Source organism: Bacillus sp. FSL R7-0672, assembly GCF_038601465.1.
Classification (GTDB): domain Bacteria; phylum Bacillota; class Bacilli; order Bacillales; family Bacillaceae; genus Bacillus; species Bacillus pumilus.
This window is the reverse complement of sequence record NZ_CP152010.1, coordinates 1,785,082-1,900,424: the sequence shown is the minus strand read 5'-3', so window position 1 is coordinate 1,900,424 and position 115,343 is coordinate 1,785,082. Positions and strand designations below refer to the sequence as shown.

Below are 115,343 nucleotides of genomic sequence, written 5' to 3'. Positions count from 1 at the left end.
TGTGAGGATGAAGAGATGTATAATAAGTCAACTGAGTTGTGGTGGGTCTCGTGGTTGATTTTAATGACAACGCCGCCTGCTTTTTCGCCATTTAGCATAATATGATAAACAATGTGTTCATTCGAATGAAAAGATTCATCAATCACTTCACCTGGAGGAATCGGTCCATCATGCGCATCGCCAAATGCATCGATCACGCCAGCTGTAAAAGCTTTCTGCAGCTCTTTTTTCATTGAAGGGAAGTCCTCTTTTTTTGCCAGTTCTAATGTCACTTCATGTTGAGTGATGTTGTTCATGTTTTTATCCTTTCCAAGCGTAGTAGTGTTCTGCATGTTATCATAAAGGGTGGAGTAACTCCATAGTCAAGAGAGGAGCCTTAATGATGATGAATGATGTGCAAAAAACATTTTTCACTGGAGAATTTGCCAAGCTATTTGATGTAAAGAAAGATACCTTGTTTTATTACGATAAAATTGATTTATTTAAGCCAGCTGGTGTTCATGAAAATGGGTACCGTTACTATACACTTGAGCAATTTGATCATTTTATAGCGATTCAATCCCTTCGAGCTGTGCAATTTCCGATAAAAGAGTTAAAACAATATTTCACTGAGCCGTCCCGCGAAAGGCTCCAAAGCCTAGCAGCAGAACAAATAGACAAGGTCAAACAAGAGATTGAAAAACTTCAAGATATCCAGTCTTTTCTTATGCGGGTCATGGAGACGACGCATGAACTATCATCTGTGAAAATAGGGGAGGTCTTGTTTCAAGAGCTCCCAGAAGAACCAGTTGTATTAAGTGCACCGAACCCGATTGACATGAATACATCCGTAGAAGAAATATCTCGTATTGTTGGACATTTTCTAAAAGAAATTGGCATAAAAGGGGCTGCGGCAAATGGTGCTGTCTTAAAAAAGGAGCAGTTTCTTCAGCGCCACTATCATCAGTCAGATCAGCTGTTTTGCCGAATGGAAGCGCCGGGAGCAGTTAAAAAACCTGCGGGCCTTTATGCGGTGATGTATGATCAAGGATCATATGAAGAGATTGAATCTGCTTATTCGCGCTTGTTAGATGTAATCGAGAAAGAGGACATGATGCTGGATGGAGATGTCTTTGAGGAGTATTTGCTTCATTCACTCTTGTCTAAAAATGAAGCAGAGTATATAACGAAACTCAGTGTAAAAGTGAAAAAGCGTTTAGATTAACCAAAAAAGGATAGACCGCATGGATGCGTGTCTATCCTTTTTTATATTTAACCGACTTGATTCTCCGTAAATTGGCTCATATATAAGTCTGCATAGAAACCATTTTGTTTTAAGAGTTCTCTGTGCGTTCCTTTTTCAATGATGGTGCCATCTTTCATGACTAGAATAAGGTCGGCATCCTTAATCGTCGACAGTCTGTGTGCAATGACGAAGCTCGTTCTGCCTTTCATCAATTCATTCATCGCTTTTTGAATGTGCATCTCTGTCCGTGTATCCACACTGCTCGTCGCTTCATCTAATATTAAGATTTTTGGATCAGATAAAATCGCACGGGCGATGGTTAACAGCTGGCGCTGACCTTGGGATAGATTGCCGGCATCTTCTGTTAAGAGTGTGTCATATCCGTCTGGAAGCGTGCGGATGAAGTCATCAGCATAAGCATGTTTGGCGGCTTTGATGACATCCTCTTTTGAGACGTTCTGCCTGCCATAGGCAATATTATCATGAATCGTCCCTTCAAAAAGCCACGTATCCTGAAGAACCATTGCAAATAAGTCGCGTACTTGCTGACGGCTGAGATCAGTTGTTTTGACGCCGCCGATACGGATCGAGCCTTGATCTAATTCATAGAAACGCATTAAAAGATTGATGATGGTTGTTTTTCCAGCGCCTGTTGGCCCGACAATCGCAACCGTTTGACCTTCTTTGACATCTAAAGTCAAATCTTTAATAATTGGATGGTCTTTTTCATATCCGAATTGAACTTGTTCAAAGCTCACATCACCTGAAAGTGATTCAAGATCAATTGCTGCATCTTCCTCGGGACTTTCTTCTTTCTCATCCAGGATTTCAAACACCCTTTCAGCAGAAGCAATCGCTGATTGAACCAAGTTGGCGACGCTTGATGCTTGCACGAGCGGTTGAGACATTTGCTGCGTGTATTGGATAAACGCCTGCACATCTCCGACACGAATATTCCCGTTAATCACAAGAATACCGCCGGCTACACTGACTGCTACATAGCCAAGGTTCCCGATAAACGTCATCAATGGCATCATTAAACCGGATATGAACTGCGCTTTCCTCGATGATTCATACAGCTGTTCGTTTAATTGATCAAATGTATCGATCGCTTTCTTTTCGTAGCCATACGCACGAACCGTTTGATGCCCTGTGAACATTTCATTAATATGTCCATTGATCATCCCCAGCTCTTTTTGCTGCGCTTTAAAATGCTTTTGAGAAAATGACGTAATGCCGCGAATCGCAAACAGGCTGAGCGGCAGTGTTAAACAAACAAGCAAGGTCAACAGCGGACTAATCAATAGCATCATGACGACAATCCCAATGACCGTAATGACAGATGTAATCACTTGGGTGAGTGCCTGCTGAAGCGAAGTATTAATATTATCGATATCATTCATTACACGGCTCAGCGTGTCCCCGTGGGTTGTTTTATCAAAATACCGAAGGGGGAGACGTGTGAGCTTGTCATTTGCTTCTTGCCGTAATTCAGCAATGGTCTGTTGGGAGACACCCGCCATGACATATTGCTGTACGAATGAAAAGAGGGCAGCAACGACGTATAGCACGACAAGCAGCAATAAGATTCGTGAAATGACATCAAATTGTACAGCTGTTCCTTGTGTAAAGCTGTCAAACAGGGAAGAGGTGGCATCCCCTAGCAGCTTTGGACTAATGACGTTAAAGACGGTTGAACCGACTGCTGCAATGAAGACAATGATCAATTGAATCTTTCTTGGTTTTAAATAGCCAATCAAACGAAGCAGTGTTTTCTTAAATTCCTTTGGTTTTGCGACAGGTCCTCTAGGGTGGCCGCCTTTATGGCCCATGCCGGAAGACATTTTTTTACTCATCCTCGCTCCACCTCCTGACCTTCCTGTGATGCAACAATCTCTTGATAGACAAGGTTGTCCTTCAGTAATTGTTCATGTGTTCCGATACCTGCGATTTTCCCATCATCTAGTACGATGATTTTATCACTATGCTTCACTGTGCTGATTCTTTGCGCCACAATGATGAGGGCTGCATGCGCTTTTTCAGCTTCTAATGATGCCCGAAGCTTCGCATCTGTTTTGTAATCAAGTGCTGAGAAACTATCGTCAAACAGATAGAATGACGGTTTTCTCACTAGCGCTCTTGCAATAGAAAGACGCTGCTTTTGACCGCCAGATAGATTCGATCCGCCCTGGTCAATTTCCGCATTGATTCCGCCATCTTTTTGCAAAACAAATTCTTCTGCCTGCGCCGTGCGCAGCGCCTGCCAGACGTCTTCATCGCTTGCATTCTGCCTGCCGAAGCGTACATTATCGGCAATGGTTCCACTAAATAAAACCGCTTTTTGAGAAACGTAGCCCATCTGGCCTCTTAGTTTCTCCTGAGGCAGCTTTCTAATGTCTACACCATCTAGTGTAATCCGGCCTTCAGTTGCTTCGTAGAAGCGCGTCATTAGCTGGAGAAGAGTGGTTTTCCCTGAACCTGTACTTCCGATAATAGCTGTCGTTTCGCCAGTTTTGGCTTCAAACGAAATGTTTTGAACTGCCGGCTTTTCAGCATTTGAGTAATAAAATGACACATCCTCAAAGCGAATGGATTGTGCGGGCGCGTGCAGGTCAGTAACCGTTCCTTTATTGTCTTGAATTTTCGGTTCCATGTTTAACACTTCATTCATCCGTTTAGCTGATGCTTGTGCTCTTGGGACCATAATAAAACTCATCGACAGCATAATCAGTGCCATTAAAATCATCATCGCATATTGGATAAAGGCAATAAGATTCCCTACTTCCATCTCTCCGGCATCAATTCGGTTTGCACCTAGCCAGACAATGCCGATATTTGTGAAGTTCATGATGATGAGCATAAATGGAAACAAGTAAGCCATTAAACGGTTGACTCTCAGACCAGTATCCTTGTAGGATGTGTTGGCTTCTTGAAAACGCTCCTTTTCATTATCTACACGGTTAAAAGCACGAATGACCCGGATGCCTGAAAGAGATTCTCGCATAATTAAATTCAGCCGATCTGTTTTTTTCTGAAGCTGACCGAATAAAGGAATGGCTTTTCTCGACACCAAGTAGATAAATCCGCCAAGAAGGGGAAGAGCAGCTAGAAAGATGAGAGACAGGACAGCATCTCGGGATACAGCCAAAATAATTCCGCCCACAAGCATGAGTGGTGCTCTCGTCATCATTTGTAAGATCATGATCGTGACATCTTGGACTTGTTTCACATCATTTGTTGATCTTGTAATAAAGGAAGACGTCCCGATCCTTTGAAATTCTTCTAGTGAAAATTGTTCGACATGCACAAACAGCTGTCTTCTCATATCACGCCCGAAGCCAAGTGCAGTCTTTGATGACAAGTAAGACTTCCAGATCGTGAGTAAGATGGCAAGTAAAGAACAAGCCACCATCCAGCCGCCAACCTTCCATATGTAAGCAATATCTCCTTGGACGATCCCGACATCGACGATATCTGCCGTAAGCGTCGGTAAATACAGCTGGAGCATACTGCTTAAAAAGGTGAGGATCACAATGGACACAACGGATAGCCGATACGGCTTTAAAAACGATAAAATTGATTTCATACGAATACCTTTCTTCCATATAGTGTGTTGTTCTGTAACCCATCATATACAAAGAGGGATTATTTCCACAAATGAAATGTCTTGTTTTAATGAATTATTTATATTGTTCAATTTTAGAAAAGAAATCCTTCACGAACACATAAAAATCATGAGCAGAAGGTGACATTTCTCGTGATTTAGAAGCAATAATTCCAACAGTTCTTCTCACTTGCGGAAAATCGATCGGAATCTTCGCTGTAAAGCGCGGTGTGGTTTCATAAAAGGCACTTTCGGGTAATAAGGTAACGCCCATACCCGCTGATACGAGACCTTTAATAGCGTCTAAATCTTCTCCTTCTGATGAAATGGTTGGCTCATAGCCTGCCTGCTTACAAGCATCAACCGCAATTTGTCTCAGCACATAACCTTCTGGAAATAACACGAAATGATCTTTTCTTAAATCACTTAAATGAATACTCCTTTGTCCGCTAAAGGGGTGACTGACAGGCAGCAAGGCATAAATGCTTTCTGAAAACAAAATATTTCCTTCTATTTGAGGATCGTTTGTCGGTACAGGTCCTAAAAAGGCGAGATCAATATCTCGATTTTTTACAGCTTCAATGAGAAATTTATAGGATCCTTGACGAAGTAAAAAATCGACCTCTGGGTATTCCTGCTTAAAGGCGGAAATAACAGAAGGTAGCACTTGGCTTGCTAGGCTAGTAGGAAAGCCGATATTGACGGTTCCTTTGTGCGGATCTAAATATTCATCAATTTGCTCTTTCGCATAATCAATGGCTTTTAGTGCCGTTCTGACATGATCTAAAAATTGTCTGCCGATCTTCGTTAATTTGATATTTCGTCCTTCTCGTTCGAATAAGGCCACTCCAAGTTCTTCTTCTAAATTCGCAATCTGCCGGCTGATCGCAGATTGGGCAACATGTAAGTTTTCAGCCGCTTCTGACACGTGTTCACGGTCTGCGACTTCTACAAAATAACGCAACTGACGAAGCTCCATTTTTACACTTCACACCCATCTATCTCAAAAAGAGATTGTTTTCATCTAAATTATATATTGTTTATATTAATTTGAAAACTTAAAATAAGTTACAGAGTTTGTGAGATTTTATTACTGTGAAAAAACGGATCTTTTAAACGGGGGAGAGAAACGATGACTTATAATCAACTACCACAACCACAAGGTCTCTACCGTCCTGAATTTGAACATGATGCATGTGGGATCGGACTGTACGCTCATTTAAAAGGGGAAGCGACACACAGCATCGTCAAAAAGGGATTACAAATGCTGTGCCAGCTTGATCACCGCGGTGGGCAAGGCAGTGATCCGTATACAGGTGATGGTGCCGGCTTAATGGTACAACTACCAGACGCTTTCTTTAGAAAAAGCTGCAAAGACTTTGCACTTCCTGAAAAGGGCCGTTACGGGGTAGGAATGGTCTTCTTTTCAAAAGAGGATGACGAGAAAACGCGCCAAGCCATCGAGCAAAAAATCAACGGGTTCATTAAACAAGAAGGTCAAACATTAATTGGCTGGAGAACAGTTCCTATTGATGCAGGGAAAATTGGTACTGTCGCAGCGAAGAGCTGTCCGGTTGTGAGGCAAGTCTTTATCGGGGCAAATGACAAGATCACAGATCGTTTGTCATTTGAAAGAAAATTATATGTCATTCGTAAACAGGCTGAGAACTGGGGGACAGCAGAGGAAAAACAATTTTACTTTGTCAGCCTGTCGAGTCAAACCATTGTATACAAGGGGCTTTTAACATCAGATCAAGTCGATGCTTTTTATCTTGATCTTCAGGATGAAACATTTGTTTCTGCATTTTCACTTGTTCATTCACGATTTAGTACAAATACATTTCCTACATGGGAAAGAGCCCATCCAAACCGCTATTTGATTCACAACGGTGAAATTAACACATTAAGAGGAAACATCAATTGGATGAGAGCAAGAGAACAACAATTCGTATCTGAAGCTTTCGGAGACGATTTAGACAAGATTTTGCCAGTGCTGAATGCAGACGGAAGTGATTCATCCATTCTAGACAATGCCTTTGAATTCTTTGTGCTTGCAGGCCGTACACCTGCTCATACAGCCATGATGCTGATTCCAGAGCCATGGACTGAAAACACGCACATGTCGAAAGAAAAACGGGCATTTTATGAATACCATAGTTCTCTCATGGAACCGTGGGATGGGCCAACAGCTATTTCCTTTACTGATGGTAAACAAATCGGAGCCATCTTAGACCGAAACGGATTAAGACCGGCAAGATACTATGTCACAAATGATGATCATATCATTTTCTCTTCTGAGGTCGGTGTGATCGACACAAATGAAGAGGATGTGAAGTATAAAGATCGTCTTGAGCCAGGTAAAATGCTCTTAATTGATTTAGAAGAAGGGCGAATTATTTCTGACGAAGAAGTGAAATCGACGATTGCCAATGAACTTCCTTATCAAAAATGGCTTGATGAAGAAATGGTGCACGTCAATCGCTCGGAAGAAAATTCAGAAAATTCTAGTATAATGGATGATTTATTGACGCGCCAGCGTGCCTTCCATTATACGTACGAGGACATTCAAAAGTATTTAATTCCTTTACTAGAAGAAGGCAAGGACCCAATCGGTTCAATGGGAAGCGACACTCCGCTTGCTGTGTTATCAGATCGTGCGCAGTCTCTGTTTTCTTACTTCAAGCAGCTGTTTGCACAAGTGACGAACCCGCCGATTGACGCCATTCGTGAGCAGCTTGTGACATCTACGATGACGTGGTTAGGTGCTGAAGGAGATATTTTACATCCGAATGAATATTCATGCCGACGAATTAAACTGTATACACCCGTCTTAACAAGCGGACAGTTTAACGGTTTGAGAACAATTGTTCATAATGCCTTTAAAAGCAAAACGATTCATACTCTTTTCACCGATGATTTAAAGCGCGGGCTGGATGCGATGTTTGAAGAGGCGGAAAAAGCGATCCGTGAAGGTGTATCTTTATTAATTCTTTCCGATCGTGAAATGACGGAAGAAAAAGTGCCGATTCCACCACTTCTGGCGCTAAGTGCACTGCATCAGCATCTTGTGCGTCAAGGCTTACGGACAAAGGTGAGTCTGATCGTTGAATCTGGAGAAGTCAGAGAGGTTCATCATTTTGCCGCACTGATTGGCTATGGAGCAGATGCAATCCATCCTTACCTTGTCTATGAAACGTACAAACAGTTGATTGCAGAAGAAGCGATCTCTTTCAGCTTTGATGAAGCAGTCACAAAGTTTGGTAAAAGCGTAACCGAAGGTGTCGTCAAAGTCATGTCTAAAGTGGGAATCTCCACTGTGCAAAGCTACAGAGGAGCGCAAATCTTTGAAGCCGTCGGCATTAGTGAAGACGTCATTCAGGCGTATTTCACGGGAACAGCTTCTCAGCTTGGCGGGATTGACCTTGAGACCATTGCACATGAAGCAAAACTTCGTCATGAAGCAGGGTATCAGGCAGCGACTGACCAAACACTCGAATCAGGAAGTGACTTCCAGTGGAGAAAAAATGGTGAGCACCATGCCTTTAATCCAAAAACGATCCATACGCTTCAGTGGGCATGCCGCAATGAAGATTACGATCTATTTAAGCAATATACAAAGGCAGCGGACGAAGAAAGAATCGGCTTCCTTCGAAATTTATTTGCTTTCCAGCCAAAACAAAAACCAGTTCGTTTGGAAGACGTTGAATCTGCTGAATCCATCGTGCGCCGATTCAAGACAGGCGCCATGTCATTTGGATCTTTAAGTAAAGAAGCGCACGAAGCACTTGCCATTGCCATGAACCGAATTGGCGGTAAAAGTAACAGCGGAGAAGGCGGAGAAGATCCTGCTCGCTTTACAGTTGATGAGCGCGGCGATGATCGCAGAAGTGCGATTAAACAAATTGCTTCTGGACGCTTTGGCGTAAAGAGTCATTATTTGGTCAATGCAGATGAACTGCAAATTAAAATGGCACAAGGGGCAAAGCCGGGAGAAGGCGGGCAGCTGCCAGGAAATAAAGTATACCCTTGGGTCGCCGATGTACGCGGATCTACACCAGGCGTCGGATTGATTTCACCACCGCCGCATCATGATATTTATTCCATCGAGGATTTAGCGCAGCTGATCCATGATTTGAAAAACGCGAACCGTGATGCCCGCATCAGTGTCAAGCTTGTGTCTAAAGCAGGTGTTGGTACGATTGCAGCAGGTGTTGCAAAAGGGACGGCGGATGTCATTGTCATCAGTGGATACGACGGCGGTACAGGAGCTTCGCCGAAAACGAGTATTAAACACACAGGACTTCCTTGGGAACTCGGTTTGGCAGAGGCGCATCAAACCCTTGTGTTAAACGGCCTTCGCGAAAGAGTCGTTCTTGAAACGGACGGAAAGTTAATGACTGGCCGCGACGTGGTCATGGCTGCGATTTTAGGAGCAGAAGAATACGGCTTTGCGACAGCTCCACTTGTCGTATTGGGCTGTGTGATGATGAGAGCATGTCATTTAGATACTTGCCCAGTCGGCGTTGCTACACAGAATCCAGAGCTTCGCAAAAAATTCATGGGGAACCCTGACCACATTGTGAATTTCATGATGTTTATTGCTGAGGAAGTAAGAGAAATCTTAGCGGAACTTGGCTTTACATCAATGGATGAATTAATTGGACGCACGGATGTTCTAGGAGTTAGCGAACGAGCAAAAGCTCACTGGAAAGCAGGCCAGCTAGACCTTGAAACACTGCTTTATCAGCCAGAAGGAGCTCGTACATTCAGAACACCGCAAAATCATAAAATTGATGAATCACTGGATATGAATGAAATCCTCCCTTATGTACAGGAAGCGCTGAATCATCAAACGCCGGTTGATCTATCATTGAATATTCGCAATATCAACCGTGTGGCCGGAACCATTACTGGAAGTGAAGTGTCTAAGCGCTACGGGGAAGAAGGCTTGCCAGAGGATACGATCACACTAAGGTTCACTGGTTCCGCAGGACAAAGCTTCGGTGCTTTTGTGCCAAAGGGCATGTCTCTCTATTTAACAGGTGATTCAAATGACTATATCGGCAAAGGACTCTCTGGAGGCAAAATTGCAGTCAAAACATCTGATCACTTTGTACAAAATGGACATGAAAATGTGATTGTCGGAAACGTCGCATTCTACGGAGCGACAAGCGGAAAAGCCTTTATTAACGGGCGTGCAGGTGAGCGCTTTGCCGTTCGTAATTCAGGCGTGCAGGTGGTTGTTGAAGGAATCGGTGATCATGGATGTGAATATATGACTGGCGGACGTGTCGTCATTTTAGGAGACGTCGGGAAAAACTTTGGCGCAGGCATGTCTGGCGGCGTAGCTTATGTCCATACATCCGATGCGAAACAGTTCAAAAGAATGTGCAACATGGAAATGATCATGTTTGAAAAACTCACAGATCACGATGAAGAGCAAGAAGTGAAACAGCTGATTCAAGAGCACCTTCACTATACAAACAGCGAAAAAGCTTCGGCACTTTTAGAAAACTGGGCGCAAGAAAAGGATCAATTCATCAAGGTCATTCCGAGAAATTACAAAATGATGCTTCAAAGCATTGCAGAACAAAAACAAGCGGGCCTTAGTCATGAGGAAGCGGTCATGTATGCCTTTGAAGCAAACACGAAACCGAAAAATCAAGAAACGGCAAACGGGCAAAAAGCAGCCCTCGCTCATTAAGAAAGGGGAGAGGACAATGGGCAAAGCAACAGGTTTTATGGATTATAAAAGAGAAAAGCCAAATGAACGTGACCCTCTCACTCGTCAAAATGACTGGAAAGAATATTCAGCCCCTTATACAGATGACGTATTGAAGAAGCAGGGCGCTAGATGTATGGATTGCGGCACACCATTTTGTCAAATTGGGATGGAGATCAAAGGCGGCGTGTCAGGCTGCCCGATCTACAATTTAATTCCAGAATGGAACGACCTTGTGTATCGCGGGAGATGGAAAGAAGCGCTCGAAAGACTGCAAAAAACAAATAATTTCCCTGAATTTACTGGGAGAGTATGTCCAGCGCCTTGCGAAGGGTCATGTACAGTCGCCATCAATGATCCAGCTGTTTCAATTAAAAATATCGAACGCACGATCATTGATAAAGGCTTTGAAAATGGATGGATCACACCGAGAATTCCTTCAAGCCGTACAGGCAGGAAAATTGCCATTGTCGGCTCAGGACCAGCAGGACTTGCAAGTGCTGATCAATTAAACCAAGCAGGTCACGCCGTCACAGTGTTCGAACGGTCTGATCGCCTTGGCGGACTGCTGACATACGGCATTCCAAACATGAAACTGGACAAAGAAATAGTGGAGCGAAGAGTCAAACTGTTGAGACAAGAAGGCATTGATTTTGTAACGAACACAGAAATCGGCGTGGATGTCACTGCCGATGAACTGAAAGAACAGTTTGATGCGGTCATCCTGTGTACAGGTGCACAAAAGCAGCGTGACCTGTTGATTGAAGGCCGGGAAGCTAAAGGGATTCACCTTGCGATGGATTATTTAACCCTCGCAACAAAAAGCATGCTGGATTCAGGATTTAAAGACAAAAACTTTATTGATGCAAAAGGAAAAGACGTGATTGTCATTGGCGGAGGAGATACAGGTGCGGATTGCGTTGCAACTGCCCTTCGCCAAAAAGCAAAAAGTGTTGTTCAGTTCGGGAAGCATCCGAAGCTTCCGGATACACGTGTAGGGGATAACATGTGGCCTGAACAGCCTTACGTCTTCTCACTCGATTATGCTTATGAAGAAGCACAAGCTAAATTCGGGGAAGATCCGCGTCAATATTCCATTCAAACCACAAAAATTGTGGCAGATAAAAATGGAAAATTAAAAGAGCTTCATACGATTCAAATGGAAAAGGTGAAAAACGAACATGGGAAGTTTGAATTTCATGAGATTCCAGGGACAGAAAAAGTATGGCCGGCTCAGCTAGTCTTTATTGCAATTGGTTTTGAGGGAACTGAACAGCCACTCGTGAAACACTTTGGCGTGGACAGCAAAAACAATCGCATTGACGCAAAGTATGGGGAGTATACAACAAATGTAGAAGGCGTATTTGCAGCGGGAGATGCAAGACGCGGGCAAAGCTTGATTGTCTGGGCAATTAATGAAGGCAGACAAGTGGCGCACGAGGTAGACCGTTATTTAATGGGGAGTTCGGTTCTGCCAAAATAGGTCAAACAAAGGGTGTTTATGATATAGAAAAGCCATGATCCAATAGTGATCATGGCTTTTTATGATTCAGATATGGTTTGATTTACTATCACTTTTTCCCGCTCTAGTGGAGATGCAGCTAAAAGAACGAACTAAAGGCAGCGTGCTGGCTGAAGGAAGGGTGAGCTGATTGGAAAATCTATCTTTCATCAGGTAACGTTCAAGCACTAGATTTACGGGTATGTCAAAACGTGTGACATATTGGTTAGGAAGACGACGTTTTGATTTTACTGCCTTTGTATAACCGGTTTAGATCCTTCCTTTCATGTACATGCTGTAGATAAATGCAGTAAGAAAGGAAGGTAAGCTTGTGCCGTTTTTTAACATTTTGATTGAACTGTTTATCGGGTTTTTCGCCTTATTTTCTATTACAAAATTATTAGGAAAAACACAATTCGCACAAATCACGCCATTTGATTTTATTTCTGCGCTGATTTTAGGGGAAATGGTCGGAAACGCCATTTTTGACCCAGAAGTCAAGATTCAGCATATTTTGTTTGCTGTTGCGGTATGGGGCATTCTCATCTATACAGTTGAATGGTTTTCACAGCGCTTTAAAGGTATTCGAGCCTTTTTAGAAGGAAGACCGACACTTGTCATTGATCAAGGGAAGATTCACTACAATCGCTTGAAGAAAAATATGCTTGATCTCAATCAACTGCAGACACTGATTCGTGCGAAGGGTCATTTTGCCTTGAATGAAATTGAATATGCCATTTTGGAAACAGATGGATCGGTGAGCGTTCTTCCGAAAATGAAATACGCAACAGCCACCGCAGAAGATGTGAACGTGAAGGGAAAAGAAGTCAAATTGCCTAGAACGTTTATTATTGATGGTGAAATTTTAAAAAAAGATTTACAAGAAGCTGGCTTCGATGAAACATGGCTGAGTGAGCAATTAAAAAAGCAGCACATTTCTTCTTATCGAGACGTTCTATTTTGTGAATGGATTGAAAATGAAGGGATTTATGCAATGAAATATGAAAAGTCTAAAAAACATCCATAACATCTATAAGTGGGTGTTTTTTTGTGCGTATCATGAATAGGATCAAAAAGAATGTTTGAATGAAAACGTTCACAAAGAGGAGGAGATGTACGATGAAGTATGGAAAGGTATGGCTTGTAGTCGTCTTGTCTTTATTAATATTGAACTCAGTTTCACTTCAAGCAGCCGGACATCAGAATCAAACAAATCGCGTCCTTGTGGTCGATCAAAAGGGAAATGGCTCGTTTCGAACCGTTCAGTCTGCCATTGATACGATTCCAGTGAACAATCAACAGCGCGTAACGATCTATATTAAAAATGGTGTGTATAAAGAAAAAATCCTGCTTCCGCAAAATAAACCTTACGTGTCCTTTATCGGGGAAGACCAACACAAGACGATTCTGACGTATAATGATACAAATGCAAGTACTGGTAGCACAACAAATAGCTCAAGCACAATGATTCGTGCGAACGACTTTTACGCAGAAAATATCACCTTTCAAAATACGGCCGGCAGACATGCTGGTCAGGCGGTTGCACTATACGTGTTCGGTGACCGGGCTGCGTTCAAACAAATACGGGTCTTAGGCTATCAAGATACGCTTTATGCTACAGGTACAGGCCGGCAATATTATGAAAACTGCTATATCGAAGGCACGGTCGATTTTATTTTTGGATCAGCTACAGCCGTGTTTAAAAGAGCTGAAATAAAAAGTCTTGGAAATGGGTATATTACTGCAGCATCCACAACAGAAGCTCAAAAGTATGGATATGTATTCATCGATTCTACGCTCAAAAAGGGGACGGCTGCTGTTCAATCAGTTTATTTAGGACGTCCGTGGCGGCCTCATTCTGCTGTGACATTCCTCTATACAAAAATGGATGATCATATAAAGGCAGATGGATGGCATAACTGGGATAACCGTGATAACGAAAGAACAGCTAGATATAAAGAATACGGATCGACAGGGGCAGGAAGCAATTCGACAAACCGCGTAAAATGGTCCAGCATTTTAACGAAAAACGAAGCAAGTCAAATCACAGTGCAAGCTGTTCTTAGCGGAACCGATGGCTGGAATCCAGAAAAAAGGTAAAGAGCTTGTCAGTTTTCGTCAAAGAAAGCTGACTTTTCTGTTTAAAAAACCTTTGAGAACAAACGTTCTTTTGTGTATAATGAACATATTCTTCTAAAATTAGCTGCGACAAAAAAGGAGGGATTGGGTGAAGCGTTTTTCACAGATCTTGTTTTTACAAATATGCATCCTGTCGATTTTATTTCTCCCTTTTTCAGCAAAAGATGATCAACTTACAGCTCGTGACGACTCACTGCCGTGGGTGACAGCTTTAGATGAATTTATACGAACAGTACCTGATTTAGAGGGCGCGATCTCCGGCATCAGCGTCCGCGATACTTCTGACTCCTCTCTTCTTTATGAACATCAAGCCGATATTCGTCTTACTCCTGCTTCTAATATGAAACTGCTCACTTCAGCCATCGCTCTTGATATACTAGGAGAAACACACACATTTCCGACAGACATCTGGATAGATGGTTCTATTCAAAAGAAAACGTTACATGGCAACCTGTATCTTCGCGGCACTGGAGATCCGACTTTATTAGAAGAGGATTTTGCAAAACTTGCCAAACAAGTCAAAAAGGCTGGAATACATACAGTTCGCGGGCAGCTTGTGGCAGATGACACTTGGTTTGATGACACGAGATATTCCATTGATCTGCCGTGGAGTGATGAGGATCAATACTACGGCGCACAAATATCTGCTCTCACAGCTTCACCGAATCAAGATTATGATGCAGGAACCGTGATTCTCGAAGTAAAGCCAGGCAAAAAAGCAGGGCAAAAAGCGACCTATGACATGATTCCGAAGACTTCTGTCCCTCAAGTTATCAATCAAGTAAAAACCTTGCCAGAAGGAGGGGAAAAGAAGATTTCTTTTAAGCGCTCTCACGGCACAAACAAGATTACATTGACTGGAACCATTCCACTTAAAGCAAGTTCATCTAGACAATGGGTAGCATTATGGGAGCCGACGACCTATGCTTTAGACTTAATGAAACGAGCGCTAAAAGCTGAAGGGATTCAGGTGAAAGGACCACTCAAAACAAAACACGTTCCTAAAAAGGCTAAGAAAATCGCTTCCCATTCATCTATGCCTTTATCAAAGCTGCTTGTTCCCATGATGAAATTAAGCAACAACACTCATGCGGAAATTCTGCTAAAGGAGCTTGGCAAGCAGGTGAAGAACAAAGGAAGTTTTGAAGATGGGCTGGACGTGATGAATGAACGGCTTCCTGCTTTTGGCATGGATCCATCACTTACTGTGTTAAGAGATGGATCAGGCATATCACCTATTAATCTTGTCTCTGCAAACCAATTCACTTTATTTTTGACAAACATTCAACAGGAAAAATGGTTTAAGACCTATGAACATGCGCTTCCGTTAGCAGGGGCAAGTGACCGAATGGTCGGAGGGACGTTAAGGAACAGATTAAAAGAACCTGCTACACTAGAAAAAGTTCGTGCAAAAACAGGTTCATTAACTACGGTCAGTACACTTTCTGGATATATTGACACAAAGAGCGGAAAGACGGTCGCTTTTTCCATTTTATTAAATCATCTTGTTGATGACGAGAAAGGGAAAGAGATAGAAGACCACATTGTCAGCATTTTAGCTGAGAATCTTTAGATAGAGAAGGAGAACCATCATGACGTTAGATAACAATCAATCTTTAGTAAAAACCATGTCCATTTTTCTCGTCCCGCTTTTGCTTAGCAATATTCTGCAATCAATCGGACAACTTGTATCCATCGTCCTTGTCGGCAGATGGATTGGAGAGGATGCAGTAGCTGCCATTTCTGCATTCTTTCCGCTTTTCTTTTTACTCGTTTCTTTTTCCATCGGAATTGGATCGGGAAGTTCAATCCTTATTGGACAAGCGTATGGAGCAAAAAATGAACAAAGATTAAAAGAAATTATTGGCACAACACTTTCATTCACTTTTTTGATCGGACTTTCTTTAGCAATCATTGGAGGTTTTTTTGCAACAGATATCTTAAATCTCATGGGAACACCTGCGAATATCGTGGAGGAAAGTGCGGCTTATGCCAGAATTCTATTCATCTCAATGCCGATCTTATTTCTTTATTTTGTTTACACGACTTTCCTGCGAGGGACAGGGGATTCAAAAACGCCTTTTTATTTCTTAATGATTAGTACGGCAACGAATATTTTGATGCTGCCCATTTTATTATTTGGCTGGCTGGGGCTGCCGGCATTTGGTTTATACGGCGCTGCGTATGCTTCTGTGATATCAACAATTGTGACATTTATCATTCTACAAATCTACTTATATAAAACAAAACACCCGCTTCGCATCGATGCATCGGTTAGAAAGCATTTTTTAATGAAAGGGGATCTACTAAAAACATTATTAAAGCTCAGCATTCCATCGAGCATTAATATGATCCTTATTTCTTTATCAGAAATTGCTGTTATTTCCTTTGTCAATGATTATGGATCACAGGCGACTGCTGCCTATGGTGTTGTCAATCAAGTTGTGAGCTATGTGCAGATGCCGGCAGTAAGTCTTGGCATCGCGGTCTCTATCTTTGCAGCACAATTCATCGGCGCAGGGAATATCAACCGATTGAAAGATGTGATAAAAATCGGGTTAGGGCTCAATTTTGCCATAGGCGGATTCATTATTATCATTGTTTATCTTTTTGCACCTCAGATTTTATCTATCTTTTTAACAGATTCTAAGACGATCGACATTGCCTATAGTTTAGTCGTCATTACATTATGGAGCTATCTTATTTTTGGAACAGCCCAAATTGTCGCAGCCACGATGAGAGCAAGTGGAACAGTTTTATGGCCAACAATCTTTAGTATTTGCTCGATTTGGCTTGTAGAAGTGCCAGTCGCTTATGTGCTATCGCACTACACAACTCTTGGCATCAAGGGCATCTGGATTGGCTATCCTGCGGCTTTCTTTGTGAACTTACTCCTTCAATACGGCTACTATCAGCTCGTATGGAAGAAAAAACAGATTGTAGCGCTAGTGCAGTCATAATGTAAAAGTGTGAAGCAGCATATACATACGAAGATCTATCACTTTTAAGGAGGTATGATTTTCTATGTATTTGAATCAAAGAAGTGAACTGAACTTGTACAATATCGGTGATTTTTCTTATGCCGGACCAGATTTCCAAGTGCTAACGTGGGGGGAAGGAACGACATTAAACATCGGAAAGTTTTGTTCCATCGCAAACGAAGTCAAAATTTTCCTTGGCGGTGAACACCGTACAGATTGGGTCACAACGTATCCGTTTAATCAAATTTTCAAGGAAGCTGCCCACATTAAAGGACATCCGAAATCGAAGGGAGATGTACACATAGGGCACGACGTATGGATTGGGTATGGCGCGACGATTATGTCAGGAGTATGTATAGGGAACGGAGCAGTGATCGGAGCAAATAGTGTAATCACAAAAGATGTGCCGCCATATGCAATTGCCGCAGGAAACCCTCAGAAGCTAATGAAATATCGTTTTTCTTCTAACACAATTGAAAAACTCCAATCATTGGAATGGTGGAATCTAGAGTTTTCAAGCATACAGTCCATTTTTCAGCTCTTACAATCAAATGATATCGAAACCTGTATAAACGCAATAGAAGAAATAAAAATGAAAGGCTAAAGTAGCTTTTCCAGATTGTTGACAAAGGGCTGAAATGATCTTTATTTTAGCCCTTTGTCTTCTTTTCAATGTAATAGAAAACTAAGAAGGACAAGCACCGAAGCGCAAGACTGACAGCGAATGCGAGAGGTAGTATACGTCCTGAAAAAGCCCGAGATGGGCTTTTTGTATTTATTCCAATCGTATGATGGTTAATGCCGCTCCTACCGATCCTCCGCCAAGTAATACAACTGCTGCGATCAATCCGAATATTTGGAGAGAAAGTTGGTTACCTGCTACAAGTGTTGTGATGAGAGATACGTTGTAGCTAGACGCAGATAAAGCGGGCGTTAAAATAGATCCAGGAATGGCAGAACCGTTGTTAATCACCCTTGTTCCAGCAAGAAGTCCTGCACTTGCATTGACTTGATACGTGATGAAATACCGACCTGAGACAGGTACAGTAAACACCGTATTTCCACCACCTACTGTAAATCCATCTAAACTTTGATTATTGGGTAAAGAAACTGACGTTCCACCTAATACAACTAGTACTGTACTTCCCGATGTATTGGACGCGTACATCGAATTAGCAGTTAAACTGGTACCTGTTGCACCCGTAGGGCCAGTTGCACCAGTGATACCCGTTGCGCCAGTAATACCTGTAGCTCCAGTAATACCCGTTGCGCCAGTGATACCTGTTGCGCCAGTAATACCTGTTGCGCCAGTGATACCCGTCGAACCAGTGATACCCGTTGCACCAGTAATACCTGTAGCTCCAGTGATACCCGTTGCACCAGTAATACCCGTAGCTCCAGTGATACCCGTTGCGCCAGTAATACCCGTTGCACCAGTAATACCCGTTGCACCAGTAATACCCGTCGAACCAGTGATACCTGTAGCTCCAGTGATACCCGTCGAACCAGTAGGACCTGTTGGTCCCGTGCTGCCTGTAGCACCAGTAATACCCGTTGCGCCAGTAATACCAGTTGCACCAGTGATACCGGTTGCGCCAGTGATACCCGTGGTTCCAGTAATACCTGTAGCTCCAGTGACACCCGTTGCTCCAGTAGGTCCGGTTTCTCCAGTAATACCCGTTGCGCCAGTAATACCTGTCGCACCAGTGATACCCGTTGCGCCAGTAATACCTGTCGCACCAGTAATACCCGTTGCACCAGTAATACCTGTGGCTCCAGTAGGTCCGGTTTCTCCAGTAATACCCGTTGCACCAGTAATACCTGTGGCTCCAGTAATACCTGTAGCTCCAGTGATACCGGTTGCGCCAGTGATACCTGTGGCTCCAGTAGGTCCGGTTTCTCCAGTAATACCCGTTGCACCAGTGATACCTGTAGCTCCAGTGACACCCGTGGCTCCAGTAGGTCCGGTTTCTCCAGTAATACCCGTTGCGCCAGTGATACCCGTTGTACCAGTGATACCCGTTGCACCAGTAATACCTGTGGCTCCAGTAATACCTGTCGGTCCAGTAGGTCCGGTTTCTCCAGTGGTACCCGTTGCACCAGTAATACCTGTGGCTCCAGTAATACCTGTCGGTCCAGTAGGTCCGGTTTCTCCAGTGGTACCCGTTGCACCAGTAATACCCGTTGCGCCAGTAATACCCGTTGCACCAGCGATACCTGTAGCTCCAGTGACACCCGTGGCTCCAGTAAGGCCGGTTTCTCCAGTAATACCCGTTGCGCCAGTGACACCCGTGGCTCCAGTAAGGCCGGTTTCTCCAGTAATACCAGTTGCGCCAGTAATACCAGTTGCACCAGTAATACCTGTGGCTCCAGTGATACCCGTTGCGCCAGTAATACCTGTAGCTCCAGTGATACCCGTTGCTCCAGTGATACCCGTTGTACCAGTGATACCAGTTGCACCAGTGATACCCGTTGAACCAGTAGGACCTGTTGGTCCCGTGCTACCTATCGCACCAGTGAGACCCGTTGCACCAGTAGGTCCGGTTTCTCCAGTAATACCAGTTGCGCCAGTAATACCAGTTGCACCAGTAATACCTGTGGCTCCAGTGATACCCGTTGCGCCAGTAATACCCGTTGCACCAGTAGGTCCGGTTGCGCCAGTGGTACCCGTTGCGCCAGTGATACCCGTGGCTCCAGTAGGGCCGGTTTCTCCAGTAATACCCGTTGCACCAGTAGGTCCGGTAATACCAGTTGCACCAGTAGTACCCGTTGCGCCAGTGATACCTGTAGCTCCAGTGATACCCGTTGCGCCAGTGATACCCGTTGTACCAGTGATACCAGTTGCACCAGTGATACCCGTTGCGCCAGTAATACCCGTTGCACCAGTAGGTCCGGTTGCGCCAGTGATACCAGTTGCGCCAGTGATACCCGTTGTACCAGTGATACCCGTCGAACCAGTAGGACCTGTTGGTCCCGTGCTACCTATCGCACCAGTGAGACCCGTTGCACCAGTAGGTCCGGTTTCTCCAGTAATACCAGTTGCGCCAGTAATACCAGTTGCACCAGTAATACCTGTGGCTCCAGTGATACCCGTTGCGCCAGTAATACCCGTTGCACCAGTAGGTCCGGTTGCGCCAGTGGTACCCGTTGCGCCAGTGATACCCGTGGCTCCAGTAGGGCCGGTTTCTCCAGTAATACCCGTTGCACCAGTAGGTCCGGTAATACCAGTTGCACCAGTAGTACCCGTTGCGCCAGTGATACCTGTAGCTCCAGTGATACCCGTTGCGCCAGTGATACCCGTTGTACCAGTGATACCAGTTGCACCAGTGATACCCGTTGCGCCAGTAATACCCGTTGCACCAGTAGGTCCGGTTGCGCCAGTGATACCAGTTGCGCCAGTGATACCCGTTGTACCAGTGATACCCGTCGAACCAGTAGGACCTGTTGGTCCCGTGCTACCTATCGCACCAGTGAGACCCGTTGCACCAGTAGGTCCGGTTTCTCCAGTAATACCAGTTGCGCCAGTAATACCAGTTGCACCAGTAATACCTGTGGCTCCAGTGATACCCGTTGCGCCAGTAATACCCGTTGCACCAGTAGGTCCGGTTGCGCCAGTGGTACCCGTTGCGCCAGTGATACCCGTGGCTCCAGTAGGGCCGGTTTCTCCAGTAATACCCGTTGCACCAGTAGGTCCGGTAATACCAGTTGCACCAGTAGTACCCGTTGCGCCAGTGATACCTGTAGCTCCAGTGATACCCGTTGCGCCAGTGATACCCGTTGTACCAGTGATACCAGTTGCACCAGTGATACCCGTTGCGCCAGTAATACCCGTTGCACCAGTAGGTCCGGTTGCGCCAGTGATACCAGTTGCGCCAGTGATACCCGTTGTACCAGTGATACCCGTCGAACCAGTAGGACCTGTTGGTCCCGTGCTACCTATCGCACCAGTGATACCCGTGGCTCCAGTAGGTCCGGTTTCTCCAGTAATACCCGTTGCACCAGTAGGTCCGGTAATACCAGTTGCACCAGTAGTACCCGTTGCGCCAGTGATACCAGTTGCGCCAGTGATACCGGTTGCGCCAGTAATACCTGTGGCTCCAGTGATACCCGTTGCGCCAGTAATACCAGTTGCACCAGTAATACCCGTTGCACCAGTAGGTCCGGTTGCGCCAGTGATACCCGTGGTTCCAGTAATACCTGTAGCTCCAGTAATACCTGTAGCTCCAGTGAGACCCGTTGCGCCAGTAATACCTGTAGCTCCAGTGATACCCGTGGTTCCAGTAATACCTGTAGCTCCAGTAATACCGGTTGCGCCAGTAATACCTGTAGCTCCAGTGAGACCCGTTGCGCCAGTAATACCAGTTGCACCAGTAGTACCCGTTGCGCCAGTAATACCTGTGGCTCCAGTAATACCTGTCGGTCCAGTAGGTCCGGTTTCTCCAGTGGTACCCGTTGCGCCAGTGATACCAGTTGCGCCAGTGATACCGGTTGCGCCAGTGATACCCGTCGAACCAGTGATACCGGTTGCGCCAGTGATACCTGTAGCTCCAGTGAGACCCGTTGCGCCAGTGATACCAGTTGTACCAGTGATACCCGTTGTACCAGTGATACCAGTTGCACCAGTGATACCCGTCGAACCAGTAGGACCTGTTGGTCCCGTGCTACCTATCGCACCAGTGATACCCGTGGCTCCAGTAGGGCCGGTTTCTCCAGTAATACCAGTTGCACCAGTAGGTCCGGTTGCGCCAGTGATACCCGTGGTTCCAGTAATACCTGTAGCTCCAGTAATACCGGTTGCGCCAGTAATACCTGTGGCTCCAGTAATACCTGTCAGTCCAGTAGGTCCGGTTTCTCCAGTGGTACCCGTTGCGCCAGTGGTACCCGTTGCGCCAGTGACACCCGTGGCTCCAGTAAGGCCGGTTGCGCCAGTAATACCAGTTGCGCCAGTAATACCAGTTGCACCAGTAATACCTGTGGCTCCAGTGATACCCGTTGCGCCAGTAATACCTGTAGCTCCAGTGATACCCGTTGCTCCAGTGATACCCGTTGTACCAGTGATACCAGTTGCACCAGTGAGACCCGTTGAACCAGTAGGACCTGTTGGTCCCGTGCTACCTATCGCACCAGTGAGACCCGTTGCACCAGTAGGTCCGGTTTCTCCAGTAATACCCGTTGCACCAGTAGGTCCGGTTGCGCCAGTGATACCCGTGGTTCCAGTAATACCTGTAGCTCCAGTAATACCGGTTGCGCCAGTAATACCTGTAGCTCCAGTGATACCCGTTGCGCCAGTAATACCAGTTGCACCAGTGAGACCCCTTGCACCAGTAGGTCCGGTTTCTCCAGTGGTACCCGTTGCGCCAGTGATACCCGTTGTACCAGTGATACCCGTCGAACCAGTAGGACCTGTTGGTCCCGTGCTACCTATCGCACCAGTGAGACCCGTTGCACCAGTAGGTCCGGTTTCTCCAGTAATACCAGTTGCGCCAGTAATACCAGTTGCACCAGTAATACCTGTGGCTCCAGTGATACCCGTTGCGCCAGTAATACCCGTTGCACCAGTAGGTCCGGTTGCGCCAGTGGTACCCGTTGCGCCAGTGATACCCGTGGCTCCAGTAGGGCCGGTTTCTCCAGTAATACCCGTTGCACCAGTAGGTCCGGTAATACCAGTTGCACCAGTAGTACCCGTTGCGCCAGTGATACCTGTAGCTCCAGTGATACCCGTTGCGCCAGTGATACCCGTTGTACCAGTGATACCAGTTGCACCAGTGATACCCGTTGCGCCAGTAATACCCGTTGCACCAGTAGGTCCGGTTGCGCCAGTGATACCAGTTGCGCCAGTGATACCCGTTGTACCAGTGATACCCGTCGAACCAGTAGGACCTGTTGGTCCCGTGCTACCTATCGCACCAGTGATACCCGTGGCTCCAGTAGGGCCGGTTTCTCCAGTAATACCCGTTGCACCAGTAGGTCCGGTAATACCAGTTGCACCAGTAGTACCCGTTGCGCCAGTGATACCAGTTGCGCCAGTGATACCGGTTGCGCCAGTAATACCTGTGGCTCCAGTGATACCCGTTGCGCCAGTAATACCAGTTGCACCAGTAATACCCGTTGCACCAGTAGGTCCGGTTGCGCCAGTGATACCCGTGGTTCCAGTAATACCTGTAGCTCCAGTAATACCTGTAGCTCCAGTGAGACCCGTTGCGCCAGTAATACCTGTAGCTCCAGTGATACCCGTGGTTCCAGTAATACCTGTAGCTCCAGTAATACCGGTTGCGCCAGTAATACCTGTAGCTCCAGTGAGACCCGTTGCGCCAGTAATACCAGTTGCACCAGTAGTACCCGTTGCGCCAGTAATACCTGTGGCTCCAGTAATACCTGTCGGTCCAGTAGGTCCGGTTTCTCCAGTGGTACCCGTTGCGCCAGTGATACCAGTTGCGCCAGTGATACCGGTTGCGCCAGTGATACCCGTCGAACCAGTGATACCGGTTGCGCCAGTGATACCTGTAGCTCCAGTGAGACCCGTTGCGCCAGTGATACCAGTTGTACCAGTGATACCCGTTGTACCAGTGATACCAGTTGCACCAGTGATACCCGTCGAACCAGTAGGACCTGTTGGTCCCGTGCTACCTATCGCACCAGTGATACCCGTGGCTCCAGTAGGTCCGGTTGCGCCAGTAATACCTGTAGCTCCAGTAATACCGGTTGCGCCAGTAATACCTGTAGCTCCAGTGATACCCGTTGCGCCAGTAATACCAGTTGCACCAGTAGTACCCGTTGCACCAGTAATACCAGTTGCACCAGTAGTACCCGTTGCACCAGTAATACCTGTAGCTCCAGTGATACCCGTTGCGCCAGTGATGCCCGTCGAACCAGTAGGACCTGTTGGTCCCGTGCTACCTATCGCACCAGTGATACCCGTGGCTCCAGTAGGTCCGGTTTCGCCAGTGATACCCGTGGTTCCAGTAATACCTGTAGCTCCAGTAATACCGGTTGCGCCAGTAATACCTGTAGCTCCAGTGATACCCGTTGCGCCAGTAATACCAGTTGCACCAGTAGTACCCGTTGCGCCAGTAATACCTGTGGCTCCAGTAATACCTGTCGGTCCAGTAGGTCCGGTTTCTCCAGTGGTACCCGTTGCGCCAGTGATACCAGTTGCGCCAGTGATACCGGTTGCGCCAGTGATACCGGTTGCGCCAGTGATACCCGTTGTACCAGTGATACCAGTTGCACCAGTAATACCCGTTGCGCCAGTAATACCAGTTGCACCAGTAATACCCGTTGCGCCAGTAATACCTGTGGCTCCAGTGATACCCGTTGCGCCAGTAATACCAGTTGCACCAGTAGGTCCGGTTTCTCCAGTGGTACCCGTTGCGCCAGTGATACCCGTTGTACCAGTGATACCAGTTGCACCAGTGATACCCGTCGAACCAGTGATACCAGTTGCACCAGTAATACCTGTAGCTCCAGTGACACCCGTGGCTCCAGTAGGTCCGGTTTCTCCAGTGGTACCTGTAGTTCCAGTAGGACCTGTTGGTCCCGTGCTGCCTGTCGCACCAGTGGCACCCGTAGGACCAGATGGGCCTGCTGGACCTCTTCTTCCAATCGTATGCCTTGGGTCATTTTCTTCTTTTGCAATGTGACAAGGGTGATTAACTTGAGGAACGCTTTGTTTTGGGTGTTTTTGTTTAACAAATGGACAGTCTCTTCTTTGATGACGGTCATGACGTGATCTTTTGTAATGAGGCTGTTCATGATATTTACCGCAAAAGGGACATTTGTGATCGAATTGATTGTACAAATTGCCCATCTCCTAAAATTGATATTTCATTCTATGAGCAAATTTTTAAATTGGAAGTAAAACCTAGAAAATCATCATTTCGAAAATCATCGAATCAAATCATTTAAATGTTTGATGATTTTATGTTATGGTGTTGAAAGTATGGAACTAGTATGATTTTTGACAGAAATGGGGACATCATTTATGAGTCAATCAGTTTTACAGCGCACAGCTTATTCCGTTTTAAATTTATCCTCTGTAACAGAAGGAGGCACCATCAAGGAGTCTTTTGAACATAGTATGGATTTAGCAAAAAAGGCGGAGAAGTGGGGTTATCATAGATACTGGCTGGCAGAACACCATAATATGGAAGGTGTTGCGAGTTCTGCAACGTCCGTTTTAATTGGGTATATTGCTGGCGGAACCGAAAAAATTCGAGTAGGATCTGGCGGAATTATGCTGCCAAACCACTCTTCACTTGTCATTGCTGAACAATTTGGGACACTTGAGACATTATATCCGGGGAGAATTGATTTAGGTCTTGGCAGAGCACCAGGGACAGATCAGTTAACGGCAAGGGCGCTTAGACGTAATCTTCATAATGGAGAAGATTTCCCTGAGCAGCTAGAAGAACTTCGGCAATATTTTAAACCAACCGGACAAGTCAAAAAACATGTAAGAGCCGTTCCGGGAGAGGGTCTAAACATCCCGATTTGGCTGCTTGGTTCAAGCGGTTTTAGCGCAAGACTTGCAGGAGAACTTGGATTGCCATTTGCCTTTGCGGCACATTTTTCACCTAAAAATACAATTCCTGCTTTAGAGTTGTATAGACAGTCATTTAGACCTTCTGATGTGTTAAAAGAGCCTTATGCCATGGTAGGAGTGACAGCTTTTGCTGCAGATCAAACAGAGCGAGCTGAATATTTGGCAACTTCTCATTATCAGCGGTTTTTGAGTCTCATTCGAAATACTCCAGGAAAACTCAAAGCGCCTGTCGACAGTATGGACGGCCTTTGGAGTTCATATGAAAAAGCGATGGTGGATGAACAATTAAGTTCGACAATGATCGGGGATAAAGAAAAGGTGAAAAAAGAATTGGAAGCCTTTATTGAAGCCACTCAAGCAGACGAAGTGATGATTAATTCGGATATGTTTGACCATCAAGAAAGAATGCGTTCATATGAAATCATCGGCGAGATCTTCCAAGAAGCACAAGAAAAATAAACATAAAAAAGAACTGCACAAAGCAGTTCTTTTTTTACTTATGCTTTTGTAAAAATACGAAATGGTTGTCCAATTGGCAGTACAGTACGGCCAAAATGAGTATTGAGCACAACTGCTGCTGAACCATAAAATGAAAGTAGGGAAATGATCAATTCTGCAATGCCGGCAATGGTATGAGTCACGTCGTACATCACACCAAATGAGCTTAGGGAAAGACCAAGGAATAAGAAATCAATAAAGACGAAAATCAAAAATAATACTTTATGTGTTTCCATTGCACCAATCGTCATAAACAAGCTGAAAATTAAATACCCGATAAACGCAAAACCTAGTTGTTTTGGATCTGCTGCTCCCGCAAGCGTTTTCCCAAAAACGCCCGCTTGAATGAGCCAAGTCGTTCCAACGCCCATCCAAAAAAGACCGAATGCGCCAAAGGCAGTGGCTCCAAAAATATTGTGGTGCTTTGAATCTTGTATGGACGCGATCAGCTGCGCGATGCCTCCAAGGAAGATAGCCCAAGGTAAAATAAGGGAAGTGCCATCTGTAATTCCTAGTTTTTGTGAGGACGCAACGAGCGTCACCATTGCTAAACCAAACAAACCAAGTGGTGTTGGGTCTGCAATTGATAATCGATAAGCTTGAACATTCTGTTTTTCCATAATGACCTCCTACAATTTGCACTTACAAAAGATACTCGAATTCCACCGAAACGTCAAGCTCTTTTTTAGTAGACACTTGCAACGTCTTCCAAATAAATCTATATTTAATACATATCAAATGTGATAGAAAAAGAGGGATAAAATTGAGTAAAGGCTTAGCTGGAAAAACGATTGCCATTTGTGGAACGAGAAAAACAGAAGAAATGCGTACACTTGTCGAAAAACAAGGGGGACAAGCCGTTATTCGTTCTCTTCAAGGAACCGTATTTTTAGCCAAAGAGGAGTTAAAGCCAGGCATTGAAACCTTTGTGAAAAAAGGCGCCGATTGGGTGATTTTAACAACGGGTATCGGGACTGATACATTAATTGAGAGTGCAGAAGAGCTTCATTTAGGGGAAGCATTTATGCACATTCTATCAAATGCCCAGATTGCTTCAAGAGGATACAAAACCTATGCTGTACTCAAAAAACGCGGAATTCAGCCAGACGTGTCTGATGAAGATGGAACGGTGCGTGACCTAATCTCAAAGCTTGAAGGCAAAGAGTTTCAAGGCAAACGTGTCATGGTGCAGCTGCACGGAGAAAACGCTCCGGCTCTCATGAAGTTTTTACATGACAAAGGGGCAGATGTATTGCAGCTTTTACCTTATCAGCACACACCACCTGAACCAGAAGCTGCAGAAACATTACTTCAAGAAATGAAAGATGGAAAAGTCCACGCCGTCTGTTTTACAACCGCTGTTCAGGTGCACGCCTTTTTCACACTAGCGGCAAAATGGGGAAGAAAAGAAGAACTCCAAGCGCTATTTGAGCATCACGTACTGGCAGTAGCTGTTGGAAAAGTCACAGCTGAAGCTTTAAAAGAAGAGGGAATTGAACGGCTTCTTGCCCCGTCACTTGAGAGAATGGGTGCAATGATTATGGAATTATCCCAATATATGAAAAAACAATCCTTACACTCATAGAAAAAACGCCTTTCACTAGATTAGTGTCAGGCGTTTTTCATTAGATTGTCCTTTTTCGGTTCGTACGAATTTTTTTAAAGACGAAATAGAGAACGATCAGGCCGATCGCAATGGCCATAATAGGGGTTGTATAAGCGTGAGCAACACTTTGAATGTGATCCCATTTTGTCCCGAGCTGCATGCCAAGATAAATAAACAAGATAGACCAAGGGATGGCAGCTAATCCCGTCAAGAGAACAAATTTCAAAAAAGGCATTTTGGCAATACCCGCTGGAATGGAGATGGCATGGCGCACAACAGGAATAAAGCGTGCTGTAAACACTACACCGGTACCATATCGATCAAACCAGCGCTCTGCAGTGGCGATATGATGCTCATGGATGAATAAGTATTTTCCGTACTTTGTTAAAAAGGGTCTTCCGCCATAAAGACCGATCCAGTATATAAAACACTGTGCGAGCGTACCTCCGATGACGCCAGCGATAACAGCTCCAACAAAACCGATTGTTCCTGTCGACACCATATATCCGCCATAAGCAAGAACAATTTCGCTCGGAATGATTTCAATCATCAGACCTAGTGCTACACCTACATAACCAAGGCTTGTCAGCCAAGTTAAAATTTCATTAAACAAGGTTCCCATTCATTTCACTCTGCCTTTAAATACGAATTTTCTTCAAGCATCCTTATAAAAGCCTATGCTTGTTTTGCTTTTCTCATGAGTCTGCATTCCGCTTACCTCTCTGAAGGTCAAACCGAAAAACGCCCATCTAGCAAACTTTATCATACCATATTTGCTCGCACCTAGACGATCTACTTGCTGAACACTTGTTATCATGATATCAGGAAAGAAAATATGAACAGGCGGCTTCCGTTTTTTTCAACAGATCATGATATAATTTGTTAGATGAAACGAACGGGTGGTGCATAAACATGTATTTAACAATCGAAGAAACAGCTGAATACTTAGAAGTATCAGAGGCGTATATTGAGAAATTAATTCAGCAAAAAAAGATCCGCTTTGTATTTGACGGAGAATCATATCTCATTTATCAAGGACAGTTTCAAACGCATATGAAGCAGCTTGAACAATACAAAGAGCTCGTCCAAGAGATTTTAAATGAACCGATTCCTGAAGATCTAGATGTAAAGGACGAAGATTAGATTCAAAGGAAGTGAATGGAGTGGAAAAAGTCGTCTTATGTGAAGCCTGTCAAAAAAACGCAATGGATTTGGTAGAAGATACTGATGAACCGAAACAACCTTATCAATTATGTCAGCCGTGTCACAAGAGACTACTCAACAATTCTTTACGACCGATTGAATGGTATAACTTAGCCGTTCTCCATTCTCCTAAACAATTTTTACTGCATGATGACTTTTATGGAGAGGATGGACAGGCTTTCCAATCAGAGGATGATGTCATCGTCACCAAAGAAGATAAAGCCCCCACATTACAAGACGTGCGGCAAGATTTGGCGTCTTTAATAAACTTCTCAATTACTAGGTGGTTTCTTGAGGATGATGTCATTGATGCGCTGAAACAGCATGATCAGCAAAGGACCTTAGACTCTGTTCAAAGCCAGTTTGATGAGACTCAGCATATCGAAGTGAAATCACGCATGTTAGAAATTGTGGCTGATGTTTTAGGTACATCTGCCGCTGGGTGGGTAAGGGAACTGGTGAATCAGGCTGACGAAGAATTTCTTTATCCACTTTCATGGGCAGCGGCCAGCAGTTTGCCAGAAGATGAAGGTTTACAACATGTAATAGAAAAATTGAAGTCGATCAGTGAAAAAGAATTACCGACAGCTGCTTTTATCTGTCTGTACCGTTTCCACTCTAACAAAGTATTAAATTGGATGGAGGTCACTTGCACTCATTTTCACGTTCATTGGGGAAGGCTGGCAGCCTTAAGCTGTCCAACCTGGGATAGAATGAAAACATGGCTAGACAAAGGAAGACCTTTCAGTTTAATTGCCCTTGAAACAATGACACACTGTGCTAAAGGGAATAGACCGGTCCTTGTGGAACAATGTTCACCTAAGATCCTTCACACAGATAAAAGTGAAGTAGAGAACACTTTAAATGACTATCTTCAAAAAGATGGCGTTCCAAGAGTCAAAACGAACGTGTCTACCATATTGAACAATAAAGAAGATATTTTTGAATAATTTTCAATTCCTTTATTGACTGACACCAGTTTGCACAATTTTCATATGGCATTTAACTTGTACATCCGCATCAGGATAGATTTCCTGCCATTTTTCTGGTGTCATGGATTTGTCTTTTGATCGATACCTTAAGCCTAGCCCAAGCGGATCAATATGTTGCTTTTTAAAGGACTGAACAAGGTCTTGTCCTTGCTGAACGACACGTTTTTCTACTTCTTTTTCGACTTGGTCCAATATATTCGGTTTATCAATTTTCTTGGACTTCATGAATTCTTTTAATTCGCCCTTCAGCTTGATATCAATCGTGATATGAGGCTTTTTTGTTAGGTTATTCGTTGGTTTGACCTGGTAGGACACATGTGATTTGATATTTTCAATGACGACATGGGTCTTTTCTTGATCAGCCAATTGAAACTCGTAGATACCATTTTTATGATTTTCAATCATCGCTTTAAATGTGAACGTGTCTTCTCCAGGGATATGACCGACCATTTTTTCCTGATCAAACAGAGCAACTCCTGTGACTTTAATGGCATTGCTCGTTTTCTTGATGTAAGGCAGGTAAGCATCGACTCCTTTTGCCAGCATCTGATTCATGAAAATATGCTGATTAGTGACAGGTTGATTGCCATTTCGCATATTTTGGGACAACAGATCAGAGAGATACACACCTATATTTAAGTTCGTTTGATTCATTTTTGTATATAATAAGTCTTCAACTTCTCCGCCTACAATCGCAAACACTTGGCGTGAACCAATGATAGGATCACGATAAATGTAATTCATTAAATCGATCATTCCGACTTCCTTTGCTAATTTTTCACTCACTAAAATAACCAGCACTTGACCCATGACGACTGGAAAAGGTGATTTTTCTGATACGAGAAACTGAATATTACTAATGGTATTTGACCTTGCGCTTAATATTTGATAACTTCCTTGTTCCTCACTTTTAAAGACAGGAAAGACAAAGAAGCCCTTCATTTCTCCATCTTCGATTAAATCAAATCCTGCCGCCTGAGAGATATTTAATTCATCTAAAAGGCGAGGCTGTGCACAGCTAGTTAAGAATAGACTAAACAACATGAGACCCGTGAGTATATAACGTTTCATGCTCGTTTTTTCACCCACCTTTTTTTCAGCATCAGTCCAATAACCATACAGACAATCAAGCCATATACAAGAAAGTATCCGCTATATTCCACCCATTGGTTAAAGGTTTCAAAAGAAGTTGCCCCCGTAAAAAATGAAAACATGACCAGAATGAGGATGCTGAGCCCGATGAACGTGACGCGCTGGCTTGTATGAAGCACTTGTTTTGCCATTCGGCTCGCAGCCCATAGTGGAATCGCGATATTCGGAATGATTAAAAGCAGCCAAAGAGACACTTCGATAAATTCAAAGCGCTGGATAAACGGGAGCTTCACAATACTTGTTAACGTTAACGTCGGCCATTTTGTTAATTTAAGCTGAGCACTTGAGTAATACGCAATGGAGACGAGAAAGACGAGTAAATTTAAGCATGTCGTAAATAATGCCCCCATGTGAGCAAATTTTTGAGACGTCTGCGCATGTTTAATAAAGGGATAATAGACAAGCAGTGTGCCAAAACCAAACATGGATAATGAAGCATCTTTGACTCCCATCAACAGCTGCGAAAAAGTATGATCAAACATCGGGAACATGAAACGAATGTGACTATATTTCATGGCATAAAAACAAATAAACGTCATCCAATACGTCAGTACAATACTAAAAAATGCCCATCCAGCAATCGTTCTAAACCCGCCGGTATGAATGTAATACACGAGCAGCAGAAGTACAGACGCAAACAATAGACCAGGAATTTCTTTAAACAGCCATACATGGATCACATCCATATAGTGGACGAGAACGGTCAACGACAAAGAAGCAAAATATAAGATATAGAGAATGTTGAATAATTGCCCAACCCACTTGCCAAATACATATTGCGTGATATCACCAAATTCATCCGAAGGGGCCTTTTTAAACATCATGTACATAAGAAAGATCATGACATTGACACTGAAGCTAGAAATCAGAATGGCGATCCATCCATCATTATTCATAGAACGAACAAGGTTTGTTTGAAAGTTTAAAATGCCGACACCAACTTGATTGGCATTAACGAGAAAAAACACAAAAAAAGGGGAAACTTGAAATTTCTCTTTTACAGAAGAAGAACTCATGCTTTCACTTCCTTATTCATAAAAATCATTTTTCCCCTTACGGCCTTGCTTAGGCTTTTGTCGATGGATGGTTTCATTTTCCGGGCGTAAATTTTCCGGTCTTTTATTCAAAAATCGAAGCTGAGGACGAATCAAGCTGCCTTTTAAATCAGCTAGACGCAATGGGAAAATAGGCTCTAGATACGGACGTCCAATAGACGTTAATTTCATTAAATGGGTGAGAAGGAATGATCCCATCACTGCAATACCTAATGCGCCCCACACCTGTGCCGCAAGTAGAAATGGAAATCGCAGCAGCCGAATGGCACTGCCCATTTTGTATATAGGGGTGACAAATGAGGCAAGAGCAGAAAGGGCAACAATAATGAGTAAAATATTACTTGTTAATCCTGCTGCCACAGCAGCCTGTCCAATGACAATCCCTCCAACAATCCCGAGCGTTTGACCGACTTTAGCTGGAAGCCTTGAACCTGCTTCTCTTAGTAATTCAATCGAAACCTCTAAAAACAGAGCCTCAATGATTGGAGGAAATGGAACAAGATAGCGGGAGGACACAATGGTTTCTAATAAGTCTTTTGGAATTAGCTCATAATGAAACGTTAAAACGGCTACATATAAAGGTGTCGCAAAAATGGAAAATATCACAGCAAATATGCGTAACAGTCTAAAGCAAGAAGCCGCAATCCACGACATATTGTAGTCTTCCATAGTGGAAAAATACTCAAGTAAAATCGTCGGGGCAAGTAAGACATGAGGCGAGCCATCCACTAATATGGCAATTTTCCCTTCTGATAAACCTGAAGAGACGCGGTCGGGTCTTTCTGTATTTAAAAACAACGGAAAGATCGTATTGGACACATCATAAAGCATCTGTGCAAGGTAATTTGCATCTAAAATTTGATCAAAATCAATGTCTTCAATACGCTGGAGAACGGTTTCAATGTTTGCCGGATTAGCAATCTCTTCAATATATAACACCGCTACTTTTGTTTGCGAAAGCGTGCCAACCATCTTTTCTGACACTTTCAGGTTCGGTGTCGGCAGCCGCCGTCTGACCAAATTTAAATTGGTATCCAAAACCTCCACAAATGCTTCCTGTGCACTAATAATGCCAAATTCTATCTCGGGCGGACCTACTTGTCTGCCTTTCTTTTCTTCAATCGGGATCAGAAGCGCTTTACCCCAGTCCGTTTCAAGACGAATGGCCATATTCCCTTGATGAAGCGCTTTTTCCACTTCCTGAAGATCGGTCGTGATGACAGACTGTTCAATGGGAATTCGTTCTTTCAGCTCCTCAAGAGTGGGGGTGAGATGTAATTCTTTCATGCAGGGCAAAATTTGTTCATGGAGTAGATGCCCATTAATTAAAGAACGAAAAAAAGAAATTCGATAAAAAAAACCTTCACTTCGTGACAACTCGTTTGTAAAATCAGAGGAACGTGACAATGCCTCAAATACTGAATTTGGGTCCTTTTGATGTTGGTTGTTTTTCTTCAGCACTTGAACCATCTCCTTCCGCAATTTGCCTCTATTATCCAACCAATTGCCGGAAGATATGCATGAAAAAAAAGCGTTCAGCTTGATGTGCTGGACGCTTCTTTTCCATATTGAACCGCTTCTAATAATAAATCTACGAGATGAACAGCACGCATGCTGTTCGATTGTCCTGAACGTTTGATACCTGCTGCCATTTGCAGCTGGCAGCCTGGATTGGACGTGACAATAGCAGCCGCAGCTGTTTGACTAGCTTCTGTCATTTTATGATCTAAAATTTGCATCGACATTTGTGGCTGCAAGATATTATAAATTCCGGCGGATCCGCAGCAGCGGTCGGCATCCTTCATTTCTTTAAATGATACCCCTTGAATTGCTTTCATGAGCACCCTTGGCGCTTGCTGTACACCCATTCCGTTCCGCAAATGACAGGAATCTTGATAGGTGATGACTTGCTCTGGCAAAGCAAGCGGCGTACGGCCGTGAAATTCCAGCTCCACGAGAATGTCTGATATATCCGTGATTTTCTGTGAGAAGGCTTCACCTCGCTTTTGAAAAGACGGATCATTCTTTAGTAAATGATCATAATCACTTAAAAAGGCACCACATCCGCCCGCATTCATGACAATGGCATCTGCCTCAATCTCCTCAAATGCTTCAATATTCCGCCTTGCTAGCTCTTTCGCTTGCTCTTTTTCTCCACTATGACCATGAAGTGCACCGCAGCACGTCTGAACAGGAGGGACGACAACGTCACAGCCGGCCAGTTGCAAAAGCTGGATGGTCGCTTCGTTTGTGCTGGAAAAAACGGTATCCATTAAACAGCCAGTAAAAAAGGCGACACGTTTTCTTGCTGTGCCAATGGCTTTGTATTCTAACGCACGGCTTTTTTGTTGACGCGGCACCTTTGGAAGAGCCTCTTCCATCAGCTGTAAATGCGGCGGAAGTACCTTTAGCATGCCAGACTTGCGGGCGGCCGTTTGCAGACCAGAGGTTTGATAAAATCGCAGTAGTCCAGCAGCTTGACGCATCCGGCTTTGGGAAGGAAAGAGTCCTTTAAACACAACACGTCTCACAAATTTGACAGGAAGGGATTGTTTTTTGTGCTGCTGAATGATGTCTCTTGCATCCTCAAGTAAACGTCCATATTTGACGCCTGAGGGGCAGACCGGTTCACATGCACGGCAGCCAAGACAAAGGTTCAATGAATGTTCGACATCTTCATCAGGCTCAATCACGCCGTCTCTTACAGCCTTCATTAAAGCAATTCGGCCGCGGGGCGAGTGTGTTTCTTGTTGACCCGATTCAATATAAGTAGGGCAGGAAGGAAGGCAAAAGCCGCAGCGCATGCAATTGAGCAGCTCCTTTTCATCCATTTGCTGTTGAAATGTTTGCTGAATCTTTGTTTGTTTAGAGGAATTCATGAGATCACCACTCGCTTCCTTGCTGCTTTTCCAAACACCTTATCAGGATTCATGATATTTGCCGGATCTAGCGCTTGTTTGATCGCTTTCATTGCAGCGATTCCTTCTTTTTTGACCTTTAGCTCCAAATAGGGGGCTTTCATTAGACCCACACCATGCTCACCCGTAATGGTGCCGCCGAGGGAGACTGCTTTTTCAAAAATGGCCTGAAAGGCTTCTTCAACCCGCTTCATTTCTTCTTCATTTCTTGCATCAGTTGCACAAGTAGGATGCAGATTTCCGTCACCTGCATGACCAAATGTACAGATTTTCACGTCGTACTCTCTCGCAATGTCTTCGATCGCGCGCACCATGTTCGCAATTTCAGATCGGGGAACTGTGGCATCTTCTAAAATCGTCGTAGGGCTTAAACGGGCGAGGGCAGATAAAGCGGCTCGCCTCGCTGTTAAAAGGGCACTTGCTTCTTCTTCAGAGTGTGCGATATTCACTTCTTTTGCACCGTGCTGCTGACAAACCTTTGCAATGCTTTGCATATCACGGGAAACAGCCTCAGGATTGCCGTCCTGTTCAATTAATAGCACCGCTTGAACGTCAGTCGGCAGGCCGATTTTGGCGAAGTCTTCGACGACTTCTAGTGTCGGCTGATCCATAAATTCTAATGTGGCGGGGATGATCCGCTCTGCAATAATCGCCGAAACTGATGCAGCTGCTTCCTCAAGGCTTTCATATAAGCAAAGCATCGTTTGTTTGGTTTCTGGAAGCGGTAAAAGCTTCAGCGTCGCTTCTGTAACAATGCCGAGTGTTCCTTCTGATCCAACGAATAAGCGGGTCATATCATACCCTGCCACGTCCTTTGCGAGCTTACCGCCCGTTTTGATGATGTCACCGTTTGGAAGAACCACTTCAAGTCCAAGTACATAATCTCTCGTCACACCATATTTTAACCCCCGGAGCCCACCTGAATTTTCATTAATATTGCCGCCTAACGTCGAAATTTTCATCGAGCTTGGATCTGGTGGATAGAAAAGGCCTCTTGCCTCTACTTGGTGAATGAGTTCCTGTGTGATCAAACCAGGCTGGACCGTTGCGGTCAGGTTTTCTTCGTCTATTTCGATGAATTGGTTCATTCTTGTAAACAACATCACAAGTCCCCCTTGTGTAGGACAGGTTCCTGCACAAAGGTTCGTTCCGGATCCTCTTGGCACAATTGGCACCTTATATGAGGCGCAGAGCCGAACAATTTGCTGGATCTCCTCAGCCGTCCGCGGGCTTACGATAACATCTGGCATATGCTGAAAATTAGGCGTTGCATCATAAGAGTAGGCAAGCCGATCGGCTTTACTGCCCTGTACATGAGACGCACCGACAATCTTTTTTAATTGACTAAAAAATTCAGAATTTAACATACGCATTCACTCCTACTGATTAGACATACCGTTTCTTTCAGTATAAAAAAAGAATCGCCTCATGCCTATGGACGATTCTACAAAATATTGGGCTTCTCGCCTCGTTTATTTGGATGATGATCTAATAGCATCAAGGCTAAATAAAAGAGCATCGCATCTTGCATGCGTTTCGGATCAAGTGTTGTTAAATCTTGGATACGTTTTAGCCTGTAATGCAGTGTATTGATATGTACGTGCATCGCTTCCGCAGTATATTTCAATGAGCAATCTGACGTCATGAGTACACGCAATGTTTTCACTAGCTCAGGGTAGGGGAGAAGCGGGACAATCGTTCGATCAAGGAACACTTCTTTTGTTTCCTGACTCACTTCTTCTATAAAAAGTTCAAGTGTTAAATCTTCATCAAACACAATCGGTGTATCTGCATTCGCCATTTTTAAGGCACGAAAGGCTTGATGAAATGATTGCTTCATCATCTGTCCAGCTGCAGGTTTTCCCGCACCTATCAAAACCTTTGACTTAGGACGTGCGGTGAGCGCAGCATGGATGTGAAAAAGACGCTGCCGCAAAGTATCACGATCATTTGCCGAAGTTTGCAGCATGAGCAAAAAGCGGGCATGTCCCCAGCGGACGATCATTTCCTGATTGGTGAGATGCAGCATTTCCTTCACTTTTTTATATTGATCCTGCTTCACAAATGATTCATCGTGACAATCAATGAGGACGACCACACGCTGCTTATTGACATCAAGCTGAAGCCGCGCTGCTTTTTCAGTGAGATCGATGGCTGTCTCTGGCAGGTGAAGCCAGTCGAACACAAACGCTTCAAGCTGCCGTTCATCGGTTTCCGTTTCTAGAAAAAATTCATGTTCTTGAATGAGCAATTCGGTCATTTTTCGTAATATTTCGCCAAATGGAGAGACATGGACGGGATTTCCTGTCATCCCAATCACACCAATGACCTCTTGCTTAAAATAAATAGGCAGATTGATGCCAGCTTTGACCCCTTTCATTCGTTGCTCATCATCCTTTGTGAGGATTCGTTTTTGTCCTTCAAAGGATGTCAAATATGCCCCTTCATGAAATTGACCAATGCGCGCTGGATCTGTTGCCGCTATGATGGTGCCGTTTGTTTGTGTAATGATGATTTCCTCAGTCAGCACCTTTTTGACCTCGTCTACGATTTTTTCTGCCAATGTCATTGTGAGCAAAACGTACCCCTCCGAGATGTATCTTTTGACACTATCATACCATCATATGCTGAGTCATATCTTTCTTTTCATGAGTTATGCTAAAATAATACACGCACGTGAAGGAGAAGAAAGGAGACATAGCCATGTCGCTACAAAATCGCTTACAAGATCTATTGAAAGAAGGACAAGCGCTGACAGACTTTGAATATGACGAAGCGGCGCGCTACAATTGGCCTTTAGAGGGTGCAAGAATAAAGGAAGAGGCACGCTTTATCGATGTATATTTAGAGCGTGTAGACAAAGAATCCGAGGACATGATTCAATCAGAGGGCGCCTCATTTCTAAACACACCGCTTACATATGTAAAACAACATCAAAAAGAATTCATTTATATCGAATCAAAGTGGTTTGATGTGGTGAGAGTCGATGGATTAGCCATTGAATGGGACGAAGTATTTCAAACGTATACCGTGTTATTCGGCTTCAAACGTCCTAAAAAAGACACTGGCATTCTAAAGGACATGCTGGCTTCATTAAATGGTGCGCAGCTTCAATTTAATGGGCAAGACGGCTTATTCGATGTGAATTTACAGCTTCTTGAGCTTGAGGACATCTATGAAGATATGCCTTTCATTGAAGTCGTCTTAGCCGTGTACCGCTTTTTATTCCGCTTGATCATGCAGCTTGAAATGAATGAATCAAAAAACGGCTCAAATTCCTGAGCCGTTTTTTTGTGATCCATCTATTTTGATGAAGGCGTGACAAACTGTACATCATGCTCTTTTCCATATTGAAGATAGTCTTCACTTGGCTGTTTATTCGTCACGACGACATCAAGATCTTGCAAATGACAAAATGTGGTCAAAGCGTAATGATTAAATTTACTATCATCCACTAATAAAAACGTTTTGGCACTTTTTTCAACAACCGTCTTTTTAATATCCGTTTCAAGCGGGGACGAATTCGTGACGCCGTGATCAATGGATAAACCAGTTGATGCGATAAAGGCTTTATTGACATTGTAAGCTTTCAAACGCTCTACACTTTGATAGCCAACGAAAGAATTCGTTTTTCTCTCAAGCATCCCGCCGGTGGAAAAGATAGTGAGATTCTCATAAGGCATCGCCTGTGTAATAAAATCTACATTATTGGTCACAACAGTCACCTGTTTCTCCGTCAAATAGGGAAGCATCTCAAGTGTTGTTGTACCAGAATCAACAAAAATCATATCCCCATTCTCCACAAAAGCAGCAGCCGTTTGACCAATCAATTGCTTTTTATTCAGCTGACGGGTCTTTCGCTCCTGATATACTACTAATGTTGAATGATTCACAGCCACTCCGCCATATACTTTTTTGAGCACGCCGGACTCGACCAATGCTTGTACATCTCGGCGTATCGTGTTTTTTGAAACGTCAAAATGCGCCACAAGCTCATCCAGTGAGGCAGATTCCCGGTCAAACACATACTCTTTGATTTGCTGAATCCGTTTTGTTTTGATCATGCTACATATCTCCAATCCAACCGTATGTCCTTTTTCCATTATACCAAATGGCTTTTCTTTTCCCCATCTCGATAAAAGCGTATGATAGAGAAAAGAACGTAACGGAAAGGACTTTCACTTCTATGAATCAATCAAACAACCCATTTTCAAAGCTTGCGAATTTTAGAGAAGTAGGGGGACTTCACACAACAGATGAAATGGTGATCAGGGAGGGGATGATTTATCGATCCGCAGATTTGTCTCGCCTGACAAAACAAGATATCGAGACATTTTCAACCCTTGGCGTTCAAACCGTTTGCGATCTTCGTACAGCCTCAGAACGCAAATCACATCCGCCAAAAATCAAGGAACCTGACAAAATCGTCCATATCCCCATGCATCCTGACAGTAAGATGCCAAGTAAATGGACCATGTTTCGTATGCTGGTAGCAGAAGGGAAATCTTTCACTTTCACACCGATTATGAAAGATTTATATCAAAGCATGCTCACAGAGCGTAAAGAAGAAATTCAGCAGCTGTTCACTCTGCTTTCAGATAAAAGCAATTACCCGCTGATGCTTCACTGCACAAGCGGTAAGGACCGGACAGGCTTTTTATCTGCCCTCATTCAATTAGCAGCAGGTGTACCGGTATCTGCCGTTTTAAGTGAATACATGCGCTCTAACGAAGGGGTGAAAATGCTTGTCAGAAGGCAGCAGCGATTTGTCCGCTTGATGAGTTTATACCGGGTGTCAAAAAAGCAAATTCAGCCGCTTCTCGGTGTGCAGCAAGATTATCTGGAAGATGTGCTAAACGAGATGATGGAGACATACGGGAGTGCACAGCGGTATTTAATCGAGGCTTGCGACATCCCTGAAGATCAGCTCAAGGAAATGAAAAACATCTTGCTGACACCATCTGCTGGCATTCGATCTCAAAAAGCGGAATAAACTGATGATGAGGTGATGCAAAAAATGGTGAAAAAGATCAGTATGACGTGTCTAACAATAATTTTGATGTTTGTATTCTTATTGATTCCTTCTAGCAGTCTAGCTCGTCCAATGCCAAAAGGGAAGCTTGAAAGCACAAGAGAGATGCGCGCGGTATGGATCGCATCGGTTTATAATTTAGATTGGCCTTCAAAGAAAGGACTGCCTGTCAAAGAGCAGAAAGAAGAGTTTATTCATTTGTTAGATGAGATCAAAGCGATGAATATGAATGCCGTGATCATGCAAATTAAACCGACAGCAGATGCCTTTTATCCTTCGGCATACGGTCCGTGGTCCGAATATTTAACCGGCACGCAAGGGAAAGATCCTGGGTATGACCCGCTTGAGTTCATGATCGAAGAAGCTCATAAACGCGGCCTCGAATTTCACGCTTGGTTTAACCCGTATCGTATCACAATGAATCATACAGACCTCAGCCGTTTATCAGCCGATCACCCAGCAAAAAAGCATCCTGATTGGACCATTGCATACGGAAATCAGCTTTATTACAATCCAGGCATTCCTAAAGCTCAGGAGTTCATTGTCGGCGGTATAGAAGAAGTCGTGAAAAACTACGATATTGATGCAGTGCATATGGATGATTATTTTTACCCGAATAAAATAGCCGGTGTGCCGTTCCCAGATCAAGAAACGTATGAAACATATGGAAAAAAGGCATTTACGCATATAGAGGATTGGCGAAGAGATAATGTGAACCAATTGGTCAAGCAAATCAACGACACCGTGAAGAAAGTAAAGCCGTATGTGAAATTTGGTATTAGCCCATTTGGAGTATGGCGCAATATAAAGGATGATCCGACTGGTTCAAACACGACCGCAGGGATGACCAATTACGATGATTTGTATGCTGATACAAGAGAGTGGATTCAGCAGCACGATATCGATTATGTTACCCCGCAAATTTACTGGAGCATCGGTTTTCAGGCAGCCGCCTATGATGTGCTCACGAAATGGTGGTCAAATGAAGTAAAGGGAGAGCCTGTTCACCTGTACATTGGTCAGGCGACGTATAAAATCAATCAAAACAGTGATCCTGCTTGGTCTGATCCTGAAGAATACTTTCGGCAGATCCAGCTGAACAGACAGTCGCCTCTTGTGCAGGGAAGCATGCACTTTAGCCTAAAAGATATCAACCGTAACCCTTTGAATGTCAAAAATCGATTGATAGAAGACGCCTACCGTAAACCGGCTCTCATTCCAGAAATGCCTTGGCTTCATCAGAAAGCGCCAAAAAAACCAATCATTCAATCTATTAAAAAAACAGCAGATGGTACGGCTTTACAGATCAAAAATGATCCGCACTCTACCGCATCCTATTATGCGGTCTATCGCTTGACGACGAAAGGAACATATGAATTGCTTCAAACTGTTAGAAAAGAAACCGGCACGCTGACATCTGTCAAAGATCTTTCAGTTCATCAGAATAAGAGTGATACTTACAAAGTAACGGCTCTCAATCGACTACATCACGAAAGCAAGCCTTCTACAAAAAGAGTGAGATAACGAAAAAGCATGAATGAGGATTTTCTTCGTTCATGCTTTTTTTCTATTATTTTTGTTTTAATTTTCTGAATTCACCCAAGCTTGGCATGAAGCAGCCACTTGATTAATAAATATGATAGAAAAGAGCCAAAGGGGGAAATATGATGGATTTTGAATTAACGAAAGAACAGCAAATGATCCGCCAGATGGTCAAAGAATTCGCCAAGGAAGAAATTGCACCACTCGCTCAAACCATTGATGAACAAGCTGTATTCCCAGCCCAAACTTTTCAAAAAATGGGGGAGCTCGGCTTGATGGGCATTCCTTTTCCAGAGAAATACGGAGGCTCAGGAGGAGATACAATCTCATATGCGCTCGCTGTAGAAGAAATCGGAAAACAGTGTGCCAGTACAGGTCTTAGCTATGCCGCGGCCGTTTCCTTAGGCGCAAGCCCGCTTTATTACTTCGGTACAGAGGAACAAAAAATGGATCACCTTGTCCCGCTGGCATCTGGAACAGCACTCGGTTCCTTCGGATTAACGGAGCCAAATGCAGGATCAGATGCTAAAGGGACGAAAACAAAAGCGGTCAAAGACGGACAAGAATATGTGATTAGCGGGGAGAAATGCTGGATCACAAATGCCAATTTTGCCAGAACCATTATCGTCACAGCGGTCACGGATCATGATGAGCACGGCCAGCCGATCATCTCCGCCTTCATTGTAGAAAAAGGGCAAAAAGGGCTGACCATTACAAATCCATACGACAAAATGGGGGTGCGCGGTTCAGATACAGCTGAAATCATTTTAGACAACGTACGTGTACCAGCGCATCATATATTAGGAGACCCAGCCAAAGGCTTCAAGCAATTTTTATATACATTAGACGGGGGACGCATATCCATTGCTGCCTTATCAGTTGGCATCGCGCAGGCTGCACTTGATGCCTCACTATCCTATGCTAAGGAAAGGAAGCAATTTGGGCAGACTCTTTCTTCCTTTCAAGCCATTCAGTTTAAGCTGGCAGATATGGCAATGCAAATAGAACTCGCTAGACAAATGGTGTGGAAAGCGGCCTGGCTGAAAGATCATGGCAAGCCATTTACAAAAGAAGCTGCCTACGCCAAACTTTTCGCTTCAGAAATGGCGACAAAAGCAAGTCTTGATGCTGTCCAAATTCACGGAGGAACAGGCTATATGAAAGAGTGCGGGGTAGAACGGCTTGTGAGAGATGCCAAGCTCATGGAAATCGGAGAAGGCACCTCTGAAATTCAGCGTTTAGTCATCGCAAGACAATTGTTAGCTTAAACCTGTTATGAAAACGCTTACTAATGATGGAGGAGAAAAATCATGATGTCGATTCATCCGCAAACGATTGGCTCCCTATTAAAAGAGAAAAAGGAGCAGCACCCAGCACATGAAGCCATTGTGTATCCAGAACGTTCATTACGTTATTCATACGAAGCGTTTTTTAGCGAGGTCAAAGAAACAGGAAAAGGTCTTATGGCATTAGGCGTTCAAAAAGGAGATCATATCGCCATCATGGCACCCAATGTACCTGAATGGCTCATGCTGCAATTCGCCTGCGCCTCCATTGGAGCCGTTCTTGTCACCGTGAATACGAACTTTCAATCACAAGAACTCGCTTACTTACTAAAGCACTCTGATAGCAGCATGCTGTTTATCGTTGATGGGTTTAAAGAGACATCATATGTCAGGATGCTTGAAGACCTCATCCCAGAGCTTCAAACAGCTCATCAGGGCGAAATCACTTCAACAGCATTTCCATATTTAAAAAGTGTCGTCTATATTGGCGAGCGCACGCCAAAGGGCATGCGCAGCTGGGACAGTATTCAAGCTGCTGCCAAAAGAACGGAGGATGATGAATGGGAGAAACGAATGGAGGAGCTGACTCCTGATGACGTCATTAATATGCAATATACGTCAGGGACAACCGGCTATCCAAAAGGCGTCATGCTCAGCCATACAAACATCGTCTGCAATGCCAGTCAAATCGCAGATTGCATGAAGCTCACCCGTGAAGACCGCATGTGTATCCCCGTTCCGTTTTTTCATTGCTTTGGGTCTGTTCTTGGCGTACTTGCTTGTCTCACAAAAGGTGGCACGATCATTCCAATTGAATCCTTCCACCCAGAGCGAGTCCTTCAAACAGTGGAAAAAGAGAAGTGCACGGTTCTTCACGGCGTCCCGACAATGTTCATTGCAGAGCTTGATCATCCGAATTTCCACAAGTACAATCTGTCTACATTACGCACCGGCATTATGGCAGGATCTCTCTGCCCATCCCATGTGATGAAAGCCGTCATTGAACAAATGGGTCTGAAGGAGCTCACGATTGCCTACGGCCAGACCGAAAGCTCACCTGTCATTACCCAAACAAGAACGGATGATTCAGTTGAAAGGCGGGTTCAAACAGTCGGCCGGGCGCTTCCTCACATCGAAGTGAAAATCACCGCCCCAGGTACCCCATATGAAGTACCAAGAGGAGAACAAGGCGAGCTGTGCACGAGAGGCTATCACGTGATGAAAGGCTACTATAAAAATGAAGAAGCCACAAATGAAGTCATTGATGAGGACGGGTGGCTTCATACAGGAGATTTAGCGGAGATGGATGAGGATGGCTATGTGAAAATCACAGGACGGCTGAAAGATATGATCATTAGAGGCGGAGAAAATGTTTATCCAAAAGAGATTGAAGACGTTCTTTACACGCATCCAGCCATTCTTGATGCACAGGTCGTCGGTATTCCTGACGAGACTTACGGAGAAGAAGCCGCCGCATTCATTCGGCTCAAACAAGGTCGCGCGGTGACGATTGAGACATTAACCAGCTACTGTCAGTCACAAATGGCACGCTACAAAATTCCGAAATATTTTTTCATCACAGACGAGTATCCGATGACCGCCTCAGGGAAGATTCAAAAATTTCGTCTGAAAAAACAGGCGCTTGATCTAATAAAGGAGTGAGGGCAGCGATGTTCAAAAAAGTATTGATCGCCAATCGAGGCGAAATTGCTCGTCGAATTATTCGGACTTGTAAAAGGCTCGGGATCAACACCGTGGCTGTTTATTCAGAGGCAGATCAGCATGCGCTTCATGTGCAAGAAGCAGACAGCGCCTATCTGATTGGAGGTGCAAAAGTATCTGAAAGCTATTTAAACATGGAAGTGATCATTGAGGTAGCCAAGCAGACAAATACAGACGCCATCCACCCTGGGTATGGCCTTTTATCAGAAAATGCCGCCTTTGCTGAACGGTGCCGCAGCGAAGGAATCGCTTTTATTGGTCCATCTGCACAGGTCATTCAGCGCATGGGGAATAAAATTGAAGCGAGAAAAACGATGGATCATACGGGAATCCCCATTGTACCTGGCGTTTCAGCACCTCTCCATGACGCAGAAGAAGGAGTCAGTAAAGCGCAGTCACTCGGTTATCCGATCATGCTCAAGGCATCCAGCGGAGGCGGAGGTATCGGCATGCAGCTTGTCCGAAATGATGAGGAGCTGCGTAAAGCTTTTGAGGGAAATCAAAAAAGAGCGCAAAGTTTTTTTAACGACGGGACGCTTTATATGGAAAAGGTCATTGAAGACGCGCGGCACATTGAAATCCAGGTCCTCTTTGATTCATTCGGCCACGGGGTTCACTTATTTGAGCGCGACTGTTCACTCCAGAGAAGACACCAGAAAATCATCGAAGAAGCACCAGCTGCCTGTCTCGATGAATCCGTAAGACAAGAGATGGGACGGGTGGCGGTGAAAGCAGCCAAAGCCATTGGCTATGAAAATGCAGGGACAATTGAATGTTTAGTCGATCAAAATCAACAATTTTACTTTCTAGAGATGAACACGAGATTACAAGTAGAGCACCCTGTCACAGAAGAAATTACAGGTATTGATCTTGTCGAAGAGCAACTGAAAATCGCTGCATCAGAGCCGCTTTCCTTCAATCAGGAGGACATTCATCAAATCGGGCATGCCATCGAGGTCAGAATCTATGCGGAGGACCCCGTCACCTTTTATCCGTCACCAGGAACAATCACTCGGCTATCTATACCAGAAGCTCCCTATATACGCCATGAATCAAGTGTGACAAGCGGGAGCGTCATTACCCCATATTACGATCCAATGATTGCGAAGATGGTCGTTTACGGTGATACACGAAAACTTGCAATAGAACGATTAAACGTTGCGTTACAAGCATATGAAATAGAAGGGATCAAAACCAACTTACCGCTTTTGAGGGAAATGGCTGGATCATCTGCTTTCTTACGTGGCAGCATCACAACCGATTTTCTCATGAAAAAAAGGGAGGGGAACCGTTCATGAAAACGGTCACGATACAAATGGCGGGAAACTTATGGAAGCTTCTTGTGAAACAAGGCGATGAAGTGCAAAAAGGGCAGGAGGTCGCTATCTTGGAATCAATGAAAATGGAGATTCCAATAGTGGCAGAAGAGGAAGGTGTCATCAGCAAAGTGTATAAAGCAGAGGGAGAATTTGTCGATGAAGGGGAGGTTCTTTTAGAGCTGACAGAATAGGAGGGAGCGAGATGGCATTACCAAAACGTGTACTTATTAGGGAGGTCGGCCCGCGGGACGGATTGCAAAATGAATCCACTTGGCTTGACACAAGTGAGAAGCAAAGATGGATTGAACTGCTCACAGCAGCCCGGCTCCCTTATATTGAAGTCACCTCATTTGTTCATCCTAAATGGGTCCCAGCCTTAAAAGATGCCAAAGAATTAGCCCAATCCTTACACAAAAAAGGCGACATCACCTATGCAGCACTCATTCCTAACGAAAAAGGCTTAGCTCACTTTTTTGAAGCAAATCTTGACACAGGCGCTATGTTTATCTCTTCGAGTGAAACGCATAACAAAAAGAATATGAATCAATCCATCCACGAAACACTTCCTGTCATCAAACAAATGACAGCTGATTTAAAAGCAGCCGGAAAACACACACGCGCATATATTTCCACCGTGTTTGGCTGCCCTTATGAACATCAAGTGCCAATGGATCAAGTATTGCGGTTAACGGATATACTGCTCTCTTATGGCATTGATGAAATATCACTCGGCGACACCATTGGAGAAGCCCATCCGCTTCAAGTAGAAAGGCGCTTAGACATTTTACTTGAACGTTTTCCTGCTGATAAAATCGCTCTTCATTTTCATGATACGAAAGGGATGGGTCTTGCCAATATTTATACGGCATTAAAAGCGGGAATCACCACATTTGACGCCTCTAGCGGCGGGCTAGGCGGCTGTCCATATGCGCCTGGCTCTAGCGGAAATGTCGCGACAGAAGATGTCGTGCATATGCTTCAAAAACTAGGAATCGAAACCAATATCGATTTTCCAGCATTGATAAAAGCGGCAGAATGGATCGAAACAAAAGTAAATCGAACCCTGCCTAGTCATTGTTTACGTGCTTTTCACTCTCATACTACTTCATAAAGGATGAATGTGACATGACATCATTGGTCAATTTTACGATACAAGATGAACAGATTGGGATCATGACCTTAAACAGACCAGAACAAGCAAATTCCCTATCTGCTGCGATGCTTGAGGAGATCAATCAACTCATTCAAGAAATCAAACATGATGAAAGCATCCGCTGCCTGCTCATGACAGGAGCTGGTTCTAACGTTTTTTGCGCAGGTGCTGATTTAAAAGAGCGACGATTGATGACAGAAGAAGAAGCAAAAGCGGCAGTTCTGTCAATTCAGCAAACCTTTACAGAAATTGAATCCCTTCCTGTACCTGTTATTGCCGTCATGAATGGACACGCACTTGGCGGAGGACTTGAGCTCGCGCTAGCTTGTGATATTCGCATCGCACGAGCCGGAGCAAGACTCGGTCTGCCAGAAACAGGACTAGCTATCATACCAGGGGCAGGAGGGACGCAGCGGCTTCCGCGTGTCGTCGGACTTGGTAAAGCAAAAGAACTGATTTTTACAGGTGCTTCATTACAAGCTGAAGAAGCCATTCAAATTGGACTAATTGAGCACCTCTCTTTAGCAGATTCCCTTATGAATGACGCCATTTCCCTCGCAAAACAAATCGCCAAAAACGGCCCAATTGCTTTAAAAGAAGCGAAACGAGCGATTCAAATGAGTCTTGATCACGATCTGCGTACAGGTTTGATGAAGGAATACGAAGCCTATGTACGGCTCATTGATACAGAAGATCGAATGGAGGGCCTTCAAGCTTTCCAAGAAAAACGAACGCCTCAATACAGAGGCAACTACCAAGAAAGGGGAATGGGCATGATTGAAGAATATGAAGTGAAAAAACAGCGGATTGTCAAAGGAGGAGCCGAACGATACCATCAAAAAAACAAAGAAAAAGGAAAATTGTTCGTCCGTGACCGGCTCCAGTTGCTATTAGATCAGGATTCGTTCATTGAGGATGCGATGTTTGCCGAGTGTAAAGATGAGCATTTACCAGCAGATGGTGTTGTCACAGGGACAGGGCGGATGAATGGGCAAACCGTATGCGTTATGGCAAATGATTCTACTGTCAAAGCTGGATCATGGGGCGTCAAAACGGTAGAAAAAATCATTAGAATCCAAGAAACAGCGGAAAAGCTCAACTGCCCGATGCTGTATTTAGTCGACTCTGCGGGTGCAAGAATCACCGATCAAATTGCAATGTTTCCAGGCAGAAGGGGAGCGGGACGCATTTTTTATAACCAGGTGAAGCTGTCTGGACGTATCCCGCAAGTTTGTTTACTATTTGGTCCTTCTGCGGCAGGAGGTGCTTACATTCCTGCTTTTTGTGACATCGTTGTGATGGTCGAAGGGAATGCCTCGATGTATTTAGGCTCTCCGAGAATGGCCGAAATGGTGATTGGAGAAAAAGTAACACTTGAAGAAATGGGCGGAGCAAACATGCACTGCAGCATATCAGGATGTGGTGATATTTTAGCCAAAACCGAGGAAGAAGCGATTCAAATCGCTCGCGACTATTTAACCTACATGCCTGCCAACTATACAGAGAAACCAAAACCGGCAGCCGCAAAAGCACCTAAAGCATCTGAGATGACCATCCAAGGCCTTATTCCTAAAGGGCAAAATACCCCTTTTGATATGTATCAGCTCATTGATTTACTCATTGATGAAGGATCATTTTTTGAAATTAAAAAACTGTTTGCCGCAGAGCTCATCACAGGCTTTGGCCGAATGAACGGGCAGCCTGTCGGTCTTATTGCTAACCAGCCGAGGGTAAAAGGCGGGGTGCTGTTCCATGACTCAGCTGATAAAGCCGCTAAGTTTATTCAGCTATGTGACGCCTTTCATATCCCGCTCCTTTTCCTTGCGGATATACCGGGATTTATGATCGGAACAAAAGTGGAACAAGCTGGTATTATCAGACACGGGGCGAAAATGATCTCCGCTATGTCAGAGGCAACCGTTCCGAAAATATCAGTCATTGTGCGTAAAGCATACGGTGCAGGTTTATATGCAATGGCAGGACCAGCGTTTGAACCAGACTGCTGTCTCGCTCTTCCATCGGCACAAATTGCTGTCATGGGGCCAGAAGCGGCTGTAAATGCTGTCTATGCAAATAAGATTACTGAATTGCCTGTTGAAGAGAGAGCTGCATTTATCCATGAGAAACGCAAGGAATATCAAGAAGATATGAATATATATGAGCTTGCTTCTGAAATGATTGTCGACGGCGTCATCCCGTTCGACCACTTGCGAGACGAGCTTTGTCATCGCTTCCAAGCCTATTCCTCAAAAGAGATGACATTTACAAGACGAAAACATCCGGTCTATCCGGTCTAAAGGGGGCATCCTCATGATGAACCTGAAACCAGCATGGATACCGGAAGAGCAAATGATCAAACAGACACGTCTTTACAAATGGATGCACTCACTTGGTTTTTCTACTTATGATGCATTCTATAAAGCTAGTATCGAGCGTACCGATTGGTTTTGGAGAGAAGCTGAAAAGGCGGTCGGTATCAAGTGGAAAATGCCGTACGAAGCCGCATTAGGTCAAGATTCATTCATGTGGCCGAACTGGTATAAAGGAGGTCAACTCAACATAACCGAAACGGCCGTGGACAAATGGGCAGAGAACGAAGATGCGCAGCATCAGCCAGCCGTGATTTGGAAAAACGAGATGGGCGAAGAGAGGAAATGGACGTATCTCGATCTTCAGGAAAAGGTGAATCGCCTCGCTGCTGGCTTTTTGAAGAATGGGCTTCAAAAAGGAGATGTGGCAGTCATTTATATGCCGATGCTTCCTGAAACGGTCGCTGTCATGCTAGCCTTTGCGAAAATTGGCGTTATCTTTAGCCCCGTCTTCTCCGGGTATGGAAGCGAGCCTCTTGCGGTACGTATTCGTGCGTCAAGTGCAGCCATTGTCGTCACAGGCTCAGGCATGACGCGCCGCGGGAAGAAGATCAATATGCGGGAATGTGCAGCAGAAGCCATAGGCAAAACCACGACCGTCAAAACCGTCATTGTACACACCTCCTCTGATACTGAATATGAAGGAGATATCAGGCTAAATGATTTGTTAAAAGAAGATCCGATAAGTGAAACGACCTATCTCTCAAATGAAGAGCCTCTCATGATCTTATACACTTCTGGAACGACTGGTACGCCAAAAGGAGCAGTCCATACACACGCAGGATTCCCTGTAAAAGCAGCTTTTGATGCCGGTCTTTGTATGGACGTTGCAAAAGGAGACCGCTTGTTTTGGCTCACAGACATGGGCTGGATGATGGGGCCATTTCTCGTCTTTGGGGGCTTGATCAATGGAGCTGCGATTGTTTTATATGACGGCGCACCCGATTATCCAGATGAACAGCACCTCTGGTCATTCATTCACGAGCAAAAGGTCACCCACTTTGGGCTTTCTCCTACGTTTGTTCGATCTGCGATGCAGCAAAATCTTGCAGGTATAAAGTTGCCGCATGTCAAAGCCATCATTTCTACAGGTGAGCCGTGGAATGAAGCACCATGGCAATGGCTTTTTGACAAAATCGGTCAAAAGCACATTCCTATCCTAAACTATTCAGGAGGAACAGAAGTCTCTGGCGGAATTGTAGGAAGTACGCTGCTTCGCCCAATTAAGCCAGTCCTTTTTAATGCGGCGATTTTAGGAATGGCAGCTGATGTATATAATGAAGCAGGTCAGAGCGTCATAAATGAAGTAGGAGAGCTCGTTGTGAAAAAGCCATGGGTTGGCATGACATGTGGGTTTTGGAAAGATCCTGAGCGTTATGAAGATACGTATTTCAAACGATTTGATGGGGCATGGACACATGGGGATTGGGTGGTGCAATCAGAGGATGGCACGTTTCATATCACTGGCAGATCAGATGATGTCATTAATACAGCAGGAAAACGAGTCGGTCCAGCAGAAATTGAATCCATTCTTGTCGGACACCCAGCTGTACACGAGGCAGCAGTGATTGGGGTAAAGGATGAGGTGAAGGGGGAGGCACTCGTATGCTTCATCGTGACCAGCTCACAGTCTTGTGACGAAACAAAACTGATTCAAGAGCTCAAAACTCATGTTGGTTCAAATGCAGGAAAAGCGCTCACGCCAAAGGAAATTCATCTTATTTCAGCTTTACCGAAAACAAGAAACGGAAAAATCGTCCGGCGTTTATTAAAAGGAGCTTATGAACAGCAGCCTTCACCAGATCTTTCTTCTTTAGACAATCCTCATGTGTACAAAAGCATTTGCGAGTACTTGAAACGGAAACAGAACAGCGTGTAAACAAGAGCCCTCGCATCGGTGTTCAGGTCTGCGTGCCGGTACTCGTTCTTCCTAGGGCTGCAAAGATTTTCTATCACACTGAAAAAAGACAGGAGAGTGTCCTGTCTTTTTCTATTGCACATGAAAATTCGTGCCATCTGTTGTTTCTTTGACAATCCCTGCCCGAACGACAAAATCACCGAAATGTTCTTGGTCTTCTCGTTCTTTTGCATAGCGGGGGAGAAGAGAGCCAAGCTCGTTTAAAATCTCTTCCTCACCAACATTTTCACGGTACAGCTTACTTAATCTGCTGCCATCAAATGCAGCACCAAGATACATGTTGTATTTGCCAGGTGATTTGCCGATAAAGCCAATTTCACCTAGCGCATGACGGGCACATCCATTTGGACAACCAGTCATACGAATCGTGATTTCTTTATCACTCAAGCCGTTTTCTTCAACAATCTCTTCTATTTTATCAATCAAGCGCGGGAGGTAGCGTTCTGCTTCTGCCATCGCTAAGCCGCATGTTGGAAGAGAAACACAAGCCATTGAACTGCGGCGGAGTGCAGAGTGCTGCTGACCATCTGATAAGCCGAACTCCTGAATGAGCTGCTCGATTTGTTTCTTTTTATGAGAAGTGACATTTCCAATGATCAAATTTTGATTCGCTGTTAAGCGGAAGTCACCTGAATGAATCTTTGCGATTTCACGAATACCTGTCATCAGCGGATAATCATCATAATCTATGATGCGTCCGCCTTCTACAAACATCGTATAATGCCATCTGCCATTGATGCCTTTTACCCAACCATAGCGGTCCCCATTATGATCAAAGTGATAACCTCTTGCGTCTAAAAGGGCAAACCCGAGGCGGCGCTCCAGCTCTTCTTTTACATTCTCAAGACCAAGGCGGTCCACTGTATATTTAAAACGGGCATTTTTTCGCACCGAACGGTTTCCATAGTCACGCTGAATGGTAATCACTTGTTTCGCAATCTCTACAACTTGTTCCGGTGTACAAAAGCCAATCACTTTTGCAAGCTGAGGATAGGTCGCTGCATCACCATGAGTCATGCCCATTCCGCCGCCAATTGCGACATTAAAGCCGATCAATTGCTCATTTTCGATGATCGCAATGAAGCCTAAATCCTGCGAAAAGACATCAATATCATTAGCAGGAGGGACCGCCACACCAATTTTGAATTTCCTTGGTAAATAAAGCGGGCCATACATCGGTTCAACTTCCGTATCTGGCGTTGCCGCAACCTTTTCCTCATCAAGCCAAATTTCGTGATACGCCCTTGTTTGCGGGAGCAGGTCATCACTTAATTTTTTCGCCAGCTCGTAGACATCATGGTGCACTTCTGATTGATAGGGGTTTGATGTACACATGACATTCCGGTTCACGTCGCCGCAAGCAGCAATTGTATCAAGCATAGTAGAATGAATGTCTTGTATGGTTTTTTTCATGTTCCATTTTAAAATACCGTGAAGCTGAAAAGTTTCACGAGTAGTCAGCTTTAACGTACCGTTTCCGTATGTGTGAGCAAGCTCATCCATCACAAGCCACTGCTTAGATGTGGCGATTCCGCCAGGCAGGCGTACGCGCAGCATAAATTGATAGGCTGGCTCAAGTTTTTGTTTCTGCCGTTCATTTCTGAGGTCTCGATCATCCTGTAAATAGCTGCCGTGATGCTTCATCAGGCGATTGTCATCATCAGGAATTCCCGCTGAAATCGGATCAAGCATTACTTCTTTTAACGTACCCCGTAAATAATCACTTTTTTCTTTGATTTCTTCTACGTCGCTCGGAGGTCCATCCGGCGCTGTTAATGCTGTCTTCACCATGTAAGTAAAAGCTCCTTTCTTTCAAGCATCAAGTCCATTAATATACGTCGCGCTGATAGCGTTTTTGCTGCTGCAAGTTAGCTAGATAGCTTTCTGCTTTCTCTTTGCTCATCGCTCCTTCTTCTTGGATAATCGATAGAAGGGTATGATGAACATCATGCGCCATATGCTTTTCATCTCCGCAAACATATACATAGGCACCTTGCTCCAGCCATTCGAATAATTCTTTACTTTGCTTCTTCATTTGATGCTGAACATATACTTTTTCCTCTGAATCTCTTGAAAAGGCCACATCCATTTTCGTTAAGACGCCATCTTTTAACCACTTTTGCCATTCGGTTTGATATAAGAAGTCCGTCACAAAGTGCTGATCGCCGAAGAATAACCACGATTTTCCGCTTGCACCGATTTCTTCTCGTTCCTGCATAAACGAACGGAAAGGGGCGATACCTGTACCTGGTCCCACCATAATGATCGGTGCATCAGGGTTTTCAGGAAGCTTAAAGTTTTGATTGTGCTGAATATAAACAGGCAGCGTATCACCTGGTTCTAAGCGCTCTGCGCATAGAATGGAGCAGACACCTTGACGTTCTCTCCCGTGCGCATCATATCTCACAGCACCGATCGTCAAGTGAACTTCTTCTTCATTCGCTTTCAGACTGCTTGCAATCGAATAAAGGCGGGCAGGAATTTTTCTTAAAATCGCAGTAAAGTCTGCGGCTGTTCCTTCAAAAGGACCGAAGTCGCGTGCAGCATCGACTAAATCTCTTCCTGCTAAATACGCTTTTAACTTTTCTTCATTTCCTTCTTCAAAAAGGGCATGGAGTGCTTCATTTTTCGTCAAGTCCGCCAACTTTTGAAGAAGGGGTTTTGTTAATACTGTAATCTCAAAATGTGAGGTAAGTGCTTCTTTTAAAGGAAGAGTGTCACCGTTTTTATGAACAGTTACGGCTTCTTCCACGCTCCATCCACATGTCGTGATCAGTTCATCAACAAGCGCAGGATCATTTGTTGGATAAATTCCAAGGCTGTCACCTGGTTCATAAACAAGTCCTGATCCTTCTAGTGAAAGCTCCAAATGGCGGGTCTCTTTGTTAGAGCCGCGGCCATTTAGATTGATATTTTCAAGAACTTCCGCATAAAAAGGATTCGTTCTTGAGTATTCAGAAGCTGCTGTTTGGCTGTATGCTCCTGCTGAATCTTGCGGGAATGCTGCGGCTTCTCCTTCGCTAAGTGACGATGCCACCCCTTGAAGCCATTCAGAAAACGGCTCATCATAATCAAGGTCACAATCCACTCGATCTGTCAGGCGCGTTCCGCCAAGTTCTTTGAAGCGCTCATCAAATTCTTTTCCAGTCTGACAGAAGAATTCGTAGGAGCTGTCGCCTAGCGAAAGAACAGAAAAGTTTAAATGATCAAGCTTTGGCGCACGTCTACCATGGACATATTCATGGAAAGAAAGGGCATTATCAGGCGGATCTCCCTCGCCATGTGTGCTGACGATCATCAGTAAATTGTGTATTTTTTTCAGATTATTTGGTTTAAAATCTGACATAGAAGAGAGCGTCACTTGAAAACCTTTCTCCTCAAGATGCTGCGCTGTCTTTTTCGCTAATCCTTCAGAATTGCCTGTTTGTGAGCCATAAATGACGGTCACATCTTTACTGACAGGCTGCGCAGGTGCTGCGGCAGAAGGAGAAGGGGCTAGAGTAGCTGTTTCTGATCCGGCTAGAGCTGCTTGTGCTGATAAATAACCGGTAAGCCAAATTTTTTGTTGATCTGTTAAAGTCGGAAGCAGCTGATTGAGCAAGTCTGCCTGCTGCTGACTAAACGGACTGTTTAATACATGAAGTTGCAACGATATCCACCTCACAAGGAATATAAACATAGATTAATTCGATAGGAATTATATATATAGGTTCAATTTGAACTTTACCGAAAGTTTGCCATTAAGTAAAATATATAATATTGATTGTCATGATTAAGATTTCTAATACCTTTACAAGATGAATGAGCTTGAGGGTAAATTATCTTTAAATGTATAAAGTATCTTAAGAAAATGCGCTGTAATATAAGCCGTTTTGATCTAAGAATGTTAGACTTGAAGAAGCATTGAAGGGGCGTATAAAGTTGATGCAATTTAAATTTAAAAAAATAATAAGTGTTCGATTTGTCATCGTGATTTTTTTCATTTTATTAGGAGGGTGCCACTCTACAACAAAGGACAATATAAAGAATCCACACAATCAAAATAAAATAGCAACGCCTTTTTCAAAAAAAGGCATAGTGCTATATAAAGGGGAGACTGGTTTACTTCTTATTAACAATAAAACTCCTATAAAACGCGATTATTCATTAGATACTCCTCTTCTTGTCGATAAATATAAACACGATCTCATCATAATGGATTTAACGAAAGTTGATACTAAAGAGCTGTCACAGGGGCAAACGATTGAGATTTGGTTTGATGAGTTACAAGAATCGTTTCCTCCAAAAGCAACAGTCGAAAAATACAACATCCTTATGGATAAGAATAAATAAGGGAGTAGTAAGCAGTTCTTAAAATTCGAAATGGGTTCTTATTAATTAAATAAAAAGGGGAGAAAAACCCTAGAGTTTTTCTCCCTTCTCAATTTATGCCGTTGGAAGTCCCATCACAGCTTTCACTTCTAAATATTCCTCGATGCCGAAGTCTCCCCATTCTCTTCCGATACCTGATTGCTTAAAACCGCCAAATGGGGCAAAGTAATCTGTTTCGGCATTGTTAATGGTGATTTGGCCAGCGCGAATATGTTCAGCGACATATTTTAATGTTTTTTCATCTTTTCCAACAACATACCCGGCAAGACCATACACTGTATCATTGGCGATCTCAAGGGCATGATCGAGATTCTGATACGTGATGACACTCATGACTGGTCCAAAGATTTCTTCTTGTGCAATGGTCATGTCATTTTTCACATTGGTGAAAATGGTATGCTTGGCGAAATATCCTTTATCGATTCCGTCTGGCTTTCCAGTTCCCCCAGCAAGAAGGGTAGCACCTTCTTCGATTCCTTTTTCAATATAAGATTGCACGGTATCCCATTGTTTTTTAGATACAAGCGGGCCTGTAGCATGATCTTCTCTTGGATCACCAACTGTAAACTTCGGCAGGGCATTCAGCAGCGCTTTTTCAAACTTGTCTTTCATTGATTCTGGAACAAGCACACGCGTAGCTGCAGAACACACTTGCCCTGTATTCATCGCAATATGCTGAATGGCAGTTTCAGCAGCCACATCCACATCTGCATCATCTAAGACGATAAGAGGGGATTTCCCGCCAAGCTCAAGAGCCACTTTCTTCACATTGTCCGCTGCGTTTTCCATAATTTTAGAGCCAACAGCACCTGATCCAGTAAATGAAACAAAGTCAATATCAGGATGTGAGCTAATGCCGTCACCAATCACGTCACCCGTTCCGTTCACTAAGTTGAAGACTCCTTTTGGTACACCAGCTTCATCAATAATTTCTGCAAGAATCATCGCAGCAAAAGGTGTAATTTCCGCTGGCTTTAAGACAACTGGTGAGCCTGCCGCAATAGCACCTGCGATTTTAAGAGATGTTTGATTCGTCGGGAAGTTCCACGGTGTAATCAATCCACTGACACCAATCGCTTCTTTTATAATGGTATGTCCGCCGCGGTCCTCGGTAAATGTATAAGATTTAAGTGCTTCCGCTGCTTTAGAAAAATGTTCAGAGCCCATTTTGTAATGAACTTCTTCTGATACTTTCAGCGGTGCACCGAGCTCTTGTGTCATCACTTCTACAAGTTCATCTTTGCGTTTTTCGTAGCCGCGCACAATGTTTTCCAGCATCTTCACTCGGTCATTTCGAGATGTTTTGGAGAAAGAAGGGAAGGCGGCACGAGCTGCTTTCACTGCCTTATCTAAATCTTCTTTTGTTCCTAAGCTAATGGTGCCAATGACTTCCTCCGTCGCAGGATTGATGACCTCTGTCGTTTCGTTTCCTGTTGATGCAACCCATTCTCCGTTAATAAAATGTTTCTCTTGATTTCTCATTCTGACATGTCTCCTTTTTATATGTGATTCATTCAATATTCTGTTTTCTGCTGATATAAAACTGTACCCACTGTGAAAAATCTAAAACGAACAAACTGCAAAAGAAAAAGTTTCTGATATAATACGCAAAGTGGGACATATGTCCTTTTCAACCGACGGGCATGTATCATTTAATGGAACTAGACTGAAAAAAGAAGGAGCTTTTGAACGAATGAAAGGTGTTATTTTCGCTTTATTAGGAGGCGCTTGTATTACACTGCAAGGCGTAGCCAACGCAAGAATTAGCCAGGATATCGGTACATGGCAGGCAGCCACCATCACGCAGCTGACCGGCTTTATCATCTCGCTCGTCATTTTACTCATCGTACGAGACGGACACTTCAGGGAATATCGAAAGGTGCAGCCACTTTATTTAATAGGCGGCGCATTTGCAGCGATTATTATTTTTAATGAAGTCACCGCGATTCAAATCATCGGTGTGACACTCACTATCGCAGCGTTACTCATTGCACAGCTTGCTTTTACCTTTGCAATTGATGCAAAAGGATGGTTTGGTGTACAGAAGAAGAAAATGAAATGGCCACATTACGCAGGAATTTTATTGATGGTCACAGGTGTGATCATTTTAAAACTATAAAGGAGGGCGTCAGATGGAGGAACTTCAAGATGAATCTCTTTTTGCCTCATATATGAAGGCACATCAATTAGAAAGTGTCTTTCATCAAAAGCTCATATCACACGTGAGTTTGTGGCGCTATGAGCAAGGGGAGCTCATTTGTTCAAAAGGGGATAAGAGGGAGTACCTGTACTTGTTAGTGAAAGGAAAATTAAAGATTTTCACGACAACAAAAGAAGGGAAAACCTTTATTCTTAGCTTTAAACATCCCCTTGAAGCGATTGGAGATATTGAATACGTTCAGCAGACTGACATGGTCAATACAGTCGAAGCGGTCACAGAAGTACATATGTTAAGGGTTTCTCATCAAGCGCTCATGCGCCATGCGAAGGAGGACCCACGCGTGTTAACCTTTCTGCTAAAAGGGATCACAAACAAATTTTATACAAAATCAAACGATTTGAGTTTCCACCTGTTATATCCTGTGGAGGTCAGGCTTGCAAGCTACATATTGTCTGTTGTCACAGATGATGACAGCGCGAGCGCCCTTCGTCTCGTTGATGCAGCAAGCTTAATCGGTACGAGCTACCGTCATATTAACCGAGTCATTCAGCAATTTAGTGAAAAAGGATTGATAGAAAGGCAGAGAGGAAAGATTACGATTTGTGACCGCAAAGGGCTCCTAGAAATAGCAGAGCACAACATTTATGAATAGAAGAAATGAAGGGATTTATATATGATCATAGGAATAGTATTAGCCATCACGGCTGGCGCACTCGTCAGCTTACAAACCATTTTTAACAGTAAGGTCAATGAGCAGACAGGCTCTTGGTCAACGACAACCCTCGTTCTTGGAATGGGCTTTATTGCTTCTCTCCTGATGGGGCTCTTACTAGAGGGGACTGGCATGTTTCGATTAAGACATATGGAAGCCTGGTACTGGATCAGCGGGGCCATTGGGGTAGGAGTGGTCATTTGTCTTGTTCAGAGTATCAAACGTCTTGGACCGACTTATGGCATCTCGATTGTCCTCACGTCACAGCTGGGCTGCGCGCTTTTGTTTGATTCGCTTGGCTGGCTTGGGTTAGAAAAAGTAGAATTCTCTTTGACAAAACTATTAGGTGTTATTGTGATTGTAGCTGGGATTTTGGTGTTTAAATTGACCAAATTGGAGTCGGCAGAAACAGATCAATCGCAAGAAAAAGGGCTGCCACAAGAGTAGCTGCCCTACTTTATATCAATCGCCGCCATAAAACCGTTATCGCGGATAATCCATTTAAAAGGAGCCTTTTCATCAAAGGCTTTTTTTTCTGTCCATAAGCGCTCGCATGAAGGACTGTTCGATCTTTAGCTACGAGATAACTGTAGGCGATTTTTCGTTCAATTGCCTGTGTAAGTGATAACGCAAACGGGGTACTGTCAATGACCAAAATTGACTCTGTGTTTAAAAAACTAGACCTCGCATCTAAGTTATATGTCCCAATAATACTCAAGTAATCATCAATCACCATTGATTTCGCATGAATGGAATACGGGCCTTCATATTCATACAAGTGAACGCCTGTTTTCATCAGTTCCTTTTTTGTGCTTAAATACCCTGCAAAGGCCAACGGATTTGGCGTCGCTGTAAGAGAATTCGTAACAACTGTCGTCTGGATCTCACTAGGTAAGGGAGTGAGTCCGGCTTTCATTGGGCGTGTTGGGATGACATATGGCGTCTGTATGAGCACAGAACGCTTTGCTCGGTGCGCAAGATCGTTCAGCTTTTTCAACACAAGCGGCCGCTTATTAAAGCGTTCCACAGGATTTGTAAAAAAGGCAATCTGTTTCACAGAAATGGTATCTGCTGCCCAGTTAAAGGATGACATCACAAAAGGTTCTTTCGTGCGCATGGCTTCTTGATAGGATCTGAGCAGCTGTTTTCTTAGCTTTAACCCTTTTTTCGCTTTTGCCTTGGAAAACACATCTTTTGTTCTTTTCGTAAAATCATGATTCCATAAATAAACGAAATATTGCTCCATTTCATCTAACACTTTTCCCTTTTTCGCGTTATATAGCAGCACATCACGGTCAAAAGCAAAGTCTTTGGGCGGCTGGTCTGCAAAGTATTTATCACCGATATTTCTTCCGCCCATCACAGCCACTCGGCCATCTGCTAGTAGCAGCTTATCGTGTAGCCGATTATGCCACGTCCATGGCTTGAACAAACGAAAGGGCTCATAAAAACGAATCGACATGTTCGGATGATTTGCTACTGCATAGCGCAAATGCTTCAGCGGCCCGCGCAAACTGTGGCAGATGCCATCTAACAACAGCTGCACTTTCACACCTCGATCAGCTGCTTCAATTAAAGCACCTAGTATCCATTCGGCTGTTTTTCCCTTTTGAATGGAGTAGTAACTGAGGCGGATCATCTTCTTTGCCTCACGAATCATTTGGAGCCTCACCTGACCAGATTCAAACCCGTCGTCAAGAAGCATCACTTGATTTGTCCCCTGATCGTCTCCTGAGATAGAAGAGGCTTTATAAATGCAATGTTCTTTGCATGTTTTTCGAAACGGTAAATAAAACAAGACAAATGCGGTCAAAAATACATAGACGACATAAAGAAGGATGAGATAAAACAAAAGATGAAGCAACATGATCAGCTCCTTTCACACAGACACAACTTTTCCTTAGTGTATGTCAAAAATGAAATTTCACTCATTTTGGCTCTCTAACAAAATATATGACAAAAGAATCATCTTGTTTTTATTAGGCATTTAATTATAGTATGAAATGAGTAAGGGGGAATCGAATTGAATGAACCACTATTTAACATTCCAAGCGAAGTGTATCAAACGCTAAGTGAAACAGAACGTTATTTACTCCATTATATTCACCAACATTTAGAGGATATCTCCACCTTATCCATCGTCACATTGAGTGAAAGAGCGAATGTGTCGACAGCCACAATTGTCAGGCTGATGAAAAAAATTGGCTACAACGGCTATACATCCTTTAAATATCGATTGAAACAAGAAAAGAAAATGACCGATGCAAGCGATCAGCTCAAAAACATTGATGAAGACATCAAACTAGCGATTCGGAAAAACGAAGAAGAGGTTTTAAAAACGATCCAGCTGCAAAGTATTGGGCAAATTGAAGATGCCGTTCAAAAAATACATAATGCGGACAAAATTTATATTTTCGGCAGAGGCTTCTCAGAGATGATTGCCAAAGAAATGACCATCAAATTACAGCTCATCGGAAAAACATGCGAAGTACATGACGATCCGAATATCATTCGGCTGAAATCGAGAGATATCAGTAAAAACGAACTTGCGATCTTTGTTTCATTAAATGGCGAAACAGCAGAGCTCGTTGAAGCGTGTCAAAATCTTAGCATGAGGCAAGTCACGACCATTACCGTCACAACGAGAATAGATTCTACATTAAGCAAAATATCAGATATGACTCTAGTCGGATATAAAGGCGAACAATCTTTCTTCCCAGATTATGAGGTCAGATCGCGTTTGTCTCTTCATGTCATTGCCCGCATTTTACTAGATGCCTACGTGATTCGAATGAAATAATCAATAAAGAAGCCTTCGAGACTTTGATCTAGAAGGCTTTTTGTCATGAAAACCTTTACACAATCTGAAAACATTTTCACTCCTGCGTATGAGATACTTTCTTTAGAGAAAAGAAAGAAGGTGAAACCAATTGATTTATACCTGCACCTTAAATCCTGCTATTGACCTATATATTGCATTAAAAGAAATGAAGGCAAATGCAGTCAACCGCACCGAAGATGAAGATTATCAGCCGAATGGCAAGGGAGTCAATGTCTCCATTATGCTAAAGAAATATGGATTCACCAGCACTGCATTAGGATTTATTGCTGGGTTTTCAGGCTCTTATATTGAACAATCCTTAAAGGACCTTTCCATTCAAACCGATTTTATCTCAGTTGAAGGAATTACACGCATTAATGTTTTTATTAATACAACAGAAGAATACAAGCTCGTGAACCAAGGACCTGCGATTGAAGAAAAAGCACTTCACGCCTTTCGTGAAAAAATAGCGGCCATCCCGCAGGGGGACATCCTGATCATGTCAGGCAGCCTGCCAAAAGGCGTACCAGCCAGCATTTTTTCAGAAGTAGCAGCTATTTGTCATCAGAACAACGTCAAGTTTATTTTAGACACAAGCTCCGCAGCAGTTCTTGAGACGCTTCAATACAAGCCGTATTTATTAAAACCGAATGAAGAAGAAATCGCTGCTTTTTTCGGCAAAACACAGCCTATGTCAGAAAAAGAACTCATTCAATCAGGAGAAAAGCTCATTGAGATGGGTGCAGAGCAAGTGCTTATTTCCCGCGGGGGAGAAGGGGCTTTGTTCATTACGAAAGACGCCGTCTTAAAAGGAAACGCACCGACAGGCATTGTAGTAAATACAGCTTGCTCTGGAGATGCGATGCTCGCAGCCTTTCTTAGTAAACAGCTTGAAGGTCATTCATCTGAAGAGTGCTTACGTTACGGCATTGCAACTGGCGCATCTACTGCATTTTCTAAAGGCTTAAGTGATTTACATGACATTCATTCATTAATTGATCAAGTACACATTGACAAGATATAAGGGGGAATAGACATGAGCCGCAAAAAAATTGTCGCTGCAACTGGCTGTCCAACAGGCATTGCACACACATTTATGGCAGCTGAGGCATTAAAAATAGCTGCTGAGCAACTAGGGGTCGACATCAAAGTCGAAACGCATGGTCAAGTAGGAATTGAAAACGCTTTAACCGATCAAGACATTCTGGAGGCCGATGGGGTCATTGTCGCAGCTGACAAAGATGTAAATACAGATCGTTTTCACGGCAAACCACTGATTGAAGTGCCTGTTGCGAAGGGTATCCGCACGCCAAATGAACTGATCCAAGGCATTATCAATGGAGAAGCTCCCGTTCATCAAGTGAAAGGAAGAGCTACTGGAACAGAAAAAACATCTGCTTCTTCTTCACCAGCTCAACAAAAGTCGGCGAATAAGTGGATACACACCATCTACAAACATTTAATGAACGGTGTATCACACATGCTTCCATTTGTTGTTGGAGGCGGGGTCTTAATTGCTTTATCTTTTCTATTCGGTATTTACTCAGCTGATCCTCAGCATGAAACGTATCATCCGTTTGCAGCCTATTTGAAAAGCATTGGTGGACTCAGCTTTAGCTTAATGGTGCCTATTTTAGCAGCATTTATCGCTGATTCAATCGCCAGACGACCAGGGATGGTTGTCGGATTTATCGGCGGCCTGCTTGCAAACGATGGAGGCGCTGGATTCTTAGGTGGTATTATCGCAGGTTTTGCAGCAGGGTATATCATCGTACTCCTTCAATTCCTGCTTCAAAAATTACCTGCATCACTTGACGGATTAAAATCAATCTTCATCTATCCTGTCATCGGTATTTTCTTAATTGGGGCTGTGATGACACCTCTATTAGTTCCAATCACGGGGCTAAATAATTCATTAATGGATTTTCTCTCAGCTGTTCAATCCACGAATCCGCTGCTCTTAGGTTTAATTGTTGGAGCGATGTGTGGATTTGACATGGGAGGACCTTTTAACAAAGCAGCCTATGTCACAGGAACGGCTTTACTTGCAGAAGGTAACCTTTACTTCATGGCAGGTGTGTCAGCAGCATGTATCACACCACCGCTTATTATTGCGATTGCCACAACGATTTTCCGAAAACATTTCACACCGCAGGAACGAAATGCAGGGGCCATCAACTATATTCTAGGAGCGACACATATAACAGAAGGGGCCATCCCATTTGCGGCAAAGAACCCGATCGTTGTCCTGCCAATTATCATGTTTGGTTCCGCCATCTCTGCTATATTGACGTATCTCTTTGGCGTACAGGTTCCAGCTCCGCATGGCGGGTTCCTTGTCCTTCCAGTCGTCACAGGCGCATTCCAGTGGGTACTATCCATACTGATCGGATCACTTGTAGGTGCCATTCTATACGGACTTTATCGTAAAAAAATAGACAAACCAGCAGTTTAATAGGGAGGAAGAGAAATGATGGAACATATTTATATGAATCTTCATGAAACCGCGTCGTCACAGGCTGGCGTTTTCGCAGCCATTGCTGACATTGCCTACAAAGCAGGTATTTGCACATCACCAGAAGATGTTAAAAAAGGCTTAGCTGAAAGAGAAGCACTGAGCACAACTGGATTTCAAGATGGATTTGCTATTCCGCATACACAAACAGACGCCATCACGAAACCAGCACTCGTGATCGTCCGCACGGAAACAGGCATTGAATGGGACGCTTTTGATGGGAAGCCTTGCTTTTTCTTCTTATCCTTACTGATCCCCAAAAATGAAGCAGGGACCACTCATCTAAAGGCCCTTTCTGCCCTTTCACGAGGATTAATGGATGAAGCGAAACGACAAAAGCTACTTGAAACAAGAACAAATGAAGACATGCTGACTGTTTTAGAAACAGATATTTTAACGAGAGAGGATGTTTGATCATGCCTTTACTATCAACAACACCGATGCTTGAGACTGCGAAAAAAGAAAAATACGGAATCGTTGCATTCAATGTACATTCCTTTGACAGTATTTATTGGGTGCTCGAAACGGCCGCAGAATTAAAATCACCTGTCATTTTGCAAACAACGGTTGGAACAGTTCAATCTCTTGGAGCAAAAGCGATTGCAGATACAGTCAAAGCGGCGGCTGATCAATATCAAATCCCAATTGGTCTGCACCTCGATCACTGTACGGACTTTGATGTGATTCTCACCTGTATTCGCGCGGGATATACATCCGTCATGATCGATGCATCGATGCATTCATATGAAGAAAATGTTCGCCGCACAAAAGAAGTTGTGGACCTCGCATTAAAAGTAGGGGTGAACGTTGAAGCAGAATTAGGCAAGGTAGGCGGCGTAGAGGATGATATCGTCGTCGATGAAAAGGATGCTGAAAAAGCTATTCCATCAGAATGCCGTCAATTTGTAGAAGAAACTGGGGTACCAACTTTAGCGCCTGCAATTGGTACCGCACATGGCATTTATAAAGGGGTTCCGGATATTGACTTTGACCGCATTGAACAAATTGCATCACTGGTCAATGTTCCCCTTGTGCTGCACGGCGGTTCCGCTGTACCGGATGAAGACGTCAGACGATGTGTGGCACTTGGTATGGCAAAGGTCAATGTCTCAACTGAATTAAAAAATGCGTACTCTGAAGCCATCCGCGATCATTTTTCAAACGAACCAGAAAGCTTAGATCCACGTATGTATTTACAAAAAGCAAAACAAGCAGCAAAAGATATGGTCACATCGAAAATACGGATCGTTGGCAGTGAGGGCAAAGCCCTTCCTCTATATCAGTGAAACAAAAAAGCAGAGCCGCTTAAGCTCTGCTTTTTCACATTATTCGTTTTCTTTCATTTCATTTGATGTGTGTACCCGTGCATTTCCCATAAACAGGACCGTAATCGCTGCAAGGGCAATAGGAAACAATGCAATCAAAAATACGTACGTAATACTTTGTGACATCGCATCGATGACTTTATTTAAAATATCAGGCGGAATTTGTGAGCGGGCACCTTCTTGGAAAATGGCTTGTGGATCGCCAATTTGAGAAGGGGCGCCTTTCATTCCGCTAAAGGCATCTGCTAAGCGATTCGATAGGACATTGGTTTGAATCGTCCCAAAAATCGTGACACCAAGTGTCATCCCAAGTGATCTCATAAATGAATTGGTCGAGTTTGCACTGCCTCGGTAACGAGGGGCAAGATCATTCATTGAAGCTGACGGCAGAAGGGAGAAACTGAAGCCGACACCAAATCCTGATATCATCATAAAGATTGTAAGCCACAGTCTAGCTGAATCTGGTGACATATTGGCAAGGAGCAGCATCCCCGCGAAAAATGAAATAACAGAGATCGTCATAAGACGTCTGAAAGGCACTTTCGTCTGCATCGTTCCGCCAATCATACTGCCAATGACAGACCCAATCATCATTGGTGTTAAAATGAATCCTGCACTAGTGGCAGATTCACCGTACACCGCCTGAACGAAAATAGGAATGAAGACGGCAAGAATAATAAATGTTCCACCATATAAAAACGCCAAAATTTGAGATGTCGCAAATAAACGATTTTTAAACATCCAAAATGAAATAATCGGTTCCTCCGCTTTACGCTCAACAATAAAGAAGATGGTACCAAACACAAGAAACACGGCAAAAAGTGTGAGGATTTGCACTGAATCCCACGCATAAGATTTACCACCAAGCTCAAGAGCGAACATCAAGCTCACAACCGCCACGACAAGTGTGATAGCACCTGACCAGTCAATTTTCTGCTTGCGATGTTCTAGCGATTCCCGGTAGTATCTGGCAATCAAGACCACACTAACAATACCAATTGGCACGTTAATATAGAAAACCCAATGCCAGCCGATTGAATCTGTGATAATAGCTCCTAATAGTGGTCCTAGTACACTCGATAAACCAAACACTGCACCAAACATACCGGACATTTTTCCGCGTTTTTCAGGCGGGAAGATATCAAAGATGATCGTAAACGCGATTGGAAGAAGGGCACCGCCTCCAAGCCCTTGAATGGCTCGGTAAATAATGAGCTGATCCATCGTTTGTGCGATACCGCACAGCGCAGATCCAATTAAAAAGAAAATAAGTCCAAACAGAAAAAAACGCTTTCGACCATACATATCAGAAAGCTTTCCGTAAATCGGCATTCCAGCCATTACTGCCACCATATAAGAAGCCGTCACCCAAGCAAATTTATCAAAACTGCCCAAATCTGCTACGATGCTTCCCATTGCTGTTGCAACAATGGTATTGTCCATCGCCGCCATAAAAATTCCTAACAGCAAACCGATGACAACTAAGCGAGTGGATGCCTTGCCTTTATCCACATGATTCATTCATTTACCTCCTGCTTACGTTCTCTCCTTATTTTTGCTATGATCAACTTAAATATAAAGGAAGAGAACATTTATCTTGATGATCAAGATAAATTGATTTTAAAGGGAGGAGAACAAGTTGTCAATAAAGAACGACGCAGAAGACAGAGCAGACCTGATCATCCATACAATGAGGCGCCTCGCCACACGAACGGTTTTATTCCACCAAGCGGCCGCACAATCGCTTGGTCTTTTCCCAACAGACCTCAAATCAGCCGATTTATTAAACGAACTCGGGCCGCTCACAGCAGGAGAATTAAGTGAAAAAACAGGTCTTAGCTCAGGTGCGGTCACAGCTCTGATTGACCGCCTTGAAAAAGCAGGCTACGTCAAAAGAGAAAAGGACCCAAAGGACAAACGAAGAGTCATCATCGTTCCATTAACGGCAGGGAAATCACAAGTAAAAGAACTCTTCCAATCCTTATCGGCATCAACAAAACAGCTTACAAACGAATACAAACGAGAAGACTTAGACTTAATCATTCAATTTATTACCGAAGCAGCAGATATTATGGACCAAGAGCTACAATTGCTTAAGTCTAAGTCGTAAGAGAGCACACTGTTGCGGGTGTGCTTTTTCTATGAGCTGTTCAAATAAGGTAGCGAGGATTATAATTGGCTCAATTAGTGGTCTCTTCTTACCATGGAATTGCTCTATAACCTTGTTTACAATGATTTAAAAATCGCGTCTTAATGATTACTGACGATAGCGGAGCTAAAGCGTTCTAATAAAACACGGTTCATTACATATTAAGTACTTTTTTGTATCTTTATTCCTATTTAATGACAAACTTTGTGTTGGTAAAATTGACCTTGTCAATGAATAGGAAGGAGTGAATTCTTCTGGGGAAGATACTTGATGCAAAAGCACTAACAATTGCCATGGATGCAAGGGCAAAACACTACCAGGAACTCCGCGAACAATTGGTAGATTTAAAAAAAGCATTACAAGGTGTTTCTAATCTTGGTGACGACTTCACTGGAAAAGGTGCCGATAACATTAAAAGCTTCTATAAAGAACTGGCTGGAAATGTAGATATGTTTATCAGTTTCATTGATAAGCAAAAAGCCTTTCATGAAGGTGTTTCTGGGACACTAGATGATACAAACTTTGGCGGCGACACCTTTGTAGAAGAACACTTTTTAGACAACGCTGTACATATGGGCATCAAAAATGCCAAAAGCATTGTGAAGGATCAAAAAAAGGCGCTTAAAACGATTTTTCAAGACATCGACGACCTCATTTCTCTAGAAGTATTTGATAGTCAAACCTTTGATGAAAAAATTGCAGATACGGAAGACGAGCGAAAAAAGACAGTGAAAGACCTAAGAGAGCTTGATCAAAATTTAAAAGATGAATATGCTTTGTCAGAAACGGAGCAGCAAGCTACAATGGCATTGTACGCTGAAATGATCAATGCTACAAATGACGGAAAAGCAATTTCTCCGATGAATTTTGACAAGAAAGCGTATCAAAATAGCGAAATCTACAAGGCAAAAAGCGATATTGAGAAGCAAACTTCCGAATATCTCAACATTAAAAAAGAACAACAGAAAGCCCGCGAGATCGCAAAGGAACAAGAAGCACTCGCCAACCGCCCTTGGTATGAAAAAGCACTCGATTATGGCGGAAATATCGTCAATGAATTGACAGGTGTGAACGATGCAAAACGTGCCGCAACAGGTGTTGACCCGATCACAGGTGAAGAGCTCACCGCAGGTCAGCGCGTCGCCGCAGGCGGCATGGCAGCAGCGGGTTATATCCCAATCGTCGGATGGGCAGGACGCATTTTCAAAGGCGGGAAAGCTGTTTATAAAACCACCCAAGCCACATCAGCCGCAGTCAGAGCAGTCGACATTTACAAGACATCGCAAAAGTCTTTTGACGCCTTAAAAACATCTCAAAAAGGCTTATATGGCCTCACCGCCACCAACGGTTTCAGTGAAGCAATTACAGGTAGAGACATGTTTGGGAATAAGGTCTCGAAAGAACAGCAGGAAGCGAGTATGAATGCGGCGCTGGGAATGCTTTTGCCGTTTGGAGCGAAAGGGTTTCATGGGAAGATGGGGGTTAAGGATGCTGAAAAATATAATACCCATACAATGAAACACATTTATCATGGTGAAATTAACAAAAGAGGAAAAGCAGTTGGTTATCACCATGAAAGTATGCAGGGTGGAAAGGTTATTCCAGGAAGTGAAAGTCTACCAGATAAACACGGTATTTATAGAGCTAAAGTTGAAATTGATGGAGTTGAAAAAGTAGCTAAATCAAGTTTCTTTCCTAAGGAATGGAACCGCGTTGATGTGTTAAAAGCTATTGATGAAGCTTACCAAAATAAACAACAGATAGGTCCTAATAAATTTAAAGGTGTAACATCATCAGGAATTAAAATAGAGATGTATCTGAAAAAAGATGGATCAATAGCTACAGCGTATCCATTATATAAAAAATAATATGAAGGTGATTAGCTTATATGAGATATTCATATGAATTTAAGGAAGACAAATTTGGAGATTTAGCAATTATACTACCAGAAGAAATAAGTATTTTCTCAGATTTTATACAAGATATTTCAACAGAAGAAGAAGTGGATGAGTATATAGGATATATTCAAAATGTGATAGATGGAGTATACGAAAACTTTGAAATTACATTGAATGCTACCAGTGTAAATATCAAAAAAGATGAGACAGTAGTTGAACATCATTATAGGATTGAAGAACCCTTTGAAAATAAAATTGAAACGAAGGAGTTCATAGAACTGTTGTTAATTTGGAGAGAGAAAATACCAGAAATATTCAAAGATTAAACATTACTGTCGAGACATGTTTGGAAATAAGGTCTCGAAAGAACAGCAGGAAGCGAGTATGAATGTTGCGCTGGGAATGCTTTTGCCGTTTGGGGCGAAAGGGTTTCATGGGAAGATGGGACTAACTCCAAACATCTCGAAGAGACACGACAAAATAGCTCATAATCACTACTACAGTAGAAAAGACTTTAGAACTCAAATCAACAATTCTACCTTTACAGAACATGGTTTTAAACATTTAAAAGCAAAAACAACTGAACAAGCTAAGCTATTTAGCGAAACAGGACGAAAGCAGGCACAGTATTTGCCTAATATAAAAAATAAAGTTATTGAGAAAGAAGCATTAAAAAAAGGGTTCATTGTAGAAAACGAGAAAGGTGCAGTATATTTTATTTATAATACTGGTCGTCCAGTTGGTTTTGATTTAGGAGTCGAAACGTCTTGGGTTAGAGCGGAACTAACTTCAAGTGGAGTTTTTCATGGTCATCCAATAGCAGGTAATCGATTACAAGAGTATTTAAAAATAGCTAAACCAAGATCATAAGGAGCGTAAGTATTTAAAATGAAAATTGAGAAAGAACTTCCTAAATATAAACTTCAGCCACTTAGAATACCTTCAGGCTGGGAAATTAGTTACAATTCTTTAACAGAGTTAGATCCGGCATTACTCAATAAAGATGAACATGATAAATGGCTAAATTTCACAGAAGATTTATTGCAAATCAAGAATAGTAAGAAAAATATACTGCTAGATGTTGGATGGTATCCGGAAGCTGATCCGGAAGGGGTTTATGGTTTGGATGTAGTAGAAGACTTTAATTGGGAAAATCCAGTCACATCATTTGAAACGAATCAAAAAGGCGAATTAATAGAAAAAGTCGAGTTTCTATTGTGGCAACTGAGTTAACAATAAATAGAATAACCATCACCACTAATGGAATCAAGGTTTCACTTGTCTAATATAATTGGTGATTTTAATTATAATACATTGTAGAGATGATTCAATGAATGAGAGCTACAGTTATTTAGAGGAGTTAGAAGATTTTTTAGGTGGGACATTTCATCAGGATATTCATTCACAAGAAGAAGCGTTAAATGAGTTTATTCATTTAGCTAGCGAAGAATGTCTGCTGTCTACTATAAAGGATTGTCAGGATTTTTGAATAGTACTTTAAATTTACAGGAAAAAGAATGCTTTATCGTTAATAATGTAGAAATCTATTTTCCAGAGATCTCATTAAACCCGCTACAGTGGCTTAATAAAATAATAGAGAAAATGAAAAGAAGAAGTGAAAATGAAGTAATAAAAGGTACTCAAAATTTTTCACACCCTAACCTCATTACAAAGGTTTTCTATTACATAAAAGAAGACCAAAAGGATAAATTTAGCCTTTTTATACAAGTCTCAAAGCACACTCAAGCGGGTGTGCTTTTTCTTATAGCAAAAGAACACCCAAAAAGCTGCACAGCATTTGCTGAAGACATTTGGGCTTCTTTGATGCATGTGAGTTGATTAGACTTATAACCAAAGGGAAGAAGGGAGGAATTCGAACTGCACTTAACCAAAAGGGGCACGACTTTATTATCGATGCTGCTTCACACAACCTCTTATCTATCAATTGAAGATTTACAGAATCGACTGAATGTCTCTACTCGAACCGTCTACTCTGAAATCAAACGAATGAATAGCTGGCTGAAAACTCATGAGCTTAGTGGCGTTCAGCGAAAAGATCAACTTGGCTACTACTTACACACACATGAAAAAGAAGTCATTATTCAAAAAGCTGACACCATTCTTGTCGGTCACGATTATGAACCATGTGTAAAGGAAAGAAGGGCGATCCTGCTCTTATCCATTGCATGCAATGAGAAATATCTAAAAATAGATGATTTTATGAAGCTGACCAAAGTGAGCCGGAATACATTGCTTGAAGATATGAAACAGCTAAAAGAAGCACTTTCAAAGCAGCAGCTCACGCTTCACTATCAGGCAGCCTGTGGCTATTTGATTTCAGGAAAAGAAAGAGCGATTCGATTGGCGCTGAAACCTTATATTCATTCCATTCGCACCATGATAAAAAACGAAAAAACGTTTCCATCTTTTTGGTTAAAGGGGCCTATTTCATATAACAAGTTAAAGCATCTCCTCGAGCAGTCAGAACAAGAGCTTAAGCTCGAGTTTGCAGATGACATGCTGGATCAGCTGTCTTTGGATCTCTTTTTCTACTTTAAGCGGGTGAAGCTAGGACGTGCTGTACACCTTTCAAACGAAGAAAAGCGTACATTGCAGGAAACAGATGAATGCTTGGCGGCTATTCGTTTCATGGCACGAATTCAAAGAGAAACCGGTCTTCAAGTTCATGATGATGAAATCTATTTTCTTAGCACTCTATGGCTCAGCGCAAAGAAACAAAAGCTTCCATCAAGTCAAAAGCCAGAAGAGCATCTCATTCGCACCATTGCCAGACAAATGATTTTTGATTTTCAGCGGTATGCTTGTATCTCCTTTCAAGAGTACGAAGCCTTGGAGCAAAACTTAACCATGCATCTCATCCCAGCCTATTACAGACTCATCTATCACATTGATATCAGCAATGAATTAACAGAATCTATTAAAAAAACACAGCCAGAAGTGTTTGACATCACTCAAAAGGTCGTATGCCATTTAGAAAAGGCGACCTGCTCAAAGATAAGTGATCATGAAATTGCTTACGTGGCGATGCATTTTGGTGGTTGGATGAGAAGAGAAGGAATTTCGCCAATTGTGCGGCGTTCTGTATACATTGTTTGCGGCGAAGGAATTGGCACAAGTCATATGCTAAAAACACAGCTTATCGAATTAATCGGTTACATCGAAGTTCGTGATCTATTATCAAAGCGATCATATGAAGAAATGTCATCCATTGATGTCGACTTTGTTGTGTCAACAACACCTATTTCGTTTAAAGGAAAACCCGTTCATCTCGTTCATCCCATCCTTACTGCCTATGAGAAAAAAACCTTACTTCAATATGGAGAAGGTGCAGAAACCATGTTTGATGAGAAAAATGTGAACGCTTTATTCAACATCATTCAACAGCATACTATCGTACAAAATGAAAAAGCACTGCTTCGTGATCTTAAAGAGCTACTTCATCCCGCATATGTATCCCATCAGAAAGGGTGGAAACCAGTGTTAAACGATTTATTAACAGAAAAAACCATTCATCTCCAACAAACAGCAGAAACGTGGCAAGAGGCCATCACAAAAGCAGCGCAGCCTTTACTCGATCAAAATGCCATTCAGAAAGGTTATGTGGAGGCCATGATTCAGTCCGTTGATCAAAATGGACCTTATATTGTGATTGCACCACAAGTAGCCATTCCACATGCTAGACCAGAGGACGGCGTGAACGAATTAAGCATGTCACTCATGTCATTCGAACGGCCCGTCTTTTTCTCTAAGGATGAAAAAAAACAGGTTCGTCTCATCATCGTGCTAGCAGCCATTGACAGTATGACCCACTTGAAAGCACTCAAACAACTGACCATGCTGTTAAGTGATGAAAAACGGAGGGAACAACTGGTTGAAGCAAATGAATTAGCATCGGTGCAAAAACTAATTGATCAATTTTCACAACGATAAAGGAGGAAAAAGAGAATGAAAAAAATTCTTGTTGTGTGCGGAAACGGATTAGGAAGCAGCTTTATCGTAGAAATGAATGTCAAAAAAGCATTAGAAGAGTTAGGACTTGTAGCTGAAGTGGACCATACCGATCTCAGCACAAGTAAAAATGAACTGGCTGATCTATATATCGGAGCAACAGACATTATCGATCAGCTGGATGACGGCACAAGAAAGGTCGCTGGGTTAAATAACTTGTTAGACCAGAAAGCCATTAAAGACGTCCTTCGTAAACACATTTAAGCCACGAAAAAGGGGGATTCACATCATGATAGAACTGATCATGAACGATATATTGGGCACACCGGCCATTCTCATCGGGTTGTTTGCACTGGCCGGTTTACTTTTGCAGAAAAAATCAGCCGCAGATACCGTGTCAGGCACCTTGAAAACAACGATGGGTTTTTTAATATTAGGAGCGGGCGCCACAGTCGTATCTGATTCACTTGGAGTTTTTCGAAAAATGTTTGAAGCAGCATTTCACATTCAAGGGGTTGTCCCAAATACAGATGCCATGGCGGCCATTGCTCAAAAGGAATTCGGGACACAGACGGCTCTCATAATGATTTTTGGCATGCTGGTCAATTTATTATTGGCAAAATTCACGCCCTTTAAATACGTCTTTTTAACAGGACACCATACCTTGTATATGGCTGCAATGCTCGCAGTCGTTCTCTCGACAGCTGGAATGCAAGGAGCGTTTCTTGTCACCACCGGTTCGATTATATTAGGGACAGCTATGGTCATTGCACCCGCTATTCTTCAGCCATTCACAAAGAAAGTCACTGGAAGCGATGATCTCGCGCTTGGACACTTCAGTACCTTCGGTTATTTTACAGCGGGAATGATCGGAAAATGGATCGGTCGTCCGGAGAGATCAACAGAAACCATTCAAGTGCCTAAATCACTCGGCTTTCTACGAGATACATCTGTGGCCATTTCAATCACGATGGCTTTGCTGTTCTTTGCGATTGCACCATTTGCTGGGATTCCCTTTATAGAACAAATGAGTGGGGGCACGAACTTCGCTGTCTTCATTCTCATTCAGGCTATAACCTTTGCTGCTGGTGTGTACATTATTTTAGCCGGGGTGCGGATGGCAATCGGTGAAATCGTGCCTGCTTTCAAAGGGATTGCCGATCGTTTTGTGAAAGGGGCAAAACCGGCACTTGACGCACCAACCGTTTTTCCATTTGCTCCAAATGCAGTCATTATCGGTTTTTTATGCAGCTTTGCAGGAGGCATCGTATCCATTTTTCTTTTACCTTTGTTTGGTTTAACTGTCATTGTTCCTGGTCTTGTCCCGCACTTTTTTTGCGGCGCTACAGCAGGAGTGTATGGCAATGCAACAGGAGGCGTGAGAGGGGCTGTCGCTGGGGCATTTGCGAATGGGTTGCTTCTTTCTTTTTTACCTGCTTGTTTATTACCTGTGTTAGGAACCCTTGGTTTTGAAGGGACAACTTTTGGAGATACAGACTTTGGTATCATCGGAATCTTGATTGGATTGATCAAGCTTTTATTTCAACTGTAAAAAGGAGGAACCTGGGAATGACAGCCATTTTTTCACCTTCACTGATGTGCATGGATTTAACGCATTTCCGCGAACATATTCATATTCTCAACACAAGAGCAGATCGATATCATGTCGATGTCATGGATGGTCATTACGTGAAAAATATCACCTTATCACCCTTTTTCATAGAACAGCTCCGAAAACTGACAGATAGACCAATTGATGTGCATCTTATGGCAGAATACCCCCAAGAATTTTTAATCGATGCCTGCATTGATGCAGGCGCAAGCATGATCTGCTTACACCCAGAGGTCGTGCAAAGAGACGTTTTTAGAATTATTCGGCATATCCATCAAAGAAACTGCGAGGTCGGCTTTGTCTTAAACCCCGCCACACCAATTGCAGCGTTAGATTCCTATCTACATTTAATAGACCGGGTGACGATCATGACGATTGATCCAGGCTTTGCAGGTCAGCCTTTTATTAAAGAAATGCTTCAGAAAATGAAACAGGTGAAAGATGTAAAAGAGAAGGGAGGCTACTCATTTTCAATTGAAGTAGACGGCTCTTGTAATGAGAGCACGTTCCGGCTGCTTGCTGAGGCTGGAAACGAGATCTATATTATCGGCAACTCAGGTTTATTTGGACTTCACCATCAACTTGATACAGCTTGGGAGACAATGAAGCAATTGTTTTCAAAAGAAACAGACTCAATTGAATCACGTTAGTAAAAGAGGATGAAACCCATCCTCTTTTTTACGCAACTTTACTAAAACCTCACATCTAACCAAAACATACTCAAAAACAAAATAAAAAATCACGAATTCACACTTGAAAGCGCTTTATCAACATGTTATCCTTCAAATATCTTTAGTAAATATTTAGTCAAAAACCAAGAGGAGTTTGCCTATGACCACACTCAAAGATATTGCTCATGATGCAAAAGTGTCCGTTTCTACTGTATCCCGTGTGTTAAATGGCGATCAAACCCTTGCCGTTTCGCACGCAACAAGACAAAACATCCTCGCCATTGCAAAGAAGTTAAACTATACCCCAGTGAGAGCAAGAAAAGCCGATCAAGCAGAGGAAAAAAGCCCATCTGAATCCCCAGTCATCGGTATCGTTGTCGCTCAATCCATTGACGAAGAATTAAATGACCCCTTTTTTTCATCGATTCGAAAAGGAATTGAAAAAGAATATGCCAAACAAGGGCTCTCCACCCTCCATACCTTTCGCCTGAGAAGCATGGATAAAGGGGCGATGCTAAAGGATATTGACGGTTTGATCGTCATTGGACGAATTAGCCCTGATACGGTGGAAAAAATGACAAATCGAATGGAACACATTGTTTTTATCAATCATTATGCGGATGAAGATTTATATGATTGTGTACATGTCGATTTTGTCAGAGCGGCAGATCGAGCGATTCGCCATCTGCAATCGCTTGGCTATACACATCTAGGCTATCTTGGCGGAAAGGAGCGAGAACATTATTTCGAAGGTAATGCTGTGATTGAGGACGAAAGACAAACGACGTTTATGAAAAGAATGCAAGAGGCAGGTGGTCTTCATCTGGATGACATCCATATTGGAGAATACTCCATGCAAGAAGGCTATACGCTCATGCAGAAGGCCATTAAAAAAGGAAACCTGCCACAAGCCTTTTTTATCGGAAGTGATTCAATGGCGATCGGTGCAATGCGCGCGCTCAACGAAGCCGGTCTAAGTGTTCCTTCAGATGTATCTATTGTTGGGTTTAATGACATTGAAGCTGCTTCATTTTCAAGCCCGCCGCTTACAACCGTCAAAGTATATACAGAAGAAATGGGGGAAGTCGGTTTGAAGCTTTTGCTTGAGAGAATAAACGGCAGAAAGCTTCCTCTAAAAGTTGTCATGCCAACAAAACTCATCGAAAGAGGCAGCACATGCCTCATCCATGAAAGGGGGTGAACCGCGTTTTCAGCAAACAAAAAAGAGACAAAAAAGCAGAAAGCAAGCTGCTTCGCATGATGGCCAGATCATGCGAAGAACAAGGCAGCCTACCGGTATGCTCTCTTATCTCTTTGAAAAGAATAGAATTCCAGTATAATGGACTTCTTTTGTTTCCGCAACTGCATGAATTCTACTGATTATCGTCTGAATTTTCAGTGATTAAAAGGAGGAAACCATGAATAAAAAAATCATGCTACTCACTGCGGCCTTTATCTTGACCATTCTTTTGTCTGCTTGTAGCAATAGCGGAACGTCCGAAGCAAACGGAAAGGTCACCCTAACTCTCTTTTCGACGATGAGCAACAGCGGGGAAAGAAAAGCGTTTGAAGAAGTGATTCGTAAGTTTGAAAAAGAGCATCCACATCTTCGAATCGATGCCAACTTCCCAGGCAACAGCTATGAAGATACGATCCGTGTCAAAATGGGGGCAAATGATATGCCAGATCTGTTTGACACACACGGCTGGGCCAAACTGCGCTACAGCGAGTATGTCGCTGATCTAAAAGAAATGGATTGGGTGAAACAGCTTGATCCTTCACTCGATCAAATTTTAAAGGACCAAGATGGAAAAGTATACGCGTATCCGCTGAATCAAGCAAAAGACGGGCTTAGCTTTAATGCCAATCTATTAAAGGACTATGACATTGAGGTTCCTAGAACACTTGATGAATTCAAATCGGCTTTGCTGACAGTTAAGGAAAAGAGCAAAGGAGAGGTTGTGCCGCTCTGGATACCAGGAGGAGACAACTCAAATATCGCCCAAGTCTTTGATGAACTCGCCACACCTTTATTGATCACCAGTCCAAACCATCGATACGGAAAAGACCTTGAAAACGGATCATTTGATTGGTCTCTCTATACACCGCTTGCACAGTTCATGAAGGATCTGAAGGATCAAGACCTATTAAACAAAGATGTGCTGACAGCAAAACTATCTCAAGCACCTGAACTGATGGCACAAAACAAAATAGCTTTCACCTTTGTCGGAGGGTCTTTAGGACCTGAGGCGACAGAACTCAATCCATCGATCAAAGTAGGCACGATGCCTGTTCCTGCCATTCATGAAGGAGATAAGCAAAGCTGGATTGGAGGAGAACGGTTTACGGTCGCTGCATGGAAGGACTCCAAACATCTAAAAGAAGCAAAACAATTCATCGATTTTCTCGCAAAGCCTGAAAATGCGAAAAAAATCGCAGAAGGCACCTCCTCTGAAGCAGCCTTAAAGCAAGTTAAAGCGAAAAACTATTACTCTATGTTTTACGATCAATACGAAGAGGTGAAGGTTGAACCGTATTTCGATCGAAAATACTTACCAAGCGGCATGTGGGCTGTCATGTCAACAACGAGTCAAGAATTATTAGCAGGCTCCATCACACCAGAACAATTATCGAAGAAGATGGAAGAGGAATATAAGCGTCTGAAAAAACAATAGCAGGCTCATGCTGAAACAGGAGTGAATCCAATGAATGACATCACAAAAGCACAGCAGCCAGCCGCATTCACCTCTTTACCAAAGCAGAAAATGAAAAAAAGCCAAAATTCATCCCTTTGGTGGATGTACTTGCCAGCTGTTCTCATTGTCAGTACCTTTATCATTTATCCTTTTTTGAACGGAATTCAGCTATCTTTTACGAATTGGAATGGGTTCTCACAAACTTATGAATGGATTGGGCTTGATCAATATAGGCGTCTGCTTCAGGACCCAACCACATGGCTTGTTGTTAAAAATACGCTTCTATACGGAATCGGTAGCACAATCTTACAAAATATCATCGGACTTGGATATGCTCTTTTATTAAATCAAAGCTTAAAGATGAGAGCGATCACAAGAACAGTCATCTATTTACCTGTCATGATTAGTCCGATTGCGATGGGCTATATTTGGTATTTCGTGTTTGCTTACCAAGGCGGTGCCTTAAACGATGTGGTGACGCTTTTTGGATTTGATCAAATGAATGCGCTTGGCAATCCCCAATTAAACACATGGATCATTGTGCTCGTCAACACCTATCAATTCGTCGGGATTGCGATGATCATTTATTTAGCAGGACTGCAAAGTATTCCTAAGGATTATTATGAAGCGGCACAATTAGACGGTGCATCCAGCCTCCAGCAATTCAGGCGAATCACATTGCCGCTCCTTATACCGTCTATCACCATTAATGTTGTGCTGAATGTCATTGGCGGGCTCAAGCTCTTTGATGTCATTGTGGCGCTCACTGGCGGCGGACCGGGAGATTCCTCACAATCGATGTCGACCTTTATGTATGATCTGTATTTCAAACGTCAGGATGCAGGCTATGCAGCAACTCAAGGGGTCTTCATGGCGGTCATCATCCTTGTCATTAGTGTCGCAGCGTTGATGTATTTCAAACGAAAGGAGACCGAGGTGTGATGGAAAATGCCTTTAAACGTAAGAAGAGATGGTACACCTTCCTCGCCCTTTTGGTGACATTGCTTCATCTCATTCCATTTTATATCTTGGTAACGACATCATTAAAGGGGATAGGAGATTTCAGTTCAAAATGGCTGTTTCCAAAAGCGCTTCATCTTGAAAACTTTCGCACGGCATGGACAGAGGCTCAGCTTGGCCAATCCTTTTTGAATACCGTGATCATTACGTTCAGCTCTGCTGTATGCCTCATCTTTCTTGGCTCTCTTGCAGCCTATCCGCTCGCAAGAAGAAGCACAAAGCTAAATAAAGCAGTTTATGTTTTATTCATCGCCATTATGGTCATTCCACCACTCACAGCCCTTGTCCCGCTCTATAAATTGGTCGTTCAAATTGGGATGATGAACACCTATCAAATCGCTATTTTAAATAATGTCGCTGCTTTTTTGCCGCTAACGATTTTCTTATACGCAGGCTTTATCCGGTCGACCATTCCAAAGGAGCTTGAAGAAGCAGCCCGTATTGATGGAGCGGGGACATTTAGAGTTTTTTTCACCGTCGTTTTTCCGCTTCTGAAACCTATTACCGCTTCTGTTTTAATCATTGCCTGTGTGTATATTTGGAACGACTATCAATTTGCCATCTTCTTTTTGCAAGATAAAGAGATGCATACACTCACAGTCGCCCTATCCCATTTTTTTGGTCAAAATCAACATCAGCTTCAGCTCGTTGGTGCTGCTGCGCTCATTGCAATGCTGCCGATGGTGACGATGTTTTTACTGTTGCAAAAATATTTTATCGCAGGGCTTTCACAAGGCTCTGTCAAAGGGTAGTTCAATATGGATGCGAAAAGGAGAGTCGTCTATGTCTAAAATTACATTTATCGGTGCAGGGAGTACCGTATTTGCTAAAAATATATTAGGAGATTGTTTGTTCGTCCCTGCACTAAGCGGTTTTGAATTCGCTTTATATGATATCGACCATAAGCGGCTGAAAGAATCAGAAACGATGCTCCGCCATTTAAAAGAGAACTACGGTGCACATGTGACCATTACGTCCTATCACAACCGAAAAGAAGCCTTAAAGGATGCAAAATATGTGATCAATGCTATCCAGGTTGGAGGCTACCGGCCAAGCACGGTGATTGATTTTGAGATTCCGAAAAAATATGGGTTAAGACAAACGATTGCGGATACGGTTGGCATCGGCGGGATCTTCCGCTTCCTTCGAACATTTCCTGTGATGCTTGATTTTGCAAAGGAGATGGAAGAGGTTTGCCCAAATGCTTTATTGTTAAATTACACAAATCCAATGGCCACACTGACAGGTGCGATGCTGCGCTATACACCGGTTCAAACGGTGGGTCTTTGTCATAGTGTGCAGGTATGTACAAAGGATCTATTTGAATCACTTGAAATGGATCATGAAGGCATTGAAGAAAAAATTGCTGGCATCAATCACATGGCGTGGTTATTAGAAGTGAAACGGGACGGAAAAGATTTGTACCCTGACATCAAAAGAAGAGCGAAAGAAAAGCAGAAATCACGGCATCATGATATGGTACGTTTTGAGCTGATGGATAAATTCGGCTACTATGTCACAGAATCCTCAGAACATAATGCCGAATATCATCCTTATTTCATTAAATCACGCTATCCAGAACTGATCGGTCAATTTAACATTCCGCTCGATGAATACCCGAGACGCTGCGAGGAACAAATCAACAACTGGAATACCATGAAGCATGACCTTGTGGGCAATACACAGATCACACATACTCGCTCAAAAGAATATGGTTCTCGTATCATTGAAGCGATCGAAACGAACGTTCCCTTTAAATTTGCCGGGAATGTGCTGAATACAGGAGGCCTCATTCACAACCTGCCTGAAAAAGCGTGTGTCGAAGTGCCGTGTGTTGCAGATCGGAGCGGTATCATGCCATGCTATGTCGGAGAGATCCCTGAACAATTGGCTGGACTCAACCGGACCAATATCAGCTCACAGCTCATGACAATCGAAGCAGCAATCAGCGGCAAAAAAGAACACATTTATCAAGCCGTATTACTAGATCCACACACAAGCGCTGAACTATCGATTGATGACATCATCAAATTATGCGATGAACTCATTGAAGCACATGGTGAAATGCTCCCACATTTTGCAGAACCGAATCAATATGCCGCATCAACCAACTTACAGAAATAAACCAGCCTCTACCTGATGCAACGCGCATCAGGTTTTTTTATGCTGCAAAAAGAGGATTGACTGAAAGTGTTTTTAATATTATGATTTTTCTAAAGTTAACCAAAAGTTAATCAAAAATACACCATGAATGAATCACATTCCGGAATTATTTCTCATAAACAAATGGATGGGCGGCAACCTTTCACACGTTAGAGCAAGCTTTTATCACAACGTAAACCAAAGCGACAATAATATTTGACAAAGAGTGTATACAGAAGGGCGCCCGTTAGATGAGACAATGACAACCAAACACATCCTATAAGCATGACACATTTTTTCATAAAAAGGAGAGAGGGAACATGACCAAAACAGATGTACAAATGTTGAAAAATTATATTGGCGGACAATGGATTGAGGCAGAAACTAGTCAAACAGAGGCAGTATATAACCCAGCTACTGGCGAGATCATCGCAGAAGTGCCGCTTTCAACAAAAAAAGATGTCGAACGTGCGGTACAGGCAGCACAAGAAGCATTTACCACTTGGTCGAAAACTCCCGTTCCCCGCCGTGCACGCATTTTATTTAAATATCAGCAGTTACTCGTTGAAAAATGGGATGAGCTGGCTGAACTCGTCACGATTGAAAACGGAAAAAGCATAACAGAAGCAAAAGGAGAAGTGCAGCGCGGGATTGAATGTGTCGAATTTGCCGCTGGTGCACCAACCTTAATGATGGGAAAACAATTACCAGATATCGCATCTGGACTCGAATCTGGCATGTACCGCTATCCAATTGGCGTCATTGGAGGGATTACTCCATTTAACTTTCCGATGATGGTCCCTTGCTGGATGTTCCCACTTGCCATTGCCTGCGGAAATACGTTTGTTTTAAAACCTTCAGAGCGCACGCCGATTCTTGCCGCACGTTTAGCCGAGCTATTTGAAGAAGCAGGTCTTCCAAAAGGTGTTCTCAACATTGTCAATGGGGCTCACGATGTCGTCAACGGTCTGCTTGAACACCAAAAGGTCAAAGCCATTTCATTTGTCGGCTCTCAGCCAGTTGCAGAATACGTCTATAAAAAAGGCACAGAGCATGGCAAACGTGTCCAAGCACTTGCAGGAGCAAAAAATCACTCCATTGTCCTCAAAGATGCAGATTTAGACGCGGCAACGAAACAAATCATTGGTGCTGCCTTTGGATCAGCAGGAGAGCGCTGCATGGCCGCGGCCGTTGTCGCTGTGGAAGAAGAAGTGGCAGATGAGCTCATTCAAAAATTAGTTGATGAATCGAACGAGCTCGTCATTGGAAACGGAATAAATGAAGAGGTCTTTCTTGGTCCAGTCATTCGAGAGGAACATAAGGAGCGAACGCTTCAATACATTCAGTCAGGGATTGAAGAAGGCGCAAGTCTCATTCGAGATGGCAGGAAAGATCACGAAACAAACGGAAAAGGGTATTTCGTTGGACCAACGATCTTTGACCATGTTACAAATCAAATGAAAATTTGGCAGGACGAGATTTTCGCCCCAGTCTTATCAATTGTTCGTGTCTCTTCACTAACAGAAGCAATCAACCTGTCCAATCAATCAAAATTTGCGAACGGTGCCTGCCTGTACACAGACAGTGCATCAAGCATTAGAGAATTTCGCGAAAACATCGACGCAGGGATGCTCGGCGTCAATATCGGTGTTCCCGCACCAATGGCATTTTTCCCGTTTTCCGGCTGGAAGGATTCTTTCTACGGGGATTTGCACGCCAATGGAACAGACGGAGTGGAGTTTTACACAAGAAAGAAAATGGTAACCGCTCGTTATATGTGATCAACAGTCATGAATAAGCTAAGAAAGTGCAGTTCCAAAAGGGGAACTGCGTTTTTTTGTTGTCTCCTAGTCAAAAAGTAAGGGTTTACATAGTTGTGTTAGCAGCGATCCCCCAAGAAATCATCCTTTGTATTCATTCTTCATCAGCGTCTATCAACATAATTTGAAATTGGGCGTAAACCCCAAGATTAGGAAGATGAAAACAGGAGGAAAATGACACGATGAGAAAGAGGATGAAGTGCGGTGTAGGTTTTTTGATTCTAGCTTTGGTACTAAGCTGTATACCAGTATATGATGCGAGTGCAGCAAGTACCCCCATTGCAAAACGAGTAGGAAATGCAAATCCGCTCATAGATCATCACCTGGGAGCAGATCCGTTTGCGCTCACCTATAACGGCAGGGTGTACATTTATATGTCGAGTGATGACTATGAATATCACAGTAATGGAACGATTAAGGACAATTCTTTTGCGAATTTGAATAGGGTTTTTGTCATCTCTTCGGAGGATATGGTGAACTGGACAGATCACGGAGCGATTCCAGTAGCTGGCGCAAATGGAGCCAATGGCGGAAAAGGGATTGCCAAATGGGCAGGCGCTTCTTGGGCTCCAGCCGCTGCGGTGAAAAAAATCAATGGGAAGGATAAATTTTTCCTTTATTTTGCTAACAGCGGCGGAGGGATTGGCGTCTTGACAGCGGACAGCCCGATTGGTCCTTGGAAAGATCCTATCGGAAAAGCGCTCGTCACGCCAAATACACCAGGGATGTCCGGTGTTGTATGGCTGTTTGATCCAGCCGTATTTGTAGATGATGACGGGACCGGTTATCTATATGCCGGCGGAGGCGTTCCAGGCGGTTCAAATCCAACGCAGGGACAATGGGCCAACCCTAAAACAGCAAGAGTTCTGAAGCTAGGGCCTGACATGACAAGTGTGGTCGGCAGTGCATCAACCATTGATGCTCCTTTTATGTTCGAAGATTCAGGGATGCATAAGTATAACGGTACCTATTACTATTCCTATTGCATCAATTTTGGTGGCTCCCACCCAGCAGATAAACCACCAGGAGAGATCGGTTATATGACGAGCTCAAGTCCTATGGGTCCCTTTACGTATAAAGGACACTTCTTGAAAAATCCAGGTGCATTTTTCGGTGGCGGCGGTAACAACCATCATGCTGTGTTCAATTTTAAAAACGAGTGGTATGTCGTGTATCACACGCAAACGGTGAGTTCTGCCTTATATGGAGCAGGGAAAGGCTACAGATCTCCACACATTAATAAACTTGTGCATAATGCTGACGGCTCCCTTCGAGAGGTCGCAGCCAATTTTGAAGGCGTTAAACAGCTTTCCAACCTAAATCCTTATCAACGGGTAGAAGCTGAAACATTCGCTTGGAATGGACGCATTTTAACAGAGGCCTCCTCAGCACCTGGTGGGCCAGTTAATAACCAGCACGTCACAAACATTCAAAACGGCGATTGGGTGGCTGTCAGTAATGTCGATTTCGGATCGAGAGGTGCCAGAACCTTAAAAGCCAATGTAGCAGCCGCTTCAGGCGGACAAATTGAAGTACGTCTTGGCAGTCCAGACGGCAGAATTGCCGGAACACTCAATGTCCCTTCCACAGGCGGAAACTGGCGAGAAATAGAAACAGCTGTAAACGGGGCAACGGGAGTACACAACGTATTTTTTGTCTTCAAAGGAAATGGTGCCAATCTATTCCAATTTGATTCCTGGCAGTTTACTCAAAGGTAAACAAAATCTGATGCTACGGCATCGATTAATGGTTGATGGGAGAGTGGGGAAATTTGATGTCCATAATCAAAAAACCAATTTGCACTTTATTGGTCTGCTTCACTATGTTATCTGTCATGTTCATAGGACCCGGCGTAACTGAGGTGTCAGCGGCAAGTGATGCGAATATTAATGTCAACGCGGAAAGACAAGTGATCCGCGGCTTTGGCGGGATGAACCACCCGGCTTGGATTGGTGATTTGACCGGCCCTCAAAGGGAAACCGCCTTTGGCAATGGGCAGAATCAGTTAGGGTTCTCCATTCTACGGATTTATGTAGACGAGAACAGAAATAATTGGCACAGAGAAGTCGCCACCGCTAAAAGAGCGATAGAGCACGGTGCTTTCGTGATTGCTTCGCCTTGGAATCCTCCAAGCCATATGGTAGAGACTTTCAATCGTAATGGTGCGTCTGCAAAGCGGTTGAGATACAATCAATACGCCGCATATGCTCAGCATTTGAATGATTTCGTGACATACATGAAAAATAATGGCGTCAACCTCTATGCCATTTCTGTACAAAACGAGCCTGATTATGCACATGAATGGACATGGTGGACACCTCAGGAAATCCTGCGATTCATGAGAGAAAATGCCGGCTCCATTAATGCACGTGTGATTGCACCAGAATCCTTTCAACACCTTAAAAATATCTCAGATCCTATCTTAAACGATCCACAGGCGCTTAGAAATATGGACATTCTCGGTGCCCATCTGTACGGAACCCAAATCAGCCAGCTTCCGTATCCTCTTTTCAAACAAAAAGGAGGGGGAAAAGAGCTGTGGATGACAGAGGTCTACTACCCGAATAGTGATAACAATTCAGCGGACCGCTGGCCTGAGGCATTAGGGGTATCAGAGCATATTCACCATTCAATGGTGGAAGGGGACTTTCAGGCGTATGTATGGTGGTACATCCGGAGATCATACGGTCCTATGAAAGAAGATGGAATGATTAGCAAGCGCGGATACAACATGGCGCATTTCTCCAAGTTTGTGCGTCCAGGGTACGTCAGAATTGATGCAACGAAAAGCCCTGAACCGAATGTTTTCGTCTCAGCCTATAAAGGAAACAATCAGGTCGTCATTGTCGCGATTAACAAAAACAATACAGGAGTCAATCAACACTTTGTTATGCAAAACGGAACTGCTTCGCAAGCTTCAAGATGGATCACGAGTAGCAACAGTAACCTTCAGCCTGGAACTGACTTAAACATATCAGGAAATCAATTTTGGGCACATCTCCCTGCTCAAAGTGTGACAACATTTGTGATCAAACGCTAAAAAAACACAAAAGCCAATTTTCTCATTAAAAAAGAAAATTGGCTTTTTTCTGTGTAAATAGAAAGTTGATTTTTCACGACGTCTACACTTTGGGTATAATAATAGCAATGACTTCAGGAGAGTGATCATAATGCCAAAGCTTCAAAGCAAAGTATTGATTATAGATGACGAAAAAGAAATCTTGGAATTAATCCATACAGTATTAACAAGGGAAGGCATTGATCGGGTGATAACAGCTTCAACTGCCAGTGATGGGCTTATGCAATTTCATCAAGAACAACCCGATCTCGTCATACTGGATATTATGCTGCCAGACGGTGAAGGCTACGATATTTGCAAACAAATCAGAGACGTCTCACATGTTCCGATTATCTTCTTATCAGCAAAGGGAGAGGAATCAGACAAAATTGTAGGACTTGCCATTGGCGGCGATGATTACATTACAAAACCGTTCAGTCCAAAAGAAGTCGCCTACCGGGTAAAAGCTCAGCTAAGACGGTCATCATACTTGCAGCCTTCTCAAGCTGATCCCGTCATCAAAAAAGGGCCATTTGAGTTAAACGAGCAGCAAGCCGAACTGACAAAAAACGGAGCGGCGATTGAGCTCACTCCGAAAGAACTTATGTTGATGACCTATTTCTTGCAGCATCCGAATCGCGTGATCAGTAAAGAAACGCTTTATCAAACGGTTTGGGGAGAGGATTTCTTCGGTTCTGATAATACAGTGATGGTTCATATACGAAGACTTCGGGAGAAAATAGAAGATTCCCCATCTACACCAGAATTTCTCGTGACGGTTAAAGGGCTTGGCTATAAATTTGTTGTAAAGGATGCGTAAAGATGAAATGGCGATTAACAGGCAGATATATGGTCTCTGTCATTATCGTGACCATTATCACGGTCTTTATTAACTTATTTGGATTCATGATTTGGCTTGTACTACAAGCAAGCAGCCAGCAAAACGAAGAAAATACGCCGGAAACCTTCACAAGAACATTTGAACAATACATCACCTTATCCGATCAAGATATCACTGTGAGCAAAGAAGGACAGCAAGCCTTAAAACAACAAAATGCATGGATTCAATTATTAGATGAAAATGGACAAGACGTTTATCATGCACAAGCACCTAAAGGCATAAAGAGTAAATATACACCTATAGAAATCGTAAATTTACATAAATATAAGGATAAGCAATTGCTATCGACTATTTATGCCGGGGGAAAAAAAGGAAAGGGCAAGGAATACAGCTACTTTATCGGATTTAAGGACCCTTCCATCGGAAAATATTTATTTTCGTTCGATACGAAAGACTTAATATCAAGATTTAATATCGGGACGATGATTTTATTATCAATAGATGCCATCATTGCCTTACTCATTGGGTACTTATTCAGCCGGCAGCTCACAAAACCGCTCGGCCGTGCTATTCATGGCATCCAGCGGCTCGCAAATGGAGATTATACGACGAAGCTGCCAACTAAGGGGATATATAAAGATGTTTTCTATAATGTTAATCACTTATCAGAGCAGCTCGCTTCAAGCCAAAAAGAAAAAGACAAATTAGAGCAAATGCGGGAAGAGTGGATCAGTCATATTTCTCATGATATTAAAACACCATTATCCTCTATTCAAGGCTATGCAGAAATCATGAAAGATCCAAATTATCCTCTTTCAGATCAAGACATCAAACATTATGCCAGCATCATAGAGAATAAATCACTGTACATTAAAGATGTCATGGAGGATCTCAATTTAACAACAAGGCTGAAAAATAACGATGTGATGCTGCATAAAGAGCTGGTGAACATTGTGCCTTTGCTGCGAGAAACGTTAATTGATATCCTCAACGATTCGAGATATGCAGATCAAAGCATTGAGCTGCAAACGAATGTAGACAAGCTTATGCTGAATATTGATACGATCCTCATACGAAGAGCGGTCACCAATCTCATTTTAAATGCCCTTGTTCACAATGATGCTGATGTGAACATCATTGTACAGCTTGAACAAAAAGAACATACCCACATCAAAATTCAAGACAACGGCAAAGGAATTGAAGAGGCAGAGCTAGAAAAAGTGTTTGACCGCTACTATAGAGGGACGAATACAGGAGGGACACATGCAGGCTCTGGTCTTGGAATGGCGATTGCAAAAGATATCATCCAAAAACACGGCGGAGATATTACGATACAAAGTATGATAGGGGAAGGAACAACGATTGATATCCAATTACCCGCTTGAACGGACATACAAAAAACGGTTCTGCTCAATCACAGAACCGTTTTTTTCATCTATTATTCTGAAAACACTTTAATGCCTTTCACAATGTTCCAAATGAAGAAGTAGATCGCGACAAGGAATGTCACAGCATACGTTGCAATTAAGAACGGACCAGCATGACTGATATCGTTCATGCCAAGTAAACCTGAACCGGCAATACCAATTCCGAAAATCAAATAAGGAATAATATGTGTCCATAGTGATTTTTTCGCATGCTCTTTCACTTCGTCCTTTCCTAAGAAATAGACGATAATCGGAAACAGAAACGGTGCAAAAAAGATACTGAAGTAACATAATGAAGACAAAATTTTATTTTCTCTCAAACCTTTTCACCTCTATGATTGATTTAGAAGAGGGGACCATTTGACTCATCCCTCAATTCCTTACAAACCCATTGTACAACCTCAACCTTAACTTGTATTAATCCGAACCTTACAGCAACCTTAAAAATGTTAAACCGTAAAATGATTCTAGTTAATTCATTAATCAAACTGTATGACAGATACCAAAAACCTTTGTTTGTTTGTGAAAATGGACTTGGCGCAAGAGATACATTGACACAAGACAGAAAAATACACGATGATTATCGAATTGATTATTTGAAAAAACATATTGAACAGATGAAAGAAGCAGTCAAAGAAGGTGTCGACTTAATGGGGTATACGCCTTGGGGATGCATCGACTTAATTAGCTGCGGAACTTCTCAAATGAGTAAACGCTATGGTTTGATCTATGTGGATCAAGACGATAGAGGGAATGGTACATTGAATCGTTACAAAAAGGATTCCTTCTACTGGTACAAAAATGTGATTGCAACAAATGGAGAAGATTTATCGTAATCCAGATTGAATGATGAAAAGCATCATTGCGCCCGACTTTATTTGCCGGGTGCGATGGTGTTTTATTTGTTCACCGAAAAGAAACCCAAATCATGTCATAGCAAGCACAAGGAATATCTTCTCTCTACTAATCTGAAAGCAAAAGCTGGCTAATAAATGTTTCACCTTGACCTTGAAGTATAGTTCAACCTTTATAATGTACATATAGTAAGACTAAATAATGACAAAGGAGTAACGATGGAGTTGATGACTAGAGGAGAACTTGCCAAAAAAACAGGAGTAAGTCCTGCCGCAATTCGTTACTATGAAGAGCACAACATATTGCCTGCTCCAAGACGACGTTCAAACGGTTACAGATTCTATACAGAAGACTATGTTGTGAAGATTCAATTGATCAAAGATGCGAAAACACTGGGTTATTCATTAAAGGAAATAGCTGAAATTATGGAAATGCTAAGTCAAGACATAGACCTTGATACCCTAAGAAAAATTGTCCATCTTAAACATGAAGAAATTGAAAGGAAAATTAAAAGCCTTCGTCTCATTCAAGACCTTTTATCTAACTTATTAAAGACCCCTGAAAAAAAAGTACAAGTCTACCTGGAATCATTTCGTGTACCAAATGAGGATGATCAATCATCATATTGAGTGAAAGGAGAGAAAAAAATGAGTGTAGAAATGTATCATGGTGAACGTTCTGAAGAAAGTGTTCAATTTGAAACATTATTCGCTTCGCAAAGTAATAAAGAGAGTTTTTCTAGTATCGAACAAACAAAAAAATTTCTTGAGCAAAAAGGAATTGAAAATACGCAGCCTTATGCCATTGGGGATGATGTGAAGTTAATGAGTGAGGTACAAGAGCAGACATTCGAAGGCATGCAAGTTTTCACATTGAACGAACAAGCATCACAAAACCAAAAAGTCATTCTCTATCTACATGGTGGCGCATGGACAAATCAGCCGTTGAATGTCCATTGGTGGTTCATGGATAAAATGGCGCAATCACTCGATGCGAAAGTGGTCGCTCCTATTTACCCAAAAGTGCCTCATTATAGCTACCAGGATACGTATCCGAAAATACTTAACCTATATAAAGACCTTCTGAAAACTGCCGGAAGTGCCAATCAATTGACGATCATGGGAGATTCAGCTGGTGGAAATATCTCACTTGGTCTGGCGCATCTTTTAAAGAAGGAGGATCTGCCGCAGCCGAAGGATATTATTTTATTATCTGCATGTGTTGACATGAGCTTAAGCAATCCTCTCATGTTTGAATATGCAAAGAAGGACCCGATTCTAGGTTATGAAGGAATGGAAGCCATTGCAAAGATTTGGACAGCTGATCAACATGTAACTGACCCATTGATCAGTCCCATTTACGGTGACTTCAAAGGACTTGCGAAGATTACTCATTTCATTGGAACACATGATATGTTATATCCAGATGCCATAAAGCTCGATGAAAAACTAACAGAACAAGGAATTGACATAAAAACCTTTGTTTATCCCGAAATGCTTCATGTATTTGTTGTCATGCCAATCCCTGAAGCACAAGATGCTCAGGAGAAAATCATTCAGGTGATCAATCGTTAAGAAATGTAGAATGATTTGATTGAAATAGTCGAAAGTTTAGTGAATGGGCTGCTTTTATGAAAGCAGCCTTTTTCAATTCAACATGAAATACATCCACAATGTCCATTCACTACAGATTAAACTTTCCTTAAATTCCAATTTATGTTTACAAGGAGCATCTTTCCCATTAATATAATGATTGTTCGCTTTATCATTGGGATGAAACAAATGGCTGGTTAGTAAAGGAGAGTGGATAATGATGATTTCTTTTCTTCAACCTATGGCTCTGATCTTATTTACATTGCCTTTGTTATTTTTAATATGGGGGATTGTAGGCTATATCATCTTTAAGCGGGTCTACATCGTTCTAATGATCACATTTGCAGCTTCAACCATTTTTATCTTTGCCTATACGGGGTTTGATATGTCGAATATGTATTGGGTCATCGCTATGACCTTTCTATGCATGTGTACCTCTCTCATCACAAAAATCATCCACTATATGATTCGTCGCTATAAAAAAGGATAAGAAGAAGATGATATGTGCAAACATAAGCTGTATTTGTTCCCATTCATTTCAACTCACGCAACAGTTCATCACCTAATGTTTGGTATAATAAATACGAGCAGTGAAGTAGAAGGAGAACACGATGAAAACTTTTGACCTATGACAAGAAGATTTAGAATTAATAGACGAAGCAAAAAAGAAGATTATCAGTCTTTATGAAGATGATAAACACCATGTATGGGCAGCGATCCGCATGAAAACAGGAGAAATAATGTCGGCTGTCCATATAGAAGCCTATATCGGACGGGTAACTGTTTGTGCAGAAGCCATTGCAATTGGCAGCGCTTTATCGAATGGATATAAGGATTTTGATACAAAATTGTTGCAGTGAGACACCCTTATTCAGATGAAGAAGATAGAAGAATTAGGGTAGTAAGCCCTTGCGGCATCTGCCGAGAGCTCATTTCAGACTTCGGACCAGCATGTTTTGTCATCATTGAGATGGATGGGGAGCTGGTCAAGGTGAAAATCGAAGAACTCATCCCGCTCAAATATACTCGAAGCTGATATACCACATAAAGATAAAGTAGGAGGGATGCAGCAAACGTTAAGTGTGATTCTTGCTGCATTCAAGATGACTGAAAAATCGCTCAACAAAAGCAGCCCCATATATTTTCTCCATATGTTTCGTGTTAAAAATATATTGTTCCATATGCTCAAGCTTGCGTAGACTGCGCACCAGTATTTTCCGTTCATCGTCAGAAAGTGCAGGGTCATCGTCTATCATCTTCAAGGCCTTTTTCACACGTGCAGATACCTTTTCAATATAGAGATGGCTTTTGGATGCTGGCGGAATACATGCCGACAGGTCACAGCCTGTAAAACGAACACCGTCAAGGGTACAGTTTTCAAAATCGGCGATCAGCTTTTGTTTGCCATTTCCCTCAAACGTTATATCTATTAGCTTACCACCAAAGGTACAATTGACGATATTTGCTGCCTGTAATACGCGGTCATTGAATCTACATTTAGAGAAAGTGCAATCGATAAACGTAGCATTCTCCAATGTCATTCCTCTCATATCGCAAGAAGAAAATACGCAATTGGTGAAGACAGCTTCGTTTTTGCCAATGCCCACAGAACGCAAGTCTGAACGACTAAAAGTACAATGATCAATCGTACTACCAGCAAAAAATCTTGCATTCGTGAGATCACACGTATCAAATACAAGATGATCCAGGTGACAGCTCCAAAAAATAGGAGAACGAACATTTGAGTTGATGATCGTCGTTTTGCTGATTGTTTCGTTTTCATACCTGGCAATATCAGAAAATGATTCGTTGTCTATTGATATACCAGACTCAAGTCTTCTCATCGCTATCACCCTATCATTTCTTCAGAACTTTTCACCATTATGATGTCCATTCAGCAAGTTCATTTCATTTCTCTTAGCACTTGTCTTTGACTCAAGATTATATCACAAAACGATACTCACCCAGCAAAGAACAGATATCCATTTTCATGATGAAGGGGGCATAAAAGAATGAAAAGGTATGACACATTCCCAGAACCAATCGGTAGCTATATAGCCGGCCGAATCCAGATGGATTTTGAGTATACGGCATCAGATCACTCCAAAAGAGAACTGACCGCATTTATGTACTATCCATCTGATAGCAGTAAAGGAAAGACTCCATCCACATACATGTTTCCTGAAGTCTACGAAATGATTCATGACCAGCCGCTTGTCACTGAGTATTTGAAGGAAATAAACTTCTTCTCTATCGATATCAAAACGCATTGTTACGACGACCTGGCTCTTTCTCAGAAGGAAGAGCGCTATCCAGTGGTATTCTATGTTTGCGGCGGGGGTGGTTCACCAGAATGGGGGACAGCCATCTGTACAGACATTGCAAGCCAAGGGTATGTTGTCGTCAGTATCGGTCATCAGGATAGCACCATGTATAAACGGAAAGATGGGAAACTGTTGAATGTATCAAAGGGTTTTTCGGATGTCATTATGGCGTTTTCTGAAGATCCAGAGATGATGGCGCTGGCTAGTAAGATGAAAATGCGCCCTGACGATGAAACGGCTATTGAGATGTGCCATAACATCCTTACCTTGCCAATCATTAACGAGTTAACAAGATATAGTGAACAACAGGCAGAAGATGTAAGGTACGTAGCTGATTATCTTCACAAACTAGACTCTGGAGAATGGAAGTCCATCTTTCATGACAGACTGCTACTCGACACGGGCATGGGTATCGCCGGGCATTCTTATGGCGGGCCTACAGCGGCTATTGTTTGCCGGGATGACGACCGGTTTGTCTGCGGGGTTGGCTTAGATAGTGGTGCATTCGGACTTCTCGACAGCGACCTCAATAAACCCTTTTTGCTGCTGTTTTCTGAACCGAATTATTATATGAATGCGATCATTGGCGCTAACAACAGCATGGAAACCTATTATTTCTCCGTTGATCGTGCTGCACATTTAGATTACTGTGACATCGTGTTTACCGGCGTAGATGAGGAACTTAGAGGCACAAGGGATGCATTAGAGATGCGTAATCTTGTGACGGACTATACGAAGACCTTTTTTGATCATAACATCCTGCAAAAGGCTGTACTTGTAGAAAGCCTGTCATATGATGGTGTAGACTTAATCAAGAAAACCAAGAAAACCAGCAACAAGTGAGATAGGAGAAGCTGCTGATAGCAGCCTTTTAAAGAGTCAGTTTAAAGGTGAATATCTTATTTAATTCATAAGCAAAAAGAGCAGCAAACAACCGCTCTTTTTTCGTGTATCAATCTTTATGCGTTTTTGATGGACCTTTTGTGATATGAGTCAGCTCAGAGTTTATGTCAAAGATTTTCGCATTGATGTCTGTTATGCCAAAGCTAGTGATTCTTTTAGAATGCATATCGAGATATGTTTCAGCTGCTTCTTTTGTTTCGAATAAATAAATCCCGCCAGCCTCATTTTTCTCAGGGTTCTCCGTCCATATCTTCCATATGAACCCGTCCTCTTCATTAATAGTTCTCGCTAAATCAGAAAACTCTTTTGCCAATTCATCTCCGAAAGGGCCATTCATCTTAAAATCCACTTGTAATACGTAAGCCATCTCCATTCTCCTTATGTTGAAGTTGTGAAATACTGTTCTCCTAGAACTTCTTTCATATGAAACGATTCTTGTGAAAATTCTTTCTCCATAAAAGACCGCACATCCGATTGATCAATATCGTACATCACTTCAATCTCTTTAGAGAATAGAAGTTTTTCTTTTTCGAGTAAGGCAGAAACAGCTGGGAGCTTCTTCGGTTGAAGCTCTACAGTGTTTAAAGCTTGCTTTAATCCATCAACATAGACGTCTAATGGTCGACCACCCGTGATTTTAACTCCTTTATTTTCTTCATTGACGAAGATGATGGTCGGAAACCCTCTTGCACCGAGGTCTCGAACAAGAGCAAAATCTTGATTTAATAAGTCTTGTCCGCTAGGGAGTTCCGCTTCATGTAAAATAACATCTCCGTTCAGTCCAAGGTTGTTGACGATATCAATCAAAACCGTGATTTCAGATATATTTTGATTAAATGCAAATAGTGCTTCTCTTGCACGACGTAAAAACGTATAGGCTTGTTCATCACCGTGATGTTTTTGAATCACTTTGAACACGCGAGAGGACGGGTAGGAGGATTGAACAGGATTGTCAATCATTAAGGACCCATCAATTGGCATGCGAGAATGTTCTCCGACCTCTCTCCAGTGACCCGCAACATCAGCAGGTTTATAAATTCCGTTTGCGGGGTCTATTGGACCGTCATGCCATTTCTCTAGCAGTCCACCCAGCACAGTCTGGAAATGAAAATAATATCCGTATTGCTCTTTAAATCGACGCAGGACAGGTTCAATTGCCCAGCAATGAGAACAAATCGGATCTGTTACATAGTAGAGCGTAATGGATTTTTTAGGCTGGTGAAAGTCAATGACCTGGATATCTTCTTCACCTACACCGCATACACCAGTTTCTAAATCACAAAACATGTCATTGTTTTTCAAGTTATTTCCTCTTTTCTATTTAAGTATCCATGATCATTAATGTCTAATGGTTTTTAAAACTGTAGACCAAGATACGACCTCAAACAACATCGTATCAACCGTTTGCTCATGAAACGCGGCTGGCTTAAAGGTTGTCATATGTTCAAAGTCAGTAAAAAGACTTAGCCCAGGTTGAGTACGAACTGTTGCAACAGCCGGAACAGATAAAATTAAACGTAAGTTATTTGCTGCTGTCACACCTAGAGAAGAACCATAACTGACAATTCCAGCTGCCTTGTTGTTCCATTCAGTATATAAGTAATCAATTGCATCTTTCAGTCCAGCTGTGACCGCTTTGTTGTATTCAGGCGTGACAAAGATAAAACCATCAAGCTCACTCACTTTTTTTGACCATGCATGAGCTTCAGCCGTGATTAACCGGGCGACGTTTTATTATCATTTTGAGGATAAATACGATTTATTAGATAAAACACTCTCAGAAGTATTGTCGATTAATTTAGAAAGTATCAATTTTAATAATAGTAAACTAGATGAAGATACAATGATGAATATATTTAAAGCGCTAGCCAGTTTTCAACAATCTCTGCATAATCGCTGCCAAGTAGAATATGAAACTGAACTTGCTCCAATTGTTCGAGAACAGCTTGAAATTATTTTTTATCAATTGTTAGTGAATCAATATACAAATGTCGAAAAACAAGTGTTAAAGGTCACGGCTGTTTTTTTAAGCTGGGGAATTCACGGAGCTTCTGTTGAGTGGAGAAAGAATAGTTCGCACATATCTTCAGAAGAATTTATCAAATCAGCATTACCGTATATCATGTCAGGAATTGATTTTAAGCATAACAGGTAGACAATTTGACAATGTTTAATCGCTCCACTAATATAAATGCTATAGCATATAAAATTGTTAGAGGGTGTTTACATGAAGTTACATGATTTAATAGGTTATCTCGTTCATCGCACTGATGTGAAAATGACGAATTATTTTACGAATAGGTTAAAGCCGTACGGAGTTACACCAGAACAGTGGAGCATTATTAGTATTCTTAGCCGTGAAAAAGGCTCGACTCAAAAGGAATTGGCAGAAGGCATTGATAAAAATCAAACCACTGTCGTAAGAATGATCCAGTCAATGGAACGAAAAGGGCTTGTCAAAAAAATCTATAATGAACAAGACCGGCGCTCGCATCACCTGTTTTTAACAGAAAAAGGGGACGAGATCAAAAAGGCGATTCTTCCTGTCGTCATGGATGCACATCGAACTGTGACACATCAATTAAGCGATGAAGAGATCCAACAATTAAAATTACTTTTAAACAAATTATTCCATTCAGACTATCCATCTTGATAAATCTGTAAAGTAGGAACAACCTCTATTTTTGTACGATATATGCTATGACATATAAATTTCACCTTTTGGTCAAATAACTTAGAAAGATGTGATCACTATTTTCATTCTTATTCTACAAATTGTATTGGCCGTTTTCTTTTTCCTAACAGGAACGAAAATCATATCTGGAAAAATGGCAGAAGAGTTCAAACGATTTGGTTTACCCGCATTTTTCAATGTTTTAACGGGGGCTCTTGAGCTAATAGGCGCTGCTGGAATGCTAGCCGGCATATGGATGCCAACATTAGCATTATTATCAGGCTTATTGTTAGGAGGCACGATGCTGGCAGCTGCATTTACACTGATCGTATTGGCCAAAGATCCCTTTAAAAAAGCAATCCCTGCACTTGTTTTATTCGCTATCAGTATTGGGGTCAGCTTATACCACATTCTTTAAATTCATATCAAGAAGTCACAATAACCTAAACAAATCTCCATTGTTCCAATGATAGATTTTGTTTAGGTTTTTTTAGCGATTGAATCGTTTTCGAAGAACTAGGCATGAAACTGCGAAAGCGCCTGCTGATACAGCAGCAAACATCAGCCCAGATTGTTCTAGTTTGAATTTGAATAACAAAGGGACAGAAAGAATGAGAGCGGCACCACTAAAGCCCAATCCTAATATCAACATTGCCAATAATTTATTCATAGAAACACCTCTTATACTTAGAGTTAGAACAATGGAAGCCTACTGATCCAAGAATCATTGCTATGATTCGACATCCTTTAACATTCCTAGATGGAGTGTAACATATGATAGCAGGTGATTGGTTTCTTTTCATTAAAACACAATCATGAAACAAACGATTTTAAACGAACACTGTTCTTTACGAACAATGTTCGTTATAATATAAATGAGAGGTAGTTTTAAACGATTTCCATAAAGGAAGAGGAGATGCATACGATGAAGGCATTATCTAAGGACCAAAAGCAAATCGCTATTATTGGAGGGGGACCTGGGGGGCTAACACTCGCCTTAATTCTGCAAAATTACGGTATACAAACAACCATCTATGAACGGGAGATGTATGACATGAGTCTTGAAAGAGGGGGGTCACTGGATATTCACGAAGAAACAGGCCAAAAAGCATTAAAAGAAGCAGGAGTTTATGAGAAATTTCAAAAGAACGCCCGTTATGAAGGAGAAGATTTCCGATTACTTGATAAATCAGGAAGAATTTATTTAGATGAAGAAACGGAATCAGATCAAAAAGGCACTCGTCCAGAAATTGATCGTGGTGTGTTGTGCGAACTGCTGTTAGATCAAATTGATGCTGCAAACATCAAATATGGATATAAACTAGGAAGATGCGTTTCATTAGAAAACGGCATGACGGAGCTTCATTTTGAAAACGGGGTTGTCGAGACAGTTGACCTTTTGATTGGGGCTGATGGTGCATTTTCTCGTGTGCGTCCTCTGTTAACAGATATTGAGATTGAATACTCTGGGCTCACGATGCTGGAATTGAATGTCCTAAGCGTAGAGGGGAACCACCCTGATTTAGCTGAATTTAATAAACGTGGTAAGATGTTTGCTTTAGCAGACCATAAAGGACTGATTGGTCAATTAAACGGAGATGGACGAATCAAAGTGTATGCAAGCCTTATGGTAGACCGCAACTGGATCGAGACTTGTGGTATACCGTTTCATCAAGCGAAAGAAGCAAAAGAACAATTATTAGAGTTATTTAGTGATTGGGATGATCAGCTGAAAAATTATATTCGTTATGCAGAAGATGCCATCATCCCAAGACGGATTTATACGCTTCCTGTCGGTTTTAAATGGAATCGTCATAAAGGAGTAACGCTTATCGGTGATGCAGCTCATGTCATGTCACCATTCGCAGGCGAGGGTGTAAACATGGCGATGTTTGATGCAATGGAGCTTGCACTTGCTATTGTCCGACATCCTCATGATATTGAAAAGGCTATTGAGGAATACGAAGACATGATGTACGAATATTCATCGGAAAAGGCTCATGATTCGGAGAATAGTTTAAAACTGTGTTTTTCAAAAGACGCTGCGGTCAAGCTTGCAGATATAATGAATTCTTTTCAAGAAAACGGTGATTGATGCTCAATTTACTATTTTACTTTGACATGTTATAAAGAGAGTATGAACAATTCAAATCGTCGTATTATAAGTCGCCGGTCTCGGCCGGCTAAAGAGCCCTTAAGCCGTGAGCTCATTGTGAAAACGGCCTATGAGCTTCTTAAGGAGCAAGGAATAGAGGGCATGAGTATGCGTAAGGTGGCTAAAGCATTGGATACGGGACCTGCATCCTTGTATGTCTACGTGAACAATTTTCAAGAACTCAGTGCTTACGTATTGGATTATGGTCTCGGCCAAATGGTTTATCCAGATTCAGCAGATAGCACATGGAAAGAACAGTTATTTGACATATTGCAGACTTATTTCCTACTGCTATTCGAAAAACCTGGTCTCGCTGAAATTTCTCTTTCCACTATTCCACAAGGAACGAACTTTCTTCAGTTGACCGAACATATTCTCGCTGCATTGCATGAAGGCGGGATCAAATCTACATCCGCTGCATGGGGAGTAGACCTATTACTGTTATACGTATCTTCGGTAGCTTACGAAAAGGTCTCTTGGAAGAAACATGACTCTTCGCAGATTTCAGACACAAAAAAAACATTTCATAATGCAGACAAAACGCGTTTTCCTTTCATTCATAGTGTAAAAGAAGAAATGTTTTCAGGTGATCCCGTATCAATGGAACGGTTCCGATGGGGAATTGACGTCATTTTGTATGGAATCCAGAAAGAAATCAATTAGAAAGGAGCACAAGCAAAAAGCAGTCAATGGCTGCTTTTTTTATATGGTTATTTTCACATTTATGATCTTGTGAGCATCATGATATATAAATAAATCTATATATTGTATTTATATATAAAAAATTATATAATCTAGTGGAATAAAAAAATGAGGTGCTTAGGCATGGAACATATTAAAAAGTTATTAGAGAGTTATATTCCTTTAGCAAAATCTACTGCAAAAATGTTTGGACCAAATTGTGAAGTGGTGATTCATGATTTAACGAACCCTCAAGCATCTGTCATGTTTACAGTAAATAACCATGTGACAGGAAGAGAAATCGGTCAATCATTTGATCATCTAGTAAAGACTGTATTACAATCAGAAGATTTTAAAGAAGATTATCTGGCTGGTTATACATTTGTAACTGAAGATAAGCGTACGATTCGTTCTTCGACTTCATTAATACGTGATTCAAAGCAAAAAGTGATCGGTGCTTTCTGTATCAATTTTGATGTTGAAGCCCTAAATCAAATGCAACATTTTATGGATACTTTTCTTTCTACACAAGTGGAAGCTCAAGAGAAAGAAACAACATCAAATGATGATCTTGAAAATGTGGAAGAAATAGTAGATCAATTGATTCAACAGATCATTCAAAACAGTGTTCATCCAGTCATGAAACGTCATGAAAAAATTGAACTAATTAAATTCATGGATGAAAAGGGCATTTTTTTAATGAAAGGATCTGTTGAGAAGGTCGCATCTATGTTAGGCATTTCCAAAGTAACCGTCTATAGCTATTTGGATGAAATCAAAAATAAATCGAGATAAGGAGTGTCAAAATGGAAAGCATACTCGAGGTAGGAAATTTAAAATCAAACGGACACTATGCATTCGCAACCATTCATCAAAACACGGTCTATGTTTCAGGACAATTTGCCATCAATCCCGAAACGAGAGAAAAAGAGTTCGGTCCCATTGAAGAAGAGACATTACAAGCGCTTAAGAATGTAGAGATGATTGTAGAGGCTGCTGGAAGTAAAAAAGAAAAGATTTTGCGCATGACATTATACATTTCGGATATTCATTTATGGGACAAAGTCGATGCTGTTTATACTGAATTTTTCGGTGAACATAAACCAGCACGTACTATTGTACCAACGAATGAATTACATTTTGGTTTCAAAATTGAAATTGATGCCATTGCATATATTTAAGACCTTTTTTTGTCTACTCTATATAAAAAATTATATTTCGTATAAAAAAATATTTGAAGGGGTTGATGATTGATGAATCAATTGATTTGTAACCATTGCGGGAAAAAATATGAGATGACACCAACTCTATGGAAATGTGATTGTGGTGGAGTATTAAATCTAGTGAAAGATACCCCGAAAATAGACGTCGCAGCTTGGGATCACTATCCAAATTCATTATGGCGTTATGTTGAAACCATGCCATTTTCAAAAGCTTCTAAGACTTGGGAAACTGTCACAATGGGGGAGGGTCAATCCCCTTTAATCGTTCTAGATCCTAATGAGCCAAACACTTATGTAAAAGTTGATTATATGATGCCGACATTATCCTTTAAAGACCGAGGAGCCGTAGTTCTAATGACAAAGGCTAAAGAACTCGGGGTATCAAAAGTGATTGCTGATAGTAGTGGGAATGCAGGAACAGCGATTGCAGCTTATGCAGCACGCTGCGAGATTGCCTGTGACATCTATCTAAGCGATGACACTTCACCTAAAAAGGTCGCTCAAATAAAAGCACATGGAGCAACGATTAAAGAAATTCACGGGACGCGAGAGGACATTGCAGCTGCGGCACAAAAGGCAGTAGACAATGAAAGCGTTTTTTATGCAAGTCATGTTTATAACCCTTATTTTTTTGAAGGAACAAAAACATACGCCTATGAAATCTATGAGCAACTAAAAGGAGCACCTGATGCTTTAATCATTCCGGTTGGAAACGGTACTCTCCTCCTCGGTGCATATTATGGCTTTAAAGAGTTATTTGAAAATGGTCTCATTCATAACATACCGAAAATCGTGGCCATACAAGCGAAAAACTGTGCACCCCTTGTGAAAGCTTATCAAAATGAAGAAAAATCAGCATCACCTGTGACGAATAAAGGGACCTTAGCAGAAGGGATCGCCATTGCTGCTCCAGCACGCTCCAAACAAATTTTAGAAGCTGTACTAGATACGAATGGTACGTTTATTGATATTGAAGAAGATGAAATTCTGAATGCACGTTCTAAACTAAGTGAGAAAGGATTTTATGTTGAAGTGACATCTGCAGTCAATTTAGCTGGCTACATGAAATATCAAAAGGAACCAGAAGAAACAATTGTCATACCTCTTTGTGGTGCAGGGATTAAATCAAAATAACCCTCCATTGCTGGATCTTTCGGATTCTGATAGTTACTTAATGCCAGATGTTTGTAAGACCGTTGCTGTTAGGTTACGTCAACTGATCCGATGACAGCTCATTAAATGCACTTTGATTCAAAAACCTTTATGACCGATTTGATTTATTGAAGAGGTAGTAGAGGTTTTTGATATTTATTCATTTCTTTTTATTAGTTTACATAATATATATTCTAGGAAGTTAAAGCATGAATGAATTTTCGATGTCTCAACACTAAGTATACTTATCTTATTGAGACAAAAAAGAAAAAATCAAAATCCAACATTTAATCTTCAGATTTTGATTCATGTAAATGCTTTATGATTTTTCGTTTACCAACTACCTTCAAAAACTACATTGTCACTGCAAGCGCCCAACAATTCCTTTAAAATGGATTGTCTTTTTTGTGGATGACCTGTTTGCTGTCAATTGTCTCGCTTTTTTCCGATCTGTCATCAGCGTTTGATCATTAGATAGAAAAGATTCTCCGTGGATCATCTTTTCTTGTTGACCCTCCCTTCTATTTATATAGATTCATGGTTTGAAGAAATGCCTCTGTGAATTGGGTCGTCGTCTCGTTTCCTCCTAAATCTTTCGTTTTAATGTTCATTTTCATGATCTTATGAAGTGTACGTTCGATAAGAGCTGCCGTCTTTTTTAACCTTTCATCATGATATTTCGCATGTAACCAGTCACAAAGCATCACTGTAGAAAGAATCATGCCAATTGGGTTGGCGATATTCTGCCCAGCGATATCCGGTGCTGATCCATGTGCCGCCTGTGCCATGGCTTGGTCTTCGTTACAATTTAATGAAGGCGCTATTCCTAAACTTCCGACTAGCTCACCTGTTAAATCAGATAAAATATCACCAAACATATTCTCTGTCACAATGACATCAAAATCACTTGCACGCCTCACTAAGTGAGCCGCCATTGCATCGATATGTACATCCTCTACCGCCACTTGCGGATACGCTTTTGCTACCTCTTGGCATGTTCGCAAAAACAAGCCAGACCCTAATTTGATAACATTTGCCTTATGAACAATAGTAACCTTTTGCCTGCGCTTCATCGCACTTTGAAAGGCTGCATGAGCAATACGTGTTATCGCTTTTTTTGTAAATACACCTGTAGATATAGCGACATCTGGTGTAATCATCCACTCTCCTACCCCATGATACATGTTCCGATCTGGATAGAAGCCTTCTGTATTTTCTCGAAAAATAACGAGATCGACGTCTCGTACAAGGCTTTGTACCCCTGGTAACGATTGAGATGGACGAATGTTCGCAAATAGATCAAACGTATGACGGAGCTCTCCGCTTGGATTTCTCCTCTCTTTAAATATGTTCTGGTATGAAGCAGAATCATGAGGCCCTAAAATCCATCCATGGCATTTTTTCAATTCGTCTTTAGTAGATGTCGGCACAGGATCTTGGTGAAGAGAATGGATGGCTTCAAAACCGATTGGACATTCTACAAATTCCACAAATGACTCATGAAACTGTGACAGCGCTGCCTCTAAGATGCACATACTTGCTTGTACAATTTCTGGTCCAATTCCATCACCTTTCAATACACCGATTCGATATGACTGCATAAAATCCGCCTCCTTTGTCTTTATTTTACTTCTCACTAGAAGAATTGTGAAGGCACCATTTCTTGTTACTAAAATTTCAGCATGACCTTTTCTCATGTTATTTACGAATCAGGAAGTCTCATTTATAATCGAGTAGATTTGTTCTGTAATATATATCATTAAATGTGAGGGATTAGATGGAATTAAAATGGTATAAAGCAATCATCATCATTTTCACGATGTCTGGTATTTCCATCTCTACATGGTTTTCACGGACACCAGAAGTTAGAGATTTATTACAAGCGAATACAGGGACAATGGGACTTATTTTACTTGGCTTATCTGTTGGTTCTATTGTTGGACTTGTCCTTTCCAATATATTCGTTCGAAAAAAAGGCGGACGAGTGGCCATTGTGATCAGCGCTTTTTTGATGTTCACTGGATTCACGACTCTCGCTATTGGTTCAACACTCTCTTCTACCCTTGTTGTCACAGCCGGTCTTTTTCTTTTTGGAGCGGGCTCAGGCATGTGCAATGTGGCCATGAACTTAGAAGGGACAGAAATTGAGTACAGCATCAGGAAAACCATCCTGCCTATTTTGCACGCTTCCTTCAGCATTGGCACGTTAATCGGTGCAGGTGCTGGCATTCTCTTTATCCATCTAGGGGTATCTGTGTTGATTCACCTTCTGATCATTGCCATTCTTTTCTTTCTCAGCATTTTGATTTGTACACGGTTTATTCCGCACGGGACAGGAAAGGATCAGCTTGAGAAGCAAACAGATACAACTGATGGTTCTCATGCGGCATGGCTGAACAAACGGACGATATCTCTTGCGATGATCGCCTTATGTCTTGCATTTGTAGAAGGCTCTGCAAATGATTGGATTCCCCTTGCGATGGTAGATGGGTACCAGGTTTCACATTCCATGAGTACCGTCATCTATGCTTTATTTTTGTGCGGGATGATTAGTGGACGACTGATCAGCGGGCGTTTAATTGATCGATTTGGCAGGGTGTTATTACTAAGAGTCGCTATTTTTTCAGCAGCTGCCGGACTCTTGTTAGTCATTTTAAAGATTTCACTCGTAGTGTGTATGATATCCATCTTTTTATGGGGACTTGGCGCTTCTTTAGGCTTCCCGCTAACCATTTCGGCAGCTGGTGATGATAGCCGCTACGCCGTCAAACGCGTTAGCATTGTGACCTTATCTGGTTACACAGCCTCTCTTTCTGGTCCTCCTATTTTAGGACTGCTCGCCAATGAGGTGGGATTGCTTCATGCCTTTATATTTGTTCTATTCGCTATATGTATGGCGGGAATCTTTACAAAAGCTGTAGCAAAACCACATTCATTACATTCTCACTAAAAAGTGTCTGATCCTCGATCATGGCACTTTTTTTAAATTAAAAAATAAAATTGAAACCTTTCATGAAGTGAAACAGTCCTATAGATGTCCTGATGTTTATCGCTTTTTTAAAGAGGGAAAGTAAAAAAATAAGACTTTTCAAATAACAGAAAACGTGGTAAGATCATGAAAATAAAGAGGAAGGGGTGAGATAAATGAAAAAAAATATGCTGCTAAAATTAGCTGTCTTATTCATAGCACTCGCAAGTTTTCATTTGTTCTCAATGCCTCATTCCGTTCAGGTATACCATCATGCAAAGGTGGTTGCCGATCAAGAATCACATGAGATGAAAATCGCTCAGACCATGGGCGATGAAAAGAAACAAAAACATGTGAGCGCAGTATTTGCCGCATTTACAGTACTGCTGATGATTGGCAGTATGACAGCTGGATTTGCACGCATCACTCATATTGATCAATATGACCGGAAAAAGAAGCATTTACTTGCAGTGTTCTATCAATCTTCTTATTTCCGACTATCTCGTGTTTAACCCAACCATCTAAATCAAAACAAAAATTGGGAGGTTTTACACGATGTTATTTTTCTTAAGAGTATTCATTCTAGGTCTATTCTCTGTCACTTCACTTTCTCTTTTCGTCTACCAAGGAATTGAAGTAGTGCACGCCATTACAAACATGTTTGGCAGCCACGAGAGCTAAATGACCCGTATATAAAAGAAACCCCCTGTTTATGCAGGGGGTTTTCGTTTGCTTATTTATTGTCATCTGGTGCAGGTTGAGGTGTGACAAGGACATGCGTTACTTCTCCCTGCTCTTCCTCATCTACAATAAATGATCCATTGCTATAGCGGTCATTCGCCCTTAGAGTAGAGATATCAAGCGGAATCGTTGAACCCTTATCCGTATCAATTTCAAGTGTATCGTGCAGTGATGCAGCAATGACAGCCACAATACGGTGCGGGTTTTTCTTTAATTCTCTTAACATCAGAACTCCGCGTTTGGCTCTAGATGTTTTATCAAATTCAGAGAGGTTCATTCGCTTCACAGCCCCTCTTTGCGTTGTCAGCACGAGGACATTGTTTTTCGGATCAATGATCTGGCCAGAGACTACTTCGTCCCCATCCTTCAAGTTGATGCCTTTGACACCAGCCGCTCTCGGACCAACAACACTTACTTCTTCTTCATCAAACCACAATCCATAACCATTTTTCGTCGCAATAAACAATTCCTGCTGTCCTGATGTCACATGGACATCCACGAGTTCATCGTTCCCTTTTAGGTTCAAGGCGACAAGCGGTTTCGAATAGCGCTGCGCTTTATATTGCAGAAGCTCTGTTTTCTTCACCATTCCGCCTTTTGTAAAGAACAGAAGATACGACGTTTCATCAAATTCTTTAATTGGAATGGCTTTTTGGATCGATTCATCACGATCAATTGAAATGATATTCGTGATATGCTGCCCCATGTCTTTCCAGCGTATGTCTGGCAGTTGATGCACAGGACAATAAATGTAGCTCCCTTTATTCGTAAACAATAGAAGGACATCTGTTGTGTTCATTTCAAACTGATGAATCAGGCGGTCTGTATCCTTCATGCCAAAGTCCTTACCGTTAGAAGCAGCATAGGAGCGCTGGCTTGTCCGTTTGATGTACCCATCCTTCGTCACCGTGACGTAAACATCCTCTGAGGCGATCATCACTTCAAGGTTAATCTTAATTTCTTCGATTTTTTCCTCAATGACAGATCGTCTCTCATCAGCATATGTCTTTTTGAGCTTTTTCAAACTGTTTGTAATCACCTTTAGCAGCTTTTTCTCGTTACCTAAAATGTCTTCAAGTTCTGCTATACGCACATCAAGCTCACTTGCTTCGTCTCTTAATTGCGTAATATCTGTATTCGTTAAACGATATAACTGGAGGGAAACAATCGCTTCTGATTGTGCTTCTGTAAAGTCATATTTATCCATCAAGTTATTTTTCGCATCTCGCTTATCATTAGAAGAGCGGATTGTGGCAATGACTTCATCTAAGATGGATAGCGCCTTAATTAATCCGTCTACAATATGGTGGCGTTCCTTCGCTTTTCGAAGCTCATATGCTGAGCGATTCGTCACCACTTCTTTTTGATGGGCAATATATGCATCAAGTATAGTTGTCAGCGTCATTAAGGTTGGTCTACGATTATGTATCGCTACCATATTAAAGTTATATGGGATTTGCAGATCTGAGTTTTTATATAAGAAATTCAAAACACCATTTGCATCTGCTTCTTTTTTCAGCTCTACTACGATTCGAAGCCCAGTCCGGTCAGTCTCGTCTCGAACCTCTGAAATTCCTTCCACTTTTCTTTCAATTCGGAACTCGTCCATCTTTTTGACAAGGTTGGCTTTATTCACTTCATAAGGAATCTCTGTGATCACAATTTGCTGGCGCCCGCCGCGGATGGTTTCAATCTCCGCTTTTCCGCGAATCATGATCTTTCCTTTGCCTGTTTCATAAGCCTTCTTAATGCCGTCTACCCCTTGAATGATACCGCCTGTTGGGAAATCTGGACCTTTGATGACCGTCATCAAATCCTCAACCGTACAATGCGGCTGTTCGATTCGTTTAATGACACCATCAATCACTTCTCCTAGATGATGCGGCGGGATATCAGTGGCATAACCAGCGGAAATCCCTGTTGATCCATTCACGAGAAGGTTTGGAAACATCGCTGGTAAAACAACGGGCTCCTTACTTGTATCATCAAAGTTTGCGACCAACTCGACCGTTTCCTTGTCTAAGTCCTTTAATAGCTCTGAAGCAATCGCAGAAAGCCTTGCTTCCGTATAACGCATGGCAGCAGGCGGATCACCATCGATACTCCCGTTATTTCCATGCATCTCAATGAGCACATTCCGTACTTTCCAATCCTGACTCATTCTCACCATCGCTTCATAAACAGATGAGTCACCGTGCGGATGATAGTTACCAATCACGTTACCGACTGTTTTCGCGGCTTTACGGAAGTTTTTATCTTGCGTGTTTCCTTCTGCGTACATCGCATATAAAATTCTTCGTTGTACAGGCTTTAGTCCATCTCGCGCATCTGGAAGCGCACGATCTTGGATAATATATTTACTATAGCGACCAAACCGGTCTCCGATTACTTCTTCTAATGGTAAATCATGAAATCGTTCTTGTTGTGCCATGTTTAAACCTCCTCAGCTAGCGACAAGTTTTCATTTTCAAGAATGTTACTTTCCTCATCAAGTCCAAAGGCGACATTCTTTTCAATCCATTTACGTCGTGGTTCTACTTTGTCACCCATTAATGTCGTGACGCGGCGTTCCACACGTGCAGCATCGTCGATTTTGACTCTGACAAGTGTTCTCGATTCTGGATTCATTGTCGTTTCCCATAGCTGGTCGGCGTTCATTTCACCTAAACCTTTATAGCGCTGAATCGTGTACCCTTTTCCAACTTTCTTCAGTACGTCATCCATTTCTTCATCAGACCATGCGTACTCAATAACTTCTTTTTTCCCTGAGCCTTTGCTGACTTTATATAAAGGCGGTAGTGCAATAAACACTTTGCCATGCTCAATCAGCGGCTTCATATAGCGGTAGAAGAACGTGAGCAGAAGCACTTGAATATGGGCTCCATCTGTGTCAGCATCTGTCATGATCACGATTTTGTCATAATTGATGTCTTCTACATTAAAATCGACACCGACGCCTCCACCGATCGCATGAATAATGGTGTTGATTTCTTCATTTTTGAAAATATCAGCAAGCTTCGCTTTTTCTGTGTTGATGACCTTTCCACGAAGCGGCAGCACTGCTTGGAATTTACGGTCACGTCCTTGTTTTGCTGACCCGCCCGCTGAGTCGCCCTCTACTAGGTACAATTCGTTTCTTGCTGGGTTTCTAGATTGAGCAGGTGTTAATTTACCGCTCAGTGTTGCTTCGGACTTTTTCCGTTTCTTGCCGCTCCTTGCTTCTTCACGTGCTCTTCTAGCAGCTTCTCTTGCCTGCTGCGCTTTAATCGCTTTTCTCACAAGAAGAGTCGCTGTTTCACGGTTTTCTTCAAGGAAATAAGCCAGTTTTTCAGAAATAACAGCATCAACAGCTGAGCGAGCCTCACTTGTCCCAAGCTTTCCTTTTGTCTGGCCTTCAAATTGAAGCAGTTCTTCAGGAATTCTGACAGAAATAATAGCAGACAGCCCTTCGCGAATATCAGTACCTTCTAAATTTTTGTCTTTTTCTTTTAAAAGGGCTACTTTGCGCGCATATTCATTAAAGGCTCTTGTCATCGCCGTTTTGGCACCAGACTCATGCGTACCGCCATCTTTTGTTCTAACGTTATTGACGAAAGAAAGAATATTTTCCGAGTAGCCGTCATTGAATTGAAATGCAAAGTCTACTTCGATGGATTGATGCTCTCCTTCAAATGAGACCACTTCACTCAGAACATCTTTTTCTTCATTTAAATAAGCAACGAAGGCTTCAATGCCTGTCTCATAATAAAAGGTTTCTTGTACATCATGTCGTTCATCAATCAGCTCTATTTTTAATCCTTTTAATAAAAAGGCAGATTCTCTTAAACGTTCTGATAACGTATCGAAATTATAGGTTGTAACGCTGAACATGGATCGATCTGGTTTAAAATGAATCAGTGTTCCAGTTTTTTTCGTTTTTCCGACTTTTTCAAGTGACGTCACAGGTTTTCCGCCGTTTTCAAACCGCTGATGATATATATAGCCATCACGTTCAATTGTGACAGTGAGCCATTCTGACAGCGCGTTTACAACAGATGCCCCAACTCCGTGAAGCCCACCACTTGTTTTATATCCGCCTTGACCAAATTTTCCGCCTGCGTGAAGGACCGTTAAAATGATCTCAGGTGTCGGTTTTCCAAGCTTATGCATACCAGTAGGCATCCCGCGTCCTTTATCCTGAACGGAAATGCTGTTATCTTTATGTATTTTGACAACGATATGATCTCCATGGCCAGCGAGTACTTCATCGACAGAGTTGTCTACAATCTCATAGACAAGGTGATGGAGACCGCGTGAATCCGTTGACCCAATATACATTCCTGGACGTTTACGGACCGCTTCAAGTCCCTCTAGCACCTGAATAGAATCATCGTTATAATCTACTTGCTGCTTTTTAACCAAATGCTTAATCCCCTTTCACTAACAAACATAACCGGCAAACCATCAAATGATCTCTCTAGAATTTAATGATGATCATGCTGCTCATTACTGTCCACTTTAATAAGCTGCATCATCACCATGCATGTGTGGTTCAACAAAACATGCTCCTTTGCACGGCTATGAGAATGTTCTACATTCTGCAATGAGAACTAGAAGTCCATTATAAACAAGACTGTTTGATAAGCCAAATGCAATCATATGATGATTTTTACAAAATAGAACAAATGTTCTACCTTTATCTTATCGCTCTTTTTCTTGATATGCAAGATCACCGATATGTCCCTGTCGCCTTATTTTATCGCTTTCTTCTAGAATCGCAAATATATTTCTACAACAAAAAAGCAAAAATCCTTGAAAACCAAGGATTTTTGACGATTTAATGAGTTTTTGTCATTGCATGAGCCACCTTGATACATAAATCCATGATGGCGACCTTGCCATTTTCCTCAATCAGCCTTTTCGCTTCTTCATGATAGATGCCTTGCTGCGCCCAAAAAACAGGTGCGTCTATTTCAAGAAATTCTTCAGCCACCTCGGGCAAAAACTCTGAACGTCTAAATACATTGACGATATCAACATGCTCTTTGATCTCTTTTAGTGAAGCGACTGCTTTCACACCAAGTGCTTCATCGATCGTTGGATTCACCGGAATGATCTCATAACCGGCATCCTGCATCGCTTTAGACACCATATAAGACGTTCGGTGCGGCTGATCTGATAAACCAACAACAGCAATTCGTTTACTGCTTTTTAATATACGGCCAATTTCTTGTTTCGAAGGATGATTCATCCAAACACCCCTTTTCCTCTATTTTAGCGAACTTCTGCTTAAAAACAAAGCCGAATCCATCTGCATTTGATTTTTTCAAAAAAAGATCCCCATGTTTTTCATAAGATCATGTTAAAATGTAAGACAAGAGGGAGAATATAAAGGAGTTATGCAGATGTTAATTGCTTTGATGTTTATTTTGGCTTATCTTCTCGGCAGTATTCCATCCGGTCTCATTGTCGGGAAAGCTGCAAAGGGTATTGATATCCGTGAACATGGCAGCGGAAACCTAGGTGCGACGAATGCATTTCGTACGCTTGGCGTGAAAGCAGGGTCTATTGTTATTTCTGCTGATATTTTAAAGGGGACTCTCGCTTCTGCTTTACCGTTTTTCATGCAACTGGACATTCATCCCTTATTAGCAGGGGTTGCTGCTGTTATCGGTCACAGCTTTCCTATCTTTGCAAAATTTAAAGGGGGAAAAGCAGTCGCTACATCTGGCGGCGTGTTATTATTTTATGCCCCATTCTTATTTATCACGATGATCGCTGCTTTTTTCTTATTTTTATACATTAGTAAATATGTTTCATTATCATCTATGCTGACCGGCATCTATACATTCATTTACAGCATATTCACCAAAGACGTATTCTTAATCATTGTTGTTGCCGTTCTTGCTGGTTTTGTGATCTACAGACACATCGCCAACCTCAAACGAATCCTCAACAAAACTGAACCGAAAATCAAATGGCTCTAGCCGTTTCATAAGTTTCATTCTGTGGTAAAAGTAAAGAAAAGCTGTTTTTTGCATCCTGCATTTTAAAAAACAGCATGACTTCAAAAAAGGGGCGATCACATTGAAATTAACGATTAAAGAAGATGCACTCAATTGGTACAAGGATGAATTAGATTTAGAAAAAGGTGATCAAGTTCGCTTTTTTGTGAGATATGGCGGGTGCAGTAATGTACAAAAAGGCTTTTCTCTCGGCGTCGCAAAAGATGAACCTCAAAATGCCGGCGCAACCGCTGAAATAGAAGGTATTACTTTCTTCGTGGAAGAAAGTGATATTTGGTATTTTGACAACCATGATCTGCATATTGATTATAACGAGTCTGTAAAAGAACCAGAATTTCATTATGAATAAACAAAAAAGATACCTCCTCCCTCGGGTATCTTTTTTGTTTTATCCTTCAATATATAGCCCATATTCCTGAATGTTTCCTAAAGACCGCTCCTTTTGTATAATTCTTTTTTGCGTTTCACCGATCAAGTCAAAGTGAGGAAACCCTGCACGGTCGTGAATCCATTCTTTTTTGAGCCCATGTTTTTCTCCCCACTCAATTAACTGCTTCATATCCTGACAGGCTGCTTTAGTGACGGTATTGGCATGCGGGAAACGGTCATCAAGCCAATAATGGGTTAAAAAAGCCATTTCTCCTTTCTGAACAGCTGATTTCCACGCATTTAAATCGCTTCTTTTAATACCAAACGCCATGAATTAGACCTGCTTTTTCGACTGTTCATATACTTTGTGCCAGGCAGGAAATGCTTTTCTAAATTGAATCGGTCTAAATGTGTCTTTGTCTACACAAATATGCGAGGTTGTCCCTGTAATCGCTGTTTGTCCATCAGGCTTTTGAATTTCGTAGCCATACACCGTTTTGAGTCCATTGTATTCTTCAATCCAAGTATGAACTGTCGCTGTTTCACCGTACAAGAGTGGTTTTTTATATTTCACCTGCAAATCTATAACGGGTGCAAGAGCACCGTCTGCTTCTAGCTGTGCATAGGAAAATCCTAATTCTTTAATCAGTGCAGTTCTGCCGACTTCCATCCAGATTAAATAATTGGCATGATACACAATGCCCATTTGGTCTGTTTCTGCATAACGGACTTCTATTTCTTTTTTAGATACATACACGTTTTCATCGCTCTCCTATCAAAACCTAAGATCTCTGCCATTTTACCACAATCGAAATGGTTATTCTAAAAGGAGGCAATAAAATAAACCAGGGATCCCTGGTTTATTCAGTATAGCCATTTTTTCTTGCTGCTTCTTCGTCCTTAATCTCAGAACGCATGGCATCAATGCTCATTTTTCGATTTTCATTTTTTTGCTTGATCATCTGTTTTTCTTGATCTGTCGAAAGGGCCATCGCTGCTTCAGATTCATCGATATTGTCAAGGGTGTTTTCGATCATATCTTGTAGCTTTTCAACATTATCAGAACGATCATCTGGATTGGATTGATATGACTTTTCATTCATCTTAATACCCTCCTTATTCGCCCTTCGTCTGGATCACATCAGGCTGTTCATTTGATTTATTATGCATCTTTTTACCTTTATTGCGTTTGTATGCTACAGGTTTTGTCCCTAAATGGTCTGGTGTAAACTGCGCTTGTTTATCATGCTCTCTACCCATCATTCATCCCTCCCTCTTCTTTAGGATGAACGAAAAAGGATAATTCATAACTTATTTCTGTCTAAATCGCTCTTCCAACTTTTCTTCAAGCTGGTTTAAAAATTCCTCATTGCTTAATAATTCTTTTTTATTTTCAAGTACAAGCTCTTCAAATGTACGTCGTTTTCTTCTTCTCATTGTACTCACCTCCAGTGTTGTATTTCATTTTCGCCAAAACATTTAGAAAATAAGCAAAAAAGCTGAATCATTATAGATCCAGCTCTTGCTCAATTTCTTTTTTTGTCAGCATTTGATGCTTCACAGACATGATGCGTCCTTTTTCATCTAATATGTATGTCGTGGGGTATGAAAGCACCTGATATCGTGCTTGAATGCCTTTTTGATCCAATAAAATAGGAAAGCTCAGCTTTAATTCATCTGCAAATGCTGCAACATGATCTACACTTTTTTCTGTGGTCGTCAAATTCACCGCAAGTACTTCGACCTGATCATATTCACTTCTAATCGCATCTAGATCTGGCATTTCTGTCCTACATGGCTTACACCATGTCGCCCAAAAATTAACGAGCACCTTTTTCCCTTGGTAATCAGATAACGAGGCCGTTTGACCATCAAGGGTTTTAAGTTCAAAATCAGGGGCTTGATCCCCTTTTTCAAGACCGATTGCGGGCTCTTTTGGTTCAAGTAAATTCCACACAAGTAAACCAATCAATACAAGTAAAACAGCGCTTGCTATTCCTTTTTTCCACATGATGGATCCTCCACTATTTTAAAAAAGAAGAGAAAGCTGTCTAGGCGCCTTCTCTTCTTTGCTGTATGAGTATTAGTTGCTTGCCAATTTTTCACGAAGTACCATTTGAAGGATACCACCATGACGATAGTAGTCAATTTCGACTTCACTGTCAAAGCGAACAACCACTTCAAATGTTTTCTCATTGCCATCTGTATCAATTGCTTTCACAGTGACAAGATCACGTGGACGAACTGTTTCATCAACTTCAACTTCAAATGTTTCTGTTCCTGTTAGTCCATAAGTTTCTGCACTTTCTCCGTCTTTAAACTGTAACGGAAGTACACCCATGAAGACAAGGTTACTTCTGTGGATACGCTCAAAGCTTTCAGCTAGAACGAATTTAATTCCAAGAAGGTTTGTTCCTTTTGCAGCCCAGTCACGTGAAGAACCCATACCGTAGTCTTTACCTGCTAAGATCGCAAGACCTGTTCCATCTTCTTTATAACGCATGCATGCATCATAAATGGATGTTACTTCACCAGTTGGCCAGTACGTTGTATATCCGCCTTCTGTTCCTGGTGCGATTTGGTTCTTAATACGGATGTTTGCAAAAGTACCTCTCATCATGACATGGTGGTTACCACGGCGAGATCCGTATGAGTTAAAGTCTCTAGGCGATACGCCTCTTTCTTGCAAGTATTTACCCGCAGGTGTGTCCTTACCAATCGCTCCAGCAGGAGAAATATGGTCCGTTGTGACAGAATCACCGAACTTCGCCACTACACGCAAGCCTTTAAGCGGTTCAACTTTACCAGGTTCAACTGATAGGTTTTCAAAGAATGGCGGGTTATCAATGTATGTGGAATTTTCATCCCATTTGTACAATGCATCGTCCGTCGTTTTAATTTCATTCCAGCGGTCATTGCTGTCAAATACAGTTTCATACTCTGAACGGAAGAGTTCAGGTGTCACTGTGCTTTTCACGACACTGTTGATTTCGTCCATTGATGGCCAAATGTCA

Annotated in this window: 102 protein-coding genes and 6 pseudogenes (2 of these 108 only partly in view); 71 read left to right on the top strand and 37 right to left on the bottom strand. The window is 42.5% G+C overall.

What is annotated here, in order from left to right:
- Positions 1 to 296, bottom strand: the 5' portion of a protein-coding gene (locus MKY18_RS09370) for a GNAT family N-acetyltransferase (RefSeq protein ID WP_065098426.1). It extends 274 nt beyond the left edge of the window; 296 of the gene's 570 nt are visible here — the first part of the coding sequence; its start codon is at positions 294 to 296; its stop codon lies beyond the left edge, outside the window.
- Positions 297 to 382: 86 nt separating this feature from the next.
- Here MKY18_RS09370 and MKY18_RS09365 point away from each other — a divergent pair, with 86 nt between their 5' ends.
- Complete coding sequence (locus tag MKY18_RS09365) at positions 383 to 1,204, top strand: MerR family transcriptional regulator (RefSeq protein WP_065098168.1); 822 nt, start codon at positions 383 to 385, stop codon at positions 1,202 to 1,204.
- Positions 1,205 to 1,251: 47 nt separating this feature from the next.
- On the opposite strand, the gene MKY18_RS09360 is transcribed toward MKY18_RS09365, so the two are convergent.
- From MKY18_RS09360 to MKY18_RS09350, 3 genes are all read right to left on the bottom strand, one after another.
- A complete protein-coding gene (locus tag MKY18_RS09360) occupies positions 1,252 to 3,081 on the bottom strand; it encodes an ABC transporter ATP-binding protein (RefSeq protein ID WP_065098167.1) in 1,830 nt (609 codons plus the stop codon).
- Positions 3,078 to 4,811 carry an ABC transporter ATP-binding protein gene (locus MKY18_RS09355; RefSeq protein ID WP_065098166.1) on the bottom strand — a complete coding sequence of 578 codons (1,734 nt, stop codon included), beginning with the start codon at positions 4,809 to 4,811 and terminating at the stop codon, positions 3,078 to 3,080. The genes MKY18_RS09360 and MKY18_RS09355 overlap by 4 nt, the downstream gene beginning before the upstream one ends.
- A gap of 94 nt (positions 4,812 to 4,905) precedes the next feature.
- On the bottom strand, positions 4,906 to 5,808 hold the full coding sequence (locus MKY18_RS09350) for a LysR family transcriptional regulator (RefSeq protein WP_044141269.1): 903 nt from the start codon (positions 5,806 to 5,808) through the stop codon (positions 4,906 to 4,908).
- A 153-nt stretch (positions 5,809 to 5,961) separates the two neighbouring features.
- On the opposite strand from MKY18_RS09350, the gene gltB reads away from it, so the two are divergent.
- The 7 genes from gltB to MKY18_RS09315 all read left to right on the top strand — a co-directional run bounded on the left by gltB (position 5,962) and on the right by MKY18_RS09315 (position 17,776).
- Complete coding sequence (gltB, locus tag MKY18_RS09345) at positions 5,962 to 10,533, top strand: glutamate synthase large subunit (protein ID WP_217013088.1); 4,572 nt, start codon at positions 5,962 to 5,964, stop codon at positions 10,531 to 10,533.
- A 16-nt stretch (positions 10,534 to 10,549) separates the two neighbouring features.
- A complete protein-coding gene (gene gltD, locus MKY18_RS09340) occupies positions 10,550 to 12,034 on the top strand; it encodes a glutamate synthase small subunit (RefSeq protein ID WP_265208251.1) in 1,485 nt (494 codons plus the stop codon).
- A gap of 349 nt (positions 12,035 to 12,383) precedes the next feature.
- Positions 12,384 to 13,079, top strand: coding sequence for a DUF421 domain-containing protein (locus MKY18_RS09335; RefSeq protein ID WP_044141266.1), 696 nt, complete (start codon positions 12,384 to 12,386; stop codon positions 13,077 to 13,079).
- A gap of 92 nt (positions 13,080 to 13,171) precedes the next feature.
- Positions 13,172 to 14,152 carry a pectinesterase family protein gene (locus MKY18_RS09330; RefSeq protein WP_106067062.1) on the top strand — a complete coding sequence of 327 codons (981 nt, stop codon included), beginning with the start codon at positions 13,172 to 13,174 and terminating at the stop codon, positions 14,150 to 14,152.
- 127 nt (positions 14,153 to 14,279) lie between these two features.
- A complete protein-coding gene (gene dacB, locus MKY18_RS09325; protein WP_065098162.1) occupies positions 14,280 to 15,764 on the top strand; it encodes a D-alanyl-D-alanine carboxypeptidase/D-alanyl-D-alanine-endopeptidase in 1,485 nt (494 codons plus the stop codon).
- A 19-nt stretch (positions 15,765 to 15,783) separates the two neighbouring features.
- Entirely contained in the window at positions 15,784 to 17,151 is a 1,368-nt protein-coding gene (locus tag MKY18_RS09320; protein WP_065098161.1) for an MATE family efflux transporter, read from the top strand.
- A 64-nt stretch (positions 17,152 to 17,215) separates the two neighbouring features.
- Positions 17,216 to 17,776: a CatB-related O-acetyltransferase gene (locus MKY18_RS09315; RefSeq protein WP_126741856.1), complete on the top strand. Its 561-nt coding sequence runs from the start codon at positions 17,216 to 17,218 to the stop codon at positions 17,774 to 17,776.
- A 171-nt stretch (positions 17,777 to 17,947) separates the two neighbouring features.
- On the opposite strand, the gene MKY18_RS09310 is transcribed toward MKY18_RS09315, so the two are convergent.
- Positions 17,948 to 24,970 carry a hypothetical protein gene (locus MKY18_RS09310; RefSeq protein ID WP_342497491.1) on the bottom strand — a complete coding sequence of 2,341 codons (7,023 nt, stop codon included), beginning with the start codon at positions 24,968 to 24,970 and terminating at the stop codon, positions 17,948 to 17,950.
- 183 nt (positions 24,971 to 25,153) lie between these two features.
- Here MKY18_RS09310 and MKY18_RS09305 point away from each other — a divergent pair, with 183 nt between their 5' ends.
- On the top strand, positions 25,154 to 26,173 hold the full coding sequence (locus MKY18_RS09305; protein WP_065098159.1) for an LLM class flavin-dependent oxidoreductase: 1,020 nt from the start codon (positions 25,154 to 25,156) through the stop codon (positions 26,171 to 26,173).
- Between the two features lie 38 nt (positions 26,174 to 26,211).
- Here the strand turns inward: MKY18_RS09305 and MKY18_RS09300 are convergent, their stop codons facing one another.
- On the bottom strand, positions 26,212 to 26,832 hold the full coding sequence (locus MKY18_RS09300) for a GPR1/FUN34/YaaH family transporter (protein ID WP_044141318.1): 621 nt from the start codon (positions 26,830 to 26,832) through the stop codon (positions 26,212 to 26,214).
- 143 nt (positions 26,833 to 26,975) lie between these two features.
- Here MKY18_RS09300 and MKY18_RS09295 point away from each other — a divergent pair, with 143 nt between their 5' ends.
- Complete coding sequence (locus MKY18_RS09295) at positions 26,976 to 27,797, top strand: uroporphyrinogen-III synthase (protein WP_342497490.1); 822 nt, start codon at positions 26,976 to 26,978, stop codon at positions 27,795 to 27,797.
- Between the two features lie 40 nt (positions 27,798 to 27,837).
- Here the strand turns inward: MKY18_RS09295 and MKY18_RS09290 are convergent, their stop codons facing one another.
- On the bottom strand, positions 27,838 to 28,440 hold the full coding sequence (locus tag MKY18_RS09290) for a DedA family protein (protein WP_003211157.1): 603 nt from the start codon (positions 28,438 to 28,440) through the stop codon (positions 27,838 to 27,840).
- Positions 28,441 to 28,730: 290 nt separating this feature from the next.
- Between MKY18_RS09290 and MKY18_RS09285 the strand changes: the two genes are divergently transcribed.
- On the top strand, positions 28,731 to 28,961 hold the full coding sequence (locus MKY18_RS09285; RefSeq protein WP_065098157.1) for an excisionase family DNA-binding protein: 231 nt from the start codon (positions 28,731 to 28,733) through the stop codon (positions 28,959 to 28,961).
- Positions 28,962 to 28,981: 20 nt separating this feature from the next.
- Complete coding sequence (locus MKY18_RS09280) at positions 28,982 to 29,971, top strand: hypothetical protein (RefSeq protein WP_223252890.1); 990 nt, start codon at positions 28,982 to 28,984, stop codon at positions 29,969 to 29,971.
- 12 nt (positions 29,972 to 29,983) lie between these two features.
- On the opposite strand, the gene MKY18_RS09275 is transcribed toward MKY18_RS09280, so the two are convergent.
- The 6 genes from MKY18_RS09275 to MKY18_RS09250 all read right to left on the bottom strand — a co-directional run bounded on the left by MKY18_RS09275 (position 29,984) and on the right by MKY18_RS09250 (position 37,716).
- Positions 29,984 to 31,084 (bottom strand): Ger(x)C family spore germination protein, encoded by a 1,101-nt coding sequence (locus MKY18_RS09275; protein WP_065098156.1) that lies wholly within the window; start codon positions 31,082 to 31,084, stop codon positions 29,984 to 29,986.
- Positions 31,081 to 32,181 (bottom strand): GerAB/ArcD/ProY family transporter, encoded by a 1,101-nt coding sequence (locus MKY18_RS09270; protein ID WP_342497489.1) that lies wholly within the window; start codon positions 32,179 to 32,181, stop codon positions 31,081 to 31,083. The genes MKY18_RS09275 and MKY18_RS09270 overlap by 4 nt, the downstream gene beginning before the upstream one ends.
- A 12-nt stretch (positions 32,182 to 32,193) precedes the next feature.
- Positions 32,194 to 33,681, bottom strand: coding sequence for a spore germination protein (locus MKY18_RS09265; RefSeq protein ID WP_185108766.1), 1,488 nt, complete (start codon positions 33,679 to 33,681; stop codon positions 32,194 to 32,196).
- Between the two features lie 74 nt (positions 33,682 to 33,755).
- Positions 33,756 to 35,099 (bottom strand): (Fe-S)-binding protein, encoded by a 1,344-nt coding sequence (locus MKY18_RS09260; RefSeq protein ID WP_044141326.1) that lies wholly within the window; start codon positions 35,097 to 35,099, stop codon positions 33,756 to 33,758.
- Positions 35,096 to 36,505 carry a glycolate oxidase subunit GlcD gene (gene glcD, locus MKY18_RS09255; RefSeq protein WP_044141327.1) on the bottom strand — a complete coding sequence of 470 codons (1,410 nt, stop codon included), beginning with the start codon at positions 36,503 to 36,505 and terminating at the stop codon, positions 35,096 to 35,098. The genes MKY18_RS09260 and glcD overlap by 4 nt, the downstream gene beginning before the upstream one ends.
- A gap of 77 nt (positions 36,506 to 36,582) precedes the next feature.
- Entirely contained in the window at positions 36,583 to 37,716 is a 1,134-nt protein-coding gene (locus MKY18_RS09250) for a sugar diacid recognition domain-containing protein (protein WP_326848235.1), read from the bottom strand.
- A gap of 125 nt (positions 37,717 to 37,841) precedes the next feature.
- Between MKY18_RS09250 and MKY18_RS09245 the strand changes: the two genes are divergently transcribed.
- Complete coding sequence (locus MKY18_RS09245) at positions 37,842 to 38,420, top strand: branched-chain amino acid aminotransferase (RefSeq protein WP_268454884.1); 579 nt, start codon at positions 37,842 to 37,844, stop codon at positions 38,418 to 38,420.
- 20 nt (positions 38,421 to 38,440) lie between these two features.
- Here the strand turns inward: MKY18_RS09245 and MKY18_RS09240 are convergent, their stop codons facing one another.
- Positions 38,441 to 39,202 carry a DeoR/GlpR family DNA-binding transcription regulator gene (locus MKY18_RS09240; protein WP_342497488.1) on the bottom strand — a complete coding sequence of 254 codons (762 nt, stop codon included), beginning with the start codon at positions 39,200 to 39,202 and terminating at the stop codon, positions 38,441 to 38,443.
- 122 nt (positions 39,203 to 39,324) lie between these two features.
- On the opposite strand from MKY18_RS09240, the gene MKY18_RS09235 reads away from it, so the two are divergent.
- The 10 genes and pseudogenes from MKY18_RS09235 (at position 39,325) to MKY18_RS09190 (ending at position 51,440) form a co-directional block, all read left to right on the top strand.
- Entirely contained in the window at positions 39,325 to 40,131 is an 807-nt protein-coding gene (locus MKY18_RS09235; RefSeq protein WP_126741702.1) for a tyrosine-protein phosphatase, read from the top strand.
- A 24-nt stretch (positions 40,132 to 40,155) separates the two neighbouring features.
- On the top strand, positions 40,156 to 41,694 hold the full coding sequence (locus MKY18_RS09230) for a family 10 glycosylhydrolase (protein ID WP_081277159.1): 1,539 nt from the start codon (positions 40,156 to 40,158) through the stop codon (positions 41,692 to 41,694).
- Positions 41,695 to 41,837: 143 nt separating this feature from the next.
- Positions 41,838 to 42,980: an acyl-CoA dehydrogenase family protein gene (locus tag MKY18_RS09225; RefSeq protein ID WP_044141333.1), complete on the top strand. Its 1,143-nt coding sequence runs from the start codon at positions 41,838 to 41,840 to the stop codon at positions 42,978 to 42,980.
- A gap of 42 nt (positions 42,981 to 43,022) precedes the next feature.
- Entirely contained in the window at positions 43,023 to 44,660 is a 1,638-nt protein-coding gene (locus MKY18_RS09220; protein ID WP_342497817.1) for an AMP-binding protein, read from the top strand.
- A gap of 8 nt (positions 44,661 to 44,668) precedes the next feature.
- The gene (locus tag MKY18_RS09215) at positions 44,669 to 46,018 is read left to right on the top strand and encodes an acetyl-CoA carboxylase biotin carboxylase subunit (protein WP_106065393.1); all 1,350 of its coding nucleotides are present in this window, start codon (positions 44,669 to 44,671) and stop codon (positions 46,016 to 46,018) included.
- Positions 46,015 to 46,230: an acetyl-CoA carboxylase biotin carboxyl carrier protein subunit gene (locus tag MKY18_RS09210; protein WP_185108774.1), complete on the top strand. Its 216-nt coding sequence runs from the start codon at positions 46,015 to 46,017 to the stop codon at positions 46,228 to 46,230. Before MKY18_RS09215 ends, MKY18_RS09210 begins: the two co-directional genes overlap by 4 nt.
- Before the next feature lie 11 nt (positions 46,231 to 46,241).
- Positions 46,242 to 47,150 (top strand): hydroxymethylglutaryl-CoA lyase, encoded by a 909-nt coding sequence (locus tag MKY18_RS09205; protein WP_106065391.1) that lies wholly within the window; start codon positions 46,242 to 46,244, stop codon positions 47,148 to 47,150.
- 14 nt (positions 47,151 to 47,164) lie between these two features.
- Positions 47,165 to 47,932, top strand: a pseudogene (locus MKY18_RS09200) (enoyl-CoA hydratase-related protein); the annotation flags it as partial.
- 33 nt (positions 47,933 to 47,965) lie between these two features.
- A complete protein-coding gene (locus MKY18_RS09195; protein WP_080773012.1) occupies positions 47,966 to 49,489 on the top strand; it encodes an acyl-CoA carboxylase subunit beta in 1,524 nt (507 codons plus the stop codon).
- A gap of 13 nt (positions 49,490 to 49,502) precedes the next feature.
- Positions 49,503 to 51,440 (top strand): AMP-binding protein, encoded by a 1,938-nt coding sequence (locus MKY18_RS09190; protein WP_342497816.1) that lies wholly within the window; start codon positions 49,503 to 49,505, stop codon positions 51,438 to 51,440.
- A gap of 111 nt (positions 51,441 to 51,551) precedes the next feature.
- Here the strand turns inward: MKY18_RS09190 and cysI are convergent, their stop codons facing one another.
- Both cysI and MKY18_RS09180 read right to left on the bottom strand, forming a co-directional pair.
- A complete protein-coding gene (gene cysI / locus MKY18_RS09185) occupies positions 51,552 to 53,270 on the bottom strand; it encodes an assimilatory sulfite reductase (NADPH) hemoprotein subunit (protein WP_265209133.1) in 1,719 nt (572 codons plus the stop codon).
- Positions 53,271 to 53,307: 37 nt separating this feature from the next.
- Entirely contained in the window at positions 53,308 to 55,128 is a 1,821-nt protein-coding gene (locus tag MKY18_RS09180) for an assimilatory sulfite reductase (NADPH) flavoprotein subunit (protein ID WP_065098143.1), read from the bottom strand.
- A gap of 275 nt (positions 55,129 to 55,403) precedes the next feature.
- Between MKY18_RS09180 and MKY18_RS09175 the strand changes: the two genes are divergently transcribed.
- Entirely contained in the window at positions 55,404 to 55,811 is a 408-nt protein-coding gene (locus MKY18_RS09175) for a DUF3221 domain-containing protein (RefSeq protein ID WP_223252893.1), read from the top strand.
- Between the two features lie 93 nt (positions 55,812 to 55,904).
- Here the strand turns inward: MKY18_RS09175 and MKY18_RS09170 are convergent, their stop codons facing one another.
- A complete protein-coding gene (locus MKY18_RS09170) occupies positions 55,905 to 57,332 on the bottom strand; it encodes an aldehyde dehydrogenase family protein (RefSeq protein ID WP_065098141.1) in 1,428 nt (475 codons plus the stop codon).
- 211 nt (positions 57,333 to 57,543) lie between these two features.
- On the opposite strand from MKY18_RS09170, the gene MKY18_RS09165 reads away from it, so the two are divergent.
- Genes MKY18_RS09165 through MKY18_RS09155 form a run of 3 tightly spaced genes read left to right on the top strand, consistent with a single transcriptional unit; the run spans position 57,544 to position 59,170 of the window.
- Entirely contained in the window at positions 57,544 to 57,969 is a 426-nt protein-coding gene (locus MKY18_RS09165; protein WP_012010174.1) for a DMT family transporter, read from the top strand.
- A gap of 13 nt (positions 57,970 to 57,982) precedes the next feature.
- On the top strand, positions 57,983 to 58,663 hold the full coding sequence (locus MKY18_RS09160) for a Crp/Fnr family transcriptional regulator (protein ID WP_342497815.1): 681 nt from the start codon (positions 57,983 to 57,985) through the stop codon (positions 58,661 to 58,663).
- Between the two features lie 21 nt (positions 58,664 to 58,684).
- Positions 58,685 to 59,170, top strand: coding sequence for a DMT family transporter (locus tag MKY18_RS09155; protein WP_044141344.1), 486 nt, complete (start codon positions 58,685 to 58,687; stop codon positions 59,168 to 59,170).
- 10 nt (positions 59,171 to 59,180) lie between these two features.
- On the opposite strand, the gene MKY18_RS09150 is transcribed toward MKY18_RS09155, so the two are convergent.
- On the bottom strand, positions 59,181 to 60,587 hold the full coding sequence (locus tag MKY18_RS09150) for a phospholipase D family protein (protein WP_342497830.1): 1,407 nt from the start codon (positions 60,585 to 60,587) through the stop codon (positions 59,181 to 59,183).
- Positions 60,588 to 60,746: 159 nt separating this feature from the next.
- Here MKY18_RS09150 and MKY18_RS09145 point away from each other — a divergent pair, with 159 nt between their 5' ends.
- The 5 genes from MKY18_RS09145 to MKY18_RS09125 all read left to right on the top strand — a co-directional run bounded on the left by MKY18_RS09145 (position 60,747) and on the right by MKY18_RS09125 (position 65,345).
- Positions 60,747 to 61,523, top strand: a complete 777-nt coding sequence (locus tag MKY18_RS09145; protein ID WP_113768443.1) for a MurR/RpiR family transcriptional regulator — start codon at positions 60,747 to 60,749, stop codon at positions 61,521 to 61,523.
- Between the two features lie 130 nt (positions 61,524 to 61,653).
- A complete protein-coding gene (gene pfkB, locus MKY18_RS09140) occupies positions 61,654 to 62,568 on the top strand; it encodes a 1-phosphofructokinase (protein ID WP_342497814.1) in 915 nt (304 codons plus the stop codon).
- Between the two features lie 12 nt (positions 62,569 to 62,580).
- Entirely contained in the window at positions 62,581 to 63,999 is a 1,419-nt protein-coding gene (locus tag MKY18_RS09135) for a fructose-specific PTS transporter subunit EIIC (RefSeq protein ID WP_106067710.1), read from the top strand.
- Between the two features lie 15 nt (positions 64,000 to 64,014).
- Entirely contained in the window at positions 64,015 to 64,473 is a 459-nt protein-coding gene (locus MKY18_RS09130; protein WP_065098137.1) for a fructose PTS transporter subunit IIA, read from the top strand.
- Between the two features lie 2 nt (positions 64,474 to 64,475).
- Positions 64,476 to 65,345: a class II fructose-bisphosphate aldolase gene (locus MKY18_RS09125; RefSeq protein WP_126741693.1), complete on the top strand. Its 870-nt coding sequence runs from the start codon at positions 64,476 to 64,478 to the stop codon at positions 65,343 to 65,345.
- Positions 65,346 to 65,384: 39 nt separating this feature from the next.
- On the opposite strand, the gene MKY18_RS09120 is transcribed toward MKY18_RS09125, so the two are convergent.
- Entirely contained in the window at positions 65,385 to 66,905 is a 1,521-nt protein-coding gene (locus tag MKY18_RS09120; RefSeq protein ID WP_342497813.1) for an MDR family MFS transporter, read from the bottom strand.
- 169 nt (positions 66,906 to 67,074) lie between these two features.
- On the opposite strand from MKY18_RS09120, the gene MKY18_RS09115 reads away from it, so the two are divergent.
- From MKY18_RS09115 to MKY18_RS09020, 20 genes and pseudogenes are all read left to right on the top strand, one after another.
- Positions 67,075 to 67,494: a MarR family transcriptional regulator gene (locus tag MKY18_RS09115; protein ID WP_260564597.1), complete on the top strand. Its 420-nt coding sequence runs from the start codon at positions 67,075 to 67,077 to the stop codon at positions 67,492 to 67,494.
- A 293-nt stretch (positions 67,495 to 67,787) separates the two neighbouring features.
- Positions 67,788 to 69,401: a T7SS effector LXG polymorphic toxin gene (locus tag MKY18_RS09110; protein WP_342497829.1), complete on the top strand. Its 1,614-nt coding sequence runs from the start codon at positions 67,788 to 67,790 to the stop codon at positions 69,399 to 69,401.
- Positions 69,402 to 69,421: 20 nt separating this feature from the next.
- Positions 69,422 to 69,757, top strand: a complete 336-nt coding sequence (locus tag MKY18_RS09105; protein ID WP_003211795.1) for a hypothetical protein — start codon at positions 69,422 to 69,424, stop codon at positions 69,755 to 69,757.
- A 10-nt stretch (positions 69,758 to 69,767) separates the two neighbouring features.
- A pseudogene (locus MKY18_RS09100) lies at positions 69,768 to 70,301 on the top strand (hypothetical protein); the annotation flags it as partial.
- Positions 70,302 to 70,319: 18 nt separating this feature from the next.
- The gene (locus MKY18_RS09095; protein ID WP_003212179.1) at positions 70,320 to 70,664 is read left to right on the top strand and encodes a hypothetical protein; all 345 of its coding nucleotides are present in this window, start codon (positions 70,320 to 70,322) and stop codon (positions 70,662 to 70,664) included.
- A gap of 97 nt (positions 70,665 to 70,761) precedes the next feature.
- Positions 70,762 to 71,039: pseudogene (locus tag MKY18_RS09090) on the top strand (contact-dependent growth inhibition system immunity protein); the annotation flags it as partial.
- 270 nt (positions 71,040 to 71,309) lie between these two features.
- Complete coding sequence (locus MKY18_RS09085) at positions 71,310 to 73,382, top strand: BglG family transcription antiterminator (protein WP_342497828.1); 2,073 nt, start codon at positions 71,310 to 71,312, stop codon at positions 73,380 to 73,382.
- A 15-nt stretch (positions 73,383 to 73,397) separates the two neighbouring features.
- Positions 73,398 to 73,664, top strand: coding sequence for a PTS sugar transporter subunit IIB (locus tag MKY18_RS09080; protein WP_065097405.1), 267 nt, complete (start codon positions 73,398 to 73,400; stop codon positions 73,662 to 73,664).
- Between the two features lie 25 nt (positions 73,665 to 73,689).
- Positions 73,690 to 74,952: a PTS ascorbate transporter subunit IIC gene (locus MKY18_RS09075; protein WP_044141352.1), complete on the top strand. Its 1,263-nt coding sequence runs from the start codon at positions 73,690 to 73,692 to the stop codon at positions 74,950 to 74,952.
- Positions 74,953 to 74,969: 17 nt separating this feature from the next.
- On the top strand, positions 74,970 to 75,662 hold the full coding sequence (alsE, locus tag MKY18_RS09070) for a D-allulose 6-phosphate 3-epimerase (RefSeq protein WP_342497812.1): 693 nt from the start codon (positions 74,970 to 74,972) through the stop codon (positions 75,660 to 75,662).
- A gap of 181 nt (positions 75,663 to 75,843) precedes the next feature.
- On the top strand, positions 75,844 to 76,884 hold the full coding sequence (locus tag MKY18_RS09065; protein ID WP_342497811.1) for a LacI family DNA-binding transcriptional regulator: 1,041 nt from the start codon (positions 75,844 to 75,846) through the stop codon (positions 76,882 to 76,884).
- A gap of 217 nt (positions 76,885 to 77,101) precedes the next feature.
- Entirely contained in the window at positions 77,102 to 78,358 is a 1,257-nt protein-coding gene (locus tag MKY18_RS09060; RefSeq protein ID WP_065097400.1) for an ABC transporter substrate-binding protein, read from the top strand.
- A 30-nt stretch (positions 78,359 to 78,388) separates the two neighbouring features.
- On the top strand, positions 78,389 to 79,321 hold the full coding sequence (locus MKY18_RS09055) for a sugar ABC transporter permease (protein WP_044141356.1): 933 nt from the start codon (positions 78,389 to 78,391) through the stop codon (positions 79,319 to 79,321).
- Positions 79,321 to 80,151 carry a carbohydrate ABC transporter permease gene (locus MKY18_RS09050; protein WP_113767744.1) on the top strand — a complete coding sequence of 277 codons (831 nt, stop codon included), beginning with the start codon at positions 79,321 to 79,323 and terminating at the stop codon, positions 80,149 to 80,151. Before MKY18_RS09055 ends, MKY18_RS09050 begins: the two co-directional genes overlap by 1 nt.
- A gap of 31 nt (positions 80,152 to 80,182) precedes the next feature.
- Positions 80,183 to 81,523, top strand: coding sequence for an alpha-glucosidase/alpha-galactosidase (locus MKY18_RS09045; protein WP_342497810.1), 1,341 nt, complete (start codon positions 80,183 to 80,185; stop codon positions 81,521 to 81,523).
- A gap of 338 nt (positions 81,524 to 81,861) precedes the next feature.
- Positions 81,862 to 83,322 carry a CoA-acylating methylmalonate-semialdehyde dehydrogenase gene (locus MKY18_RS09040; RefSeq protein WP_044141359.1) on the top strand — a complete coding sequence of 487 codons (1,461 nt, stop codon included), beginning with the start codon at positions 81,862 to 81,864 and terminating at the stop codon, positions 83,320 to 83,322.
- Positions 83,323 to 83,555: 233 nt separating this feature from the next.
- Entirely contained in the window at positions 83,556 to 85,079 is a 1,524-nt protein-coding gene (locus tag MKY18_RS09035) for a glycoside hydrolase family 43 protein (RefSeq protein WP_342497827.1), read from the top strand.
- Between the two features lie 53 nt (positions 85,080 to 85,132).
- Positions 85,133 to 86,401 carry a glucuronoxylanase gene (locus MKY18_RS09030; RefSeq protein WP_342497809.1) on the top strand — a complete coding sequence of 423 codons (1,269 nt, stop codon included), beginning with the start codon at positions 85,133 to 85,135 and terminating at the stop codon, positions 86,399 to 86,401.
- Positions 86,402 to 86,531: 130 nt separating this feature from the next.
- The gene (locus MKY18_RS09025) at positions 86,532 to 87,239 is read left to right on the top strand and encodes a response regulator transcription factor (protein ID WP_265209078.1); all 708 of its coding nucleotides are present in this window, start codon (positions 86,532 to 86,534) and stop codon (positions 87,237 to 87,239) included.
- Between the two features lie 2 nt (positions 87,240 to 87,241).
- A complete protein-coding gene (locus tag MKY18_RS09020; protein ID WP_342497808.1) occupies positions 87,242 to 88,645 on the top strand; it encodes a HAMP domain-containing sensor histidine kinase in 1,404 nt (467 codons plus the stop codon).
- 53 nt (positions 88,646 to 88,698) lie between these two features.
- On the opposite strand, the gene MKY18_RS09015 is transcribed toward MKY18_RS09020, so the two are convergent.
- The gene (locus MKY18_RS09015) at positions 88,699 to 89,007 is read right to left on the bottom strand and encodes a DUF4870 domain-containing protein (RefSeq protein WP_044141364.1); all 309 of its coding nucleotides are present in this window, start codon (positions 89,005 to 89,007) and stop codon (positions 88,699 to 88,701) included.
- A 156-nt stretch (positions 89,008 to 89,163) separates the two neighbouring features.
- On the opposite strand from MKY18_RS09015, the pseudogene MKY18_RS09010 reads away from it, so the two are divergent.
- The 5 genes and pseudogenes from MKY18_RS09010 to MKY18_RS08990 form a co-directional block, all read left to right on the top strand.
- Positions 89,164 to 89,523 (top strand): annotated as a pseudogene (locus tag MKY18_RS09010) (family 1 glycosylhydrolase); the annotation flags it as partial.
- 237 nt (positions 89,524 to 89,760) lie between these two features.
- Positions 89,761 to 90,171, top strand: a complete 411-nt coding sequence (locus tag MKY18_RS09005) for a MerR family transcriptional regulator (protein WP_044141366.1) — start codon at positions 89,761 to 89,763, stop codon at positions 90,169 to 90,171.
- A gap of 18 nt (positions 90,172 to 90,189) precedes the next feature.
- Positions 90,190 to 91,116, top strand: coding sequence for an alpha/beta hydrolase (locus MKY18_RS09000; RefSeq protein WP_126741681.1), 927 nt, complete (start codon positions 90,190 to 90,192; stop codon positions 91,114 to 91,116).
- A 235-nt stretch (positions 91,117 to 91,351) separates the two neighbouring features.
- The gene (locus MKY18_RS08995; RefSeq protein ID WP_044141368.1) at positions 91,352 to 91,624 is read left to right on the top strand and encodes a DUF2651 family protein; all 273 of its coding nucleotides are present in this window, start codon (positions 91,352 to 91,354) and stop codon (positions 91,622 to 91,624) included.
- A 232-nt stretch (positions 91,625 to 91,856) separates the two neighbouring features.
- Positions 91,857 to 92,170, top strand: a pseudogene (locus tag MKY18_RS08990) (cytidine deaminase).
- 40 nt (positions 92,171 to 92,210) lie between these two features.
- Here MKY18_RS08990 and MKY18_RS08985 read toward each other — a convergent pair.
- Positions 92,211 to 92,978: a pentapeptide repeat-containing protein gene (locus MKY18_RS08985; RefSeq protein WP_044141369.1), complete on the bottom strand. Its 768-nt coding sequence runs from the start codon at positions 92,976 to 92,978 to the stop codon at positions 92,211 to 92,213.
- Between the two features lie 168 nt (positions 92,979 to 93,146).
- On the opposite strand from MKY18_RS08985, the gene MKY18_RS08980 reads away from it, so the two are divergent.
- Entirely contained in the window at positions 93,147 to 94,301 is a 1,155-nt protein-coding gene (locus MKY18_RS08980; RefSeq protein WP_342497807.1) for a choline esterase, read from the top strand.
- A 109-nt stretch (positions 94,302 to 94,410) separates the two neighbouring features.
- Here the strand turns inward: MKY18_RS08980 and MKY18_RS08975 are convergent, their stop codons facing one another.
- The 3 genes and pseudogenes from MKY18_RS08975 to MKY18_RS08965 all read right to left on the bottom strand — a co-directional run.
- Positions 94,411 to 94,728 carry a monooxygenase gene (locus tag MKY18_RS08975; protein ID WP_113754948.1) on the bottom strand — a complete coding sequence of 106 codons (318 nt, stop codon included), beginning with the start codon at positions 94,726 to 94,728 and terminating at the stop codon, positions 94,411 to 94,413.
- A gap of 11 nt (positions 94,729 to 94,739) precedes the next feature.
- The gene (locus tag MKY18_RS08970; RefSeq protein ID WP_340911002.1) at positions 94,740 to 95,663 is read right to left on the bottom strand and encodes a DsbA family protein; all 924 of its coding nucleotides are present in this window, start codon (positions 95,661 to 95,663) and stop codon (positions 94,740 to 94,742) included.
- A gap of 36 nt (positions 95,664 to 95,699) precedes the next feature.
- Positions 95,700 to 96,059, bottom strand: a pseudogene (locus tag MKY18_RS08965) (NADPH-dependent FMN reductase); the annotation flags it as partial.
- 13 nt (positions 96,060 to 96,072) lie between these two features.
- Between MKY18_RS08965 and MKY18_RS08960 the strand changes: the two are divergent.
- The 3 genes from MKY18_RS08960 to MKY18_RS08950 all read left to right on the top strand — a co-directional run bounded on the left by MKY18_RS08960 (position 96,073) and on the right by MKY18_RS08950 (position 97,453).
- Entirely contained in the window at positions 96,073 to 96,516 is a 444-nt protein-coding gene (locus MKY18_RS08960; protein WP_260564594.1) for a TetR/AcrR family transcriptional regulator, read from the top strand.
- A 72-nt stretch (positions 96,517 to 96,588) separates the two neighbouring features.
- Positions 96,589 to 97,014, top strand: a complete 426-nt coding sequence (locus tag MKY18_RS08955) for a MarR family transcriptional regulator (protein WP_044141373.1) — start codon at positions 96,589 to 96,591, stop codon at positions 97,012 to 97,014.
- Between the two features lie 91 nt (positions 97,015 to 97,105).
- The gene (locus MKY18_RS08950) at positions 97,106 to 97,453 is read left to right on the top strand and encodes a DoxX family protein (protein WP_044141374.1); all 348 of its coding nucleotides are present in this window, start codon (positions 97,106 to 97,108) and stop codon (positions 97,451 to 97,453) included.
- Between the two features lie 72 nt (positions 97,454 to 97,525).
- Here the strand turns inward: MKY18_RS08950 and MKY18_RS08945 are convergent, their stop codons facing one another.
- The gene (locus tag MKY18_RS08945) at positions 97,526 to 97,705 is read right to left on the bottom strand and encodes a hypothetical protein (RefSeq protein ID WP_268454605.1); all 180 of its coding nucleotides are present in this window, start codon (positions 97,703 to 97,705) and stop codon (positions 97,526 to 97,528) included.
- A gap of 255 nt (positions 97,706 to 97,960) precedes the next feature.
- Between MKY18_RS08945 and MKY18_RS08940 the strand changes: the two genes are divergently transcribed.
- From MKY18_RS08940 to MKY18_RS08920, 5 genes are all read left to right on the top strand, one after another.
- On the top strand, positions 97,961 to 99,130 hold the full coding sequence (locus MKY18_RS08940) for an NAD(P)/FAD-dependent oxidoreductase (protein ID WP_268454603.1): 1,170 nt from the start codon (positions 97,961 to 97,963) through the stop codon (positions 99,128 to 99,130).
- Positions 99,131 to 99,172: 42 nt separating this feature from the next.
- Complete coding sequence (locus MKY18_RS08935) at positions 99,173 to 99,853, top strand: TetR/AcrR family transcriptional regulator (protein WP_185108816.1); 681 nt, start codon at positions 99,173 to 99,175, stop codon at positions 99,851 to 99,853.
- A gap of 162 nt (positions 99,854 to 100,015) precedes the next feature.
- Positions 100,016 to 100,666 (top strand): PAS domain-containing protein, encoded by a 651-nt coding sequence (locus tag MKY18_RS08930; protein ID WP_217012478.1) that lies wholly within the window; start codon positions 100,016 to 100,018, stop codon positions 100,664 to 100,666.
- An 11-nt stretch (positions 100,667 to 100,677) separates the two neighbouring features.
- Positions 100,678 to 101,052 (top strand): RidA family protein, encoded by a 375-nt coding sequence (locus MKY18_RS08925; RefSeq protein ID WP_106067585.1) that lies wholly within the window; start codon positions 100,678 to 100,680, stop codon positions 101,050 to 101,052.
- Positions 101,053 to 101,124: 72 nt separating this feature from the next.
- The gene (locus MKY18_RS08920) at positions 101,125 to 102,228 is read left to right on the top strand and encodes a threonine synthase (protein ID WP_106067586.1); all 1,104 of its coding nucleotides are present in this window, start codon (positions 101,125 to 101,127) and stop codon (positions 102,226 to 102,228) included.
- A 379-nt stretch (positions 102,229 to 102,607) separates the two neighbouring features.
- Here MKY18_RS08920 and MKY18_RS08915 read toward each other — a convergent pair whose 3' ends face one another.
- A complete protein-coding gene (locus MKY18_RS08915; RefSeq protein ID WP_331205557.1) occupies positions 102,608 to 102,745 on the bottom strand; it encodes a hypothetical protein in 138 nt (45 codons plus the stop codon).
- Between the two features lie 22 nt (positions 102,746 to 102,767).
- Positions 102,768 to 103,847, bottom strand: coding sequence for an isocitrate/isopropylmalate dehydrogenase family protein (locus tag MKY18_RS08910; RefSeq protein WP_342488594.1), 1,080 nt, complete (start codon positions 103,845 to 103,847; stop codon positions 102,768 to 102,770).
- Between the two features lie 176 nt (positions 103,848 to 104,023).
- Between MKY18_RS08910 and MKY18_RS08905 the strand changes: the two genes are divergently transcribed.
- The 3 genes from MKY18_RS08905 (at position 104,024) to MKY18_RS08895 (ending at position 105,895) form a co-directional block, all read left to right on the top strand.
- Entirely contained in the window at positions 104,024 to 105,196 is a 1,173-nt protein-coding gene (locus tag MKY18_RS08905) for an MFS transporter (protein WP_113767730.1), read from the top strand.
- 194 nt (positions 105,197 to 105,390) lie between these two features.
- The gene (locus tag MKY18_RS08900) at positions 105,391 to 105,726 is read left to right on the top strand and encodes a hypothetical protein (protein WP_106067587.1); all 336 of its coding nucleotides are present in this window, start codon (positions 105,391 to 105,393) and stop codon (positions 105,724 to 105,726) included.
- 43 nt (positions 105,727 to 105,769) lie between these two features.
- Positions 105,770 to 105,895, top strand: coding sequence for a hypothetical protein (locus tag MKY18_RS08895; protein WP_003210976.1), 126 nt, complete (start codon positions 105,770 to 105,772; stop codon positions 105,893 to 105,895).
- A gap of 52 nt (positions 105,896 to 105,947) precedes the next feature.
- On the opposite strand, the gene parC is transcribed toward MKY18_RS08895, so the two are convergent.
- The 3 genes from parC to MKY18_RS08880 form a co-directional block, all read right to left on the bottom strand.
- Positions 105,948 to 108,386 carry a DNA topoisomerase IV subunit A gene (parC, locus tag MKY18_RS08890; RefSeq protein ID WP_106067588.1) on the bottom strand — a complete coding sequence of 813 codons (2,439 nt, stop codon included), beginning with the start codon at positions 108,384 to 108,386 and terminating at the stop codon, positions 105,948 to 105,950.
- Between the two features lie 2 nt (positions 108,387 to 108,388).
- A complete protein-coding gene (gene parE, locus MKY18_RS08885; protein ID WP_012010116.1) occupies positions 108,389 to 110,356 on the bottom strand; it encodes a DNA topoisomerase IV subunit B in 1,968 nt (655 codons plus the stop codon).
- A gap of 415 nt (positions 110,357 to 110,771) precedes the next feature.
- A complete protein-coding gene (locus MKY18_RS08880; protein ID WP_065097374.1) occupies positions 110,772 to 111,185 on the bottom strand; it encodes a CoA-binding protein in 414 nt (137 codons plus the stop codon).
- Between the two features lie 154 nt (positions 111,186 to 111,339).
- Between MKY18_RS08880 and plsY the strand changes: the two genes are divergently transcribed.
- Both plsY and MKY18_RS08870 read left to right on the top strand, forming a co-directional pair.
- A complete protein-coding gene (gene plsY / locus MKY18_RS08875) occupies positions 111,340 to 111,921 on the top strand; it encodes a glycerol-3-phosphate 1-O-acyltransferase PlsY (RefSeq protein WP_058015656.1) in 582 nt (193 codons plus the stop codon).
- Positions 111,922 to 112,021: 100 nt separating this feature from the next.
- Positions 112,022 to 112,309, top strand: coding sequence for a HesB/YadR/YfhF family protein (locus MKY18_RS08870; protein WP_003210876.1), 288 nt, complete (start codon positions 112,022 to 112,024; stop codon positions 112,307 to 112,309).
- Between the two features lie 39 nt (positions 112,310 to 112,348).
- Here the strand turns inward: MKY18_RS08870 and MKY18_RS08865 are convergent, their stop codons facing one another.
- The 7 genes from MKY18_RS08865 to acnA all read right to left on the bottom strand — a co-directional run.
- Positions 112,349 to 112,660, bottom strand: coding sequence for a hypothetical protein (locus tag MKY18_RS08865; protein WP_106067590.1), 312 nt, complete (start codon positions 112,658 to 112,660; stop codon positions 112,349 to 112,351).
- A gap of 3 nt (positions 112,661 to 112,663) precedes the next feature.
- A complete protein-coding gene (locus tag MKY18_RS08860) occupies positions 112,664 to 113,086 on the bottom strand; it encodes a thioesterase family protein (protein WP_003211985.1) in 423 nt (140 codons plus the stop codon).
- A 103-nt stretch (positions 113,087 to 113,189) separates the two neighbouring features.
- The gene (gene tlp, locus MKY18_RS08855) at positions 113,190 to 113,432 is read right to left on the bottom strand and encodes a small acid-soluble spore protein Tlp (protein WP_012010110.1); all 243 of its coding nucleotides are present in this window, start codon (positions 113,430 to 113,432) and stop codon (positions 113,190 to 113,192) included.
- A 13-nt stretch (positions 113,433 to 113,445) separates the two neighbouring features.
- Positions 113,446 to 113,589, bottom strand: a complete 144-nt coding sequence (locus MKY18_RS08850) for an acid-soluble spore protein N (RefSeq protein WP_008357830.1) — start codon at positions 113,587 to 113,589, stop codon at positions 113,446 to 113,448.
- A 51-nt stretch (positions 113,590 to 113,640) separates the two neighbouring features.
- Positions 113,641 to 113,766: an FbpB family small basic protein gene (locus MKY18_RS08845; RefSeq protein ID WP_003211002.1), complete on the bottom strand. Its 126-nt coding sequence runs from the start codon at positions 113,764 to 113,766 to the stop codon at positions 113,641 to 113,643.
- Between the two features lie 70 nt (positions 113,767 to 113,836).
- Positions 113,837 to 114,340, bottom strand: a complete 504-nt coding sequence (locus MKY18_RS08840; RefSeq protein WP_268508449.1) for a TlpA disulfide reductase family protein — start codon at positions 114,338 to 114,340, stop codon at positions 113,837 to 113,839.
- A 72-nt stretch (positions 114,341 to 114,412) separates the two neighbouring features.
- Positions 114,413 to 115,343 carry the final stretch of an aconitate hydratase AcnA gene (gene acnA / locus MKY18_RS08835; RefSeq protein ID WP_065097370.1) on the bottom strand. It continues 1,799 nt past the right edge of the window, so the window shows 931 of its 2,730 coding nt (coding positions 1,800–2,730); its start codon lies beyond the right edge, outside the window; its stop codon occupies positions 114,413 to 114,415.

What these genes read in the sequence shown, in the direction of transcription:
- MKY18_RS09365 (WP_065098168.1), top strand. Translation starts at nt 383, where the DNA reads ATGATGAATGATGTGCAAAAAACATTTTTCACTGGAGAATTTGCCAAG.
- MKY18_RS09360 (WP_065098167.1), bottom strand. Translation starts at nt 3,081, where the DNA reads ATGAGTAAAAAAATGTCTTCCGGCATGGGCCATAAAGGCGGCCACCCT.
- MKY18_RS09355 (WP_065098166.1), bottom strand. Translation starts at nt 4,811, where the DNA reads ATGAAATCAATTTTATCGTTTTTAAAGCCGTATCGGCTATCCGTTGTG.
- MKY18_RS09350 (WP_044141269.1), bottom strand. Translation starts at nt 5,808, where the DNA reads ATGGAGCTTCGTCAGTTGCGTTATTTTGTAGAAGTCGCAGACCGTGAA.
- gltB (WP_217013088.1), top strand. Translation starts at nt 5,962, where the DNA reads ATGACTTATAATCAACTACCACAACCACAAGGTCTCTACCGTCCTGAA.
- gltD (WP_265208251.1), top strand. Translation starts at nt 10,550, where the DNA reads ATGGGCAAAGCAACAGGTTTTATGGATTATAAAAGAGAAAAGCCAAAT.
- MKY18_RS09330 (WP_106067062.1), top strand. Translation starts at nt 13,172, where the DNA reads ATGAAGTATGGAAAGGTATGGCTTGTAGTCGTCTTGTCTTTATTAATA.
- MKY18_RS09320 (WP_065098161.1), top strand. Translation starts at nt 15,784, where the DNA reads ATGACGTTAGATAACAATCAATCTTTAGTAAAAACCATGTCCATTTTT.
- MKY18_RS09315 (WP_126741856.1), top strand. Translation starts at nt 17,216, where the DNA reads ATGTATTTGAATCAAAGAAGTGAACTGAACTTGTACAATATCGGTGAT.
- MKY18_RS09305 (WP_065098159.1), top strand. Translation starts at nt 25,154, where the DNA reads ATGAGTCAATCAGTTTTACAGCGCACAGCTTATTCCGTTTTAAATTTA.
- MKY18_RS09300 (WP_044141318.1), bottom strand. Translation starts at nt 26,832, where the DNA reads ATGGAAAAACAGAATGTTCAAGCTTATCGATTATCAATTGCAGACCCA.
- MKY18_RS09290 (WP_003211157.1), bottom strand. Translation starts at nt 28,440, where the DNA reads ATGGGAACCTTGTTTAATGAAATTTTAACTTGGCTGACAAGCCTTGGT.
- MKY18_RS09285 (WP_065098157.1), top strand. Translation starts at nt 28,731, where the DNA reads ATGTATTTAACAATCGAAGAAACAGCTGAATACTTAGAAGTATCAGAG.
- MKY18_RS09275 (WP_065098156.1), bottom strand. Translation starts at nt 31,084, where the DNA reads ATGAAACGTTATATACTCACGGGTCTCATGTTGTTTAGTCTATTCTTA.
- MKY18_RS09270 (WP_342497489.1), bottom strand. Translation starts at nt 32,181, where the DNA reads ATGAGTTCTTCTTCTGTAAAAGAGAAATTTCAAGTTTCCCCTTTTTTT.
- MKY18_RS09260 (WP_044141326.1), bottom strand. Translation starts at nt 35,099, where the DNA reads ATGAATTCCTCTAAACAAACAAAGATTCAGCAAACATTTCAACAGCAA.
- glcD (WP_044141327.1), bottom strand. Translation starts at nt 36,505, where the DNA reads ATGTTAAATTCTGAATTTTTTAGTCAATTAAAAAAGATTGTCGGTGCG.
- MKY18_RS09245 (WP_268454884.1), top strand. Translation starts at nt 37,842, where the DNA reads ATGTCGCTACAAAATCGCTTACAAGATCTATTGAAAGAAGGACAAGCG.
- MKY18_RS09240 (WP_342497488.1), bottom strand. Translation starts at nt 39,202, where the DNA reads ATGATCAAAACAAAACGGATTCAGCAAATCAAAGAGTATGTGTTTGAC.
- MKY18_RS09235 (WP_126741702.1), top strand. Translation starts at nt 39,325, where the DNA reads ATGAATCAATCAAACAACCCATTTTCAAAGCTTGCGAATTTTAGAGAA.
- MKY18_RS09230 (WP_081277159.1), top strand. Translation starts at nt 40,156, where the DNA reads ATGGTGAAAAAGATCAGTATGACGTGTCTAACAATAATTTTGATGTTT.
- MKY18_RS09225 (WP_044141333.1), top strand. Translation starts at nt 41,838, where the DNA reads ATGGATTTTGAATTAACGAAAGAACAGCAAATGATCCGCCAGATGGTC.
- MKY18_RS09220 (WP_342497817.1), top strand. Translation starts at nt 43,023, where the DNA reads ATGATGTCGATTCATCCGCAAACGATTGGCTCCCTATTAAAAGAGAAA.
- MKY18_RS09215 (WP_106065393.1), top strand. Translation starts at nt 44,669, where the DNA reads ATGTTCAAAAAAGTATTGATCGCCAATCGAGGCGAAATTGCTCGTCGA.
- MKY18_RS09210 (WP_185108774.1), top strand. Translation starts at nt 46,015, where the DNA reads ATGAAAACGGTCACGATACAAATGGCGGGAAACTTATGGAAGCTTCTT.
- MKY18_RS09205 (WP_106065391.1), top strand. Translation starts at nt 46,242, where the DNA reads ATGGCATTACCAAAACGTGTACTTATTAGGGAGGTCGGCCCGCGGGAC.
- MKY18_RS09195 (WP_080773012.1), top strand. Translation starts at nt 47,966, where the DNA reads ATGATTGAAGAATATGAAGTGAAAAAACAGCGGATTGTCAAAGGAGGA.
- MKY18_RS09190 (WP_342497816.1), top strand. Translation starts at nt 49,503, where the DNA reads ATGATGAACCTGAAACCAGCATGGATACCGGAAGAGCAAATGATCAAA.
- cysI (WP_265209133.1), bottom strand. Translation starts at nt 53,270, where the DNA reads ATGGTGAAGACAGCATTAACAGCGCCGGATGGACCTCCGAGCGACGTA.
- MKY18_RS09175 (WP_223252893.1), top strand. Translation starts at nt 55,404, where the DNA reads ATGCAATTTAAATTTAAAAAAATAATAAGTGTTCGATTTGTCATCGTG.
- MKY18_RS09170 (WP_065098141.1), bottom strand. Translation starts at nt 57,332, where the DNA reads ATGAGAAATCAAGAGAAACATTTTATTAACGGAGAATGGGTTGCATCA.
- MKY18_RS09165 (WP_012010174.1), top strand. Translation starts at nt 57,544, where the DNA reads ATGAAAGGTGTTATTTTCGCTTTATTAGGAGGCGCTTGTATTACACTG.
- MKY18_RS09160 (WP_342497815.1), top strand. Translation starts at nt 57,983, where the DNA reads ATGGAGGAACTTCAAGATGAATCTCTTTTTGCCTCATATATGAAGGCA.
- MKY18_RS09155 (WP_044141344.1), top strand. Translation starts at nt 58,685, where the DNA reads ATGATCATAGGAATAGTATTAGCCATCACGGCTGGCGCACTCGTCAGC.
- MKY18_RS09135 (WP_106067710.1), top strand. Translation starts at nt 62,581, where the DNA reads ATGAGCCGCAAAAAAATTGTCGCTGCAACTGGCTGTCCAACAGGCATT.
- MKY18_RS09130 (WP_065098137.1), top strand. Translation starts at nt 64,015, where the DNA reads ATGATGGAACATATTTATATGAATCTTCATGAAACCGCGTCGTCACAG.
- MKY18_RS09125 (WP_126741693.1), top strand. Translation starts at nt 64,476, where the DNA reads ATGCCTTTACTATCAACAACACCGATGCTTGAGACTGCGAAAAAAGAA.
- MKY18_RS09120 (WP_342497813.1), bottom strand. Translation starts at nt 66,905, where the DNA reads ATGAATCATGTGGATAAAGGCAAGGCATCCACTCGCTTAGTTGTCATC.
- MKY18_RS09115 (WP_260564597.1), top strand. Translation starts at nt 67,075, where the DNA reads ATGAGGCGCCTCGCCACACGAACGGTTTTATTCCACCAAGCGGCCGCA.
- MKY18_RS09105 (WP_003211795.1), top strand. Translation starts at nt 69,422, where the DNA reads ATGAGATATTCATATGAATTTAAGGAAGACAAATTTGGAGATTTAGCA.
- MKY18_RS09095 (WP_003212179.1), top strand. Translation starts at nt 70,320, where the DNA reads ATGAAAATTGAGAAAGAACTTCCTAAATATAAACTTCAGCCACTTAGA.
- MKY18_RS09080 (WP_065097405.1), top strand. Translation starts at nt 73,398, where the DNA reads ATGAAAAAAATTCTTGTTGTGTGCGGAAACGGATTAGGAAGCAGCTTT.
- MKY18_RS09075 (WP_044141352.1), top strand. Translation starts at nt 73,690, where the DNA reads ATGATAGAACTGATCATGAACGATATATTGGGCACACCGGCCATTCTC.
- alsE (WP_342497812.1), top strand. Translation starts at nt 74,970, where the DNA reads ATGACAGCCATTTTTTCACCTTCACTGATGTGCATGGATTTAACGCAT.
- MKY18_RS09065 (WP_342497811.1), top strand. Translation starts at nt 75,844, where the DNA reads ATGACCACACTCAAAGATATTGCTCATGATGCAAAAGTGTCCGTTTCT.
- MKY18_RS09060 (WP_065097400.1), top strand. Translation starts at nt 77,102, where the DNA reads ATGAATAAAAAAATCATGCTACTCACTGCGGCCTTTATCTTGACCATT.
- MKY18_RS09055 (WP_044141356.1), top strand. Translation starts at nt 78,389, where the DNA reads ATGAATGACATCACAAAAGCACAGCAGCCAGCCGCATTCACCTCTTTA.
- MKY18_RS09050 (WP_113767744.1), top strand. Translation starts at nt 79,321, where the DNA reads ATGGAAAATGCCTTTAAACGTAAGAAGAGATGGTACACCTTCCTCGCC.
- MKY18_RS09045 (WP_342497810.1), top strand. Translation starts at nt 80,183, where the DNA reads ATGTCTAAAATTACATTTATCGGTGCAGGGAGTACCGTATTTGCTAAA.
- MKY18_RS09040 (WP_044141359.1), top strand. Translation starts at nt 81,862, where the DNA reads ATGACCAAAACAGATGTACAAATGTTGAAAAATTATATTGGCGGACAA.
- MKY18_RS09035 (WP_342497827.1), top strand. Translation starts at nt 83,556, where the DNA reads ATGAAGTGCGGTGTAGGTTTTTTGATTCTAGCTTTGGTACTAAGCTGT.
- MKY18_RS09025 (WP_265209078.1), top strand. Translation starts at nt 86,532, where the DNA reads ATGCCAAAGCTTCAAAGCAAAGTATTGATTATAGATGACGAAAAAGAA.
- MKY18_RS09020 (WP_342497808.1), top strand. Translation starts at nt 87,242, where the DNA reads ATGAAATGGCGATTAACAGGCAGATATATGGTCTCTGTCATTATCGTG.
- MKY18_RS09005 (WP_044141366.1), top strand. Translation starts at nt 89,761, where the DNA reads ATGGAGTTGATGACTAGAGGAGAACTTGCCAAAAAAACAGGAGTAAGT.
- MKY18_RS09000 (WP_126741681.1), top strand. Translation starts at nt 90,190, where the DNA reads ATGAGTGTAGAAATGTATCATGGTGAACGTTCTGAAGAAAGTGTTCAA.
- MKY18_RS08995 (WP_044141368.1), top strand. Translation starts at nt 91,352, where the DNA reads ATGATGATTTCTTTTCTTCAACCTATGGCTCTGATCTTATTTACATTG.
- MKY18_RS08985 (WP_044141369.1), bottom strand. Translation starts at nt 92,978, where the DNA reads ATGAGAAGACTTGAGTCTGGTATATCAATAGACAACGAATCATTTTCT.
- MKY18_RS08980 (WP_342497807.1), top strand. Translation starts at nt 93,147, where the DNA reads ATGAAAAGGTATGACACATTCCCAGAACCAATCGGTAGCTATATAGCC.
- MKY18_RS08975 (WP_113754948.1), bottom strand. Translation starts at nt 94,728, where the DNA reads ATGGCTTACGTATTACAAGTGGATTTTAAGATGAATGGCCCTTTCGGA.
- MKY18_RS08955 (WP_044141373.1), top strand. Translation starts at nt 96,589, where the DNA reads ATGAAGTTACATGATTTAATAGGTTATCTCGTTCATCGCACTGATGTG.
- MKY18_RS08945 (WP_268454605.1), bottom strand. Translation starts at nt 97,705, where the DNA reads ATGAATAAATTATTGGCAATGTTGATATTAGGATTGGGCTTTAGTGGT.
- MKY18_RS08940 (WP_268454603.1), top strand. Translation starts at nt 97,961, where the DNA reads ATGAAGGCATTATCTAAGGACCAAAAGCAAATCGCTATTATTGGAGGG.
- MKY18_RS08935 (WP_185108816.1), top strand. Translation starts at nt 99,173, where the DNA reads ATGAACAATTCAAATCGTCGTATTATAAGTCGCCGGTCTCGGCCGGCT.
- MKY18_RS08930 (WP_217012478.1), top strand. Translation starts at nt 100,016, where the DNA reads ATGGAACATATTAAAAAGTTATTAGAGAGTTATATTCCTTTAGCAAAA.
- MKY18_RS08925 (WP_106067585.1), top strand. Translation starts at nt 100,678, where the DNA reads ATGGAAAGCATACTCGAGGTAGGAAATTTAAAATCAAACGGACACTAT.
- MKY18_RS08920 (WP_106067586.1), top strand. Translation starts at nt 101,125, where the DNA reads ATGAATCAATTGATTTGTAACCATTGCGGGAAAAAATATGAGATGACA.
- MKY18_RS08915 (WP_331205557.1), bottom strand. Translation starts at nt 102,745, where the DNA reads ATGATCCACGGAGAATCTTTTCTATCTAATGATCAAACGCTGATGACA.
- MKY18_RS08910 (WP_342488594.1), bottom strand. Translation starts at nt 103,847, where the DNA reads ATGCAGTCATATCGAATCGGTGTATTGAAAGGTGATGGAATTGGACCA.
- MKY18_RS08905 (WP_113767730.1), top strand. Translation starts at nt 104,024, where the DNA reads ATGGAATTAAAATGGTATAAAGCAATCATCATCATTTTCACGATGTCT.
- MKY18_RS08900 (WP_106067587.1), top strand. Translation starts at nt 105,391, where the DNA reads ATGAAAAAAAATATGCTGCTAAAATTAGCTGTCTTATTCATAGCACTC.
- MKY18_RS08895 (WP_003210976.1), top strand. Translation starts at nt 105,770, where the DNA reads ATGTTATTTTTCTTAAGAGTATTCATTCTAGGTCTATTCTCTGTCACT.
- parC (WP_106067588.1), bottom strand. Translation starts at nt 108,386, where the DNA reads ATGGCACAACAAGAACGATTTCATGATTTACCATTAGAAGAAGTAATC.
- MKY18_RS08880 (WP_065097374.1), bottom strand. Translation starts at nt 111,185, where the DNA reads ATGAATCATCCTTCGAAACAAGAAATTGGCCGTATATTAAAAAGCAGT.
- plsY (WP_058015656.1), top strand. Translation starts at nt 111,340, where the DNA reads ATGTTAATTGCTTTGATGTTTATTTTGGCTTATCTTCTCGGCAGTATT.
- MKY18_RS08865 (WP_106067590.1), bottom strand. Translation starts at nt 112,660, where the DNA reads ATGGCGTTTGGTATTAAAAGAAGCGATTTAAATGCGTGGAAATCAGCT.
- tlp (WP_012010110.1), bottom strand. Translation starts at nt 113,432, where the DNA reads ATGAATGAAAAGTCATATCAATCCAATCCAGATGATCGTTCTGATAAT.
- MKY18_RS08850 (WP_008357830.1), bottom strand. Translation starts at nt 113,589, where the DNA reads ATGGGTAGAGAGCATGATAAACAAGCGCAGTTTACACCAGACCATTTA.
- MKY18_RS08845 (WP_003211002.1), bottom strand. Translation starts at nt 113,766, where the DNA reads ATGAGAAGAAGAAAACGACGTACATTTGAAGAGCTTGTACTTGAAAAT.
- MKY18_RS08840 (WP_268508449.1), bottom strand. Translation starts at nt 114,340, where the DNA reads ATGTGGAAAAAAGGAATAGCAAGCGCTGTTTTACTTGTATTGATTGGT.